This window comes from Pseudoalteromonas rubra (assembly GCF_004212645.1).
In the GTDB taxonomy this organism is placed as follows: domain Bacteria; phylum Pseudomonadota; class Gammaproteobacteria; order Enterobacterales; family Alteromonadaceae; genus Pseudoalteromonas; species Pseudoalteromonas rubra_G.
On sequence record NZ_PPUZ01000005.1, the window covers coordinates 57672 to 173014 of the forward strand.

Annotated in this window: 108 protein-coding genes and 1 pseudogene (2 of these 109 cut by a window edge); 58 read left to right on the forward strand and 51 right to left on the reverse strand. The window is 50.1% G+C overall.

Annotated features, from left to right (window positions below):
• The 5 genes from C3B51_RS02505 to C3B51_RS02525 form a co-directional block, all read right to left on the reverse strand.
• On the reverse strand, positions 1-315 hold the start of the coding sequence (locus C3B51_RS02505) for a uracil-xanthine permease family protein (RefSeq protein WP_130244062.1). It extends 921 nt beyond the left edge of the window; the window shows 315 of its 1236 coding nt (coding positions 1-315); the start codon lies at positions 313-315; its stop codon lies beyond the left edge, outside the window.
• 10 nt (positions 316-325) lie between these two features.
• On the reverse strand, positions 326-955 hold the full coding sequence (gene upp / locus C3B51_RS02510) for a uracil phosphoribosyltransferase (RefSeq protein ID WP_046003070.1): 630 nt from the start codon (positions 953-955) through the stop codon (positions 326-328).
• Between the two features lie 199 nt (positions 956-1154).
• Positions 1155-2000 carry a hypothetical protein gene (locus C3B51_RS02515; protein ID WP_130244063.1) on the reverse strand — a complete coding sequence of 282 codons (846 nt, stop codon included), beginning with the start codon at positions 1998-2000 and terminating at the stop codon, positions 1155-1157.
• A 182-nt stretch (positions 2001-2182) separates the two neighbouring features.
• Positions 2183-4438, reverse strand: coding sequence for an Ig-like domain-containing protein (locus tag C3B51_RS02520; RefSeq protein WP_130244064.1), 2256 nt, complete (start codon positions 4436-4438; stop codon positions 2183-2185).
• Positions 4439-4849: 411 nt separating this feature from the next.
• Positions 4850-7132 carry an Ig-like domain-containing protein gene (locus C3B51_RS02525; protein ID WP_130244065.1) on the reverse strand — a complete coding sequence of 761 codons (2283 nt, stop codon included), beginning with the start codon at positions 7130-7132 and terminating at the stop codon, positions 4850-4852.
• Positions 7133-7294: 162 nt separating this feature from the next.
• On the opposite strand from C3B51_RS02525, the gene C3B51_RS02530 reads away from it, so the two are divergent.
• From C3B51_RS02530 to C3B51_RS02550, 6 genes and pseudogenes are all read left to right on the forward strand, one after another.
• On the forward strand, positions 7295-7669 hold the full coding sequence (locus C3B51_RS02530) for a hypothetical protein (RefSeq protein ID WP_130244066.1): 375 nt from the start codon (positions 7295-7297) through the stop codon (positions 7667-7669).
• Positions 7670-7815: 146 nt separating this feature from the next.
• The gene (locus C3B51_RS02535; RefSeq protein ID WP_130244125.1) at positions 7816-8304 is read left to right on the forward strand and encodes a DUF411 domain-containing protein; all 489 of its coding nucleotides are present in this window, start codon (positions 7816-7818) and stop codon (positions 8302-8304) included.
• On the forward strand, positions 8304-8462 hold the full coding sequence (locus C3B51_RS23870) for a hypothetical protein (RefSeq protein WP_240701837.1): 159 nt from the start codon (positions 8304-8306) through the stop codon (positions 8460-8462). The genes C3B51_RS02535 and C3B51_RS23870 overlap by 1 nt, the downstream gene beginning before the upstream one ends.
• Before the next feature lie 36 nt (positions 8463-8498).
• Positions 8499-9638 (forward strand): annotated as a pseudogene (locus C3B51_RS24135) (TolC family protein); the annotation flags it as partial.
• Positions 9631-11334, forward strand: coding sequence for an efflux RND transporter periplasmic adaptor subunit (locus C3B51_RS02545; protein WP_130244067.1), 1704 nt, complete (start codon positions 9631-9633; stop codon positions 11332-11334). The pseudogene C3B51_RS24135 and the gene C3B51_RS02545, both read left to right, overlap by 8 nt.
• 15 nt (positions 11335-11349) lie before the next feature.
• Complete coding sequence (locus C3B51_RS02550) at positions 11350-14499, forward strand: efflux RND transporter permease subunit (RefSeq protein ID WP_130244068.1); 3150 nt, start codon at positions 11350-11352, stop codon at positions 14497-14499.
• A 3-nt stretch (positions 14500-14502) separates the two neighbouring features.
• Here C3B51_RS02550 and C3B51_RS02555 read toward each other — a convergent pair whose 3' ends face one another.
• Positions 14503-15624 (reverse strand): TRAP transporter substrate-binding protein, encoded by a 1122-nt coding sequence (locus C3B51_RS02555; protein ID WP_130244069.1) that lies wholly within the window; start codon positions 15622-15624, stop codon positions 14503-14505.
• 243 nt (positions 15625-15867) lie between these two features.
• Here C3B51_RS02555 and C3B51_RS02560 point away from each other — a divergent pair, with 243 nt between their 5' ends.
• Positions 15868-17679, forward strand: a complete 1812-nt coding sequence (locus C3B51_RS02560; RefSeq protein ID WP_125716652.1) for a sensor histidine kinase — start codon at positions 15868-15870, stop codon at positions 17677-17679.
• A 16-nt stretch (positions 17680-17695) separates the two neighbouring features.
• On the opposite strand, the gene C3B51_RS02565 is transcribed toward C3B51_RS02560, so the two are convergent.
• The 7 genes from C3B51_RS02565 to C3B51_RS02595 all read right to left on the reverse strand — a co-directional run bounded on the left by C3B51_RS02565 (position 17696) and on the right by C3B51_RS02595 (position 23926).
• Entirely contained in the window at positions 17696-19534 is a 1839-nt protein-coding gene (locus C3B51_RS02565) for a DUF885 domain-containing protein (protein WP_130244070.1), read from the reverse strand.
• A 134-nt stretch (positions 19535-19668) separates the two neighbouring features.
• Entirely contained in the window at positions 19669-20805 is a 1137-nt protein-coding gene (gene hemW, locus C3B51_RS02570; protein WP_130244071.1) for a radical SAM family heme chaperone HemW, read from the reverse strand.
• Positions 20802-21395: an RdgB/HAM1 family non-canonical purine NTP pyrophosphatase gene (rdgB, locus tag C3B51_RS02575; RefSeq protein ID WP_130244072.1), complete on the reverse strand. Its 594-nt coding sequence runs from the start codon at positions 21393-21395 to the stop codon at positions 20802-20804. The genes hemW and rdgB overlap by 4 nt, the downstream gene beginning before the upstream one ends.
• 1 nt (position 21396) lies before the next feature.
• Positions 21397-21843 carry a DUF4426 domain-containing protein gene (locus C3B51_RS02580; RefSeq protein ID WP_130244073.1) on the reverse strand — a complete coding sequence of 149 codons (447 nt, stop codon included), beginning with the start codon at positions 21841-21843 and terminating at the stop codon, positions 21397-21399.
• Positions 21844-21861: 18 nt separating this feature from the next.
• Positions 21862-22395, reverse strand: coding sequence for a YggT family protein (locus C3B51_RS02585; RefSeq protein ID WP_125716647.1), 534 nt, complete (start codon positions 22393-22395; stop codon positions 21862-21864).
• Positions 22396-22405: 10 nt separating this feature from the next.
• Complete coding sequence (proC, locus tag C3B51_RS02590; protein ID WP_130244074.1) at positions 22406-23227, reverse strand: pyrroline-5-carboxylate reductase; 822 nt, start codon at positions 23225-23227, stop codon at positions 22406-22408.
• 15 nt (positions 23228-23242) lie between these two features.
• Positions 23243-23926, reverse strand: a complete 684-nt coding sequence (locus C3B51_RS02595) for a YggS family pyridoxal phosphate-dependent enzyme (protein ID WP_130244075.1) — start codon at positions 23924-23926, stop codon at positions 23243-23245.
• A gap of 29 nt (positions 23927-23955) precedes the next feature.
• Here C3B51_RS02595 and C3B51_RS02600 point away from each other — a divergent pair, with 29 nt between their 5' ends.
• The 3 genes from C3B51_RS02600 to C3B51_RS02610 are packed head-to-tail and all read left to right on the forward strand — an operon-like array spanning position 23956 to position 27046.
• On the forward strand, positions 23956-25002 hold the full coding sequence (locus tag C3B51_RS02600; protein WP_046003058.1) for a type IV pilus twitching motility protein PilT: 1047 nt from the start codon (positions 23956-23958) through the stop codon (positions 25000-25002).
• Between the two features lie 15 nt (positions 25003-25017).
• The gene (locus C3B51_RS02605) at positions 25018-26142 is read left to right on the forward strand and encodes a PilT/PilU family type 4a pilus ATPase (RefSeq protein ID WP_125716893.1); all 1125 of its coding nucleotides are present in this window, start codon (positions 25018-25020) and stop codon (positions 26140-26142) included.
• Positions 26114-27046 carry a hypothetical protein gene (locus C3B51_RS02610; RefSeq protein WP_240701839.1) on the forward strand — a complete coding sequence of 311 codons (933 nt, stop codon included), beginning with the start codon at positions 26114-26116 and terminating at the stop codon, positions 27044-27046. The genes C3B51_RS02605 and C3B51_RS02610 overlap by 29 nt, the downstream gene beginning before the upstream one ends.
• Here C3B51_RS02610 and ruvX read toward each other — a convergent pair.
• The 6 genes from ruvX to C3B51_RS02640 all read right to left on the reverse strand — a co-directional run bounded on the left by ruvX (position 27009) and on the right by C3B51_RS02640 (position 31328).
• The gene (gene ruvX, locus C3B51_RS02615; protein ID WP_125716644.1) at positions 27009-27455 is read right to left on the reverse strand and encodes a Holliday junction resolvase RuvX; all 447 of its coding nucleotides are present in this window, start codon (positions 27453-27455) and stop codon (positions 27009-27011) included. The genes C3B51_RS02610 and ruvX overlap by 38 nt on opposite strands.
• A 75-nt stretch (positions 27456-27530) precedes the next feature.
• Positions 27531-28088, reverse strand: a complete 558-nt coding sequence (locus tag C3B51_RS02620) for a YqgE/AlgH family protein (protein WP_046003055.1) — start codon at positions 28086-28088, stop codon at positions 27531-27533.
• Positions 28089-28106: 18 nt separating this feature from the next.
• Positions 28107-29066, reverse strand: a complete 960-nt coding sequence (gene gshB, locus C3B51_RS02625) for a glutathione synthase (protein ID WP_130244076.1) — start codon at positions 29064-29066, stop codon at positions 28107-28109.
• Between the two features lie 75 nt (positions 29067-29141).
• Entirely contained in the window at positions 29142-29876 is a 735-nt protein-coding gene (gene rsmE, locus C3B51_RS02630; RefSeq protein ID WP_125716642.1) for a 16S rRNA (uracil(1498)-N(3))-methyltransferase, read from the reverse strand.
• 63 nt (positions 29877-29939) lie between these two features.
• On the reverse strand, positions 29940-30422 hold the full coding sequence (locus C3B51_RS02635) for a hypothetical protein (protein WP_165389100.1): 483 nt from the start codon (positions 30420-30422) through the stop codon (positions 29940-29942).
• Positions 30423-30434: 12 nt separating this feature from the next.
• Positions 30435-31328 (reverse strand): hypothetical protein, encoded by an 894-nt coding sequence (locus C3B51_RS02640; RefSeq protein WP_125716640.1) that lies wholly within the window; start codon positions 31326-31328, stop codon positions 30435-30437.
• A 71-nt stretch (positions 31329-31399) separates the two neighbouring features.
• On the opposite strand from C3B51_RS02640, the gene glnE reads away from it, so the two are divergent.
• On the forward strand, positions 31400-34195 hold the full coding sequence (gene glnE, locus C3B51_RS02645) for a bifunctional [glutamate--ammonia ligase]-adenylyl-L-tyrosine phosphorylase/[glutamate--ammonia-ligase] adenylyltransferase (protein WP_130244078.1): 2796 nt from the start codon (positions 31400-31402) through the stop codon (positions 34193-34195).
• 38 nt (positions 34196-34233) lie between these two features.
• Here glnE and C3B51_RS02650 read toward each other — a convergent pair whose 3' ends face one another.
• From C3B51_RS02650 to tolC, 3 genes are all read right to left on the reverse strand, one after another.
• The gene (locus tag C3B51_RS02650) at positions 34234-34842 is read right to left on the reverse strand and encodes a TcpQ domain-containing protein (RefSeq protein ID WP_125716638.1); all 609 of its coding nucleotides are present in this window, start codon (positions 34840-34842) and stop codon (positions 34234-34236) included.
• 37 nt (positions 34843-34879) lie between these two features.
• The gene (lpxL, locus tag C3B51_RS02655; RefSeq protein ID WP_125716637.1) at positions 34880-35806 is read right to left on the reverse strand and encodes an LpxL/LpxP family Kdo(2)-lipid IV(A) lauroyl/palmitoleoyl acyltransferase; all 927 of its coding nucleotides are present in this window, start codon (positions 35804-35806) and stop codon (positions 34880-34882) included.
• Positions 35807-35971: 165 nt separating this feature from the next.
• A complete protein-coding gene (gene tolC / locus C3B51_RS02660; RefSeq protein WP_125716636.1) occupies positions 35972-37318 on the reverse strand; it encodes an outer membrane channel protein TolC in 1347 nt (448 codons plus the stop codon).
• Positions 37319-37553: 235 nt separating this feature from the next.
• Between tolC and C3B51_RS02665 the strand changes: the two genes are divergently transcribed.
• The 6 genes from C3B51_RS02665 to parC all read left to right on the forward strand — a co-directional run bounded on the left by C3B51_RS02665 (position 37554) and on the right by parC (position 44262).
• On the forward strand, positions 37554-38183 hold the full coding sequence (locus C3B51_RS02665; RefSeq protein ID WP_125716635.1) for an NUDIX domain-containing protein: 630 nt from the start codon (positions 37554-37556) through the stop codon (positions 38181-38183).
• A gap of 24 nt (positions 38184-38207) precedes the next feature.
• Complete coding sequence (locus tag C3B51_RS02670; RefSeq protein WP_130244079.1) at positions 38208-38648, forward strand: DUF1249 domain-containing protein; 441 nt, start codon at positions 38208-38210, stop codon at positions 38646-38648.
• Entirely contained in the window at positions 38635-39408 is a 774-nt protein-coding gene (locus C3B51_RS02675; RefSeq protein ID WP_130244080.1) for a metallophosphoesterase, read from the forward strand. The genes C3B51_RS02670 and C3B51_RS02675 overlap by 14 nt, the downstream gene beginning before the upstream one ends.
• Entirely contained in the window at positions 39393-39989 is a 597-nt protein-coding gene (locus C3B51_RS02680) for a YqiA/YcfP family alpha/beta fold hydrolase (protein ID WP_130244081.1), read from the forward strand. Before C3B51_RS02675 ends, C3B51_RS02680 begins: the two co-directional genes overlap by 16 nt.
• Positions 39986-41875 carry a DNA topoisomerase IV subunit B gene (parE, locus tag C3B51_RS02685; RefSeq protein ID WP_130244082.1) on the forward strand — a complete coding sequence of 630 codons (1890 nt, stop codon included), beginning with the start codon at positions 39986-39988 and terminating at the stop codon, positions 41873-41875. The genes C3B51_RS02680 and parE overlap by 4 nt, the downstream gene beginning before the upstream one ends.
• An 80-nt stretch (positions 41876-41955) precedes the next feature.
• Positions 41956-44262 carry a DNA topoisomerase IV subunit A gene (gene parC, locus C3B51_RS02690; protein ID WP_125716631.1) on the forward strand — a complete coding sequence of 769 codons (2307 nt, stop codon included), beginning with the start codon at positions 41956-41958 and terminating at the stop codon, positions 44260-44262.
• A gap of 183 nt (positions 44263-44445) precedes the next feature.
• On the opposite strand, the gene C3B51_RS02695 is transcribed toward parC, so the two are convergent.
• Both C3B51_RS02695 and C3B51_RS02700 read right to left on the reverse strand, forming a co-directional pair.
• A complete protein-coding gene (locus C3B51_RS02695; protein ID WP_130244083.1) occupies positions 44446-45087 on the reverse strand; it encodes a hypothetical protein in 642 nt (213 codons plus the stop codon).
• Between the two features lie 272 nt (positions 45088-45359).
• The gene (locus C3B51_RS02700) at positions 45360-46259 is read right to left on the reverse strand and encodes a LysR family transcriptional regulator (protein ID WP_130244084.1); all 900 of its coding nucleotides are present in this window, start codon (positions 46257-46259) and stop codon (positions 45360-45362) included.
• Between the two features lie 99 nt (positions 46260-46358).
• Between C3B51_RS02700 and C3B51_RS02705 the strand changes: the two genes are divergently transcribed.
• The gene (locus C3B51_RS02705) at positions 46359-47471 is read left to right on the forward strand and encodes an FAD-dependent monooxygenase (RefSeq protein WP_130244085.1); all 1113 of its coding nucleotides are present in this window, start codon (positions 46359-46361) and stop codon (positions 47469-47471) included.
• A gap of 69 nt (positions 47472-47540) precedes the next feature.
• Here the strand turns inward: C3B51_RS02705 and C3B51_RS02710 are convergent, their stop codons facing one another.
• Positions 47541-47801: a hypothetical protein gene (locus C3B51_RS02710; RefSeq protein WP_206076588.1), complete on the reverse strand. Its 261-nt coding sequence runs from the start codon at positions 47799-47801 to the stop codon at positions 47541-47543.
• Between the two features lie 312 nt (positions 47802-48113).
• On the opposite strand from C3B51_RS02710, the gene C3B51_RS02715 reads away from it, so the two are divergent.
• The gene (locus C3B51_RS02715) at positions 48114-49610 is read left to right on the forward strand and encodes a Calx-beta domain-containing protein (protein WP_130244086.1); all 1497 of its coding nucleotides are present in this window, start codon (positions 48114-48116) and stop codon (positions 49608-49610) included.
• Positions 49611-49647: 37 nt separating this feature from the next.
• On the opposite strand, the gene C3B51_RS02720 is transcribed toward C3B51_RS02715, so the two are convergent.
• Positions 49648-50181 (reverse strand): DinB family protein, encoded by a 534-nt coding sequence (locus tag C3B51_RS02720; RefSeq protein WP_130244087.1) that lies wholly within the window; start codon positions 50179-50181, stop codon positions 49648-49650.
• A gap of 218 nt (positions 50182-50399) precedes the next feature.
• Here C3B51_RS02720 and C3B51_RS02725 point away from each other — a divergent pair, with 218 nt between their 5' ends.
• The 4 genes from C3B51_RS02725 to glsB all read left to right on the forward strand — a co-directional run bounded on the left by C3B51_RS02725 (position 50400) and on the right by glsB (position 53721).
• The gene (locus C3B51_RS02725) at positions 50400-50705 is read left to right on the forward strand and encodes a helix-turn-helix transcriptional regulator (protein WP_240701840.1); all 306 of its coding nucleotides are present in this window, start codon (positions 50400-50402) and stop codon (positions 50703-50705) included.
• Position 50706: 1 nt separating this feature from the next.
• Complete coding sequence (locus C3B51_RS02730; protein WP_130244088.1) at positions 50707-51261, forward strand: hypothetical protein; 555 nt, start codon at positions 50707-50709, stop codon at positions 51259-51261.
• Between the two features lie 852 nt (positions 51262-52113).
• Positions 52114-52677, forward strand: a complete 564-nt coding sequence (locus C3B51_RS02735; RefSeq protein WP_046003029.1) for a phosphoribosyltransferase — start codon at positions 52114-52116, stop codon at positions 52675-52677.
• Between the two features lie 114 nt (positions 52678-52791).
• On the forward strand, positions 52792-53721 hold the full coding sequence (gene glsB / locus C3B51_RS02740) for a glutaminase B (RefSeq protein WP_125716624.1): 930 nt from the start codon (positions 52792-52794) through the stop codon (positions 53719-53721).
• Positions 53722-53773: 52 nt separating this feature from the next.
• On the opposite strand, the gene C3B51_RS02745 is transcribed toward glsB, so the two are convergent.
• Positions 53774-55078 (reverse strand): inosine/guanosine kinase, encoded by a 1305-nt coding sequence (locus C3B51_RS02745; RefSeq protein ID WP_125716623.1) that lies wholly within the window; start codon positions 55076-55078, stop codon positions 53774-53776.
• A gap of 170 nt (positions 55079-55248) precedes the next feature.
• On the opposite strand from C3B51_RS02745, the gene tadA reads away from it, so the two are divergent.
• Positions 55249-55770 (forward strand): tRNA adenosine(34) deaminase TadA, encoded by a 522-nt coding sequence (gene tadA, locus C3B51_RS02750; protein ID WP_130244089.1) that lies wholly within the window; start codon positions 55249-55251, stop codon positions 55768-55770.
• On the opposite strand, the gene C3B51_RS23505 is transcribed toward tadA, so the two are convergent.
• On the reverse strand, positions 55761-55925 hold the full coding sequence (locus C3B51_RS23505) for a hypothetical protein (RefSeq protein ID WP_164881437.1): 165 nt from the start codon (positions 55923-55925) through the stop codon (positions 55761-55763). The two genes, tadA and C3B51_RS23505, sit on opposite strands and share 10 nt — an antisense overlap.
• Before the next feature lie 118 nt (positions 55926-56043).
• A complete protein-coding gene (gene mltF / locus C3B51_RS02755; RefSeq protein ID WP_130244090.1) occupies positions 56044-57432 on the reverse strand; it encodes a membrane-bound lytic murein transglycosylase MltF in 1389 nt (462 codons plus the stop codon).
• A 182-nt stretch (positions 57433-57614) separates the two neighbouring features.
• On the opposite strand from mltF, the gene purL reads away from it, so the two are divergent.
• From purL to C3B51_RS02780, 5 genes are all read left to right on the forward strand, one after another.
• On the forward strand, positions 57615-61499 hold the full coding sequence (purL, locus tag C3B51_RS02760) for a phosphoribosylformylglycinamidine synthase (RefSeq protein ID WP_130244091.1): 3885 nt from the start codon (positions 57615-57617) through the stop codon (positions 61497-61499).
• Positions 61500-61698: 199 nt separating this feature from the next.
• A complete protein-coding gene (locus C3B51_RS02765; RefSeq protein WP_130244092.1) occupies positions 61699-62241 on the forward strand; it encodes a hypothetical protein in 543 nt (180 codons plus the stop codon).
• A 106-nt stretch (positions 62242-62347) separates the two neighbouring features.
• On the forward strand, positions 62348-64966 hold the full coding sequence (locus C3B51_RS02770) for an intermembrane phospholipid transport protein YdbH family protein (protein ID WP_130244093.1): 2619 nt from the start codon (positions 62348-62350) through the stop codon (positions 64964-64966).
• Between the two features lie 15 nt (positions 64967-64981).
• Positions 64982-65161, forward strand: coding sequence for a YnbE family lipoprotein (locus tag C3B51_RS02775; protein ID WP_046003022.1), 180 nt, complete (start codon positions 64982-64984; stop codon positions 65159-65161).
• Positions 65162-65172: 11 nt separating this feature from the next.
• A complete protein-coding gene (locus C3B51_RS02780; protein ID WP_125716616.1) occupies positions 65173-65493 on the forward strand; it encodes a YdbL family protein in 321 nt (106 codons plus the stop codon).
• A 28-nt stretch (positions 65494-65521) separates the two neighbouring features.
• Here C3B51_RS02780 and C3B51_RS02785 read toward each other — a convergent pair whose 3' ends face one another.
• Positions 65522-66067 carry a DUF1415 domain-containing protein gene (locus C3B51_RS02785; protein ID WP_130244094.1) on the reverse strand — a complete coding sequence of 182 codons (546 nt, stop codon included), beginning with the start codon at positions 66065-66067 and terminating at the stop codon, positions 65522-65524.
• Complete coding sequence (gene waaA / locus C3B51_RS02790) at positions 66068-67339, reverse strand: lipid IV(A) 3-deoxy-D-manno-octulosonic acid transferase (protein ID WP_130244095.1); 1272 nt, start codon at positions 67337-67339, stop codon at positions 66068-66070.
• Between the two features lie 146 nt (positions 67340-67485).
• Here waaA and C3B51_RS02795 point away from each other — a divergent pair, with 146 nt between their 5' ends.
• The 3 genes from C3B51_RS02795 to hldE all read left to right on the forward strand — a co-directional run bounded on the left by C3B51_RS02795 (position 67486) and on the right by hldE (position 71057).
• The gene (locus C3B51_RS02795; RefSeq protein ID WP_240701841.1) at positions 67486-68934 is read left to right on the forward strand and encodes a capsule assembly Wzi family protein; all 1449 of its coding nucleotides are present in this window, start codon (positions 67486-67488) and stop codon (positions 68932-68934) included.
• An 87-nt stretch (positions 68935-69021) separates the two neighbouring features.
• Complete coding sequence (locus tag C3B51_RS02800; protein WP_125716613.1) at positions 69022-69615, forward strand: D-sedoheptulose-7-phosphate isomerase; 594 nt, start codon at positions 69022-69024, stop codon at positions 69613-69615.
• A complete protein-coding gene (gene hldE, locus C3B51_RS02805; protein ID WP_130244096.1) occupies positions 69612-71057 on the forward strand; it encodes a bifunctional D-glycero-beta-D-manno-heptose-7-phosphate kinase/D-glycero-beta-D-manno-heptose 1-phosphate adenylyltransferase HldE in 1446 nt (481 codons plus the stop codon). Before C3B51_RS02800 ends, hldE begins: the two co-directional genes overlap by 4 nt.
• 26 nt (positions 71058-71083) lie before the next feature.
• Here the strand turns inward: hldE and C3B51_RS02810 are convergent, their stop codons facing one another.
• Positions 71084-71950: a 3-deoxy-D-manno-octulosonic acid kinase gene (locus C3B51_RS02810; RefSeq protein WP_240701842.1), complete on the reverse strand. Its 867-nt coding sequence runs from the start codon at positions 71948-71950 to the stop codon at positions 71084-71086.
• A 2-nt stretch (positions 71951-71952) separates the two neighbouring features.
• Here C3B51_RS02810 and C3B51_RS02815 point away from each other — a divergent pair, with 2 nt between their 5' ends.
• From C3B51_RS02815 to glpG, 6 genes are all read left to right on the forward strand, one after another.
• Positions 71953-72996: a glycosyltransferase family 9 protein gene (locus C3B51_RS02815; RefSeq protein WP_130244097.1), complete on the forward strand. Its 1044-nt coding sequence runs from the start codon at positions 71953-71955 to the stop codon at positions 72994-72996.
• Complete coding sequence (gene gmhB / locus C3B51_RS02820; protein WP_130244098.1) at positions 72993-73550, forward strand: D-glycero-beta-D-manno-heptose 1,7-bisphosphate 7-phosphatase; 558 nt, start codon at positions 72993-72995, stop codon at positions 73548-73550. Before C3B51_RS02815 ends, gmhB begins: the two co-directional genes overlap by 4 nt.
• A gap of 172 nt (positions 73551-73722) precedes the next feature.
• A complete protein-coding gene (locus C3B51_RS02825; protein WP_125716609.1) occupies positions 73723-74919 on the forward strand; it encodes a glycine C-acetyltransferase in 1197 nt (398 codons plus the stop codon).
• Positions 74920-75001: 82 nt separating this feature from the next.
• Positions 75002-76027 (forward strand): L-threonine 3-dehydrogenase, encoded by a 1026-nt coding sequence (gene tdh / locus C3B51_RS02830; RefSeq protein WP_125716608.1) that lies wholly within the window; start codon positions 75002-75004, stop codon positions 76025-76027.
• Positions 76028-76114: 87 nt separating this feature from the next.
• On the forward strand, positions 76115-76432 hold the full coding sequence (gene glpE, locus C3B51_RS02835; RefSeq protein WP_125778815.1) for a thiosulfate sulfurtransferase GlpE: 318 nt from the start codon (positions 76115-76117) through the stop codon (positions 76430-76432).
• Positions 76429-77244: a rhomboid family intramembrane serine protease GlpG gene (gene glpG / locus C3B51_RS02840; protein WP_130244099.1), complete on the forward strand. Its 816-nt coding sequence runs from the start codon at positions 76429-76431 to the stop codon at positions 77242-77244. The genes glpE and glpG overlap by 4 nt, the downstream gene beginning before the upstream one ends.
• Positions 77245-77274: 30 nt before the next feature.
• On the opposite strand, the gene C3B51_RS02845 is transcribed toward glpG, so the two are convergent.
• On the reverse strand, positions 77275-77670 hold the full coding sequence (locus C3B51_RS02845; protein ID WP_046003010.1) for a flagellar basal body-associated protein FliL: 396 nt from the start codon (positions 77668-77670) through the stop codon (positions 77275-77277).
• A gap of 176 nt (positions 77671-77846) precedes the next feature.
• Here C3B51_RS02845 and C3B51_RS02850 point away from each other — a divergent pair, with 176 nt between their 5' ends.
• The gene (locus tag C3B51_RS02850) at positions 77847-78353 is read left to right on the forward strand and encodes a chorismate--pyruvate lyase family protein (RefSeq protein WP_164519182.1); all 507 of its coding nucleotides are present in this window, start codon (positions 77847-77849) and stop codon (positions 78351-78353) included.
• On the forward strand, positions 78350-79216 hold the full coding sequence (gene ubiA, locus C3B51_RS02855; protein ID WP_130244100.1) for a 4-hydroxybenzoate octaprenyltransferase: 867 nt from the start codon (positions 78350-78352) through the stop codon (positions 79214-79216). The genes C3B51_RS02850 and ubiA overlap by 4 nt, the downstream gene beginning before the upstream one ends.
• A 180-nt stretch (positions 79217-79396) precedes the next feature.
• On the opposite strand, the gene C3B51_RS02860 is transcribed toward ubiA, so the two are convergent.
• From C3B51_RS02860 to C3B51_RS02870, 3 genes are all read right to left on the reverse strand, one after another.
• Positions 79397-80302, reverse strand: coding sequence for a LysR family transcriptional regulator (locus C3B51_RS02860; RefSeq protein WP_125716603.1), 906 nt, complete (start codon positions 80300-80302; stop codon positions 79397-79399).
• 109 nt (positions 80303-80411) lie between these two features.
• Positions 80412-81938: a DUF3369 domain-containing protein gene (locus C3B51_RS02865; RefSeq protein WP_125716602.1), complete on the reverse strand. Its 1527-nt coding sequence runs from the start codon at positions 81936-81938 to the stop codon at positions 80412-80414.
• A 59-nt stretch (positions 81939-81997) separates the two neighbouring features.
• Complete coding sequence (locus tag C3B51_RS02870) at positions 81998-82396, reverse strand: DUF2721 domain-containing protein (protein WP_130244101.1); 399 nt, start codon at positions 82394-82396, stop codon at positions 81998-82000.
• Positions 82397-82459: 63 nt separating this feature from the next.
• Between C3B51_RS02870 and C3B51_RS02875 the strand changes: the two genes are divergently transcribed.
• From C3B51_RS02875 to tsaD, 3 genes are read left to right on the forward strand one after another with little or no spacing between them, the layout of a single operon-like run.
• Complete coding sequence (locus C3B51_RS02875) at positions 82460-82792, forward strand: DUF2007 domain-containing protein (RefSeq protein ID WP_046003004.1); 333 nt, start codon at positions 82460-82462, stop codon at positions 82790-82792.
• Entirely contained in the window at positions 82776-83372 is a 597-nt protein-coding gene (locus C3B51_RS02880) for a YjaG family protein (protein ID WP_046003003.1), read from the forward strand. The genes C3B51_RS02875 and C3B51_RS02880 overlap by 17 nt, the downstream gene beginning before the upstream one ends.
• A gap of 36 nt (positions 83373-83408) precedes the next feature.
• The gene (gene tsaD, locus C3B51_RS02885) at positions 83409-84422 is read left to right on the forward strand and encodes a tRNA (adenosine(37)-N6)-threonylcarbamoyltransferase complex transferase subunit TsaD (protein ID WP_125778825.1); all 1014 of its coding nucleotides are present in this window, start codon (positions 83409-83411) and stop codon (positions 84420-84422) included.
• Positions 84423-84432: 10 nt separating this feature from the next.
• Here tsaD and plsY read toward each other — a convergent pair whose 3' ends face one another.
• Entirely contained in the window at positions 84433-85023 is a 591-nt protein-coding gene (plsY, locus tag C3B51_RS02890) for a glycerol-3-phosphate 1-O-acyltransferase PlsY (protein WP_164519181.1), read from the reverse strand.
• A 109-nt stretch (positions 85024-85132) separates the two neighbouring features.
• On the opposite strand from plsY, the gene folB reads away from it, so the two are divergent.
• From folB to C3B51_RS02905, 3 genes are read left to right on the forward strand one after another with little or no spacing between them, the layout of a single operon-like run.
• A complete protein-coding gene (gene folB, locus C3B51_RS02895; RefSeq protein WP_125716599.1) occupies positions 85133-85483 on the forward strand; it encodes a dihydroneopterin aldolase in 351 nt (116 codons plus the stop codon).
• A gap of 1 nt (position 85484) precedes the next feature.
• Positions 85485-85973 (forward strand): 2-amino-4-hydroxy-6-hydroxymethyldihydropteridine diphosphokinase, encoded by a 489-nt coding sequence (folK, locus tag C3B51_RS02900; protein WP_125716598.1) that lies wholly within the window; start codon positions 85485-85487, stop codon positions 85971-85973.
• Positions 85970-86773 carry an undecaprenyl-diphosphate phosphatase gene (locus C3B51_RS02905; RefSeq protein WP_125716597.1) on the forward strand — a complete coding sequence of 268 codons (804 nt, stop codon included), beginning with the start codon at positions 85970-85972 and terminating at the stop codon, positions 86771-86773. Before folK ends, C3B51_RS02905 begins: the two co-directional genes overlap by 4 nt.
• Before the next feature lie 34 nt (positions 86774-86807).
• Here C3B51_RS02905 and C3B51_RS02910 read toward each other — a convergent pair whose 3' ends face one another.
• Positions 86808-87347: a GNAT family N-acetyltransferase gene (locus C3B51_RS02910; protein WP_130244102.1), complete on the reverse strand. Its 540-nt coding sequence runs from the start codon at positions 87345-87347 to the stop codon at positions 86808-86810.
• A 63-nt stretch (positions 87348-87410) separates the two neighbouring features.
• Between C3B51_RS02910 and C3B51_RS02915 the strand changes: the two genes are divergently transcribed.
• The 5 genes from C3B51_RS02915 (at position 87411) to C3B51_RS02935 (ending at position 93523) form a co-directional block, all read left to right on the forward strand.
• Positions 87411-88079, forward strand: a complete 669-nt coding sequence (locus C3B51_RS02915) for a tRNA-uridine aminocarboxypropyltransferase (protein ID WP_130244103.1) — start codon at positions 87411-87413, stop codon at positions 88077-88079.
• A gap of 719 nt (positions 88080-88798) precedes the next feature.
• Positions 88799-89803 carry a Fe(3+) ABC transporter substrate-binding protein gene (locus C3B51_RS02920; protein WP_130244104.1) on the forward strand — a complete coding sequence of 335 codons (1005 nt, stop codon included), beginning with the start codon at positions 88799-88801 and terminating at the stop codon, positions 89801-89803.
• Positions 89804-91435, forward strand: a complete 1632-nt coding sequence (locus tag C3B51_RS02925; RefSeq protein ID WP_130244105.1) for an ABC transporter permease — start codon at positions 89804-89806, stop codon at positions 91433-91435.
• Complete coding sequence (locus tag C3B51_RS02930; RefSeq protein WP_130244106.1) at positions 91435-92466, forward strand: ABC transporter ATP-binding protein; 1032 nt, start codon at positions 91435-91437, stop codon at positions 92464-92466. Before C3B51_RS02925 ends, C3B51_RS02930 begins: the two co-directional genes overlap by 1 nt.
• Positions 92467-92608: 142 nt before the next feature.
• Positions 92609-93523 (forward strand): Dyp-type peroxidase, encoded by a 915-nt coding sequence (locus C3B51_RS02935; RefSeq protein ID WP_130244107.1) that lies wholly within the window; start codon positions 92609-92611, stop codon positions 93521-93523.
• A 6-nt stretch (positions 93524-93529) separates the two neighbouring features.
• Here C3B51_RS02935 and argR read toward each other — a convergent pair whose 3' ends face one another.
• Positions 93530-93997 (reverse strand): transcriptional regulator ArgR, encoded by a 468-nt coding sequence (gene argR, locus C3B51_RS02940; protein WP_046002993.1) that lies wholly within the window; start codon positions 93995-93997, stop codon positions 93530-93532.
• 273 nt (positions 93998-94270) lie between these two features.
• Here argR and mdh point away from each other — a divergent pair, with 273 nt between their 5' ends.
• Positions 94271-95203: a malate dehydrogenase gene (mdh, locus tag C3B51_RS02945; protein WP_125716590.1), complete on the forward strand. Its 933-nt coding sequence runs from the start codon at positions 94271-94273 to the stop codon at positions 95201-95203.
• Positions 95204-95295: 92 nt separating this feature from the next.
• Here mdh and serA read toward each other — a convergent pair whose 3' ends face one another.
• The 5 genes from serA to C3B51_RS02970 all read right to left on the reverse strand — a co-directional run bounded on the left by serA (position 95296) and on the right by C3B51_RS02970 (position 100209).
• Positions 95296-96525, reverse strand: coding sequence for a phosphoglycerate dehydrogenase (serA, locus tag C3B51_RS02950; RefSeq protein WP_130244108.1), 1230 nt, complete (start codon positions 96523-96525; stop codon positions 95296-95298).
• 12 nt (positions 96526-96537) lie between these two features.
• Entirely contained in the window at positions 96538-97191 is a 654-nt protein-coding gene (gene rpiA, locus C3B51_RS02955) for a ribose-5-phosphate isomerase RpiA (RefSeq protein WP_125716588.1), read from the reverse strand.
• A gap of 109 nt (positions 97192-97300) precedes the next feature.
• Positions 97301-97888: a 5-formyltetrahydrofolate cyclo-ligase gene (locus C3B51_RS02960; RefSeq protein WP_430929830.1), complete on the reverse strand. Its 588-nt coding sequence runs from the start codon at positions 97886-97888 to the stop codon at positions 97301-97303.
• 29 nt (positions 97889-97917) lie between these two features.
• Complete coding sequence (locus C3B51_RS02965) at positions 97918-98460, reverse strand: hypothetical protein (RefSeq protein ID WP_130244110.1); 543 nt, start codon at positions 98458-98460, stop codon at positions 97918-97920.
• Between the two features lie 222 nt (positions 98461-98682).
• Complete coding sequence (locus C3B51_RS02970; RefSeq protein ID WP_240701843.1) at positions 98683-100209, reverse strand: S10 family peptidase; 1527 nt, start codon at positions 100207-100209, stop codon at positions 98683-98685.
• 336 nt (positions 100210-100545) lie between these two features.
• Here C3B51_RS02970 and C3B51_RS02975 point away from each other — a divergent pair, with 336 nt between their 5' ends.
• The 4 genes from C3B51_RS02975 to mrcB all read left to right on the forward strand — a co-directional run bounded on the left by C3B51_RS02975 (position 100546) and on the right by mrcB (position 106002).
• Entirely contained in the window at positions 100546-101781 is a 1236-nt protein-coding gene (locus C3B51_RS02975; protein ID WP_130244112.1) for a diguanylate cyclase, read from the forward strand.
• Positions 101782-101973: 192 nt separating this feature from the next.
• Positions 101974-102312 carry a P-II family nitrogen regulator gene (locus C3B51_RS02980; protein ID WP_046002985.1) on the forward strand — a complete coding sequence of 113 codons (339 nt, stop codon included), beginning with the start codon at positions 101974-101976 and terminating at the stop codon, positions 102310-102312.
• Between the two features lie 11 nt (positions 102313-102323).
• Positions 102324-103553, forward strand: coding sequence for an ammonium transporter (locus C3B51_RS02985; RefSeq protein WP_130244113.1), 1230 nt, complete (start codon positions 102324-102326; stop codon positions 103551-103553).
• A gap of 106 nt (positions 103554-103659) precedes the next feature.
• A complete protein-coding gene (gene mrcB, locus C3B51_RS02990) occupies positions 103660-106002 on the forward strand; it encodes a penicillin-binding protein 1B (RefSeq protein WP_130244114.1) in 2343 nt (780 codons plus the stop codon).
• Positions 106003-106019: 17 nt separating this feature from the next.
• Here the strand turns inward: mrcB and C3B51_RS02995 are convergent, their stop codons facing one another.
• From C3B51_RS02995 to C3B51_RS03015, 5 genes are all read right to left on the reverse strand, one after another.
• Positions 106020-107858: a methyl-accepting chemotaxis protein gene (locus C3B51_RS02995; protein WP_130244115.1), complete on the reverse strand. Its 1839-nt coding sequence runs from the start codon at positions 107856-107858 to the stop codon at positions 106020-106022.
• Between the two features lie 138 nt (positions 107859-107996).
• Positions 107997-109283: a glutamate-1-semialdehyde 2,1-aminomutase gene (hemL, locus tag C3B51_RS03000; RefSeq protein ID WP_130244116.1), complete on the reverse strand. Its 1287-nt coding sequence runs from the start codon at positions 109281-109283 to the stop codon at positions 107997-107999.
• A gap of 78 nt (positions 109284-109361) precedes the next feature.
• Positions 109362-110378 (reverse strand): aspartate carbamoyltransferase, encoded by a 1017-nt coding sequence (locus tag C3B51_RS03005; RefSeq protein ID WP_125716579.1) that lies wholly within the window; start codon positions 110376-110378, stop codon positions 109362-109364.
• Positions 110379-110551: 173 nt separating this feature from the next.
• Positions 110552-110986 (reverse strand): CopD family protein, encoded by a 435-nt coding sequence (locus tag C3B51_RS03010; protein ID WP_125716578.1) that lies wholly within the window; start codon positions 110984-110986, stop codon positions 110552-110554.
• 28 nt (positions 110987-111014) lie between these two features.
• The gene (locus C3B51_RS03015) at positions 111015-112697 is read right to left on the reverse strand and encodes a chloride channel protein (protein ID WP_130244117.1); all 1683 of its coding nucleotides are present in this window, start codon (positions 112695-112697) and stop codon (positions 111015-111017) included.
• 388 nt (positions 112698-113085) lie between these two features.
• On the opposite strand from C3B51_RS03015, the gene erpA reads away from it, so the two are divergent.
• On the forward strand, positions 113086-113424 hold the full coding sequence (gene erpA / locus C3B51_RS03020; RefSeq protein ID WP_125716576.1) for an iron-sulfur cluster insertion protein ErpA: 339 nt from the start codon (positions 113086-113088) through the stop codon (positions 113422-113424).
• 135 nt (positions 113425-113559) lie between these two features.
• Here the strand turns inward: erpA and C3B51_RS23510 are convergent, their stop codons facing one another.
• Entirely contained in the window at positions 113560-113736 is a 177-nt protein-coding gene (locus tag C3B51_RS23510; protein ID WP_164518092.1) for a hypothetical protein, read from the reverse strand.
• 339 nt (positions 113737-114075) lie between these two features.
• Here C3B51_RS23510 and C3B51_RS03025 point away from each other — a divergent pair, with 339 nt between their 5' ends.
• Positions 114076-114321, forward strand: a complete 246-nt coding sequence (locus tag C3B51_RS03025; RefSeq protein ID WP_046002977.1) for a helix-turn-helix domain-containing protein — start codon at positions 114076-114078, stop codon at positions 114319-114321.
• Positions 114322-114397: 76 nt separating this feature from the next.
• Here C3B51_RS03025 and C3B51_RS03030 read toward each other — a convergent pair whose 3' ends face one another.
• Positions 114398-115343: the 3' portion of an AmpG family muropeptide MFS transporter gene (locus tag C3B51_RS03030; RefSeq protein ID WP_130244130.1), read on the reverse strand. It continues 452 nt past the right edge of the window; the window shows 946 of its 1398 coding nt (coding positions 453-1398); the start codon falls outside the window, past its right edge — the gene reads right to left on this strand; it ends in the stop codon at positions 114398-114400.

The window sequence follows — 115343 nt, forward strand, 5'->3', positions numbered from 1 at the left end:
AAAGCGCACCAGTAAGCTTAGCAAAATATAGGCGAAACCCGCAGCCATGAGTCCACCCATGGTGGCAGGGATCCCCCATACCTGTACGCTGGCAATGATGGGCGCGATAAAAGCAAACGAAGAAGCCAGAAAAACCGGCACTTGTCCGCGTGTGACAAACTGAAACACCAAAGTGCCAAGGCCTGCGGTAAACAGCGCAACGTTGGGGTCCAGACCGGTCAGCAAGGGCACCAGTACCAGCGCACCAAAGGCGACAAAAAGCATCTGGGCACCGCTCACTATGGTTTTAAGCGATGTGAAAGACGTATTGGACATTCAGCGTGTCCTACACTGTGCCAAAAATTTTATCACCGGCATCGCCAAGGCCTGGCACTATGTAGCCTTTCTCATTCAGGTGGCTGTCCAGTGAGGCGGTGAAAATCTCTACGTCAGGGTGGGCTTCCAGGGTTTTGTCTACGCCTTCAGGTGCCGCAACCAGCACAATGACTTTGATCTCTTTACAGCCGGCTTTTTTCAGCATATCGATTGTGGCAATCATAGAGCCACCGGTGGCCAGCATAGGGTCAATTACCAGACTCATGCGCTCTTCAATGTTACCAACCAGCTTCTCAAAGTAGGGTACAGGTTCAAGCGTTTCTTCGTTGCGTTGCAGGCCAACCACACTGACCTTGGCGCTTGGAATTAACTGCATCACGCCTTCCATCATACCCAGCCCGGCGCGTAGGATTGGCACAACAGTGATTTTCTTGCCTTTAATGTGTTGAACTGTCAGGTCATCTCCCTGCCAGCCCTTGATGGTGATATCTTCTAATGGAATGTCCTTAGTTGCTTCATAGGTCAGCAGGGTACCCACTTCCTGACATAACTCGCGAAAGCTTTTTGTGCTGATCCCATGCTCACGCATCAGGCCAAGTTTATGCTGTACAAGCGGGTGTTTGATTACATGAATGCTCATTGAAAAGATACTCCAGATAAAATTTATCGCTATTCTAGCTTAGCTCTTCGAGAATTACCCTGAGATAACGCAAATAATTTATTCAATGAGTTAGGTACGGTTTACACCCGAACGAGCTGGAAGTTGAGAGCCAGAACAGCGAGTGTCGCGGTAGGTTGCGCTGCTTCTCTCTGCAACAGACGAAATGGTTGTGGTGGGGTCATGGCTGAGGCGTTGTCTGTGCTTCTGGTGTAGGCAGTGCCAGTGTGATCAGACGCCGCTTTGACACTTGATGCCTTTTCAGTAGATATCCGAAGTGCTTGTTCAACAGCTTAGTCTGCAATCCACTGTCGCGGGCCTGTGTTAATGCCCGGGTCAGGATGGAGATATGTACTGTGTTTGCTCGATGCAGATAAAAATGAAAATCCAGTGGGTAGCTCAGTATCAGTCGCGGCTCAATGATCACCCCATTACTCAGTTCGTAATCATCGATTTCGTTGATGCCCCGGGAAAAGTAATCAAAACCACGATTACCCTCGATAAGCATACGTAAAATGGTCGTATGATCGCTGGCACTTTCTATATAGGGGAGCTTATTAGCTTGCCAGATCTGGCTATCATACCAGCCGGGAGCAAAAACACCGGTCAGCTTAGCGCTGCGCAGGCTGTCCAGTGAATCGATGGTGTCAAAGCGCGCCTGATGGCGTTGGTGGATCAACAGTAATCGCTTACCAATGAGCCCCTGAGTCAGAGGGACATCTATTTTGTGGAAGCTGGCGTCGCGCTCAGGCGTTGCCAAACGCATGATCATGGTGATCCGGCCGCTGTTTAGTAATCGGGATTCACGCATATATAAAGGATTTGGGGTCATGGTTAAGACAAGCTCGTAGTCCAGCTCGGCCAGTGCCAGATGGAGTAATTCACTGATGTATTTTTGTAATTTGACCTGGCGAATTGGCAGGGTAATTTCCAGGGAGTACTTGGGCGTTGCTACAGTGTCTGGCTCGTGAGTCTGACTTTGGCAAGTCCAGGCTAACAATACACACACAATCAACACATACTTCATGACGCACTCCAACCGCTTTACTTAGAGCCCTGTGTGGCGCTTTTGGACTTCGATGCATAGAGTATAGCTAAGATGTGTAATCCCACAGGAGGATTAAAGCGCAAGCTTTGCGAAGGGAGCATTCGGGTGACAAGAGAGGAAAAACATGGTGGGCAAAGCCCACCATGTGCAGGGTCGTTTAATTAGAGCACTTTACGGACGATACGTAAGCCATGTGTTGGGGCGGTACGCTCGGCCATAACCGTTGAACCATCCGCTTCTCTGAATGTCCATTGCGGCTTGTTAGACAGTGTCGAATTGAACACGGGGGTTTCGCCGACATATGCCAGATTGGGGTCGAAAGAAATGTTAACAATCAAGTCTGTACTTGGATTTTCTCCAATTCCAGATACAGAGCCATCGGCATTTACATGCAACGCATTATTAAGAGATAGGTCAAAAAACAATACCTTACTGTTCACTGCCAGTGCATTTAGGTTTTGATCAAGCTTATAACTGTGGACAGAGTGGTACATATCCACACCGAAAAGAAGAAGGTTGTTCTGGCTATCTAGCAGCAGCCCGCTCAATCCATCCGCGCTAGTATTAGCGCTTCGCCAGCTGTGTGTAACCTGAAGATCTTTGTTTAGTTTAGCTGTAAACATAGTAATAGGATCAATGGTCGAGTCAGACTCATTCTCTTTCATCAATGTACCAGCAACAACAAGTTGTTCAGAGTCGATCACCTTTAAATGTGATGCAGAAAGAGTGAAAGTGCCAAAGTCATGAGCAAATGGAGTGCTATTAACAATTTCACCTGTAGTCAGGTCTACCTGCTGGAGTGAGTTGCTATAAGCCAGGTCATCGTGCTGTACGCTTAGCAGACGGAAGTACTGCTCATTCCACAATACCGCATCGTTGATACTCGCAGACTTTTCGCCATTGGCATTATGTGGCGTTTCCTTGTACCAAATTTCATCTCCAGTGCTGGTTAATTTGGTTGTTACAGTGTTCGAGATACCGGCTTGACTATCATAATAGGCACCGCTGGCTACTAACTCGCCGTTGGGCAGCTCCACAATGGTGTTAAGCGAAGGTGACCCCGGCTTATCAATTGTCTTTTCCCAAAGCACGTTACCATAAGCGTCTAACTTAGCCAGCCAGTTGTTATCGCCCTTTTGAGATAAGATGATATGACCTTTGTCTGATGTGCTGATCATGCTTGCTTCATATGGGTTTACATTGTCAAATGAAACGTCATATACACCAGCGTTGATTGTCTGTATGTCGCTTAGGGCAGACTCATTACCCGCGATATCAACAGACTGGATTTGCCAGCTGTATTCACCGGCAGGTAGCGTCAGCTCGAGCGTGTTTGAGTCTGTGGTTGCTTCAAAGCTGTCATCTGTTGTGTTGTTGGTTGCAGTGACAATGTAAGAAGCTAATTTATCGTTGTTTTCCCAGCTGAATGTCACGCGATGCTGATCATCTTCCATGACCATTGCCGTCTCAACGTTTGCCGGTGCCTGAGGCGCTTCCAGTTCAACGTTTAACATGGTGGGTGCTGACTTGTGGCCATATGCATTAACAATCCTTGCCTCCACCTGATGTGAGCCCGGTTTTAGCCCTTCAAGGACCAAAGTCTGGCCGTCTTTTGAATTCGTAGTGCGGTCTGCTTGTTCAGCCAGTGCAAGCTGGACGTAAAACCCGTCTTCAAGTTCTGGTGTTTTGTAAGTCAGTTTATAGCCCGCTTCAGTCAATTCAATCTCAGGCTCTTCGATGGCTGTCGGCGCTTCAGGTGCCAACAGAGTGAAGCTTTCTGACTGAGACCAGGGGCCAGTCTGCTCCAGGCTATTTGTGGCGCGGTAGCTGATATTGTACTCGCCAAGGAGCAGCTCAGTCAGCTCAGCACTGGTGTCGTCAGATTTTATGATTTGTTCTGTACCATCACGCTTGATCTGGATTTCATAAAATTCCGCATTGTTAACCGGGCTGAACGAGACTTTGAGTGAATCGGTATTGCGCAGTGTTTCATTCAGCTCACCAAATGCCATCGCATCGGTGACGGCATTAGTGACTTCGACGTTGAACGGGGCAGCACTGTTGTGCACCTTGTTGTCTTTGTCGACGGCTTCAATTGAGATGGTGGCCGATGAATTACCCCAATAATAGGCATCCCATTGCAATGACCAAGGCGCTGACTCAATGGTATCTACTTTCTCTCCATTGACTAACAATGAGAGCGATTTTACCTGGCTTTCGTCAGAGACAGAAACCTTCACTTCGGTTGATGATGCATCGACTTCACTGGTTGCAGACAATGAGGTAACAGAGACAGACAGAGGTTGTTTTTCGGGTGTCACAATCGGTGCTGACTTATCGGAGTCCGAGCCACATCCAGTTAAGGCCAGACACACGGCGAAACCCACAGAGGAAAGAGGTAAGCTTTTTAGATTCATTGATTTTACTTCCATGATTATTGAGTATTTTTCTTTATTGTACCTCTTCTTGTGGTAATGGAAAATGGTAGAAGCGCTTGATAGTACTCACTAAATTGTACTCAACTGGTTCTATATGTGTAATGATGTAATCAGATGTAAATGGGCTAATTGCTGCGTTTTACTAAGTTATCTCTGCTTAGGGGCTTTATTTACCTTGCTGCTATATGGTTTGGCAACCACCTCCCTATTGCTGTCGCGTCATTCTTGTATTGCCTTCATATTGATCTTCCCCAGTTGCCGTGTGCTTGCAGTTAAAATGCGCTTTTCCAGAACTAAATTGGTGCACAAGAAGCGGAGTCAGAAAAAAGCGGGCTGCACCTGGTTGAAGCAAGGAGCATGGCGAGTCAACTCGCCATGCTTTAGCCTATATTAAAATACGGTACGGATAACACGTAAACCAGACCCAGAATACGGAGCCACTCTGTCGGTGAAAATCGTTGTCCCATCTTTCGCTTTAAGCACATATGAAGGTCCATCGTTCAGTGCCGGACTGTCAAAAGCGTCTTTTCTGACAAATGCCAGGTTGGAGTCGAAATGGGCGCTGTATAAGGTATTTGAATTGAAGTCCATTCCAATTGCTACAACAGAGCCATCGGAAGTAAGGTGCGCAGCTGACTCCCAATCAACATCTAATTCAGCGTTTAGGTAATTGATCTGGGCGGCCAGCACATTTAAGTTAGCGTCCAGTTTGTAAGTATTGACGTTAACAGAGGATTCTTCTTGACCAAACACGAGTAGGTTCTTTTGCTCGTCTAGCTTTATCGCGCCAAAATAATCGCTATACGGGCTCGCCACATTCGTACCTTGCCAGCTGTGTGTCAGTTTAAGCGTTTTGTCTAGCTTTGCGACAAACACATTGACATGGTCAGTAGTCAATTCAGAGTATGTTTCTGTCAACAAGGTGCCAGCAATGGCCAGTTGTTCAGAGTCGATAACCATTAACTCACTCGCACTAATTCTGTAAGGGCCAAAGTCACCGACAAATGGCGTGCTGGTAACGATTTCACCGGTGTTCAAATCAATTTGCTGGATTGTGATTTCGTAACCCGTATTATAATTTCCTACACTTTGCAGGCGGTAATACTTGTCATTCCAAAGCACAGCAGAGGTGATGCTGCCAGACCTGTCACCATTGTTATTTTGAGTTTCGGTATACCAAATTTCGTCTCCATTTTCAGAGAACTTAGCCGTAACACCGTAAGACTTTCCTGCATTGTAAAAGCTACCACTGGCGACTAATTCCCCACTGGGGAGTTCTAACAGAGTGTTAAGTGGTTGGTATCCGGGTTTAGAAATTGTTTTTTCCCACAATACGTTACCGTACGCATCCAGCTTTACCAGCCAGTTGTCATCTCCTTTGTCAGATAGAATGACGGTGCCATTATCTAAGGTCGATAGGACGTTTACACTAGACCATGCAACGTTCTCAAATTGTATGTCGTATACGCCAACCGAGAGGGTCTTTGTGTTGCTCCAGGCAGACTCATTACCCGCGATATCAACAGACTGGATTTGCCAGCTGTATTCACCGGCAGGTAGCATAAAGTCAAGTGTATTCGAGTCTGTCACGATTGTTTCAGTGCTTTGCTCAGTTGTATTGTTGGTTGTAGTAACAAGGTAATAAGCCAAATTATCGTTGTTTTCCCAGCTGAAGGTCACGCGATGTTGATCCCCCTCCATAACCATTGCCGTTTCAACGTTTTCCGGTGCCTGAGGCGCTTCCAGTTCAACGTTTAACATGGTGGGTGCTGACTTATGACCATATGCATTGATAATGCTTGCCTCCACCTGATATGCGCCCGGTTTTAGCCCTTCAAAAACCAAAGCCTGGCCGTCTTTTGAATTCGTGGTGAGGTCTGTTTGTTCACCCAGTTCAACCAGTGCAAGCTGGACGTAAAGCCCGTCTTCAAGTTCCGGTGGCGTGTATGTCAGTTTATAGCCCGTTTCAGTCAGTTCAATCTTTGGCTCTTCCATGGCTGCCGGTGCTTCCGGTGCTAACAGGGTGAAAGTTTCTGGCTGAGACCAGGGGCCAGTCTGCTCCAGGCTATTTGTGGCGCGGTAGCTGATATTGTACTCGCCAAGAAGCAGCTCAGTCAGCTCAGCACTGGTGTCGTCAGATTTTATGATTTGTTCTGTACCATCACGCTTGATCTGGATTTCATAAAATTCCGCATTGTTAACCGGGCTGAACGAGACTTTGAGTGAATCGGTATTGCGCAGTGTTTCATTCAGCTCACCAAATGCCATCGCATCGGTGACGGCATTAGTGACTTCGACGTTGAACGGAGCAGCACTGTTGTGCACCTTGTTGTCTTTGTCGACGGCTTCAATTGAGATGGTGGCCGATGAATTACCCCAATAATAGGCATCCCATTGCAATGACCAAGGCGCTGACTCGATGGTATCTACTTTCTCTCCATTGACTAACAATGAGAGCGATTTTACCTGGCTTTCGTCAGAGACAGAAACCTTCACTTCGGTTGATGATGCATCGACTTCACTGGTCGCAGACAATGAGGTAACAGAGACAGACAGAGGTTGTTTTTCGGGTGTCACAACCGGTGCTGACTTATCGGAGTCCGAACCACATCCAGTTAAGGCCAGACACACGGCGAAACCCACAGAGGAAAGAGGTAAGTTTTTTAGATTCATTGATTTTACTTCCATGATTATTGAGTATTTTGCTCTATTGTACCTCTTTTTGTTAACGATAGAAAACATCAGATGTGGGTGATAATACTCTCCAAATTATACTCAACTCGTTTAATGTGTGTAATAATGTTGTCAGAGGTGATCGGGGCAATTATGAGTTACGTGGGTAAGTTAATTGTATTTATACTGGCCATCCTGGCTTTTGCAGCTCAGGGGATGTCGGCAATGGTGATGAACTGTGAGGTACATATGCAGGGACACACTATGCACGGCACGGCTATGCATAAAGCGCCGTCAAACCACCATCATGGTGATGAACTCGACTCTGAGCTCCTGCTTGTGCATCCAGATTCTGCACAAGATTGTTGTGAGAGTGACTGTGCCTGTCCCGCTAATGCCTGTAGCAGTGCACAACTGCTGCCTGTTGCCGAATTTTCTCTCACTACAGACCCCGTTTTCCTTGCCGCAATTTGGCATGACGACCAACTCCCAATAGCGGTCGCTCAGTCCTTATATCGCCCCCCCATTTTTGCCTGACTCAGGTGAAGTGCGTCTAAATTTTGGCGCCTGACCTGTCAATCCAACTTCTTAAGATGATAACACTGCGCTTTGCAGTGTGATGATTACATGATCCTTGCCTGCGCTCGCCGTTTTAGCGCGCAGGAAGAAGACGGAGGCAAATGATGTCTTTTACTATCAAAAAATATGGTCTATTTCTGAGCGCCTGTTTGTTCTCGCTGCTGAGCTTGAGCAGTCAGGCTCAGCCGGGCCCGCTACAAACTTTAACTGTCTATAAAACACCAACCTGTGGCTGCTGCAAAAAGTGGCTGTCGCACCTTTTGGCGCAAGGGGTTGCGGCGCAGGGCCGGGAGCTGGCGTCTTTAAGTGCGCTTAAATCACGTCACGGTATTGCACCGCGTTACCGCTCTTGCCATACCGCGCTTAGCCATGACGGCTGGGTCTTTGAAGGGCACGTCCCGGCTAAGTTTATTCAGCAATTTCTGGCCAACCCTAAAGCGGATGCCATTGGGCTGAGTGTGCCTGCCATGCCACTGGGTTCGCCTGGCATGGAAGTAGATGGCCGATTTATGCCATATCAGGTCTTACTGCTGATGAAAGATGGCAGCCATCAGGTTTATGCGCAAATCGATACTTATAAGGAGCAGTTTTGATGTCGTTTTTAATTCCTGCAACAGCCCGTTGCGCGCTGTTGGGCGCACTGATAATGGCAACCAGCTCTGTGCAGGCCTCTGCCAATTTACCTTTACAAAAAGCCATCGAGCAGGCGATTGCTCAGGATCCTTTATTGCAAAAACACCAACACCAGTAGCAAGCCACCTATGCGCAAGGCCTCGCCGCCGGTACGCTACCTGATCCCAAAGTGTCCTTGTCTATGATGAATCTGCCAGTGGATGGCTGGCAACACGACCGCGAGGCAATGACCCAGCTTAAGGTGGGCGTGAGCCAACAGTTTGGCCGTGGCGATGAGTTAGCACTTAAACGTGAACAGCTACAGATTGCCAGTGAGGAATATCCATTGCTGCGCGCCGACCGGATTGCGCAAATACGGGCACAAGTCAGCCAGCTATGGCTCGATACCTATCTGGCCGAGCGTACCATTGCTTTGATTGAGCAGGACAAAGCCCTGTTTGAACAACTGGTTGATGTCAGTAAAGCCAGTTATGCCAATGTGGTCGGGCGTACCCGCCAGCAGGATGTGATCCGCGCGCAACTGGAGTTAGTGCAGCTCGATGACCGCCTCAGTGTTGAATACCAAAAACGGGAGTCTGCGCGTGCACAGCTGCTGGCCTGGCTGCGAGGCGCTCAGGCGCATATCGCCTGGTCTGATATCAATCTGCCAGAGACCTTGCCTCAGCTAAAAGTGGCTGTCCCGGCTATTTTTGTACAAGGCAAGCCGGATGCAGAGCGACTATTGGCACGGCTTACCAGCCATCCGGTGGTGCTGGCGCAGGATGTGCGTATTGAGGCGGCTGGCAAAGGGGTTGCGATTGCTCGCCAGCAATATAAGCCGCAGTGGGGCGTGAATGCCAGTTATGGATATCGCAGTGATATGCCAGATGGCAGCAGCCGCGCAGACTTCTTTTCGCTGGGGGTGACGCTGGATGTGCCTTTATTCACGGACAACCGTCAGGACCAGTGGCTGAGCTCAGCTCAGTCAAATCGCGAAGCCATCAAAACCGATAAATTACTGTTGCTGCGTGAGCTGTCCGGTCAGGTTGAAAAAGAGGCGAGTCAGCTGAGACGATTGTCAGAGCGTCAGACCTTGTATCGGGATCAGTTGTTACAACAAACGCACGAGCAGGCAGAAGCCGCGCTTACCGCTTACACCAATGATAACGGTGATTTTGCAGAGGTCGTGCGTGCTCGCATTGCCGAGCTCAATGCCAGAGTCGCGGCCAAACAAATTGACGTCGATGCTCTTAAAACCGTTGCCAGACTGAACTATTACCTCACCACCTATCAGCCAGGAGTGACTCATGAATAATACGCTGAAACTATTGCTTGCCGGTTTATCGGGTGGCGCGCTGAGCTATGCCCTGATGACGCTGACCGCTGCACCCTCTCATACCGCTGACGCAGAGGTCGATAGCAACCAGCCGCTCTACTGGGTGGCGCCAATGGACAGTAATTATCGCCGTGATAAACCCGGAAAGTCGCCCATGGGCATGGATCTGGTGCCAGTTTATGCCGAAAGTGAAGAACAGGTGGCGGGCGCCGTTACGATATCTCCTGAAGTGGTGAACAACCTGGGCGTGAGAACTGCCGCAGTTGAGGTGGGGCCGATGCACAGCACAATTTCGACGGTCGGTTATGTGCAATATGACGAAGACAAGTTGGTACACATTCACCCACGTGTCGATGGCTGGGTGGAAACCTTATACATCAAAGCGGCCGGCGAGCCGGTGGAGCAGGGGCAACCATTGTACTCGCTCTATTCGCCGCAGCTGGTGAATGCGCAGGAAGAGTTTTTGATCGCATTAAATCGTAACAATGCCACCCTGATCAAAGCGGCACGGGAGCGTTTAATAGCGCTGCAATTGTCGTCCGATTTTATCGCCAGTTTAGAGGCGCAGCGTCAGGTGCGTCAGACCATCACCTTCTACGCCCGTCAAAGCGGCGTGATAGCCGAGCTGAAGATCCGCGAAGGGTTTTATGTCAATCCAGGTAATACCCTGATGAGTATTGCCCAGCTGGATCAGGTCTGGGTGGAAGCCGAAGTATTCGAGCGCGATACCGCGCTGGTCAAAGCTGGTCAGCCCGTTACCATGACGTTGGACTATCTGCCCGGTGCGCGTTGGCAGGGCAATGTAGACTATGTTTATCCAACCCTTAATGAAACCACCCGGACCCTGCGGGTACGATTGAAGTTTGACAATGCAGCAGGGCAACTGAAACCCAATATGTTTGCTCAGGTGCAAATTCAGGCTGGCAGCAAAGCACAAGCCATGCAGGTGCCGAGCGAGGCGGTGATCCGCACCGGTAAGCAGGATAGGGTTGTTGTGGCGTTGGGCGAAGGGCGCTTTAAATCTGTGGCCGTTACTTTGGGTCGGGTAGGGCTGCAAAGCACAGAGATCCTTGATGGACTTCATCAGGACGACCGGGTCGTCACCTCGGCTCATTTCCTGATTGATTCGGAGTCCAGCAAAAGCTCTGACTTTAAGCGTATGAGTGCGGATGCAAAACCGACTCAGGTCTGGATGGCCGGGACTGTGAACCACTATGAGGCGCAATCGGACGTGATCAACATAACCCATGATGCCGTGCCCGAGTGGGAATGGCCCGAAATGACCATGGACTTTCAGCTTGCCGAGACGCTCGACAGCAGTGCGCTAAAAACCGGCCAGTCGCTGCATTTTGAGGTCACCAAAACGGATGCCGGGTATGAAATCACCACCATTCACATTATGGCTGAACCTACCTTGCCAACGGCGACCGTGGACGGCCATATCAAAGCAATAGATGCCGGGTCTCGCATCGCCACTATCCATCGCGGAGCCATTGAAAAATGGGGTCGTGCAGCGGCCACCATGGACTTTGTGATAGCCGAAGACATCGACCTGAGTGCGTTTAATGTTGGCGATCAGATAACCTTTACCTTTGAGGTGGGGGATGACTTTGTTGTGACTCAGATGCAGCACGGCGAGCAAGACTCAGCCATGTCTGAACATGCGCATCATTAAGCCAGGAGTATTATCATGATAGCAGCAATCATAACCTGGTCTTTGCACAATCGCGTACTGGTCCTGCTGAGCACACTGATGCTGGTGGCGGGCGGCCTGTTTGCTCTGAAGCAAACGCCGGTCGATGCCATTCCGGATCTATCGGATGTCCAGGTCATAGTCAAAACCAGTTATCCGGGCCAGTCGCCGCAGGTGGTCCAGGATCAGGTCACCTTTCCGTTGACCACCGCCATGTTGTCGGTCCCAGGCGCAACCACAGTGCGGGGTTACTCCTTCTATGGCGATTCCTATGTGTATGTGATCTTTGATGACGACACAGATCTTTACTGGGCGCGCAGCCGGGTGCTGGAGTATCTCAGCCAGGCGGCCAATTTACTGCCGCCGACTGCCAAACCAGAGCTTGGACCGGATGCCACCGGGGTGGGCTGGGTGTACATTTATGCCCTGACTGACAGCTCGGGTAAGCATGACATCAGCCAGTTACGTAGTCTTCAGGACTGGTTCTTAAAATACGAGTTACAGACGGTGCCCGGGGTCTCCGAAGTGGCTTCTGTGGGTGGTATGGTTAAGCAATATCAGGTGCAGGTTGACCCGGATAAACTGCGCGCCTATAACCTGCCCCTGAGTCATATTCAGCAGGCGCTGCAACGGGGTAACCAGGAAACCGGCGCGTCAGTCATCGAGATGGCAGAGGCCGAGTACATGGTGACGGCCACCGGATATATTCGTTCGGTCACCGACATTGCCCAGATCCCGCTGGGTCTTAATGCACAGGGCACCGCACTGACCTTAGGTGATGTCGCGCAAATAACCATAGGCCCGCAAATGCGACGCGGCATTGCCGAGCTTAACGGCGAAGGTGAAGTGGTTGGCGGCGTGGTGGTCATGCGCTTTGGTGAAAATGCGCAGCAGACCATTGCCGGTGTGAAAGCCCGGCTGGATGAGCTCAAAGCGTCCTTACCCGAAGGGGTTGAGGTGGTCACTGTGTATGACCGCAGCCAATTGATTGAGCGGGCAGTTGACAACCTGTGGCAAAAGCTGCTTGAAGAGCTATTGGTGGTGGCTGTGATCTGTGCCGCCTTCCTGTTCCATTTGCGCTCCTCGCTGGTGGCGGTGATCACTTTGCCACTGGGGATCCTGGTGGCCTTTATTGTCATGTATTTTCAGGGGATCAACGCCAACATCATGTCGCTTGGCGGGATTGCCATCGCCATCGGTGCGATGACCGATGGGGCAATCGTGATGATAGAAAACCTCCACAAGCACATGGAAAAGACCCCGCTGACCGATGACAATCGCTGGCAGGTTGTGGCAAAAGCCGCCACGGAAGTGGGACCCGCTCTGTTCTTTAGCTTGCTGATCATCACAGTGTCATTCCTGCCGGTGTTTATTCTCGAAGCGCAGGAAGGGCGCATGTTTGCGCCGCTGGCATACACCAAAACCTATGCCATGGCGGCAGCTGCCGGACTGGCAATTACCCTGGTCCCAGTGCTGATGGGCTACTTTATTCGTGGCAAAGTCACGCCGGAGCGTAAGAACCCGCTCAACCGGCTGCTTGTAGCTGCCTATATGCCGCTGCTGCGACAGGTGATGCGCTTCCCTAAGACCACGCTTCTGGCAGCGGTCGCTCTGACTGTGGTGGGCTTTTATCCGCTCAATAAAATCGGCAGCGAGTTTATTCCGCCACTGGATGAAGGCGACCTGATGTATATGCCCACCACTTATCCGGGGATTTCCATCGGTAAAGCGCGTGAGCTGTTGCAACAAACCGACAAACTGATTGCCACAGTGCCTGAGGTGGAGAATGTGTTTGGTAAAGTCGGACGTGCCGAATCGGCCACCGATCCCGCCCCGCTGACCATGATTGAAACCTTTATTCAGCTTAAACCACGCAGCGAATGGCGTGAGGGAATGACCACAGATAAGCTCAAAGCGGAGCTGGACCGTCTGGTGAAACTACCGGGTGTCAGCAATGCCTGGGTGATGCCCATCAAAACCCGTATTGATATGCTCGCGACGGGGATCAAAACACCGGTCGGGGTTAAGATTGCAGGCCCGGATCTGGCCGTTATCGAATCGCTTGGTCAGCGCCTCGAAACCATCCTTAATAAGGTGCCCGGCACGGCGTCTGTGTACTCCGAGCGGGTTGCGGGCGGGCGTTATATTAAGGTGGATATTCGCCGCGAGCAGGCCAGTCGCTTCGGGCTGAACATTGCCGATGTGCAGCAGGTGGTGGCCACCGCCATTGGTGGTATGAATGTCACCCAAACTATAGAAGGACAGGAGCGCTACCCGGTCAATTTACGTTATCCGCAGGATTATCGTAGCTCGCCCGAGCAGCTGGCACGGTTGCCGATAGTAACGCCTACTGGTCAGCGTATTGCACTTGGGGATGTGGCCGATGTGTACGTAGAAAGTGGTGCGCCGGGGATCAAAAGCGAGAATGCCCGCATCAATGGCTGGACCTTTGTTGACATAGACGGCGTAGACCTGGGCAGTTATGTTGAGCAGGCGCGCAACGTGGTCGCCAAAGAGCTGGAATTACCCGCCGGCTACTCGTTAAACTGGGCGGGTCAGTATGAATATATGATCCGGGCCCAGGAAAAGCTCAGTTATGTACTGCCGCTGACTTTGGCCATCATCATGTTGCTGTTATACCTTAACTTCCGCCGGTTTGGTGAGGTGGCGCTGATCCTGTTGACTCTGCCTATGGCCACCGTGGGCGGTCTGTGGTTGATGTATCTGCAAGGCTTTAACTTCTCTGTCGCGGTGGGGGTTGGCTTTATTGCGCTGGCCGGTGTGGCGGTTGAGATTGGCGTGCTCATGCTGGTGTATCTGGAGCAGGCGTTTAAAGATGTGCAAAGCGAGGCCAGAGCAAGGCAGGTGGCTGTAAGCGAATCGCAATACATTGATGCTTTGCTGCATGGTGCCGCACTACGGGTACGCCCGGTGATGATGACCGTCGCGACTATCATCATTGGTTTGCTGCCCATTTTGTATGGCACAGGCACTGGCTCTGAAATCATGAGTCGGATTGCCGCGCCTATGGTGGGCGGTATGCTCAGCGCGTTGGTATTGGCGCTATTGGTATTGCCGGTGTGTTATAGCCTGATGAAAAAGCCCGCGCTGCAACGCTTTAATGCGCAAATACAGCAGACCCCTTAACGGCTAGCTTGGAAAAGTCAGGCCATTATTGACTTGAGTGGCGGCCACAAAGGCATCAAAGGCACTGACTTTTCCCAACAGCGCGACCTTAGTGGCGTGCCATTCACGGCGCTGATAACCGCCAATCTCCTGCCAGGCGGCCATTTCATCGGCACTGGGGTAATAAATGGTTGCGCCATTTCTGAGCAGGCCGCGCTGACAATAAAGTGCAGCCTGACGGGCCACTGGCAGGTGTTGGGTAAAGGTTTTCTCGGCGCCTTCCCAAACGGCAATACGTAGTTTTCGTGGCAGTGATTTGAGCCACTGCTGATTAATAACCGATACCCAGCCATCCTGCACCGAATTAATCAAAGATACGGCTCCGATGTGGCGATTTAGCCCGTTGGGGCCGTTGTACAATCCGGTCACTGACGGGTCCAGCGCATCAAAGCGTCGATTGGCAGCCAGAGTGGCTGCTTTTTTCCAGGCTACCTGAACGGGCGTGGTGCCACAGAGCTGATAAAACTGCCTGAGTACCTGGCTGGCAGGCACGCGAAAAACCACATCAATGATGTCACTGGGGGTTTTCAGTAACTTGCCGTACTGGCGGGTGGAAGTCAGGGTTCTGGCGCCGGGCAGGTGATAGAGCAAAATTGCAAGCTCGCCCTGAGTGCGGAGCTGCTCACTGACCTGCTGTTGCCATAGTTTTGATGTGATCAGATTCAGATAGGACTGGGATTGCGCAGCCCAAAATGGAATATTGAGAATATCGAGCTTAGGTACTATGGGTGACAGGTTAGATACACTCAGCAGGGCCCCCTGAATGGCGCCCCGTGAGACCTGTACCGCCAGCTCATGGCCAACGCCTTGCTGGCCTTTATCACGGATCTCCACACAGATCTTACCATTGGAAAAGTCCTCAATATTATACTTTAACTGCTGATGCATATGAGGAGAGGAGAGCCACAAATCACTGTCGTAGGGAGAGGCGAAGATCAGGCGATGCCGAGCGCCAGTGCAGTTTTGCTGTTGTGCAGAAAAAGCGGGTAAGCCTGTACCGAGCAGTGGCAGCAGGGCTGCACTTTGGCGTAAGAAAGTCCGCCGACCAACAGAGGACGGACCTGGGGGTTTACGTAAGTTGCTCATGCCCTCACTCAAAGTAACTGCAACCCAATCGCATCAGGTCTAAATAGCTCATATTGTTAAAGTCTAGACTGCATTGGATTAAATGGAAAACGAACGTGGGTATCCGTTTCCCTGGGCTTGCCATAAATGAAGCGATATTCACGACGGAACAAACATGGCCATGGCAAAGTCTGGGCAGAGGCTCGCCGAACGCGATTATGTTGTCTAAGCTTAGGAAGAGTGGGGCGAGTCAGGAACACATTTGTGCAGTTAAAACAGTCACTTTTGTTATTTAAAGTGGCCGCAGTCGGGGCGGCGTTGATCATAGCGACAGTGAGCTGGTTCCTTTATCGGGAGCTGGATCACAGCAAGCAGCTTAACGATCACTTATTTAAACTACAAACCCAGATCCAGCGTTTACTGGACCAGGAAGAGCGCTTTGTGATTGAAAGGCAAAAAGCCTCGCTCCTGTCGATTGATGAGTATCGCTACGCTTATCGCGACAGTTTTAATGAGCTGGCCGCGCTGTTAGTATCGGATCATCAGCACCTGGCGCTGTTGTTTAAACTCGACGAGCAGGTTAACCGCTTTGCCGGATTATATGAGCAACTGGCTTCAATGCAGGCCTTGTTGGGCTATGACAAAGACGATGGCGTGTATGGTGAGTTCCGCAACAAAGCCCATGCCCTGCAGGCGCTTGCTAAAGCGGCAGAAGATCCGCAACTGGAGATCCTGCTGTTGGAGTTAAGGCGTCGGGAAAAAGACTTTTTGCTCAGGCTCGACAACAGCTACCTCAACCAGCATGGGGACTTGATTTTACAGGCCAAAAATCGCATCCGGGAGAAGTTTCCTGAGCGTGCGGAGTCGTTTTTATTAACGCTGGAGCAGTATCAGAACGGCTTTATCGTTTATACCAATGTGTTAAAAAAGCAGGGGCTGGACCACACGCAGGGCGTACGTGGTGAGCTCGGAGAGTTAAAGCTGGCGATCCGCGGCCACTTTACCATAGTGGCCAAACAGCTGTTTAGTGCTTATCAGGAAGAACAGCAACAGCTGATCCTGATCAGTTTGCTATCCATAGTGCTTAGCAGTGGCTTTAGCTTGCTGCTTTTATATTATCTCAACAGTCGGGTGTCTGATCAGGTGATGAGCATTGGCCGGGTGCTGGTCAGAGTGGCCAAGCATGAAGACTTTTCACTCCGGGTTAACCTTAACAGTGAAGATGAAATTGCGCAGATTGGTCATCATCTGGATGAGCTGCTGGATTTTATTGAGACCCTGATGGCGCGCCTCAGTGCAGCTCAGCAGCGACTGATTGAAGAGGCCAAAATGGCCAGTCTGAGTAATATGGTCAGCGGCTTTGCCCATGAACTGAACACCCCGCTGGGCATTGCCATTACCAGCCAGTCGCATCTTAAAGCCCAGGTCGAAAACATGCGCCGTGATTTAGACAGTGGCCAGCTGAAAAAAACCACCCTGACCAATCTTATCGGCGAAGCTGAGTCGGCGTTATTTTTGCTCGAAAACAATCTGCATCGTACCGCTTCTCTTATCGATGACTTTAAAAAAGTATCGGCACAGCAGCATTACGACACCGAAATGGAGTTTGATCTTAAAACCCTGGTGGAAGGGGTGTTTGACTGTTATCGCAGTGATTTGCCTGAAGACGAATATAGAATAGAGATAGAAATACCGGACAACCTGATCCTCAGTAGCTACCCGAATGTGTTCAACCAGATCATCGGTTACAGCCTCAATAACAGTATATTGCATGGCAAGCACCCAGACAGACCACTGACCATCATAGTGTCGGCGCACATTGTGAACGACTACGTGCATTTTTACTTTAAAGACGACGGACAGGGTATCGACAAAGAGCTGCTGCCAGTGATCTTTGAGCCTTTTGTGACATCAAAGCGGCACTCGGGTGGAACCGGGCTGGGCCTCAGTATTATTTACAACCTGGTGACGCAGAAATTAGGTGGGGAAATTAAAATACAAAGCCCCGCACATGGCGGGGCTTGCTTACACATTATTCTGGCAAACACGCCGTTTAAGACAGTATCACCAGAGTAAAGTTGCTAACGGTGGGTTAAGCTTTTTTGCTGGCAACCCACTCGTTCACGAACTGCTCGAGTACGTTCAGAGGGACCGGGCCGTTTTTAAGTACTACGTCGTGGAATTGGCGGATATCGAACTTGTCGCCCAGCTCTTTCTTCGCCGCTTCTCGCAATTCCAGGATTTTCAGCATGCCCACTTTGTACGCCGTTGCCTGAGATGGCATAACGATGTGGCGCTCAACCATTTTCACGGCGTCTGACTTCGCATTTGGCGTGTTATTGACGTAGTAATCAATTCCTTCCTGACGCGTCCACTTCATAGCATGGATACCTGTGTCGACTACCAGGCGGCAAGCACGCCATAATTCCATCGCTAAACGTCCAAAGTCTGAGTACGGGTCTTCATACAGGCCCATTTCTTTAGGTACCAGCTCAGAGTACAATCCCCAGCCCTCGGTGTAGGCGGTGTAACGACCGAACTTACGGAACTTAGGCATGTTTTCCAGTTCCATCGCAATGGCGATTTGCATGTGGTGGCCAGGTATACCTTCGTGGTAAGCCAGTGCTTCCATCTGGTAGGTTGGCATGGCTTCCATGTCATACAGGTTGGCATAGTAGACACCCGGGCGTGAGCCATCCGGTGCAGGTTGCTGATAGAAAGCTTTACCCGCTGATTTTTCACGGAAGGCTTCTACGCGTTTGACTATCATGTCGGCCTTAGGCTTGACGATGAACAGCTCGTCAAGACGCCCTTTCAGGGTGTCTATCATGGCTGTTGCGTCTGCCAGGTACTTAGCCTTGCCTTCTTCGGTATTAGGCAGGTAGAACTGCTTGTCGGTGCGCATAAACTCCATAAAGGCTTTCAGATCGCCCTTAAAGCCGACTTTCTCTTTGATTTCACGCATTTCATCGTGAATACGCGCCACTTCAGATAAACCAATTTTATGGATCTCTGCCGCCGTTAGGTCTGTGGTTGTGGTGCGAGCCAGGGCATTATTGAAGAACTTCTCACCGTCAGGGAACTTCCAGGCACCATCGCGGGTATCGGCACGCTTTTCAAGCTGCTGTAAGTAACCAATCAACATGCTGTAAGCTGGCTTAACAGCCGTTTTAAGTGCTTCAGTGGCCTCGCCGATCAATGCTTGTTTTTCGTTGTCTGCAATATCCAGTTTGTTGACTTTGCGTTTGAAGTCAGCCAGTAAAGTCGACTCTTCGCCTTCAACAAATGGCGCACCTTTAATGATGTTTTTGCTTGATTCAATCACATGAGGGAAAACAAACTTAGGTGCAATGATCCCCTTGTCAGCACGGATCTCCAGGTTTTTAACCAGCTGGTCGAACACCGCAGGGAAACCATTTAGACGTGAGATATACGCTTTTGCGTCTTTAACGTCGGTGATCTGGTGCTGATTGATCAAAAATGCAGGGAGCATCGTGTGAGTGCCGGACATCTGATTGACTGGATAGGTGTGATAACGCCACTGGAAGTCGGCTATTTCATTTTCCAGGTTTTGCTTAAACAGGTCATAGCTGACCTGAGTTTGTGCATCCAGTTTACTGCGATCAATGGCCTGTAGCCCAATCAGGTCTTTTTTAGCCAGCTCCAGATCTTCGATTGCACGAGCTTCTGACTCGTCATCCCATTTGTCGTAGTCTTGTTTAATACCAAGGTAGGTCTGGTATACCGGGCTGCGCATCACAGTACGCATAAAGGCTTCATCGAAAAAGGCGTTGGCTTTTTCAACTTCGCTTTGTACCACTTGTTGTGTTGTCGCCGTTTTGGCGGTGTTGTTTGGTTGTTCTGCTGTTTGCTGACAACCTGAGAGAAGCGCTGCTGCCACGGCTGCGGCAAGGAGTGTCATTTTACGCATGGGTTACCTTTTTTATTGTGTTCCAATTGGGTTTTGGAGGTTGGTGCAATGCCACCAACAAAATTTGTCTCCCGGCAGGTGCATGGACATCTGCCGGGGAGTTCCATTGCATCATCTAATTCAATGAGCAGGTATCAGACGAACAATTCTAGCAGGTCATTGAGATATCTGTGGCCCTTAATTGTTACCAACCATGAATCGCCTTGATCTTTCAGTAGCTTTTTATCAATCGCCTGATTAATGGCTGGCGTAATATCACTCAGTGATAAGCCGGTATAATCACAAAAGTCCTGTTTTTTGCAGGGCGTGTGTAATCGAAAGCAGTTCATAAAGAACTCAAACGGACGATCCGAAGGCGCTACCTGCCAGCTCTCATATAAGTACGATTTAGTCAGGTCCATATAACCACGTGGGTGTTTGACCTTAACGGTACGCAGGATCTGATTGCTGTCTGGTTGTGTAATTTTGCCATGTGCGCCACAGCCAATGCCCAGATAATCGCCGAACTGCCAGTAATTCAGGTTGTGTCGGCACTGATAGCCGGCTTTGGCGTAGCCTGAGATTTCGTATTGTTGATAGCCGTGTTTGGCAAGCAGTGCCTGGCCTTGCTCCTGAATGTCCCACAAGATTTCGTCCTGAGGCAGGGTCGGAGGCTTGGAGGCAAACTGGGTGTTTGGCTCAATGGTGAGCTGATACCAGGATAAGTGCGGCGGATTGAGATCAATCACCTGTTGCAGGTCACTCAGTGCGTCTGCAACGGATTGGTCTGGCAAGCCGTGCATCAGGTCCATGTTAAAGCTATTAAGACCTGCGTCATGGGCTTCCTGAGCTGCATGGCGGGCTTCTTGCTCACCGTGAATGCGCCCCAGAGCCTTAAGCTTATCTGCCTGTAAACTTTGCACGCCGATGGAAATACGGTTGATACCCGCTGCGACATAGTGCTTAAACCTGTCGGTTTCCACGGTACCCGGATTGGCTTCCAGGGTGATTTCTATGTCATCAGCAAAGCCAATCAGGGTTTCAATTTCGCCCAGCAGTTGCGTGTAAGCCGCGCCACTGAGCAAGCTGGGTGTGCCGCCACCAATAAAAATACTATGCAGTTTACGACCCTGTACCAGGTGCAGATCGGCGCGCAAGTCCGCGAGCAGATGCTGAATATACTCCTGCTCGGGGATCTCGCCTTTCTGACCATGGCTGTTAAAGTCGCAGTATGGGCATTTTTGCACGCACCAGGGCACGTGAATGTACAAACTTAACGGAGGAAGTTTCACAGCTGGCCTTTAAAGTGTGCCAGCAGTTGCTGTAATGCCTGACCACGGTGGCTGAGGGCATTTTTCTCGGCTTTGCTCAGTTGTGCTGAGGTACACTGGTTGCTTTCCACCCAGAATACCGGATCATAACCAAAGCCTTGTAGGCCTTGTTGATCTTCGGTAATGCGTCCTTCCCAGCTGGCCTGACAAATAATGGGGGTAGGGTCGTCGGCATGGCGCATGTAAACCAAAACGCACCAGAAACGGGCCGAGCGCTGCGTTTTTCCTGTCATTGCATCAAGCAGTTTGTCGATATTATCCTGATCGCTGGCATCTGCACCGGCGAAGCGGGCAGAGTAAACGCCCGGTGCGCCCTTAAGTGCGTCAACCTCCAGGCCTGAGTCGTCCGCAATCGCCGGTAACCCAGTGATTTTCGCCGCATGGCGCGCCTTGATAATGGCGTTTTCTACAAAAGTAGTGCCTGTTTCGGCCACTTCACCCACATTAAACTGGCTCTGTGGCAGGATTTCGATATTCAGGTCTTTAAGCATGCTGCCAAGTTCGGCCACTTTGCCCTGATTGCCAGTGGCAAGAACAATTTGTCTGGTCATATTAATCTACATAAAATTTTTGCTGAAATTTAAGCACGTGTTGGGTATTGCCCTGGCGGACCGTTACTTCAAAACGATAAGTGTCTTCATGATCCACATCCATTTGCGCCAGGTAATACACCGCATCACCCTCGACCACTTCTTTAAACGTTAAGTTGGTTTTGGTGCCGATCAGGCTGCGCGCATGTCCGGTTAATGTTGCGCGCTGTGCGGTGTTGCTGGCATCGTCTGCCAGCACAGAAATATTGATGATGGCTTTGCTGTTGCTGCGCGTTAAACCATAGGCGCTGGCAATGTTGGGCTGAATAAAGGTCGACGGAAAAGCGATGTAATGCACCTGCCAGTCACCCAGTTGCTTATACTGGCCCCCCTGCGGATTATTGGCATGTGCAGGTTGAGTGAACATCAGCACCGCCAGCAAAGACATCAGTGAGAATAACGTTTTCATTATGACTACTCCAAAGGCTTAACGTAGCAGATCCATCACCAGGATCTGCAAAAACTGCATGCCGATCAGCACGACCAGGATCGACAGGTCGAGCCCGCCCAGCGGTGGAATAATTTTACGAATAGGGCGCAGCATAGGTTCAGTAAGCTGATCAAAGACTGCGGCGATGGGATTATACCCCTGTGCGACCCAGCTCAAAATGGCACGGATAATCAGGATCCAGAACACCAGCGAAAAGGCTTCTTTGACCACGGTCAGGGCACCTGAAATGGCCGCACCCATGGCATCCCAGTAGCCGCCAAACATCAGCATCAGTACCGACATTTTGGCAAAGCCGACCAGCAGCGCCAGCACCAGCGACGCCAAGTCAAACCCGCCAAAGCCCGGAATGAGTTTACGCAGCGGGTTCACCGCGAAAGAAGTTGCCTTGATCACGGCCTGGCTTAGCGGGTTATAAAAGTCTGCTTTGACCAGCTGTAACCAAAAGCGCAATAGTACGACCATTAAAAACAGGTCAAAAATAATCCCTACCAAAAATTGCATGGCGTTCATTGTATGTCCTCTAGATTTGTTGTTCCATTTCCTGTGCCCGGGCAATGCAGGCATCCATGGCATCAGCCACGGTTTGTGGTAACTGGTTGGCTTTCAAATGTTCAACGGCTGCGTGAGTGGTGCCACCTTTTGAGGTGACGTTCGCACGCAACTGCGCAATGCTGATATCCTGCTGAGACAGCGCCATTTCAGCGGCACCCAGTGCGGTTTGCTGTACCAGCGCACGGGCCTGCTCAGGTGAAAAGCCCAGTGCAATGGCTTTTTCTTCAATGGCTTCCATAAATAAGAAAAAGTACGCCGGCGAAGAGCCCGTGACGGCTATCACATCATTAATTTGTGACTCTTCGTCCAGCCAGATGGCGATGCCGGTTGATGAAAAGACCTGTTCAATATAAGCCTTTTCTTCTTCACTGATGTCTGCGGCAAACAAGCCAGACACACCACGTCCAAGCAATGACGGTGTGTTTGGCATACAGCGTACCAGTTTAACATCCTGTGCCAGCATCTCGCGCAGGCGTTTAACCGTGATACCTGCGGCAACAGACACAAACAGCTTATCGCTGATATCCAGCCCGGCATCGACAAAGGTCTGACACAGATCGGCCATCATCTGTGGTTTAACAGACAGTACGATGACATCGGCTTGTTGCACCGCTTTGAGGTTATCCTGCTCGGTACGCACCCCGAAGTCGGCGTGAGCCTTAGCCAGCTTTTCAGCGTTGCGGTTGGTTGCAATGATACTTTGCGGGGCAAATCCGTTTTTGATCATGCCGCCGATGATGGCATAGCTCATATTTCCTGTGCCGATAAATGCAATCGTTTTATTAGCCATTGGGATTGTGTCACCTTATTGTCGTTTGCCAAAAATGTCCGTGCCGATGCGTACCATGGTCGCACCACCGTGAATGGCCATTTCCAGATCGCCACTCATACCCATCGACAAGGTATCCAGCTGTTGATATTGAGCCTTTAGTCTATCAAAGCAAGCCTTCATTTGGCGAAAATATTCCAGCTGCTGGTGTGGATCATCGGTTTGTGCGGTGATTGTCATCAGTCCGCGCAGCTCCAGTTGGCGCGCATCATCGATATAAGCGGCCAGTTCGTCCAGTTCACTCAGGGCGCAGCCAGACTTTTGCTCGTCATCACTGATATTGACCTGGATCAGGACCTTGATCGGCATCAGGTTATTGGGTCTTTGCTCATTCAAGCGGCGCGCTATCTTCAGGCGGTCGACGCTTTGCACCCAGGAAAAATGCTCGGCAATCTGACGTGATTTATTCGACTGGATGGGGCCGATGAAGTGCCATTCAATGTCTTTTTGCTGGTTAAAGTGGCGGACCTTGTCGACCGCTTCCTGAACATAAGACTCACCAAATAACCGCTGACCCGCAGCATAGGCTTGCTCAATAAGTTCGACAGGTTTGGTTTTTGACACCGCCAGCAATGCAACCTCCTGCTCGGTGGCATACTTTTGCTGTGCTTTTGCAATGCGATCATAGGCGTTGTTCAGCCGTTCTGCTATTGTAACCATATTATTATTTGCTCGTTGTGGAGTCTGAGATGGATATTACTGAATTATTGGCCTTTAGTGTGCAACACAAAGCATCGGATTTACACCTTTCATCAGGCGTTTCGCCGATGATCCGCGTTGATGGCGATGTGCGCCGGGTAAACATTCCTGCACTGGAAGCGAAGGATGTTAACAGCCTCGTTTACGATATTATGAATGATAACCAGCGCAAGGACTATGAGCAAAATCTTGAGGTAGATTTTTCGTTCGAAGTGCCAAACCTGGCCCGTTTTCGTGTTAATGCGTTCAACGCCAGTCGTGGTCCTGCGGCGGTGTTTCGAACCATCCCCAGCTCAGTGTTGACGCTGGAAGACTTGGGCGCACCGGAGATTTTCCGCAAAATTTCTGATTGCCCGCGTGGCTTAGTGCTGGTGACAGGCCCAACCGGGTCGGGTAAATCCACCACCCTGGCGGCCATGGTGGATTACATTAACAGTAACAAGCACCACCATATTCTGACCATCGAAGATCCCATCGAATTTGTCCACGATAACAAGTTGAGCCTGATCAACCAGCGTGAAGTACACCGCGATACCCATAGCTTTAACGCCGCGCTGCGCAGTGCTCTGCGTGAAGATCCCGACGTGATCCTGGTCGGTGAGCTGCGGGATCTGGAAACCATTCGCCTGGCCATGACCGCAGCCGAAACCGGTCATTTGGTGTTTGGCACACTGCACACCACCTCAGCGCCTAAGACCATCGACCGTATCATTGACGTTTTTCCCGGTGAGGAAAAAGACATGGTGCGTTCTATGCTTTCGGAGTCCCTGCAGGCGGTTATTTCACAAACTCTGGTGAAAAAAGTCGGTGGCGGTCGGGTGGCAGCCCACGAGATCATGATGGGGATCCCAGCCATCCGTAACCTCATTCGCGAAGATAAAATCGCGCAAATGTACTCGTCGATTCAGACCGGTGCAATGCACGGCATGCAAACCATGGATCAGTGCCTCACTAATCTGGTCAACCGCGGCCTGATCACCAATCAGGATGCACAGGCGAAAGCCCACGATAAGAACCAGTTTGGCACCTCATATTAAGTCCGGGAGCGTATGATGGAACTTGTACATTACCTGCAAACGATGAAAGACAAAGGCGCATCGGACTTGTTTGTGTCTGCCGGTTTGCCCGTCAGTGCCAAAATTGATGGTGAGCTGCGGGCGCTGGACGATGAGGTGCTGGATGCAGAGGCATCACTGGCCATGGTTGAGTCGGCCATGAGTGAGAAACAAAAACAGCAGTTTCATGGTGAGAAAGAATGTAACTTTGCGGTGGCGAACGAGATTGGTCGCTTCCGGGTATCGGCGTTCTGGCAGCGAGACTGTGCGGGCATGGTGATCCGTCGTATCGTGACGGATATCCCGGAAGTCAATGACTTGGGCCTGCCTTCAGTGCTGACCGACGTGATCATGTCTAAGCGTGGTCTGGTGTTATTCGTCGGTGGTACGGGCACGGGTAAGTCAACGTCGCTGGCGGCGTTACTGGGTTATCGTAATCGCAATCAGCGTGGCCATATTCTGACCATAGAAGATCCGATTGAATTTGTGCATCAGCACCGCAAGAGCATTATCACTCAGCGAGAAGTCGGGCTGGACACGGAAAGCTTTGAGTCGGCGCTAAAAAGCTCGCTGCGCCAGGCTCCGGATGTGATCCTGATCGGTGAAATTCGCTCGCGCGAGACCATGGAATACGCACTGAGCTTCGCCGAAACCGGCCACCTATGTGTGGCCACTTTGCACGCCAACAATGCCAACCAGGCCATTGACCGCATTATGCACCTGGTGCCGAAGGAAAAGCACGATAAGCTGAAATACGACTTGGCGCTCAACCTCAGAGCCATTGTGGCGCAGCAACTGGTGCCCTCGGCCAAAGGGGAAGGGCGTGTGGCGGCCATTGAGGTGATGCTGAACTCTCCAATGGTGGCGGAGCTGATTAAAAAAGGCGACATCGGCTCGATTAAAGAAACCATGTCCAAGTCTAAGGAAATGGGCATGCAAACCTTTGATCAGGCGTTGTTTGAATTGTATAAACAACAAAGGATCAACTATGCCGATGCGCTGCATCACGCCGACTCTCCGAACGACCTGCGTTTGATGATCAAATTGCAGAACAACGAGCAAAAAGGCGCTGGCTTTTTGCAAGGGGTGACCGTTGACGGCCTGGACGATAAAAAGCGTTAACCGGGCGCTGCACCGGGCGTTATTATGCCTGTGCTGTCAGCTGGCCAGCCCCGCTGTGCTGACTGCTGAGCAGTCGGTCGGCCACGGTGTGGTGGATATGTATATCCGCGATGATGTTTATGCCGACTATCTGCGTTTTTTGAATGGTCGTGAGCCCCTCGAGGTCACTCAATTCTCGGGCGACTATGTGCGCAGAGATGTGGTTGATATGGTGCTGGTGCAACAAGCGCTGGCACTGGGAGGCTTCAGAAAGTCTTTTACCTACCGGCCTGGTAATATCAATTTTCGTCATTCGAACTTGCTAGAGCAGGGTAAACTGTTATTGAGCTTCGACAGTTACTGGTATGCAGATGCCAAAGCCAAGGCAGATAAACTGTTTATCAGTGATGCGGTGATCCGCCGTGGCGAGTATTTTGCCGGGATATTCTATGCCCCGGATAATCTGGCAGTTGCACGCATCACCGGGCTCAGCGAGTTACGTGAGCTGAGCGCTGTCTCTACCAGCCGCTGGCGCACGGACTGGCAAACCTTGGCTAGTCTGGGTCTCAAACATGTGATGAATGAACCGGTCTGGGCGTCGCAGGCGCAAATGGTCAACCGCCAGTGGGTTGACTTTATGCTGATGCCGCTCATGCCTAGTCTGAATAACGAATTCAGACTGGATGAGATTGTGCTGGTGGCACACCCGAATTTAGTGGTGCAGTTTGATGGCAGCCGCCACTTTGTGGTGTCGCGCCTGCATCCAGATGGAGAAAGGGCATTTAAGGCACTACAAAGAGGCTTAAAGCAGCTCAGGGCGCGGGGGACGATCCGCCTCGCCTATGAGCAGGCAGGATTTATCCCCGACCTAAAACGCTACCGGGTGCTTAACCCCATTGCGCCTCAAAAAAACTCTCCAGAATAATAATGGCTGACATGCCATCGACCTTATCTTTGGCCAAAGAGCGATAGCCGCCTTGCTCAAACAAGCGGGCTTTAGCATCTGCAGTGGTGAGGCGTTCATCCTGAGTTTCGACTGGTAATCTGAATTGGTTGTGGAGCCGGTTGGCGAACTTTTTGGCGCGAAAGGTCAGGTCCTGGTTTGTGCCGTCCATGTTCAGTGGCAGGCCAACAACCAGCAGATCAGGTTGCCACTGTTCGATATAGGGGGCGATATCCTGCCAGTCGGGGATACCGTCGCGGGCTTTGACTGCGCCCAGACTGCTGGCTGTGCCGGTCATCTCCTGTCCTACGGCTAGACCAATGCTGCGGGTGCCAAAATCAAAGCCAATGACCGTACGCTGGCCTGGAGCTGCTTTTTCGTTATTACTCATGCTGTGTTTCTCAATAAAATACAGGCGACCGCCAACATGTGTGGTGGCGACGCGCTGTTAATGGGGTTGGTTGGCTCAGGCGTGACCCGCCTCGGTGCTTAGTTGTCCGGCATCTATACCAAGCATTTCTACCGCTTTTTCCCAGCGTTTTTCTGGTGGCGTATTAAAAATAATGGCCGGATCGGCTTCAATGATCAGCCAGGAGTTTTCCAGGATCTCTTTTTCCAGCTGCCCCTGCTCCCACCCGGAATAACCCAAAGTAATGATAAAGGCGTCCGGACAATTGTGTGAGGTCAGTGACGCCAGTACATCTTTTGAGGTGGTGATCATAATGTCTGAGCTGAGCTCGCGGCTGGATGCGTAGCCGGGTTTGGGGGTGTGCAAGACAAAGCCGCGGTCGGTATGAACTGGTCCACCGGCAAACACGGATTGGCTGGCGGCCGTACTGGATTTGTCGTTGTCTATTTCTATCTGATCGAGTAGCTCACCCACAGTGACGTTAATGGGGTGATTGACGACCAGGCCCATTGCGCCTTCTTCATTGTGCTCACAAATATAGGTGACTGTGTGCTTAAAGAAGGGATCTTGCAAATTTGGCATGGCGACCAAAAAATGATTGGCGAGTGATTGCATAGCGAGACCCCCTTTTCGTTACTCTTTAGTATGGTCGAGTTTTGCCGCAATGGCATCAAAAAACTTGTCCATAATCGAAATATCATAGGCCGCTTCGATTTCTTTGACACAGGTAGGCGCTGTGACATTAATCTCGGTGAGCTTGTCACCTATGATGTCCAGGCCCACAAAGATCAGCCCTTTTTCTTTTAAAACCGGCGCAACGGCTTCGGCAATTTTACGGTCACTGTCGCTGATCGGGCGCGCTTCTCCACGGCCACCTGCGGCCAGATTACCCCGTGTTTCGCCCCCTTGTGGAATGCGTGCCAGACAGTAAGGCATAACCTCGCCATCGACCACCAGTACGCGCTTGTCGCCGTCTTTAATGGCAGGCACGTAGTTTTGTGCCATGGCAAAGCGGCTGCCATGTTCGGTGAGGGTTTCGCAGATCACGCCAATATTAGGGTCGTCCTGAGTCACCCTGAAAATCGAGGCGCCACCCATGCCGTCCAGCGGCTTGAGAATGATGTCGCCATGCTTGGCCAGAAACTCTCGGATCTGCGCACTTGAGCGGGTCACTAAGGTATCCGGCGTGTGCTCGCTAAACCAGGCCGTAAACAGTTTTTCGTTAGCATCGCGCAAACTTTGTGGCTTGTTGATCACCAAAGTGCCGGCTTGCTCAGCGCGCTCGAGGATGTAAGTTGCGTAAATGTACTCAGTATCAAACGGCGGATCTTTGCGCATCAGGATCACGTTCAGTTCGCTCAGAGCAATGTCGTCTTTGTCGGCCAGCTCATACCAGTGATTTACATCGTCAAACACGGTTGCCTTGGCGGCGGTGGCCCGGGCTTCACCTTGGTATAAATACAAATCCTGCATTTCCATGTAGTAAAGCTCATAACCACGTGCCTGCGCTGCCAGCATCATGGCGAAGCCAGTATCTTTTTTGATATTAAAGCCACTGATTGGATCTGAGATGATCCCGAGTTTCGCTGCCATTGGGGTAACCTTATGTAAAGTGAATCAATTCAACTGCTAAGTGTCTGCTTAGGATATAAGGGCGAAACTGGCTTTTTAAAGGGCCAGATCGCCAAACTCAAGCTGTAATGCGCTGAGCACGGTCAGGGCTGCGGTTTCAGTGCGTAATACGCGTGGGCCGAGGCGAATATCAACAAACCCCTGCTGCTTGGTGGCGGCCATTTCTTCATCGGTAAAGCCCCCTTCAGGACCCACCAGAAAACGTACGCCGTGCTCAGGCTTTGGCAAGGTTTTAATTGAGTGCTCTGCTCTGGGGTGTAGTGTCAGCTTAAGTGCCTCACTGCTTTGTGTCAGCCACTCCTCGAGTGAAATCGGCGGGTGGATAGTCGTAATGGTGTTACGGCCAGACTGCTCAGCGGCCGCAATGGCGATTTTTTGCCATTGCTGATGTTTCTTTGCCAGTCGCTCACCACTGAGTTTGACGCCACAGCGAGTGGTGAATAGCGGCGTGATCTCAGTGATCCCAAGCTCTACGGACTTTTGAATGGTAAAGTCCATTTTATCGCCCCGCGAGATCCCCTGACCAAGGTGAATGGACAGTGGCGATTCAACCTGTTTATCAATAAACTGCTCAGGGATGACCTGAACTTTCTTTTTACTGACGGCACTGATGGTCGCCAGATACTCGCCGCCCTGGCCGTTAAACAGGCTGAGCTTATCCCCTTCACCCATACGCAGCACACGGGCAACATGGCCGGCAGCATCATCGCCAAGGTCGATTGCGTCGCCAATAACAAGGTCAGAAGGCTGGTAAATATGAGGTATGCGCATGGTGGACTATTCCGCTGTTAAATAGCCGTAATGGTAAGGGCTTATGTACAGCGAGTCCAGCACCTATTCGGCTTTGTCGGTGTGATGTTGGGCGAAGTCGAGGACTGAATTTTGCGTGGTTGCCGAGACGGTAGAATGGCAGGTCAGGTGGTTGTTGTTAAAGGGATCTCGCAGCGGGTGATAGACATATCCCCGGTCACTTTGTTCAACGGTGATACGTTGGCGATGTAGTGAGTTAAAAATAAACCGCTGTGCTTCGTCGGCCAGGTGGTAGTCGAGCGCATAGATCAATACGCCCTTCACTTTGTGATGCTCATGCAGGTAGGAGGCCAGCTCAGAGACGCTGATTTCATTGGCAAAGTCGCAGTAACAGTAGTCTTTGACCTGTTCCTGAAACATCATTTTCAGCATCTGCTTGGTGTTGTCACCGGCAATCAATAATTCACTGGGCGCATCAGGGCGCTGCGCCTTGAGGTGCGCAGCGAACTCTCTGCTGAATTCCCAGTTGCTGTCGACCAGCAAAAAGTTTTCTAGGTTTAAACGCACTAACAGGCCTGGTTACATTGAGAACATGTTAATAAGTAAATAGCCTATTGCACAGAAAACAGCAAACTCCAGACAAGCAATACCGATATTATCCTGGTGGTCAACTTCCAGTCCAATGTCCACTCTGGGCAACGCTAGCTGGAGCAGCAAATGGCTGATCCCATACAGCAGCAGCCACATCACGCCACAGTGCATCACAATTACAAAGAGGTTTTCGACGACTTTGGCACCATGATAAGGCGCACTGTGCAGACCCGCATAAATGGCCAGTGCCAGGCCAATACTTTTACCGGCATAGCGGATCCCGATGGAGGTGTTGGCCAGGTTAAAGTTCTGTTGTAACGACGCGCCCTGGTTGTAGCGGGCAAAGCGCCATTCTCGAATTTTACTGTCCAGCGCGCACATTAACTGCACCAGTAAAAAGCTGAGTGTTACAACCAGTAAGTTGCCAAAGCCCTGCGGGTGGATCCAGTGATACAGCCCCAGTACCAAAATGGTGTTGCCGATCAGCATGCCCGAGTCAACTACGGCGGCGCAGACATTTTGCTTCAAAATCGCTTGTTCTTCATTGAACTGAGAGAGGATCCATTTACGGTGAATATGCTGGCCAAAATAAATAAACACCAGAATAAGCAGTAGAATAATGCCGCTGCGCAGCGACTCGGCCTGTAACACCATCATGCCGGTGTCATTCAGAACATACGCGCAGCAGATCACGACCACGGCCAAATGTGTGGCGTAGCTTATCCCCAGTGCGAAGTTATCCCGCTTGGCGAGTTCATCCTCCAGCATTTGTCGGGCGCTGAACTGAACGTATAAACGCAGAGCGATGGTGAACACGCAGATCACAACAAAACTCACTAAGATGGCGAAAAAGTTGATATTGGCTAAAGACAAATAACTCATGCTAAGTGTAAGGTGATGGCAATTAAGTTTACTATAACACCGCTTTTTGCAATTGCACTGGAGATTTTTCTATGGATTTCGGTGGCTTGCCCCAGGCACTCGGGCAGCTGGCAGAGCAACGCTGTCAGGCACTGTTTGCCCAACACACAAGTAATCCGGCCGTACTCAGGCTATTGGGATTGAGTGATTTTGCGTACCGTATTTTGCAGCGTCATCCTGATTGGATTGATTGGCTGCTGGACCGCGAACAGATGCAACAAAGAACTTGTCCGGCACCGCTGACAATACCGCTCGAAGAGCTGGATGAAGTCAGTTGTTTCAGACTGTTACGTGAGTATCGTCAGCGCTACTGGCTCAAGTTAATGTGGCTTGATCTGGTCGAGGGTAACCCAATTGCCGACAGCATCGCTTATCAGTCGCGCCTCAGCGAAGTGCTGATTGACTGGGCCAATCGCTGGGCACACGCCTGTGTGGCCAAAAGTAATGGTCAGGTGTGTGATGAACATCAGACCCCAGTGCCTATGCTGGTGCTGGGCATGGGTAAGCTGGGCGGCGGCGAGCTGAATTTCTCCTCGGACATTGACCTTATCTTTACCTATCCGTTTGCCAAACCCACCGAAGGCGGGCGGCGCAGCATAGAAGCGCAGGTGTTTTACACTAAGGTGGCACAAAAGCTTATCGCTGCGCTTGATCAGTGTACCGCCGATGGCCAGGTGTTTCGGGTTGATATGCGCCTGCGCCCCTTTGGTGACAGTGGCCCGCTGGTGATGAGTTTTGCCGCGATGGAAGATTATTACCAGGATCAGGGCCGGGAGTGGGAGCGCTATGCCATGCTTAAGGCGCGTCTGCTTGGTGAGGAGAATCGCTACTGGGATGAATTTAAAACCCTGATCCGCCCCTTTGTGTTTCGCCGTTATATCGATTTTTCTGTGATTGAATCGCTGCGGAAAATGAAACATATGATCGCACAGGAGGTCAGGCGTAAAGGGCTGACCAATAACATCAAGCTGGGCGCCGGCGGGATCCGTGAAGTGGAATTTATTGTCCAGGCATTGCAGATGATCCGTGGCGGCCGTGAGCCGGAGCTACAAACACCGTCGTTATTGTCGGCCTTAGCACAGCTGCAAAACTTGTCTTTGATCCCAGCAGAAGTCGGCGAGGTGTTGTCTCATCAATACCTGTTACTGCGCCGAACCGAGCAGTATTTACAGGCATTTGACGACTGTCAGACGCAAACTTTGCCAGAGGATGAGCTGGGACAGCAGCGCCTGAGCGTGTTGCTCGGGTGCGCCAGCTACAGCGAGGTGCTCGCTTTGCTGGAGCAAGCGCAAAAGGCGGTACGGGCTGAATTTACTCAGGTGATTGGTGAAGAGCCTGAGCTGGGCGAGGCGTTGGCGCCTGAATATGTTTCTGCCTGGGAGCAGCGTGACATCAGTTATCTGGAATCTCCGCTACCTGAGGCGGTCAGTGCTGCCTGGCAGCAATCTCTTGATGAATTTCATCTGGGGTTGAGTAAAACCCAGATGGGCACGCGTGGCAGAGATGTCCTGGATAAACTGATGCCAGCCTTGCTCGGTGAAATTACCCGTGCACCGGTCGCTGAAATTCTCGAACGGGTGCTAAAAGTGATCCTGAAAATTGCTTCGCGCACTGCTTATCTCGAATTGCTATTTGAAAATCGCGGAGCGCTGCAGCAACTGATCAAGCTGTGTGCGCACAGTGTCTGGATTGCAGAGCAGGTGGCCCGTTATCCTATCCTACTGGATGAGCTGATCGACCCAGCGGTGCTGTACCGGCCACTGCCACTGAGTGCCTATTACAGCGAAGTACAGCAGTATTTCTTGCGTATCGACAGTGAAGACCTGGAGCTACAGATGGAAGCGTTGCGCCAGTTTAAGCAAACGCAGGCACTGCGCATTGCCGCAGCGGATGCCACCGGCGTGCTGGATATAATGAAAGTCAGCGACCACTTGACCGCACTGGCCGAAGCCATTATTGCTAAAGCCGTTGACATTGCCTGGCAGCAAATGGTGAGTCGCTATGGCGCACCTGAGGGAGCCGATGCTGAGCATAAAGGCTTTGCCGTGGTGGCCTATGGCAAAGCGGGTGGGCTGGAGCTGGGCTATAACTCAGATCTTGATCTGGTATTTGTTCATAACCGCGATGGCAACAGTGTTACCACCGGGGAGAAGTCGATTTCATCCCGCCAGTTTTACCTGAAGCTGGCACAACGGCTGATGCATCTGTTCAATACCCGTACCAACTCCGGCATTCTGTATGAACTGGATACCCGGTTGCGGCCGGAAGGTAATTCCGGGCTGCTGGCCATTAATATCGAGAGTTTTTACCAATATCAGCAGCAGCAGGCCTGGACCTGGGAGCATCAGGCGCTGGTGCGTTCGCGCATGGTACTGGGTGAACCCGAGCTGGTAACGCGCTTTAATGATATTCGCCACGAGATACTCAGTCAGCGTCGTGACTGCGCAGAGCTGCGTAAAGACATTGTGGCGATGCGCCAGAAGATGCGCGGGCACCTGGATAAGAGCAACGAGGTGGAGTTTGACTTAAAACAGGGGGTGGGCGGGATGACAGATATTGAGTTTATTGCCCAGTATCTGGTGCTTAACTATGCCCAGGCCCACCCTGAACTGGCACGCTTCCCCGATAACATTCGGATCTTCGAAATGGCCCATCAGGCCGGGGTAATTGACAGTACCACTCAGGCGGCACTGACCGAGGCATACTGTGAGTTCCGTGATCGGTATCATCTGCACAGCTTGAATGCAGGCGGGCGGAGTGTGGCCATGCATGAGGTGACCGAGCTGGTAGATTCAGTGAAAGTTGCCTGGCAAGATTTACTGGGTTAACAGTACCGGAGCAAGGTGACTTGCTCCGGCTGACGCTATCATTTAGTCAGGCGTCGGCAGTTTTCACGGACAAAACGCGAAGGGTTTTGGGTGATCACTGCGGCGCGTTGGCGATGACAAAAGAAAGTGTAGACCTCGAATTCAAAGTCATCATTGATGGCGGTACCGACCTGATACAAGGTAGACACAAAGTTAGTGTCGACACGGAAGTTATGTTTCACCACATAATCTTTGTCCAGATACCAGAATAGTTCAACGTCTTCTTGCTTGGCGTAGTTAGTCAGTACGCCACGCAGGGTCTCGCCGCTGTCAAAGCGCCGAGGTTGGATCTCACCGGTCCAGCGCTGCGGCGCCGGTTTGACCACCAGACCGCGTTGTGCGATGGCATCGTCCAGCGGGTAAGTGGGCGCACCCAGCTCCAGTACGTATTTCTCGCGCTCAGTATTGCGCTCTGAATAATTGCGCTTAAACCCCTCGTAGAATTGAGTAAACCCCCGAGCTGCTGCATTGGTGGTATCACGAAACTCCATCGACGGGATATTGCCATACAAAAAGTAATACGCGGCCCACACCAACAATACACCTAAAGACAGGTGCTTGGCCCAGAACCACAGGTTTGATAAGCGTTTTGAACGTTTTTTAGCCATACTGTCACGACACACTTTATGCTAACTGTTGTTAACTCTATTCATAATACGATGGCGCGTGCTCATCCGGACGTGTTTTAAAGCGTCGGTGTAACCACATATACTGTTCCGGGGCCTGCTCGATGGCTTGCTCCATACGCTGATTAACCCGGGTGACATCGCTACGCGGATTGTCACTTGGGAAGTCTGTCAGCGCAGGTTGGATCTCAATATGGTATTTACCACGGGCATCCCGGACGCCATGTAAGCTTAATGTCTCACAATTTTTGCTTCCTGCAAAGAGCAGTGTTCCGGTTGTAGAGGCAGTGTCGGGCACCGCAAAGAAAGGCACAAATTCGCAGCGGTTGCGGCCATAGTCCTGATCGGGCAGGTAATAGCAGAGCTTTTTGTTCTTCAATGCCTGTAACAGCCCTTTGACATCGCGCTTACCAATCAGGTACTCATTGGAGCGCAAGCGGCCTTTGGTCATAAAATATTCCATCAGCGGGTTGTTATGCGGGCGATAAAACCCAATCCCCATTTGAGCAGTCCCCAGTACCCGACTTAGCATCTCCAGATGTAGCATGTGTGGCACCAATAAAAGTACGCCTTTGCCGTTGGCCTGCGCCTGTTCAATGTGCTCTATCCCTTTAACTGAGCCGACAACCCGGTTCATACGCCACTGAGGCCACCACCAGGCCATAGAGGTTTCGAAGGTGGCGATGCCGGTATTCTCCATGTTTTTTAGCACCATATCGGCGCGCTGCTGCGCGTCCATGTCGGGAAAACACAGGCGTAAATTGACTTCAGCAATACGGCGGCGCTTTTTTAACAGGCGGTGCACCAGGCGCCCAAGCATTTTTCCCAGCCACAGCTGAATACCTTGTGGCAGCCAGGACAGGGCGTAGAGAAAAAAAACACTCAGCCAGGTTGGCCAAAATTTCGGGGCTAAAAATGCCAGCTTAAAGGTGGGGTTGTTAACCAAAGGTGCGCTCTCGTTCAAACTTCAAAGGGTTAGTTTAGCGATATCGGCTGGGCAGCTCAAGAGACGGGTGATGAGCGCAGATCTGGTGCGACCAATCTGCCGGGGTGGATTGCAGGCAGAAAAAAACCGGTTTGCACCGGTTTTTTGCTCGAGCGAAACAAAACATTAGCCCGCGATTAAGCCCTTGTTGATGGCTTCTAAGTCGCTGCGGCTCAGTGTGCCTGCGGCTTGTTTTAGCTTTAATGTAGACAGCACATACTGGTAACGCAGGTTAGCCAGGTTACGTTTTGCACTGTACAGGTTACGTGTGCTTACCAGTACGTCAACAATGGTACGAGTACCCACTTCAAAACCTGCTTCTGTTGCCTGCAAGGCACTTTCCGCTGAAACAACCGCTTGTTCAAGTGCGCGGTAGGTTGCCACGTCAGACATCACCTGGTTGTACGAGGTGATCACCGAGCGGGTAACGTTACGCATAGATGCTTCGAGGTCTTCACTGGCGGCAACGTACAGAGCGCGTGCCTGATCGGTTGCTGCAACCGTTTTACCACCTGAATAGATAGGCACATTAAGTGTCAGGCCAATACTGGTGCCATCGGTACGAGGTGACAGTTCTGCACCTTCAGTGTTACCCAAAGAATCGGAGTAAGTTGCATTCAGGCTCAACGTTGGATAGTGGCCAGCCTGTGCCAGCTCAATCTGGTCTTGTGCAATGTCCAGCGCCGATTTAGCAACCTGTAGTGACAGGTTTTGCTCTTTCGCTGAGGCAATAAAATCGTTCGACTGTCTGCTCGGCTTTACCGTAGAAAAGCTCTCGGTATTGAGTTTATCCAGTTTGGCATGGTACTTACCTGTGATAGTACGCAGGGTTTCACGTGCCGTCTCAACGGTGTTCTGTGCCACGATTTCGTTGGCCACAGACTGGTCAAACTGCGCCTGTGCTTCGTGTACGTCTGTGATTGCGGTCAGGCCCACTTCGTAGCGCTGCTTGGTTTGTTCCAGCTGACGCTCGATGGCGCGTTTTTCAGCCTGCACAAATTCCAGGTTGTCCAGTGCGCTCAGTACGTCAAAGTAGCCCTGTGCGACACGAACAATCAGATCCTGTTGCTGCTGCTCGTAACTGGTCAGTGCCTGCATCGCCTGTTTCTCGGCAATGGTCAGGCTCTGCCAGGTCGCCATGCTAAAAATGGTCTGGCTTAAGGTTACGCTGCGGGTCAGTGAATCGCTCCAGGTATCAACCACAGTATATCCGGAGGCATCGTTTTGGCCGGGTAATGTCGACTCACCATCGTTGTCGGTGTATTTCATTGAAAAACCCAATGAAGGCAATAGATCGCCTAATGCCGAATCCTGTGCATATTTTTGCGCGTCAGCCTGGGCCTTGGCCTTTAGTACCGTTGGGTCGTTTGCGGTGGCAATTTCGTACACTTGCAGCAGATCTTCTGCCTGTGAAGCCGTGCTGGACAGGGCGCAGGCTACACCGATAAACAGAGATAGAATGCTTTTTTTCATTGTTTGCTCAGTCCTTAGACAATTTTTAGTTGTCGGCATGTTACCTTGTTTTCGTCAATTACCATACAAGGAAAAGGGTAAATTAATCAGAACAAGTGTAACAGAATATAAAACTGTGCCACCTGACACTTCCGGCAGGTAACGAGCAGTAAAATAAGATAAAATTCGAGAACATCTATGATGGGGGTTTAGGGTTAAAAATTAAACCCCGATCACGAAAAAAATGGAATGAAACATGAAACCAGTTGCACAATTTAATCATCAGAATGTGGTATTAGATGAGCCTGAACGTTGTTATAACAAATTCTTTAAAATTGATATATATCGCTTTAAACACGCGCTGTTTGGCGGCGGTCAGTCGCAAACCATTTGTCGCGAAATTTTAGAGCGTGGCCATGCCGTGGCTGTGTTGCCTTACGACCCAGCCACCGATCAGGTGCTACTGATTGAACAGATCCGTATCGGGGCACTGGCAACCAAAGATTCGCCCTGGCTGCTGGAGTGTATTGCAGGTATGGCTGAGGGGAGTCAGGATTATGAAGGGGTGGTGCGCAAAGAAGCGATGGAAGAGGCCGGTCTGGCATTGGATGAATTGCATTATATGACGTCGTATTTATCCAGCCCGGGCGGCTCTACAGAGCGCTTATACCTTTACCTTGCCAAGGCGGACCTGAGCCAGGCGGGAGGGATCTATGGTTTGCCCGAAGAAGGAGAAGACATTAAAGTACATGTAATGCCCTTCAATGAGGCCATGGCGCGGCTCGAAAATGAGGAAATAGATAACGCTGCGACGGTGATTAGTCTACAATGGTTGGCGTTACACAAAGCCAAAATGTTGGCGCAGTGGCATGCTCAGCCGATTTAAAGTGAGGTTGTTTTACACCCGGTTATGCAAAAAGAGTACATCCAGTCTTTACCCAAATATATTACCCTGTGCGAGCGCAATTATTTGCGGGCGCTAAAACTACTACCCGAAGAATCATTGGGTAACAGTCGTGAGCTTCATCTGGGTTCAGCCAGTTATCAGATCCGCATTGATGGCATTGCCCGCTACACCACAGATATTGCTGTGGTGCAAAAGCAACAGATCAGCGCCCATCTGGATGATTTTGCTTTGTCTGTGCGCTTGTACCACGATGCCAAAGTGGCAGAAGTGATCCACCACGACTTTCATCAGCGCATTAAACCGTCTTACCGCTATCCTAATCCGGATATGCACCATAAAGACGAAAAATATCAGCTTAACGCCTTTTTGGCCGACTGGTTACTGGCTTGTCTGGAAAGCGGCCGGGTGCCACTCAACTGGGACGTCAACAATGGCCTGGTTTAAGCAACAACATCGGTTCAGCGGTGCAGAGTTGCGCCTTGCGCATATTACAGACAGCCATCTGTTTGGCAGCCGTGAGGGCTGCTATTTTGAGGTCAATACGGCAGCACACTTTATCAGCGTACTCGATGCCCTGGCCGGGGAAGCGCTCGATGGCGTGGTGTTTGGTGGTGACCTAACTCAAGACCACAGCGCCGAGTCTTATGCGCTGTTTGCCGAACTGGTGGCGCAATCGTCGCTCGACTGTCCGCTATTTTGGGTACCGGGTAATCACGATGATCTCTCTATGCTAGCGCAGATCAGCGAGGGCCAGATCAGTGCCGCCAAGCATTTACAATGCGAGCAGGGTGACATTTTGCTGCTGAACAGCAAAGGCCCCACGCCCGCAGGTTGGTGCGAGGCTGCACACCTGGCTGAGCTTGAGGCAGTGCTCTGCGAAGCATCAAGACCTGTGTTGGCATTTTGTCATCATCATCCAATCCCGATTGGCGGCTACCTGGATAAACACATACTGGAAAACGGTCCTCAGCTACTCAATGTGCTGGTCGACAGTCAGCGTGTTGAGGCACTTATTCATGGCCATGTGCACCATGCCTATGCGCAGTCGTTTCGTACTCTGCCTGTGTATGCCACACCGGCGACGTCTATCCAGTTTGCTAAACACACCGCAGACTGGCAGCAGCATAATTTAGGGCCTGCTTGTCGGTTGATCCACTGGACAGCACAAGGCTTGCACACTGAGGTGAAATGGCTCGCAAATTAATCTATATTCATGGCTTTAACAGCTCAGAGCAGTCCTTTAAGGCGCAACAATTAGGTCAGTGGCTTGCGCAACAATCGTTTGCGTGTACTTATCTGACGCCTCGTTTGCATTACGATCCCGCCATTGCCATTGTCCAGCTTGAACACCTGCTGGAAGCAGACACTGCGCTTGTTGGTAGCTCTTTGGGTGGCTATTACGCCACCTATTTGTCGCAGCAACATGGTTTGCGCGCTGTGGTGGTGAACCCGGCGGTGCGCCCGTTTGAATTGTTGCATGATTATCTCGGACCTCAGTATAATCCCTATCAGCAACAGCATTACACGCTGACGCACCAGCATGTAGACACTTTGCGTCAGCTCTACGTTGAGTCGCTGCACGCACCAGAAAATATTTTATTGCTACAACAAAGCGGTGATGAAGTGTTACCCTATCAACAGGCAGTGAACTACTTCAGCGCCAGCCCCGGCCACATTGAATTTGGCGGGGACCATAGTTTTATGGGTTTTGAGCGTTACTTTGACACCCTTGTCAGGTTTCTTAAAATCACCAACACAAACGAAGAAAATCAGATCCAATTATGAGTCAGCAGAATTATAATGCCGAAGCCATTGAGGTGTTGAATGGCCTGGAGCCGGTGAAACGCCGCCCTGGCATGTATACCGACACCACGCGGCCAAACCACCTGGGTCAGGAAGTCATAGACAACAGTGTCGACGAAGCCCTGGCCGGCCATGCCAGCAAGATCGATGTGATCCTGCATGAAGACAATTCGCTACAGGTGATTGACGACGGACGCGGCATGCCGGTGGATATTCACCCCGAGGAAGGGATCCCTGGAGTAGAGCTGATCCTGACCAAGCTGCACGCGGGTGGTAAATTCTCCAATAAAAACTATCAGTTTTCCGGTGGTCTGCACGGGGTAGGTATCTCGGTCGTGAATGCCTTATCAACCCGGGTTGAAATCACGGTTAAGCGCGATGCCCAGGTGTATCAGATGGCATTCGAGCATGGCGACAAGGTCGAAGATTTAGAAGTCACGGGCACGGTTGGTAAACGCAATACCGGTACCTCAGTGCAGTTTTGGCCCGATCCCAGCTATTTTGATTCCGCCAACTTCTCGCTCAGCAAGCTCAACTATCTGCTGAAAGCCAAGGCCGTATTGTGCCCGGGCCTGCGTATTCGTTTCATTAATAAACAAACCAAAGAAACGCAGGAGTGGTGCTACGAGTCGGGCCTGGAAGATTACTTAAAAGACAGTGCCAAAGGTTTTGAGACCCTACCGCAAAGCCCGTTTGTGGGCAGCTTCAGCGGCTCCACCGAAGGCGTTGACTGGGCATTGCACTGGCTGCCAGAGGGCGGCGAGTCGATCACTGAAAGCTACGTCAACCTCATTCCCACCGCACAGGGCGGCACACACGTCAATGGCCTGCGCCAGGGCCTGCTGGAAGCCATGCGTGAGTTTTGTGAATTCCGCAACCTGTTACCACGTGGCGTAAAGCTGACCCCTGACGATGTCTGGGACAAGTGTAGCTATGTGTTATCGGTGAAAATGCAGGATCCGCAGTTTGCCGGTCAGACCAAAGAAAAGCTGTCATCGCGTTCTTGCGCGACCTTTGTCTCGGGGATTGTCAAAGATGCCTTCAGCCTGTGGCTGAATGAACATACCGACACCGCCGAAGCTTTGGCAGAGCTGTGTATCAGCAATGCTCAGAAGCGTATGCGTGCGGCCAAGAAAGTGGTGCGTAAAAAGGTCACCAGTGGTCCGGCGCTCCCCGGTAAACTGACCGATTGCTCGGGCTCAGAAACCGAACGCTCCGAGTTGTTTCTGGTGGAAGGGGACTCGGCGGGCGGCTCTGCCAAACAGGCCCGTGACCGTGAGTTTCAGGCCATCATGCCGCTGCGTGGTAAAATTTTGAATACCTGGGAAGTTGACTCCGGGCAGATTTTGGCCTCGCAGGAAGTCCACGATATTTCTGTGGCGCTGGGCATCGACCCGGACTCCGAAGACCTGTCGGCGCTGCGCTACGGTAAAGTGTGTATTCTGGCCGATGCTGACTCCGACGGGCTACACATTGCCACTTTGTTGTGTGCTCTGTTCGTGAAGCACTTCCCGGAGCTGGTGCGCCGTGGTCATGTGTATGTGGCCATGCCGCCGTTGTTCCGTATCGACGTGGGTAAAGAGGTGTATTATGCGCTGGATGAAGACGAAAAGCGCGGCATCTTAGATCGCATTGAAGCTGAGAAAAAGCGCGGCAAAGTCAACGTGCAGCGCTTTAAAGGTTTGGGTGAAATGAACCCGATGCAGCTGCGCGAAACCACCATGGACCCCAACACCCGTCGGCTGGTGCAGCTGACCCTGGATGAACCAGAAGAGACGCTTGAAGTGATGGACATGCTATTGGCCAAGAAGCGTGCCGGTGACCGAAAGACCTGGCTGGAACAACATGGTGATAAGGCAGAAGTGTAAACTTGCTGCCGACAACTGAATTCGGATGATTACGCCAACGCGATGACTCGTGTGCGGTACAACAAACAATAAGGTGTATCATGACAGATCCGCAAACCCTGTCTTTACAGGGGATTGAACAACTGGCAATGGGCCGTTTCACAGAAGACGCCTATCTCAACTACTCCATGTATGTGATCATGGACCGGGCCCTGCCACACATTGGCGACGGCCTGAAGCCAGTGCAACGGCGTATTGTGTATGCCATGAGCGAGCTGGGCCTGTCGGCCGCAGCCAAATATAAAAAATCAGCCCGTACTGTGGGTGATGTGCTGGGTAAATACCACCCGCACGGCGACAGCGCCTGTTACGAAGCTATGGTACTGATGGCACAGCCATTCTCCTACCGCTACCCGCTGATAGATGGCCAGGGTAACTGGGGTGCGGCTGACGATCCTAAGTCGTTCGCTGCGATGCGTTATACCGAAGCGCGTTTGTCTAAATTCTCAGAAGTACTACTCAAAGAATTGGGCCAGGGCACGGTTGATTGGATCCCCAACTTTGACGGTACCATGAACGAGCCTATGGTGCTGCCGGCACGATTGCCGCATATCCTGCTCAATGGTGTGACTGGGATTGCCGTAGGTATGGCCACAGACATCCCGCCGCACAATGTGCGCGAGCTGGCTGAAGCTTGCTGTACCTTGCTGGATAAGCCGAAAACCACACTGGAAGAAGTGCTGGAGATGGTACAGGCACCGGATTATCCAACCGAAGCCGAGATCATCACACCAAAAGCCGAGATCCAGAAGATTTACACCACCGGACGCGGCTCGATTAAAATGCGTGCGGTGTATGAAGAAGATCAGGGCGAAGTGGTGATCACCGCGCTGCCTCATCAGGTATCCGGTGCTAAAGTGCTGGAGCAAATTGCGGCGCAGATGACGGCCAAAAAACTGCCCATGGTCGCTGATTTGCGTGATGAATCGGATCATGAAAACCCAACCCGCATTGTGGTCGTACCGCGCTCTAACCGGGTGAAAGTTGAGCCACTGATGGCACACCTGTTTGCCACCACAGATCTGGAAAAGAACTACCGGGTTAACCTCAACATGATTGGCCTGGATGGTCGTCCTCAGGTCAAAGACTTACGTACTATCCTGGCCGAGTGGTTGGTGTTCCGTCGCGATACGGTGCGCCGTCGCTTGCAGTATCGCCTCGATAAAGTGCTGGCGCGTTTACATATTCTTGAAGGTTTAATGATTGCCTTTTTGAATATCGACGAAGTGATTGAAATCATCCGCACCGAAGACAAACCCAAAGACGAGCTGATGAGCCGCTTTGGACTGTCGGACAAACAAGCCGAAGCCATTTTAGATTTAAAGCTGCGCCACCTGGCGAAGCTTGAAGAAATGAAGATCCGCGGCGAGCAGGATGAGCTGAGTGCGGAGCGCGACAAGCTGGAGCAAACGCTGGGCTCAGAGCGCAGAATGTCGACGCTGCTGAAAAAAGAAATTCGCGAAGCGGCCGAATTATACGGTGATGAGCGTCGCTCACCGGTTGTTGAGCGCCTTGAAGCCAAAGCGCTGAGTGAGAAAGATCTTATTCCATCGGAATCGGTCACTGTGGTGCTGTCTGAAAAAGGCTGGGCCCGGGTTGCCAAAGGCCACGACATTGATGCCGAAGGGCTCAATTACCGTGCCGGAGACAGTTACAAGGCATCGGCCAAAGGCCGCAGCAACCAACCAGCGGTGTTCCTCGACAGCTCTGGCCGGGCATTTGCCACCGATGCGCACAGTTTGCCATCGGCACGCAGCCAGGGTGAGCCCATGACCGGGCGTTTTAACCTGGCAGCGGGCACCAACTTTGAGCATGTGGTAATGGGTGAAGAGCAGTCGCTTTATCTGATGGCCACCGATGGTGGCTACGGCTTTATTGCCGAGTTTAACGACCTGGTCAGTAAAAACAAAAACGGTAAGGCGCTGGTCAGCATCCCGAAAGGGGCTGAGCTGATGGCACCCATCACAGTGGGAGATGTGGCGACCGACCGGTGTATGGCTATTTCTAACGAAGGCCGGATGCTGATATTCCCATTACGTGACTTGCCCAAACTGGCCAAAGGTAAAGGTAACAAGATCATCTCTATTCCGAGTGCCAAAGTACAGGCCCGCGAGGAGTTTGTAAAAGTGCTCGCCGCAATACCTGATGGCTGCGCCGTGACCTTACATGCCGGTAAGCGCAAACTCACGCTCAAACCCGGTGACCTGGAACACTATTATGGTGAACGTGGTCGTCGTGGTAACAAGCTGCCCAGAGGCCTGCAACGGGTCGATGGGTTTGAGATTGAGCACAATGGCAATGATATCGCTGAAGCAGACGACAGCGAGCAGCCATCGAGCGAGTCTTAATGCTCCAGCAGGCAGGCATAATGTTTATTATGCCTGCTTTGCTTTTCCCCGCCGCTACGCTCACAAACATCAACCCCTAACTGATTGTGAATTACTGCTCATACTCAGGTAAGACTTAAGCACAACGACGCAGAAAACTGGCGAAGCAAAACACAAGCTCTGCTCCACCGTCGTTTGTTATTACTATTCAGGTGGTTGGCAGTTAGCGAAAGTGACGGACTCTGTCACACTGAGCTCGCCCTCTCGCTCAACAACAAAGAAGTAGTAGGGGCGGTGCGCCTCATAGACTTCAACACAGGCTTCCTGGTCGGTCAGACACTGTCGTGTTTCAATATTCACTCGAGTGGTTTTAGTTGCCAAAGGGGTGCCCGTGCTTGACACATAACTGGCCGTTAATATTTCTGCATTAACGGCATCGAATTGGTATTCGCTTCCACAGCTATATTTATCACGTGTTCCCATATCAAAAAGCACGACACTGTGCGTTTTAAAGTCGATGTCCGCCAGCTGCTCAATAGTGTATTCATCGAACTTTTCCTGAAACTCAGTGGCGTTAGTTAACACGGTAATGTGTTTGGGGGCGCTTTGCCAGGGATCAATATACTCGCTGCTGAAGAGTATTTCCGCAGAGGCTTCTCGCATTGTGATGTCAGGTTGACTCTGCCTGGGGGAGCTCTGTTGTGCATGCGTCGTTTTGGCCTGCACTGTGCCTGCGGTCGGTGAATGGTTTACTTTGCTGCTCACCTGACTGCTTGCATTACTGTCTTGAATACAGCCTGTAAGTAACAATGATAACCCTGTGAGTGTAACGAGCTTAGTTAGCATGATATTTCCTTTGCGTTTTTAATTTAAAAATACAGTAATCAATATCCCGGTTAACGTGTCTGCGTTATTTGTTACTGGCTGTAATTATTCTTGTGGTGTTTGTGTCCCGACATCATATATGCACCATAAATCCCAAAAAACACTTATGAGTTTCAGGAGCGTCACCTGGTATGTGTAAGCATCAAGGAATAGACCCTTCACAGATACTTTGAGTTTTAAGCTGCTCGTTGTATTTTCACGTTTAAGTTGATCTGTGAGTCCTCTAACAGTTGCTACTGCGCTGATGTCTCTGGTGCTCTTAACCCTGTTTGCAGATGCGCAATAAGCGCGGTGACTTTTTTCTGTGGGTATTTACGGCCAGCATAAAATGCATACAGCACCAGCTCTTCCGGTTCATGCTCTAGTTTGACCTCAACTAAAGTGCCAGCCTTCAGTTCCGCCTGGCACATATGCCTGGGCAAAATGGCAAATCCCAGCCCCTGTATGGCGGCGGCTTTGGCCATGTGGCCACTGTTAACTTTATAGCTGGATTGCACATGCAGGGTTTTATTGTGCTTAAATCGCCAGGGCGTGCCTTGCAGTGCGGTCAGGCTGGTAATGCAGGGCACTTTGCTCAGTGTTTCCAGTGTGTGCAGATTGGCATGGTCGGCAAGCAAAGCCGGTGCCCCGACAACACAGCTTGGCAGTGTCAGAAGGGGTTGTGCTACCCAGCCCGAATCAGTCAAGGTGCCGCGCCCAAAGCGGATCACCAAGTCTAAGCCCTCCAGAATACTTTCTGAGGGATTGAGCTGGGTATCGCAACTGAGCGTGATATCGGGATGCTGATGGCAGAAGTCGGCGATAAGCGTTGCCAGGACTGGCACATCTGGCATAACCAGGTTAAGGTGCCCGGATAGCGCATCACTGTGCTCACAGACCTCTGTTAGTGCGTCATCCATTCTTTGTAGCAGCGGTTTTATGGTTTCATAAAGCTGTGTACCTGATGCGGTCGGGTGCATTTTCCGGGTTGTACGCTCAAGCAGTCGGGTGTTTAAGTGGTGCTCCAGTTGGGCAACATGACGGCTGATATTGGAGGTGGGTAACAGGCGTTGCTGTGCTGCCAGTTTGAAGCTCAACTTTTCATAGACAGCCACAAAGCTCAGTAACCATTGAATATCGGTCCGTTCAATCATTAATTGTCTCATTTGGTGGGATTTAAAAACCCATATTAGCATCTTTATCCCGCTCTGCTGCTTTGTCACACTGCGCTCATCTATTTAAGGAAGTGAACGATGCAAAAGAAACGTATAGCGATAATTGGTGCGGGTGTGGCGGGTATGGCACTGGCATTACTGACAAGAAAACAGGGGCATGAGGTACAGGTTTATGAGCGAGCGGCGACTCACACAACGATGGGGGCTGGCGTTACATTGTGGCCCAATGCCATGTATGTGTTACATAAAATGGGGCTGGCACAGAAAGTTATTCGCGCAGGGGGCACACCTGAGTCACTGTGTCAGTATGACCGCCGCGGCAACAGACAAACTACCCTGGATATTGGCGAGCTAAACCGGCACTGTGGCTATGCCAGCGTGACCATACTGCGCCGCGACTTGACTCGGATACTGGGTGAGGCGCTGACAGAGCAAGGGGTAGCCATTAAATTTGCAACCTCCGTAACCTGCCAAGAAGTAGACAGCCTCAGGCAAGCGAACGATCTGGTCGTTGGCGCTGATGGCAGAATGCAGTCGGTGGTGCGGCGAATGTTATTCGCTGAGGCGGGCACACCTCGCTACCAGGGGTTTATTAATGTGATAGGGGTAAGCAAGCTCAGGCCCGGTACCCTGGCTAATCATATTGGCGATTTTCGCCACCCCACAGAGCGCTTTGGCATAGTGCCGGTAAGGCCCGATATATGTTACTGGGCCGGTGCCTGGCGCACCTCACTCGATGACAGTCGAACTCAGCATGACTGGCTGGGAGAGCTAAGGCAGCGCTTTGGCGGCTGGGCTGAAGCGGTTCAGGCCGTGCTGAGGCACCCGGAACCTGAGTCGGTCCGGCCCATTTTTGTCCATGATTTGGATCCTCTTCCATACTGGCATAAAGACAATATGGTGCTGATTGGCGATGCAGCGCACGCGTCATTACCCACGTCAGGACAAGGGGCGTGTCAGGCACTGGAAGACGCCTGGCAGCTGGCCTGCCTGATGTCTCAGCAGGACCAGCTCGGCGCCGTGTTAAGCCAGTTTTACCGACTGCGGATAGAAAAAACCACCATGGCCCAGCATGTCGGCCGACAGTTAGCGCAGCAGCTTTTTTCTGGGCAAAGTGATGAATCGGCTGCGCAACCCGCACTGTCTCTGGCGCAGCTGAGTCGGCTATGGATGCAGGGGCTTGATGAATAAAGTGGGCTGTGGATCCTGCTGCTGGTGTGCTCAATCTAAACCGAGTTTTAGCAGTTCGCCAGAGGTCTGCTATTCGGGGGGATCTCCCGGGGCTTCCTTACGTTTACGTTGTTCCTGCTTTGCTTTCGCCACATTCTTAAATACGGGGGGCGGGATAGGAAACAACGAGAGTAAGGGAAAAATCGCCATCACCAGGTAGGCAGCTTTAGGCATACCTTTGGCCCATTTCACTATCCTGGCCAGGCACCACAGGCTGGCCACTACCAGGGCGAGAATAAGGCCTGCCTTTAGCAATACGGGTACAAGGGCTATGTCGGTGTGGTCCATCATCGTCACTTCCTTTTGCTGAGTAAAAGTACTTAATAGGAACGATGAGAGCAAAATTCAAGCGATCCGTATAATGCTGAGATTATTCAGAAAAGCAGCTCTTTAGGTGGTTTATATTAAATTCTAATCCAATTTTCTTATTTTTATGTTGCTTTATTGTGTATTTGCGCGCATCATAGCCTCAGATTGCAAAGATAATAATGGAAGCACTCACTCCTAATGGAATAGGAAATCGCATCGTACAGCGGATGTAGATGTGTCATTACTTTGTGTTGTATTAGCCTGAATCTGGATGAACCACACGAGTTTATTACCATGCTAAAAACATCACTTTCTTTGATTGCCCTGGTGGCATCTTCTGTTTCCTACGCAAATACCTGTACCGGTCAGCTGTATGGCATTAATGCAGGCCGTGGCGATGTCGGTATTTTATTTGGCCTGAACGAACAAGATAACAGTGCATTTGCACGTACGTTGGCAGAATTTAGTGCTTCTGCGCTGGCGTATGATCAAACCAGTCAGCGCATGTATTATGTGTCAGCGCCCAGGCCATTTGAGTATCAGGTTGATGTGAGCCACCTGAACCTCAGCGCTGAGCAGTTAACCCATCTGCCCATAGAGGGAAAACGCTTTAAATACCTGCGCCTGGCCTACTATGATTTTGCCACCGATACCCACACGCTGGTGGGCAGAACCTCGCAGGTGCTGAGTATGGTGTATGACCCCGAGCGCGATGCGCTGTTGGGCACCGATTTTAAAAAGCTGTATGAAATCAACAAAACAACCGGTGAAGCAACCGAATTAGGGGCATTGGGGTCACTAAAAGGCAAGTTCCGTGGCGATCTGGTTATCCAAAATGGTAACTGGTATCTGGTTACCAGCCGCAGTGTTTATCAGATAGATAAAACCACCTTTAAAGCAACAAAGCTGGCAAATCATAGCCTTACTGCGGCCACTGGCGCGGCGTTGAATCAGGCGGGTGAAATCGTTGTCAGCCGTACTCTGATCAACGACTATGGCCATGTTAATCGCTCTAAACTCTATAAACTCAACCCTCAGTCGGGTAATACCTGTTTACTGGCTACCGTACCGGTGCGGCTGAATGATTTGGCAGTGAACACCGATCAGCCCGTAGCCTGTTACACTACACCCAGTTGCGAGACCGATCCTGAACCCACTTTCACCCTTGAAGCAATCACAGGTGTGGTGTCGGAAGGGGGACAACTCGAATATCAAATAACCCTGAGCAACGCCTACTATCAGGATGTGACACTGGATGTCAGTGTGCTGGACGACACCACGTCTGCGGGTGATTATACGCCGCCGCCTGCCAGTATTACGATTGCTGCGGGACAAGTAAGTGCAACACTCAATATTGCAACGATGGATGATGACGAGCATGAAGACAGTGAGGCTTTCACCTTGCTGGTTGAAGGTGCAAAACATACCAGCGGCTCTGCGTCTGTTACTGGCACCATAGAAGATAATGACCCGGCGTGCATACCGGATAACTACACCCGCATTCATTATCAGTTTGTCAGTGAAAGCGCTGGCTACAACAATGACTGGGGCGTGCGGGTCAATGGCAGCTATGTGAAGTTGCTGGATGAGTACGGTGGCTCGGGCAGTTATGATGTCATTGAAGGCGCCAGCTACGACTATGTGTTGTCAATTAACGGTAACCCTGGCCAACTGACCACTAACTATCGTGTGTATGGCGACAAGCAGTACTGGGAAGACCAAAACGACCGCGATTACAACGACTTTGTTCTTAAAGTCTGGACATCGAGCATCCAAAAAGGGTGCGATTAACCTCTGCTAAAGTGGCCTCCAACAGGAGGCCGCTTCCTTATATATCATCAATTAGCAGCAAAAGATCGGTGGCCCCGACGTCCACACCCGCCTGACTGAGTAATGTCGATACCTGACCACGGTGATGCGTCTGGTGATTGAATAAATGCGTCAGTAAACTGGCAAAGGGTTTGTGGTACGTCACGCCCTTGCTGTTGCGATAGGTCAATACGCTTGTTAAATCACTGTCCTGTAAATGCTGTAGTAAACCTAAGATCTGCTCATCCAGCCACTGACGATAGTCAGTTAACTGCGCCAAATCGTCAAATAAACACTGATCCAGACTGGTGGGGTTGTCCTGTGCCACCACAGCGGCCAGCACATCGGCGCAGGCTTCACTGCCGGCATAGCGTTTTAGCCAGATAAGATCTGCCACAACAAGGTGGTTTAAAGTGCCCAGTATCGAGCCAAAAAATGCACCCCGATCCTGTTTTAGGGCAGCGTCGCTCAGTTGTGCGGCGGCGGTATGCACTTTTTGATTCATCCACTGGTTGTAATTTGCCAATAGTCTGAACTGGGTAAGTTGGCTCATGGGCGTGTCCTTTCGGGTGTGTTTAGTTGCGCTAATAATAGCGGTGATAGTAGCAGTGATACTAATACAAGTAGCTGATAAGTATTTATAAATATAAACAAAAAAGGCAAGGGATGATGAATATATTCATAGATGTCTACAGGCCTACGCAATTCAGTTGTTGGTCCAGTTAACTTGTGGTAACTATCTGTTTACAATTTTAACCCATGGAAAAGAGAATGAAGCATAGCCCAAGGAAGCGACAGCAGGAAATTGACCGGTTTAACCGGCTGATCCAGCGCTCCATTCGTCAGATGCGTAATGAGCTTGGATTGAGCCAAAAAGATCTGGCCGCGAAAATGTCGTCAGCGGTTGACCAGTCAACGGTCAGCAACTGGGAAAGTGGCAAAACGGATATGACCAGTGCCCAGCTGCTGGATATCTTTATGATTTTTGGCAAGGACCTGGTTGCCTTGTATTTTAATTTTTTAAGTGATAAGCCACCTGCCAGCCCGGAAGAAAAAAACGAAGAAGAGGAGTCATAAGATGGATTTTTATACAATAGTCAGTTATTCAGGTATCCCGTTTTTACTATTTGCACTGGTTTACACTTGGAAGTATGAAAGCTCACGGTACTTTTTGCTCTTGATGTTGCTTCTGGAAGTCGTCGATTTAGCCCTATACAAGATTAGTTATACCTGGACTACGCACATGTATTTGTACAACATGGTGATATGCATGCTGATTGTTGTGCCTGTTGTCTACCGTAGTCGAATTGCGCTTTTTATATATAAGTTGACAGGTATTCCTTTCTTCTCGCGCGTTTATAAAAATCATCACTTCTCAATACAAGAGATTGGTTTGATATTGTTGCATCTTGTTGACTTTGTTCTGGCTGCATTTAATTACCTTGAGGTATGGTTATACAAGTTCTATGTGATTGATGGCTGGATAATGAGTAATGGCGTGCGCAATTTTATATTGGTTTCTTTGAACTTATTGATGTACTTATGCTTGTTAACTTATGCCGTCAAAACTCCAGCCCGTGAGCTTTTTTATAAGGAGCATGGGGAAAGCTTTGCCACCAAAGCATCCGATTAGTAGTACAAAATGCTTGGCGCCACTGTTAGGAGCCTTTAGTGCCGGACATGCTTAGAAGTTGGGGTTTACTAATGAAAGCAAAGTGTGTATTTGTATTAATAAATTCATCATACTGAGTGCAATCCCAATGGGTGTACCAGTAAATAGCGAGGAAGCATAGGAATGAAAAACATCAGCAAAGCAGATTTGTTAAAAATTCAAGGTGGGGTTAACAAGCCTGGTGATAGAGATCTGCCAGCCAGAAGTCAGCCAATTGAGAAGCCAGCAAAGTCATAAATTTTATGGCTAGAGGAGCGTGCTTTATATGAAGCTGCACGTTTTAAAATGTCGGCCATGGATATTTGAGTTAGCCTAGAAGGATATGTAGGTATGAAAAACATCAGTAAAGCAGAATTGTTACAAGTACATGGAGGCAGTCCAAGAAGCCCAGGTGATCGTGATGTGCCACCAAGAAGTCAGCCAATTGAAAAGCCCCCCAAGTCTTAAACCCGGTAAAGCCTACGTTGAGCTCGCACTCGTCGTACGCTTTGGGCGGCGCTCAATCGGCAGGCTCATTTAATTACCATCTTCGGGGCTATTCGGTTACCGGTTAATGCACGGGTATCAGACTGGCGGTAAAAGTGTTTTACTGCCGGTCATTCATTCACGCCCAGGTTAAGCGGTCAGCGTGCCCCTTCCATTCAGTCATCATCCTGTAAAAAAACTGCGCTAGCGCAAGCAATTTTTTTTCTACTCAGCTAAAATACTCGGTTATACGTTATTCTCAGCCGTGCTGTCTGATGGGGTGCTTGTATTGGTGCCTTTTACACTCAGGTTTGTGCGGTGTTCTTTGCTCAATGACACGGGGTTTGTATGTCTGACAAGTGCTATATCACGGCGCAACAATTACTTGAAGATTCATTTCGACTGGCGGCTCAGGTTTATGAAGACGGCTTTCGTCCTGACTTTATTATCGGCATCTGGCGTGGTGGTGCGCCTATCGGGATTGCGGTTCAGGAATACTATGATTACAAGGGCATAGAAACAGACCACATTGCGGTGCGTACGTCGTCTTACTATGGTATCGGCAAGCAGTCGAAAGAGATCAAAGTACACGGTTTGCATTACATTGTTGAGAACGCCAATGCGGGCGACTCGTTACTGATTGTGGACGACGTGTTTGATTCGGGTCGCAGTATTTATGCGCTGCGTGAAAAACTCGAAGAGCTGATGCGCCTGAACCTGCCAAAAGACATTCGTGTTGCCTGTCCTTACTACAAGCCAACCAATAAAAAAGTGCCGATGACGCCGGATTACTTTATCCATGAGTCGGACGAGTGGCTGGTCTTCCCCCATGAATTATCTGGGCTAACGCCGGATGAGCTGATCGCGGGCAAATCTGACCTGGCTAACATCAAAGAGCTGTTTACTAAGTAAAACAAGCGCCAGTTGCATTGTTAAAGCCGCACCGGCAAACGCCCGTGCGGCTTTTTTGTGGGTGTAAATCTGTTACACTCGCGCTATTGTGCTTTTTGATATGATGTTTGCTCTATGACTAACGCTACGCCCGATTATCAGGCTATTTTGCAACAGGTTGCACAGCAAGTGCAGCCCCTGTCTCACCGGGGAAAAGTGGCCGATTACATCCCCGCGCTTGCCGAGCAGTCACTGGGTCAGTTTGCCATTGCATTACATACCGCCGACGGGCAAACCTTCAGTGCCGGTCACTGTGACAGCCGCTTTACCATTCAGTCTGTGTCTAAGGTGATGACCCTGACGCTGGCATTGCAGCGTTATGGCGATGAGCTGTGGCAACGGGTGGGCAAAGAGCCGTCGGGCACCGCATTTAACTCCCTGACTCAGCTGGAGTTTGAAAATGGCATTCCCCGCAACCCCTTTATCAATGCCGGTGCCATCGTAACCTGCGATGCTTTATTCAGCCGCCTGAGTGCGCCTATCCACACTATGCTGGAGAGCTACCGTAGCCATACTGCTAATCCTAAGGTGGGCATTAACAAGGTGGTGGCACAGTCTGAATACGACCATCGTTATCGTAATGCGGCCATGGCCTATCTGATGAAATCATTCGGCAACTTTGATAATCAGGTTGAAGAAGTGCTGTGGTCGTATTTTAACTTTTGCGCCATTGAGCTGAATGTGTGTGAACTGGCGCAGGCGTTTTCTTATCTCTCAACCGGCGGCATCTGTCAGCAAAGCGGTCAGCGGGTACTGAGTGCAAGGCAGACCCAGCAGCTTAATTCTTTGTTGTTCACCAGTGGCTTGTACGACGCCGCCGGAGACTTTGCCTATCGGGTAGGTATGCCGGGTAAATCTGGGGTGTCGGGCACCATCATCGCGGTGGCGCCAGAGCGCTTTACGGTGGCGGTGTGGTCGCCGGGGTTAGATAAAGTGGGTAATTCCGTGGCCGGTATTGCGGCGCTGGAGTTGCTGGCTGAAAAGCTGGGCACTGCGTTATTTTAACCGAGCGCAGAGACATAAAAAATGGGAGCCTCGGCTCCCATTTTTTATTGCCTTACTGATCCCAGTAGGTCTGTTCCAGCGAGTCTTCTCGCTCTGGCAAACCACGCGACAGGCGCGGCGAATGCTGAACTAAGACTTCGTAGCTGGCACGGTTAGCGTATTTGCTGATCTGCGCCAGTGAAGAATAGGTAATGGCATGCTGCTCATGCTTGGCCGAGTTGGGTACATTGAGTTTATGGTAGACATTGGCTGATAAGTCGTGCAGTACCGCAGCCAGCGCACAATCTCCGGCACCATTGGTGTTTTTGATGGTGTCTGGGCCACCCATGTAAGGGGCCGTGTGGCTGTATGCTTTGATTGGCTGTTTACAGGCACTGCGGCGCATGGCGCGGGAGAACTCATACTGGTTGAATTCAGGAATGGCCCCTGGCAGCAGCGGATATTCGGTTTCGCGTTTTTTCTCGTCGTCCACGTAACCGGCCATAAACAGGCCCTTTGGTCCGGCGGTACAGATCACTAAGTCGACCCAGTCCAGCGCTTTGTCGGCGGCCAGCAGTGGATCGTCAAACCCTGTGATGGCTTCGCCTTCTTCCTCGTTCATGGCCAGAATATCAACGTGTTTTTCAACGAATTCTGCCCACCACGCGGGGTCTTGTTCAATCAGGAACTTAGTGCCTAACGTCAATACCACCGGAACACCGGCATCATTGGCATACTTCACCGCCTGCATGGTTGCCTGTGTCATGGTTTCTTCGCCTGAGGTACGCATCAGATAGGCGCTGATCACCAAAGCTGAGGCGTGTTCAATCAACGACTTGTCGATAGACTCTGGTTTCAGATGGTTCATCATACCGGCGCTGATCGCGAAGGTGCGTTCGCCACTGTCGTCAATCAGGGTAAAGCAACGGCCGATGGGACCGGGCACAGGTTGCAGGTAATCAAGATCGACGCGGCTGGAGGTGTTACACAAAAACTTATAGGCGTAGCTGCCTATTTGAATGTTCTCGCTCATTACGCCCAACAATACCGAGCGGCTATCCGCCAGCACGGAGTAGTTGTGCATGGTATTGCCTATGGTGCCGCCAGCAAATTCATAGTCAATCATGTCATCACGTTTCAGGCGGTCATAGAGCGCATTGGTGACATCATTGTCTATCACTTGAGACATACCGCGTTGCAGCCCAAACTCATCAAGGAAGGCCTGATCAACCTTAGCTTCGATATCTACTACGATCTGGTCAATACCACAAATGTAGTTGCGTTTAAGTCGATCAACGACATGTAACTGGTTAATTATGGGGTCTTTATCTTCGACTGGAAAATAATGTTTATGTCTTCTGCGGCCCGGAAATTTCATGTTTTACCCGTGTGTGTTGAGCTCGTCAAATAAAAAAAGCGGCGAATTATAGCTTAAATTGATATCAATGAGCCATGGCAATTTGCTAATTTTAGCAATATAACTGTCACAGTGCGCAGTTCGCGACAATACGCTAGAATATCCTCCATTTTGTACCCAGGAGCACACAGGTGGACGAACAACAGCAAGATCTTTATTGGATGCAGCAGGCACTGGAGTATGCCGACAAGGCCGAGCAGGAAAATGAGATCCCGGTTGGCGCCGTGGTGGTTAAAGACGGTGAGCTGATTGGCGCAGGCTGGAACCGCTCGATTTGTTGTCACGACCCTTCCGCGCACGCCGAGATGCTGGCGATTAGAGATGCCGGTCAGTGCATCGAGAATTATCGGCTGGTGGATTGCACCCTGTACGTAACGTTAGAGCCTTGCCCTATGTGCGCCGGTTTGCTGGTGCACAGCCGCATTAAGCGGGTGGTGTTTGGCGCAGCGGATGCCAAAACAGGCGCAGCGGGATCCATCATGAATTTGCTACAAGAGCCGAAACTGAATCATCAGGTTGAAGTATTAGGTGGGGTTTTGGCGGAGCAGTGTGGCGAAAAATTATCGGCGTTTTTCCGTCGTCGCCGTAAAGAGATCAAGGCGCAGAAAAAAGCCCGTCAGGCGGGGTTAAACGACAAAGCGGCTCAGGGTTGAGCCGCTCTTTCGTCTGCCGCTATCTGGATCAATGCATAGATGCGGCGGCGCAGTAAAATTTTACGGTGAATGTTGCGGAGCATAATACGGCGACGATTTGGGCTCGTGTTGCGCGTGTTACGCTTAAATTGATGAGTACGACGTCTTCTTAGCATCGTAACCTCCATTTTTAGTGAGAGAACAACTACGCGCGATAGCTATAGCGTAATAGTATGTCAGCTTAATGACAGAGTCAGGACATAATACCGGATACTTAACACAGCGCCTTGCAGATCAGTTGGTTGGTTGCTCTGAGTCTGTATTGACTTGAAGGGCCCCATTGTCATCTAACCAGATCAGGGCGTCGTAGTACCGGCGAATGTTATCCACATAAGTTACTGCCACATCGCCGCGCGCATATCCATATTTAGTCTTTCGATAGTAGCGCTTTTTAGTCAGCAGTGGTAGTCGTTTTTTCACCTCTGCCCAGCTGGTTGCATCGCCGCCCTGACGCAGGGTCAGCTTACGCGCGTCATTCACATGACCCCACCCAACGTTATACGCAGCCAGGGCAAACCAGGTTCTGTCTGGTGCACTGATCTGTTTGGGAATGCGGTTAATGAGCTTACGCAGATAGCGTGCGCCGCCACGAATGTTTTGCTCGGGTTTCAGTCGATGGGTTACGCCCACCTGCTTGGCTGTGCGTTGGGTCAGCATCATGATCCCGCGTACGCCAGTGGGAGACTTAGCTCTGGGGTTCCACATCGACTCCTGATAGCTCAGCGCGGCCAGTAATCGCCAGTCGAGCTGATGTTGCTCTGCGTACTGCATAAACCAGTCCTGATATTTGGGCAGCGTGGTTTTGCTTGCCTCAACAAACGCCAGGGTATTGACGTAATTAAAGCGCTGAACATGGCCAAAGTACTTTTCTTCTAGTGCCGCCAGCTGTGCAGACTGTTGCATTCTGGCAAAGAATGGCGGCAGCAGAGCGTACAAAGAGTCGTCCTGGTCGTTGCGCAGGACCCAGGCAACCGGATCGGCCTGAGTGACGGAAAAGGCAATACTGACATTGGGGTGATAGCGCCGAAACAGCGCCAGTGAGTGAGAGTCGACCACAGTGTATTGTATGTCGCCGTCGATGATCCCTTGCAGCAGCTCTTCCTGATCCCGGTCATCCACACTTTGCCAGCTGAGTTCGGGATACTGCTGCTGTGCCACCTGCAACGTGATCACATGGTGGCTGTTAGCCAGAACGGTGACCGGACCGGTTAACTGGGCAAAGTTACGTGGCCGGGTATTGCCTTGCTTAAACACCAGCTTTTGACTGATCTCCCGATAGCTGGGACCAAACCGAAAATGCTCGGCACGCTGTGGGTGGTAAGTGAGTCCGGCTGCGGCAATGTCCAGGTCGCCACTTTGCAGGCGCTCAAACAGTTTTTTCAGGCTGAAAAAGGGCACTATCTGTAGCTCAACCCCCAGCTCATCAGCAAACTGCTCAGCCAGCTCGTATTCAAACCCCTGTTCACCGCCAATGCCCTGATAAAAGGTGGCGGGACCAACCAAAGTGCCAATGCGGATCACTTCCTGCGTTTTGATCCGTTGCAACTGAGTGGCAGGCATTTTTTCGCAGCTGCTCAGTAACAACAAACAGCACAGTATTAGCACAGAGGAAAGCAAATGCATAAGTGACTTTTGGCTCCTTGGTAAACGAGGGTGGCAGAGGGTTCCATGCTCGCAATTAACAGTGCTTTTGTGAAGGGGCTTTTTTTCGATAATTGCTAAATTTGAGTTAAATAAGGAGGCCAAATCGACTATAATGGCGGCCCAAAATATCGTTCAATCCTTAACCCCGGATGAAAATACCTATGTTGATCCTACGTGGTGCACCTGCACTTTCTGATTTCAAAGTTCAAAAAATCCTTAAAAGCTGTAACGATGCGCAATTGCCAGTCACTGGCGTGTATGCCGAGTTCATGCATTTTGCCGATCTGACAGCGGAACTTTCTGAGTCTGAACTGGACAAGCTGAGCAAGCTTTTAAAGTACGGCCCGACCATTGCCGAACATGCGCCTGAAGGAACCCTGATCTTAGTGACGCCGCGAATTGGCACAATTTCGCCTTGGGCTTCAAAAGCCACGGACATTGCCAACAACTGTGGTCTGGATAAAGTACACCGCGTAGAGCGTGGTATTGCCTACTACGTTGAGGGCGCGCTGAGCGCAGAGCAGACTGCTGAGGTAGCTAAGCTATTGCACGACCGCATGACCGAGTCAGTGCACAGCAAACTGGAAGACGCGGGTCAGTTATTCCGCGTAGAAGAGCCGCGCCCAATGTCATCTGTAGATATTCTTAGCGGTGGCCGTGAAGCGCTTGTTAAGGCAAACATAGAACAAGGCTTCGCATTAGCGGACGACGAAATTGACTACCTGGTTGAAAACTTCACCAAGCTAGGTCGTAACCCGAACGACATCGAGCTATTTATGTTCGCACAGGCGAACTCTGAGCACTGTCGTCACAAAATTTTTAACGCCGACTGGACAATCGACGGCGTAGAGCAGCCAAAGTCGCTGTTCAAAATGATCAAAAATACTTACGAGACGCACCCAGAAAACGTACTGTCTGCTTATAAAGATAATGCAGCGGTTATGAAGGGCTCTAAAGCGGGTCGTTTCTTCCCAAATAAAGACGGTGAGTACAGCTACAATCAAGAGAATATTGAAATCTTGATGAAGGTAGAAACCCACAACCACCCAACGGCAATTGCGCCATTCTCAGGCGCATCAACCGGTTCTGGTGGTGAAATTCGTGACGAAGGCGCAACAGGTCGTGGTTCTAAGCCAAAAGCGGGTCTGGTTGGTTTTACCGTCTCTAACCTGCGCATTCCGGGCTTTGAGCAGCCGTGGGAAAGCAACTTCGGCAAGCCTGGCCGTATCGTTGACGCACTCGACATCATGATTGACGGTCCTCTGGGTGGCGCGGCGTTTAACAATGAATTTGGTCGTCCTAATCTGTTAGGTTACTTCCGTACTTACGAAGAAAAAGTAAACAGCCACAATGGCGAAGAGGTACGTGGTTACCACAAGCCAATTATGCTGGCAGGTGGTCTGGGCAACATTCGTACTGAGCATGTGCAAAAAGGCGAAATCCCGGTTGGCGCTAAGCTAATTGCACTGGGTGGTCCGGCGATGAACATCGGCCTGGGTGGTGGTGCTGCGTCATCCATGGCTTCTGGTCAGTCAAACGAAGATTTAGATTTTGCTTCTGTACAGCGTGAAAACCCAGAGATGGAACGTCGTTGTCAGGAAGTGATCGACAAGTGCTGGCAGCTTGGCGACGAAAACCCCATCGCGTTTATCCACGATGTGGGCGCGGGTGGTCTTTCTAATGCATTCCCTGAGCTGGTAGACGACGGTGGTCGTGGTGGTAAATTCCAGCTGCGTAACATCCCGAACGATGAGCCGGGCATGGCACCACATGAGATCTGGTGTAACGAATCACAAGAACGTTATGTACTTGCCGTAGCGGCAGAAGACTTCGCACGTTTTGAAGAAATCTGTAAGCGTGAGCGCGCACAATACGCTGTTATCGGTGAAGCAACTGAAGAGCGTCATCTAACCGTTGCGGACAGCCACTTTGATAACAACCCGGTCGATCTTCCGCTTGACGTACTACTTGGTAAAGCACCTAAGATGCACCGTGACGTTGAGTCAAAGAAAGTTGAAGGCCAAGCCCTGAACACTGACAGCATCGACGTTGAGGAAGCGGCTAAGCGTTTACTTCGCTTACCGACGATTGCTGAGAAAACCTTCCTTATCACCATTGGTGACCGTACGGTAACAGGCCTGGTGGCGCGTGACCAAATGGTTGGCCCCTGGCAGGTACCAGTAGCAAACTGTGCAGTAACAGCAGCTGCGTTTGATACTTACCACGGTGAAGCCATGTCAATGGGTGAGCGTACACCTGCGGCACTGCTAAACTATGGTGCATCGGCACGTTTAGCCGTCGCAGAAGCATTAACGAATATTGCTGGCGCAAACATTGGTGGTCTTGAAAACATTAAGCTATCTGCAAACTGGATGGCCGCAGCGGGTCACCCGGGTGAAGACGCAGGCCTTTACGAAGCGGTTAAAGCCGTAGGTGAAGAGCTGTGTCCGGCACTTGGCCTGACTATTCCGGTAGGTAAAGACTCCATGTCGATGAAGACAACATGGCAAGACAACGGTGAAGACAAAGCGGTAACAGCACCACTTTCTTTGATCATCACTGCATTTGGCCGTGTTGAAGACATTCGTAAAACAGTCACACCTCAGCTTCGCACTGATAAAGGTGACTCAAGCCTGATCTTAGTTGATTTAGGTGCAGGTCAAAACCGCATGGGTGCATCAAGCCTGGCACAGGTTTACAAGCAACTGGGTGACAAGACGCCAGACGTTGACAGCCCTGAGCTGTTAAAAGGCTTCTACAACGCGATGCAGGCGCTGGTAGCCGACGAGAAGCTATTGGCTTACCACGACCGTTCAGACGGTGGTTTATTCACAACGGTCGCGGAAATGGCCTTCGCAGGTCACACCGGTGTGACAGTAAACCTGGATAGCCTGACAGGCTCTGACATCGAAGCGCTTTACAACGAAGAGCTGGGTGCTGTGATTCAGGTTCGTAACGACGACCTTGCAGCAGTTGAAGCTGTGTTAGCTGACAACGGCCTTGCGGCAATCAGCCACACTATCGGTAGCTTAAACACAGAAGATAAAGTGATCTTCAACCGTGGTGGTGAAGCCGTACTTGCCAATACCCGTACTGAACTACGTACTATCTGGGCTGAAACGACTTATAAGATGCAAGCACTGCGTGATAACCCTGAGTGTGCTAAGCAAGAATTTGATGCCAAATTTGACGAAAAAGATCCAGGTCTGAACGTAAAACTGAGCTTCGATTTAAACGAAGACGTAGCAGCACCTTACATTGCAACCGGTGCTAAGCCTAAGATGGCAATCTTGCGTGAGCAAGGCGTTAACTCGCACGTTGAAATGGCAGCCGCCTTTAACCGTGCAGGCTTTGCAGCAGTTGACGTACACATGAGTGACATTCTGGAAGGTCGCTTGACGCTAGACCAGTTCAAAGGCCTGGTAGCCTGTGGTGGCTTCTCGTATGGTGACGTGCTAGGTGCGGGTGAGGGTTGGGCTAAGTCAATCCTATTCAATGACATGGCACGCGACCAGTTCCAAACCTTCTTTGAGCGCCAGGACACCTTCAGCTTAGGTGTGTGTAACGGTTGTCAGATGCTATCAACACTGAAAGAGCTTATCCCAGGCACTGAGCACTGGCCACGTTTTGTAACCAATAAGTCAGAGCGTTTTGAAGCACGCTTCAGCCTGGTTGAAGTACAAGAAAGCCCGTCGGTATTCTTCCAGGGCATGGCGGGCTCTCGTATGCCAATCGCGGTATCTCACGGTGAAGGCCATGCTGAGTTTGCCAACGACGCAGCAGTAAAAGCAGCGCTTGAGTCTGGCACCGTAGCCGTTCAATACGTTGATAACTTTGGTAAGCCAACCACGCAATACCCGAACAACCCAAATGGTTCACCAGAAGGGATCACAGGTATTACCTCAACGGATGGCCGTGCAACCGTGATGATGCCACACCCAGAGCGTGTATTCCGTGCCGTGGCTAACTCTTGGCACCCGGACGAGTGGAAAGAAGATAGCCCGTGGATGCGTATGTTCCGTAACGCTAGAAAGAATATCGGCTAATTGTTTAGTTTGATGAAAAAGGTCACTTCAGTGGCCTTTTTTATTGCCCTCAAATTCATCCTGTTCATGGTTTGGTATTATTTGCCCTTTATACTTTCTGTCCTTAAGTTTTTTATGTAAATACCGATACAATGGTTGAATTAGAGGTACTTTCGGTCGCAAGGGGCCGAAGGCCAATAATGGCAATCAAGGAGTGAGTATGGACATACAAATACACCCAGGCAGTGCTTTAGTACACAAGCCGACATCGCATGCACCAGTTCGCACTAACAGCGATGAGGCTTTAGATGTGGACGCCCAGCAAGAGACTCAGGATAGCGAAGAAGCGGAGGTCATACCGCCACTGCTGTCAAAAGAGCTTGATGAAGAAGCGAGCCAGTACAAAGAAGATAATCCGGTATTTGAAGAGGATTATGAGGATCTGGAGAAAGCCATGGAACTCATCCAGGCGATGATCCGTAAGCTGCAGGCGCAAATCAACAAGCTGATGCAGTCTGTACAGCAGCGCCATTTGCAAGTACAGCAACATGAGGAAACACAAGTATCATCGGACTCAAGGCCCATTGAGCACATAGGATTAAAACAATATCGTGATCACTCTAAGGTGGACGAAATAGAGGTGCTTGAGCAGCAGCTCTCTGAGTACAAACAACAGGAAGCCGATATTCGGGTCAATATGATCAAAATGATCCTCGCAGAGCGAGAGCGGCTGGAAGAACTCAAACGCAAAGGGAAGTTGTAAGCGAATTTAGCGGCTAAGATGCTGACCAACTTGTAAGGGACTTTTGCAAACTTAACATCTTCTTACTGTGGCAGACATTACATCGCCACTAAGATCCCTTACACTTATGCAAGTTTTCAATAAGTACCAGATAGCGATGCGGCGTTTTTTTCTTATTCTGTTATTTGCCCTGTTTACGATAGGGATCACTGTTTATTATTTTCGCGTGCCACTGCCACTCACCATTGGCAAGCAGATACTGACTGAAGAGCAGGGCTTGCTGGAGTGCTTAGACTGGTCTGTTGACAGCTGGGACAGGCTAGCCATTGAGCGGCTTTGCTGGCGCAGTGATGCCATTGCGGTGGAGCTCACTAATGCCACCTTTGATGGCGACCATTTGCAGGTGGGCAATATGAGTGTGGTCCATCGTGCGGTTCAGACCGCTAGCGACACTAAGGTGGTGCACACGCCTGCGCCTTTACAGCTTGATTTGCCAGAAGGTATGCCGACACTCCAGGTTGAGGCGCTCACCGTATCGAGCCCCTTGTTGCCAGCGCCGCTGAACCTGAGCGTAACCCAGCGCGATGACTTTGCGTTTATTATCAACGGAGATGTGAAAGCCGACATTGACTTGTACGATACTGAGTTGCGCACCACATTGGATTTATCCAGCCCGGTTGTACAGACGTTGTTGCGCCAGGCCAACTTGCCTGTGGAAGTAGCTGCTTTGACGGGGGTTGTTGAAACCCGTTTTGATGGCCTGACGGTCAACGCAGATATCCAGTTACAGAGCACATTGAACTATGCCTTGCCTCAGTGCCAGCCTGAAGCTCAGATCAATGGTGTGATCGCCGCACAGTGGGATCTGAGCAGTCAAAGTGGCAAGGTGGATCTGAGCCAGTTGCCTGTCGACCTGAGTGTACCTGAGTGTGAATCGCTGCTTGCAAAGCTCCCACAGTCCTGGCAAAACAGCCTTTGGTCGGCACAGTGGCAAGTCCATATTACTGAGCCGGTGACGGTGAATGCGGATAAGGTAAGCTTGCCTGAATTGCGTGTCTCTGCTGGCAATGGGGCGACCTTAGCCACGCTCAGCGACTTGGCATATTCTCTTGCTGGACAGCAGGCGCGCAGCAAACTGATGCTCTCACATCAAAGCGACGCGCTTAACCTGCTGGAGGCACAAGTCGATGTGTTGCTTGAAGGCTCGCAGTTGGATGGCAAGGGCACAGTCATCCTTGAGGTGGCGCAGGCGCCGGCTGAGCTAGCCGTTAACTGGCAGGACGTAACTTTACGCAGCGAGTTTACGTTGCAGGGCACAGTCACAGAGCAGCTAAATTTGACCTTTAAGATGCAACCTCAGGCAGATTCTGTGACAGCAGAAAATCTCAGCCTGGAGGCGCTTTCGACGACTCTGTCTGGCCAAGCCGCGTTCGATCTAACTCAGCAAAGTACAGTAGCGACAAAAGCCCCATTTAAATTGCTGCAATGGCAGCTCAATTCTAATGTGGAGCGTTATTTGATAAGCGGCGTACAGGGGCGTAACCTCAGCGTCACAGGCCATGGTGACATCAATGCCTTGCTGGCAGCCACTGTACATGGCGATATTCGGGTTGGATCATTTAAACGTCAGGAAGTGAGAGGCAAAGACTTACATCAGCAGCTAGAGTTCAGTGGTCAATTACAGAGCGAGGGGCCGGTTGGCAAGCTAGCGGGCAGCTCGGTGATTGAGTTGCTGGCTCACCCTCAACTGGTACTCAGAGATGTGGCTATGCAAAGTAGCGGCCGTATTGCGGGAAGTGAGCAACTGGCGCTGAATCATACACTGACCCTGGATAACCTGGAATTACAACTGACGCATCGCCTGGAAGCCGGATTAATGCCATTTACTCTGACACTGGCTGATCATGGTCTGGGGGCGGTTCAGTCATTGGCCAGCCAGTTTGTGCCAAAGCTTAAAATTGAGCAGGGTCTGATCAATGCCCAGGTTACTGGCGAGCTGACGCGCCAGACTTTTGATTTTGAAATGAATGTGGATGACGCCGCGTTTTTATATGAGCACCACTATGTATCGGAGCTGGATTTGCCAATGAAGGGAAAGTGGCATGCGGGTGAACTTGTCATCGAGCCTGCGCCACTGAGTATCACCGAGGTGCGCTCGGGTGCTGTGCTGACAGACGTACAAGGCCAGATAACCTCAGACAGCAATTTACCGGTGTTACGTCAGTTCAGGGCCAATGTATTTGGCGGCCAGTTAGCGGCTGAGCAGATCTTACTGAGTAAGCAAGATCAAGAGATTTTAGTGACGGCCAGCGATCTGGACCTGATGCTGATCTCTGAAGCTGGCAGGGAGTCCGGGGTTGAGCTACACGGACGGGTATCCGGCAGGTTGCCAGTCTTTATACGCAACGGGCAGGCCGAGATCCGCGATGGCTACCTCAGCAATGTGGTGGATAGTATGCTCAAGGTAGAGGATAATGCGTCATTCAACGCCTTAAAGTCTCAGCGTCCGGAATTACAAACGGTGTTTGGTGTACTGGACGAGTTGAGTATTGAAACACTAAGTGCCGACGTGAACATGGCACAAGACGGGCAGCTGGAATTGGCTGTGAAAATTGCCGGTGAAAATAAGCAGCAAAAACAGCCCGTGAATTTTAATTATACGCACAGTGAAAATATTTATACCCTGTTCAGGGCATTGCGACTGAGTGATGAAATTACTCAGGAAGTGGAAAAAGCTTTAAACTAATAGGAGCAACTCAGCATGAAATGGATGCTAACTTTGGTGTTCGCTGTTTTGGTATCGGCCTGTACACATAAAGTACAGGTAGAAACCAAAGAGCCAATCACCATCAACTTAAACGTCAAAGTTGACCATGAGATCCGTGTTAAGGTCGACAAAGAGCTGGACGATCTGTTCAGCGATGACAGTGAATTATTCTAAGGAGCCAGATCATGAACGCATCTAAGTTACTCACCACGATTGCCGCAGCTTGTATGAGCTTTTCGGTATTGGCCATTTCTCTGGATGATGCAAAATCCCAGGGCTTGGTTGGCGAAACCGCAACGGGCTATCTGGGTGTGATTAAGGGCAGCAGCGAAGTGAACAAGCTGGTAGAGGAAGTGAACAGCAAGCGCAAAGAAAAGTATCAGCAGCTGGCCAAGAAAAACGGCATCAGCCTGAGCCAGGTTGAGATTATGGCTGCCAAGAAAACCTTTGCCAAAACGGCACCGGGTCACTTTGTAAAAGTGGACGGCAAGTGGGTTAAAAAGTAAGTGTGGGCGGTATATGCCGCCCTGACCTTTACTTCTCTTGCACACACTGGTGCAGTAACTGTTGCCAGAACGCAGCCCCTTTTCTGCGTGCCAGGCGGATATTGTTATCCGGTATTGACTCTGGATCATCATAACTTTCCAGTGCTTCAGCCATGCTGGCTTCACGGATCACGTGCAAAGCCGGGTAGGGCGCACGATTTGTGTAGTTGGCTGGGTCGTCTTCTTCTGCATCTGCAAACACATAATCCGGGTGGAAATTGGCCAGCTGGAAAACCCCCTCATAGCCCTGTGCAACCAGCAAGGCATTTGCCAGGTCCACCAGATCTAAAAACGCGTCAAAATCGGCAAAGCCCTGAGTGAAAATAAGCAGGCTGGTTTCGCGCTCAGGTGTCTGCGTCAATGCCTGGCACTCATCCAGCATATCCATCACGGCATCTTCGGGGGTTTGCGACTCACAAACTCGATAGTGAATCGCGTTTTGTTCAACTTCCTTGCGGGCAAACGGACAAAAGTTATATTTGACGATCACTGAGCTGACCCAGTTTTGCATCGCTTTGACGGCAATATGGTGCATTTATTTTTCCAAAAGAGAGTTGATCATAGTAACACTGCGCGCAATGGCACCCTGGTTGCGAGCCAGGCAAGCCTGTGCCTGTGCGCCTAATTCTGTTGCACGTTCTGTTGAGCTTAAATATGCCAATAAAGTATCGGCTAACTCGCGTGAGTCAGCCACCTCGATGGCACCTTGCATTGCAAACAGCTCAGGATAGATATGGGCAAAGTTATAAGTGTGAGGTCCGGTCAGGACGCCGACCGAGCAGGCCGCGGCTTCAAGTGGATTATGGCCACCACGCTCAATCAGGCTGCCGCCAATGTAGGCGATTTGTCCGCACCCGAATAACAGTTTCAGCTCGCCTAAAGTGTCTGCCAGTAAGACCTGGGAGGATACTGTGTATGCCTGACTTCGGCGGCTGTAGCTGAGCCCCTGAGTGTCTATCAATGCGGCCACTTTATCGAATTGCTCGGGGTGCCTGGGGGCAATGATCAACAGCGCGTCGGGCAGCTGGGCTAACAGCTGCTGGTGCGCTGCCAGCACCTGCTCGTGCTCCAGAGGATGGGTTGAACCGGCGACCCAAACAGGACGTGCGCCCAGTTGCGTTTTAATGGTATTAATTTTGTCCTGCTGGCTGTCATCCAGGGCAATATCAAACTTGATTGAGCCCGTCACCATGACTTTGTCCTGAGCCAGGCCTAGTTTCACAAAGCGCGCTGCATCGTCCTGGTTATGGCTGGCCAGCATGCCTATCTGACGCATGATAAATCGACTCAATGGGGCAACTTTTTGATAGCCTGCAAACGATTTTTCAGACAAACGGGCATTGATCACTGCAACCGGGCAGTGTACCTGGTTGGCATAATAAAACAGATTTGGCCACAATTCAGTTTCCAGCACTAATAACACTTTTGGTCGTACTTGCTGGATAAAGCGTCGTGCCGCGAAGGCAAAATCTATTGGTAAATAGCAGATGGTGATATCTTGCGCACTGTTGCCGAATTGCTGAGTCAGTTGTTCGCGGCCCGTTGGGGTGTTACAGGTCAATACAAACGGGGCATTCGGGTGTTCTTTTAAAAGCACTTTAATAAGCGGCGTGGCTGCCAGGACTTCTCCTACAGAGGCACAGTGGATAACGACTGCTTGCTCACTATAACCTTTTGCCACTGAGCCGAAGCGTTCCGAGAAATGTGCTTTATAAAGTGCATTCTTTTTTCCTCTGATAACGTACAGATACAGCACAATGACAGGGCACAATGCCAGCAGCAGTAGGGAATATATATGTCTAATCATGGCAGCCATCAGTATAAAAAACGCTTATTTTAACTTGTCGGCCTGAAAAAGCGATAAACACGTACAAATTATCACAGTTGCCTTGGTGCTCAGTGGACGGGAATTTGCTAGGATCGGGCAAAATCTCCAATTTTAAAGGTTTTAAGTTGTCCTTTCGTACTATCACGCTTTCTTCTTTGTGTCTGCTAGGCGCAGCGCAGGCTTTTGCTATGCCAACGGCATTCTTACCTTTGGGTAAAGATAACATCCTGGAATATCAGATTGATCAGATGTTTGCACTGACTGGTATCACGCCAATGTCTAAGCCGTATCGTATCACCGAAATCAATAAGACCTTATCTGAGCTTGCGATTGTAGACCCTGCCTTACATCAAAGTATTAAAACGCGATTGGCACCTTACCTTGAAAGAGATGCAATTACTCGTCGTGGCATTAAGCTGCGGGTTGATTCTGGTGACGTGCAGCAGCTAGCAAATGACAGAGGAAACTACAGCAGTGAGTATGCCGAGCTCTCATTCGATGGGATCTGGCGCGGCAGTGATACAAGCCTGGTTCAAATCGGGGCAGAATATCGCGTCGAAGCGGGCAAGGTTGTCCCCTACAATACTTTTTATGCTCTCGGTGGAGAAAACCTGCAACTTACTCTGGGTTACAAAGAACACTGGTTTTCGCCTTTCAAACATGGTGCTATGGTGTATTCAAACAACGCCAAGCCACCATTGTCGGCATCTTTGGGGTTAAATCTGCCACTAGACAATTGGTGGAACTTTGATTTTGAGCTGTTCTACTCTGAGTTGGAACACGTAGAGAAAGGCATCGTATACCAAGAAAAGTTGCATGATGGTACACCTAAGCTGGCAGGTACGTATATCAGTTTTGAGCCGCTGGACAATTGGAAAATCGGTATCAACCGTATGATGCAATTTGGCGGAGGACCGAGAGAAGTGGATTTTGAAGATGTAGTCAAAGCCTACTTTGATCCAGCAGGGAATGACAATCGTGGTGTTACTGGCAGTATGGACAATGAACTAGGCGATCAATGGGCCACCATTACCAGTACCTTTACAACGCGCTGGCTTACGCCAGTACAGTGGTATCTGGAATACGGTGGAGAAGACACTAAAAATCATAAAAATTACCAGTTTGGCAATACCGTCGCCGGCTTTGGGGTATTTTTACCGTCATTGACGCCGGACATCACCCTACGCTACGAGTATACAAATATCCATAGCCTCTGGTATGTCAATGAAATTTATGAAAAAGCTGGCAACACAATAGATGGCTTTGTGGTGGGACATGCCGCGGCCAATCAACGCACCTTTGGCGATGCGGCACCTTCTGATGTGCAGACATTGGAGGTCAGTTATCGAGAAAATATGGATTCTTTGTGGCGTGTAAAAGTCTCTGTTATTGATAATGCCAGTAATTATTTCAATGAGCAGGGGCAAAGAGGGGATGCCTATGAGCGGGCCTCCGAACTATCAGTTTCTAACACTCGTCGCCTCTATGACAAACAGGTAGAGACAGCACTGACCTATGGCAAAGATGTCTTTGGTGAAAGCTACAGTTGGCTATCTGTCAATGTATACTGGTAGCGGCGCACAGCGTTACTATTTAATTTAACACGGGTTAGTTTTGACTTTGCAACGAATACAGAGTCGCATTATTTATTAAGGATCACTATGTCAATCAATGATCACATCAAACAAAGCTATCAGGCCAGCTTAGAGCGACATATGGCGTTGTTCGCAAAAATGGCCGACTATCACTCCCAGTCTGTGGAACTACTGGCTGCCTGCAAAGCAACCTTAGATGCCGGTGGTAAGGTGATTTGGTTTGGTAATGGTGGCAGTGCGGCCGATGCACAGCATTTGGCTGCCGAGTTCGTGGTGCGTTACAAGCTCGAGCGTGGTCCGCTGGCGTCTATTGCTTTGACTACAGATACGTCAATTTTAACAGCGCACAGCAACGATTATCACTTTAATACTGTATTTGAGCGCCAGGTACAGGCGCTGTGTAAACCTCAAGATCTGGTAATTGGCCTGACAACTTCAGGGACCAGTGAGAACATCAATCTGGCATTGCAGGCGGCGAATGAGATTGGTGCCTACACGGTGGCACTGACAGGCCGTACGGGTGGCACAGTGAAAGACATCGCCAGGCTGCCAATCATCATCGACTTTGATGAAACCGCGCGTATTCAGGAAGCCCACATGTTTATCGGACACTGGCTCTGTGAAGCGGTTGATATGGTGATTGCGGAGCAGTCAGTATGAACCTGAATGCATTGAGAAACTTAAACCAGGCTAAGGTTTTGGTGGTGGGCGATGTGATGCTGGACCGTTACTGGCATGGTGATACAGGTCGCATTTCACCTGAAGCACCAGTGCCGGTAGTCAAGGTCAGTAGCCTGGAAGACAAAGCGGGTGGGGCCGCTAATGTGGCAAAAAATATCGCTCATTTGGATGGTCAGGTTGGGCTGTTGGGCTTAATTGGTGAAGATGACAATGGCCGCCAGCTGGAATCGATTCTGGCAAAAGAGCAAATTGCCTCACAACTGGTGACCGTGGCTGAGCTGCCGACGATTGCCAAAATGCGCGTGATCAGTCGCCATCAGCAGGTGGTACGACTCGACCTGGAAGAGCCCTTTGTCCATTCCCACAGTCAGCTGTTATTGACCCGCCTGGAGCAAGTGGTTAATCACTATGATTTTGTGCTTTTTTCTGATTACAACAAAGGCGCGTTAACTTGCATTGAAGAGATGATTAAGGTCGCCAAAGAGGCCGGTAAAACCGTGCTGATCGACCCAAAATCGTCTGATCTGAGTCGCTATCGTGGCGCAGATTACATTACACCAAACCTCAATGAGTTTCGCCTCGCCGGAGGAGATGCCAGTAATGAGGAGACACTGACGAACAGTGCCCGGGCTTTGATAAAGCAAGCAGGCATTGGCGCTATGCTATTGACCCGCTCTGAGCAGGGAATGTCATTGATCACGCAAGATGAGAAGCATGATTTTGCCGCTCAGGTGCAGGAGGTCAGCGATGTCACGGGCGCGGGTGATACCGTGATTGCAACACTGACAACCATGCTGGGTGCCGGGTTTTCGCCCAGTGAAGCGGTGGAGCTGGCCAACTTAGCCGCGGGGATTGCCGTTGCTAAACTGGGTGCAGCGACCGTGACCCCGGAGGAGCTGAGCCGTAAATTGGGGCAGTACCTGCGCCAAACCGGTGAGCATTATCAAACGCCTTATGAAGAGGTGCTCAAGCATATCGAGTTTGCCAAACAAAATGGCGAAACCATAGTGTTTACCAATGGCTGCTTCGATATTCTGCACGCCGGGCATGTGCGTTATCTGGCACAAGCCAAGGCCAGAGGCGACCGGCTGGTGGTAGGGCTTAACAACGATGACTCTATTTCAAGACTGAAAGGTCCTGAGCGGCCAATCAATCCGCTCAATGAACGCGCTATGGTGCTGTCGGCGCTGGCGTCTGTCGACTGGGTGATCCCGTTTGGTAAAGAAAGTGAGGGTGATACACCGGCTAAGCTGATTGAGCAGATCAGCCCGCATATTCTCGTCAAGGGCGGAGATTATCAGGTGTCAGAAATTGCAGGTGCAGATCATGTACTTGCCATGGGTGGTCAGGTTGAGGTGTTAGCCTTTCTCGACGGGTGTTCCACATCAAATATCATCGCCAAGGCCAGAGAGACTGAGTAGCCTTGTCTGGCGATGCAAAAGCCGGTTTACGCCGGCTTTTTTGTCATTGCATCCTGGTAAGTATCAATAAAACCCTGCCAATCCTGCTCTGTACAGAAAAACTGTGTGGCGCGTGATGCCTCTTTTTTCAGCGAGCGGGCGAGCCGTTCGATGTTAGCCTGCTGCCACGCTTGTGCAGGCGTTTTGAGCGCGCCTTTGTCAAAATCAATCAGGTAGACTTTGCCCTCATCATCAAACAAAATATTATTGCAGTTTAAATCGTCGTGATAGGCACCGGCGTGATGAAAACGTGCCAGGGTGTTTGCGACTTGCTGCCAATCCTGTGGCGGCAGCGGTGCCGATTGTAGCCTTTCACACAAGCTTTGTGCGCCTGAGATGGCGTCTGTCAGAATATCCGCACGATAAATACCTGCCGACACGGTGACTCTGGCGCCCAGTGGTGTTGGAACTGGTAAGCCCAGGCTGGCAAGTTGAGTGAGCAAGTCCAGCTCGAGATACACTCGGGTGTTTTTCAGGCCGGTGAACAGATACTGATCTTTGAGCACCTTACCAATTAAACCCCCGCGCCAGTAGTGTTTGAGGACCGCAACCTGTTGCGAAGCATAGCGTACAAACCAGGCCGCAGCGCGCCCCTGCTTTGAGGTCACAACGGCGTTTTGCCGTTGCCAGAATGTCACGTCGAACCAGTCCAGAGACAAAGACTCCGGCGTATGGCAGGTACGCAGCAAGTAGTGATTATGGTGTTGTTCTATTTTTAACATGACTTCTCTGAGGTGGCACTGCAACGACAAACGCCCAGTGTAACGATTTTTCTTGTCGGGGAAAATCTCACAGGTTGCAAAATAGTGGGTTTTATTTAAGATCGGGTGCTTATTTTCAGTTACGGGCGACATGTGTGTCTCAGGCAATTTCTTCCATTTGTATTCTCCGCCTTTCGGCCATCGGTGATGTGTGTCATGCCGTTGCGGCTGTTCAGGCCATCCAGCGCGCGCATCCACAGGCAAAGATCACCTGGGTGATTGGCAAAGTTGAAGCCATGTTACTGGCAGACATGCCTGGGGTTGAGTTTGTTATTTTTGACAAGAAACAAGGTAAGGCAGCATTTAAACAGCTTAAAGCGCGTTTTAAAGGGCACAAGTTCGACGTCCTTTTGCATATGCAAGTGGCGTTTCGCGCCAACCTGGCTGCACGCTGCATCCCGGCAAAGGTCAAAATTGGTTTTGATAAGGGTCGCTCTAAAGAGCTGCATTCACTGGTGATCAACAAGCGGATCACCCCACAGAGTGAGCCCCATGTGTTGGAAGGGTTTCAGAATTTTGCCCGCGCCATCGGGGCTGAATGTGGCGCACCAACATGGGATATGCCAGTAAGCGAGGCAGATAAGCAGGACGCCCGTGAACTGCTGCAAGGCCTGACGCGCATTTTCGTCATTTCCCCGGCTGCCAGTAAAGCTGAGCGTAATTGGCTGCCAGAGCGTTATGCCGCGCTGGCAGATTATGCTGCGGCGCAGGGGTTTAGCGTGGTGCTGACAGGCGGACCGACCGAGCTCGAGCGTAAGCTCAGTGACGCCATCCTGACGCATGCACAGTGCGATATCACCAACCTGGTGGGTAAAACCAAACTTAAAACCTTACTGTGTGTGCTGGCGCAGGCACAACTGGTGCTGGCACCGGATACCGGGCCTGCTCACATGGCGGTGACGGTTGGCACGCCGGTCATTGGTTTGTATGCACATTCCAATCCCAAGCGCACCGGGCCGTATCTGTATCAGGATTATGTGGTCGAGGTTTACCATGACAACCTGATTGCACAAAAAGGCAAAAGTGCACAACAGCTTAAATGGGGCACGCGATTAAAGGGCAGTGATTTGATGAGCCAAATCTCAGTGGAGCGGGTGACACAGATGTTCGATCAGGTAGTAAAGCAGGAAAAATTATGACACACAAAGCCGTATTTCTGGACCGGGATGGGGTGATCAATCGGGATCATGCCTACGTGCATAAAATCGAGGACTTTGAGTTTATTGATGGGGTGTTTGAGGCATGTCAGCAATTTCAGGCTCAGGGTTATAAGCTCGTGGTGGTCACCAACCAGTCAGGCATTGGCCGGGGATATTATGATGAAGCTCAGTTTGCACAGCTCACGGACTGGATGTGCAAGCAGTTTCTGGCCCATGGCGTGTCAATTGCAGGCGTGTACTTTTGCCCTCACCATCCGAAAAAAGCACAGCCACAGTACCTGCAGGAGTGTGAATGCCGCAAGCCAAATCCCGGTATGCTGCTACAGGCCATCGAAGAGCATGATATCGACCCGGCACGCAGCGTGATGGTTGGCGATAAAGGCTCGGATATGCAGGCCGCACAGGCCGCAGGTGTGCGCACTAAGATTTTAGTTGAGTCGGGTCAGACATTCAGTGAGCTGGTGCGCGCGTCTGCCGATTATGTGTGTGGAACATTGCGTCAGGTACTTGATGTGCCTCCGTTTATCTCATAAGCGTTTACAAAGCGTCTGCGAACAAGATAATCACAATCCGTGCAATTAAGGTGCGAACCTTTTAAAATATAAGCAACGAATTTAATGACACAGCCGGTATTGAAAATAAACGATATCGGCGCTTCAGTGTGTGCCAGGTGCACACACCCCGTGCAACTAATGGAGACTCCCGATGAGAGCAGCGGCATTTTTCAGCCAGCTTCAGCAACAGATTGAAGAAGTAAAAGCAGAGGGTTTATACAAAAAAGAGCGTGTGATCACCTCTCAGCAGCAAGCAGAAATCGCAGTATCAACCGGCGAAAGTGTTATCAACTTTTGTGCAAACAATTACTTAGGTCTTGCTAATCACCCTGACCTGATTGCGGCTGCTCAACACGGCCTGGATGATCATGGTTTTGGTGTGGCGTCTGTGCGCTTTATCTGTGGTACTCAGGATATCCATAAAACTCTGGAAGCCAAGATTAGCGAATTCCTGCAAACAGAAGATACCATTTTGTATTCTTCGTGTTTTGACGCCAACGCAGGTTTATTCGAAACCATTTTAGGCCCGGAAGATGCGATTATCTCGGATTCTTTAAACCATGCGTCTATTATTGATGGTGTACGCTTGTGTAAGGCAAAGCGTTTCCGTTATGCCAACAATGACATGGCAGACCTGGAAAAGCAGCTGATCGCAGCGGATGAAGCCGGTGTAAAAACCAAGCTGATCGCAACCGACGGCGTATTCTCTATGGACGGGGTCATTTGTAACCTGTCTGAGCTATGCGATCTGGCGGATAAGTACGACGCCCTGGTTATGGTCGATGACTCACATGCTGTCGGGTTTGTTGGTGAAAACGGCCGTGGTACACCAGAATACTGTGGCGTGATGGATCGGGTGGACATCATCACAGGCACCCTAGGCAAAGCGCTGGGTGGTGCATCAGGTGGTTATACTTCAGGTAAAAAAGAAATTGTTGAGTGGTTACGTCAACGCTCTCGTCCTTACTTGTTCTCAAACTCACTGGCACCGTCTATCGTCACGGCGTCCATCAAAGTGCTGGATATGATGAAAGAAGGCCAGGCGCTGCGTAACAAGCTGTGGGAAAATGCCGCACACTTCCGTAGTAAAATGGAAGCCGCAGGCTTTACCTGTGCTGGTAAAGATCATGCCATCATCCCGGTCATGCTGGGCGATGCGAAAGTGGCCTCGGACATGGCGGATCGCTTACTGGCCGAAGGCATTTATGTTATTGGCTTCTCTTACCCGGTTGTACCGAAAGGTCAGGCGCGGATCCGTACTCAGATCTCTGCGGCACACACCACAGAGCAGCTGGACAAGGCGATTGATGCCTTTATCCGCATTGGTAAAGAATTGGGCGTGATTTAATCATTGCCCGACAGCCACCTCTGGCTGTGAGCGATTTATAGCGCAAGCCACCGGCTTGCGTGTTTCTGACGAGTGAAAACACATGAAAGCACTATCCAAGTTAAAAGCAGAAGAAGGGATTTGGATGACGGATGCGCCCAAACCGGAAGTTGGGCACAACGATCTGCTGATCAAGATCCGTAAAACCGCCATTTGTGGTACCGACGTTCACATTTATAAATGGGACGAGTGGGCACAGAATACCATTCCAACGCCTATGGTTGTTGGACACGAATATGTAGGTGAAGTTGTGGACATGGGCCAGGAAGTACGTGGCTTTGCAATTGGTGACCGCGTATCTGGTGAAGGCCACATTACCTGTGGACATTGCCGTAACTGTCGTGCCGGCCGGGTACATTTGTGCCGTAACACCATAGGTGTGGGCGTAAATCGTGAAGGCTCGTTTGCAGAATACCTGGTTATCCCAGCGTATAACGCGTTTAAGATCCCGGATAACATTTCTGACGAGCTGGCATCTATCTTTGACCCATTTGGTAATGCTGTGCACACAGCGCTGTCTTTTGACTTGGTTGGTGAAGATGTTTTGATCACAGGTGCTGGCCCGATTGGGATCATGGCTGCTGCAGTGGCTAAGCATGTGGGCGCACGTCATGTCGTGATCACTGATGTCAACGAGTACCGCCTGGATCTGGCACGTAAAATGGGCGCGACACGCGCTGTGAATGTTGCTGAAGAAAAGCTTGAAGATGTGATGAAAGAGCTGGGTATGACAGAAGGGTTTGATATCGGCCTGGAAATGTCGGGCGTGCCGGTAGCGTTCAACAGCATGCTGAACAACATGAATCATGGCGGTAAAATTGCCATGCTGGGCATTCCGCCAAGTGATATGGCTGTAGACTGGAATCAGGTTATTTTTAAAGGCTTAGTGATCAAAGGCATTTATGGTCGCGAGATGTTTGAAACCTGGTACAAGATGGCGAGTCTGATCCAGTCAGGCCTGAATCTGGAGCCCATTATTACCCATCAGTTCCACATTGATGAGTTCCAGCAGGGCTTTGATACCATGATCTCTGGTCAATCAGGTAAAGTGATCTTAAACTGGGACTAAGGTCCATACGATCCTAATCCAGAACACCTCGGGTCTGTGGCCATTAACGAGGTGTTTTTTGTGTCTGCTTATTTAATTGAGAGTACTATGAGTTTTAAACATATTTCAGTGGCCCAAACCAAAGAGATGTTGGCGCAATCCGATCTGGTTATCGCCGATATCCGTGATGCGAATTCGTTTGCGCAAGGACACATTCCAGGTGCAGAGCATTTGTCGAATGATAACCTGGGACACTTCTTACAGGAAAAAGAGTTTGAGCAGCCGATCATTGTGGTGTGTTATCACGGGGTCAGCTCGCAAGGCGCAGCCAATTACCTGGCAGAGCAGGGCTTTGAAGATGTGTACAGCATGGACGGCGGCTTTACACAGTGGGCGCAAGAGCTTCCGGATAACGTAGCAAAATGAAATGTCTAGGCTCCTTTGATAACCCACGCGCGGTTCAGGGAGTCGCAGACTATCTGAAAACCCGTCAAATTGAATGTCGTGTTACCAGCGAGGACGGACAGTCAGCTTCGTTGTGGGTCGATGAGCAGCACTGGTCTCAGGCCAATGAGATCTGGCAGGAGTTTATCGCCGATCCTTATCATGAAAAGTATCTTGCGGCATCCTGGCAACTGTCACCTAAAGAGTCACCACTGGTCTATCAAGGTGCCAAGCTGAATTTGTGGCAACGCTTCACAGCGCTGAGCTGGATGCTCAAAGCGGTGTTTATTATCTCTGTGGGGATATTTTTAAGCTTTTTTGTCTATGGGGTTGAGACCGTCTTTGCCGTTTTTCAGTTTGAACCACAGACCCCCTGGCGTTGGATCACGCCTGCTTTTTTACACTTTGGATTACTGCACCTGGTATTTAACCTGTCGTGGTGGTTGTATCTGGGTCACATGATTGAGCATCGCCTGGGCAGCTGGGTCGTTTGGGTAATCTTTGCCGCCGGTGCATTGCTGAGTAATTGGATGCAGTACTTGCTAGCCGATGCAAACTTCGGTGGCCTTAGTGGCGTGGTCTACGCTTTGCTCGGATTTTGCTGGATCCACTCAGCAAAGCATCCACAGTCGCCACCTTTGATTAGTACACCAATTGTGGGCTTTATGCTGATCTGGATGGTGCTGGGGTTCACAGACGTATTATTTGTCAATATGGCGAACTGGGCGCACTTATTTGGCTTACTGGCAGGTATGGGCGTTGCTGTGCTGCTACCTGTGCGCGGCAGCAAGTAAAGTTAATGCAAGGCCACTGGTCTTGCAGAACTAATGATATAAATACTTAGTAAATAGAACTTCCCGGATGATTTCTTGTCCGGTTTCTTCTTTCAATAAGGTTTTGAGTTTTTCTGCACAACGCTGGCGTATTTCTTCACGCCCCGTCAGCGACTTAATGGTCTCTTCCGGCTCTTTACTTAAGATTTGCACAATGGCGTCGCGAAGCAGGGGAGTATGGTGTTCAACGACGGCGATATTGCTGACATCATCGAGCATCAAATCAACGGTAACCCGGACATAACCAAGCTTTTTATTGGATTGCCCGATGTAATTGGTGATGATATCAGGCTCAAATCCAAAGTAGCCGACGGTTGATTCTGCGCGTGAGTTTGTACTCACACAAATCAGCACAAGTGCCATCAACGCGATACAGATCCGATTCATAATAGCCTGAAAATACTTAACTAAATACCAACAATAGGATTAGTTTATACGTAAAACCGGGTTATGAACAGCAGTGAGTAAGGGAAAGGTAAACTTTTTTGCCGGGGTAAGCTTTGCTATCATGGCGCGGTTATTACCTGAATTGAATTACTGACTTGTTTAATCTGCCAAAATTATTGCGATCAAGCTGGGAACCTCTGGCCCGGCACCAGGACATCCCGGACGCCCTGCACCCATTGCTGTGTGAAACTGGCTCTCTGACAGCTTTGCTGCGCGCGCAATGTCGAGTCTTGCATGTGGAAGTGCTCAACGAGCAGAGGCGTCAGCTTGATGATGAAGTGCAGGCTATCCTCGGCTGTGACAGCGCCCTGTGCCGGGAAGTCGTGCTATATTGTGATGATATTCCGATGGTTTATGGGCAGAGCTGGCTCCCGGATAGTGCTGCAATATTAGGACTCAATAATATCGGCAACACGCCTCTGGGGGAGCGTTTATTTGACCAGCAGGCCTGGCAACGCGGTGCAATTGAGGTTGCAATGCTGGATAAAGCAATGTTGCCCTCGTGCTTCCCGTTGAAAGAGACATCGAACGGCGATCTTTGTTACGCAAGGCGCAGTGTATTTACGCGTCAGAATAGCAAAGTACTGGTGTGTGAAATTTTCCTGAATGGAGTTAAGGTATGAAGCTATCGTTGCTTCGCTCTGATCATATAGAGGAATACAAGCAGCTGATGCGTGTTGAAAAACCCATCGGTACTTTGTTGTTAATGTGGCCAACACTCTGGAGCCTATGGATAGCGTCCGATGGTATGCCGCACTGGCACTTGCTCCTTATTTTTGCGCTGGGCACTTTTATGATGCGCAGTGCAGGCTGTGTGATCAATGACTTTGCTGACCGTAAGGTAGATGGCGCTGTAAAAAGAACCGCACAACGTCCGCTGGCCAGGGGAGCCGTCAGTGAAGGCGAGGCTCTCACCTTGTTTGCCCTGTTGGTTGGGGCGTCTTTTGTACTGGTATTGCTGTTGAACTGGCAGACCATTTTATTGTCGTTTGGGGCTTTAGCACTGGCCAGTGTTTATCCTTTTATGAAGCGCTACACGCATTTACCTCAGGTTGTGTTGGGCGCTGCATTCAGTTGGGGGATCCCGATGGCCTTTATGGCCGTTCAGGAAACCGTCCCTGCCATTGCCTGGGTGTTATTTATCGCTAATCTACTGTGGACGGTGGCCTACGACACAAAATATGCCATGGTGGATAAGGATGATGATCTTGTGGTTGGGATCAAGTCTACAGCTATTCTGTTTGGTCGTTGGGATCGGCATGTCATTGCGATGCTCAATCTTGCATTCTTAGCCTGTATGGCCTGGGTCGCCACTCAAGTCACTATGTCTGTGTGGTTTTGGTGTGGATTTACCATTGCCGGGGTGTGGCTAGTTAAACTGCAGTGGCAGATCAACGACAGAAGCAGAGATAAGTGCTTTGAGGCATTTCTGAGTAATAATTATGTCGGTTTAGCGATGTTCGCCGGGGTGGTTGCTGGTCTCTGAAGGGCTGACTGGTAACCGCTTAACAGTGGCAAAAGGTGAAGAAAAGAAGAGGGTGAGCGAATTTTGTCTGACTCTATTCCTACGGCGAAAAACCGCGATACCCGAATAGAACACCTAGCTTAAAACTCGCTCAAATCTCCCATTTACCAAACAGTTAAGAGAAACCGTTAACGTCAGCGGTTAACTGTTTACCGCTGTTGCAACGGCATTTTTCTGCGCTGTTTGTTCAATTAATGACAATAAATTGCTGACGTGAGAACCGCTACCAAGCTGGTGGCTGGTTTGCACGACAATCTGTTCATGACTCGCATCCTTGTTAGTCTTCAGTAATAGCAGATCGGGGTCTTGTGCAATAACCTTAGAGTGCTCAATGCTTGCTATCGCAAAGCTCTGGCTGCTCTTCAGTCCGTCAATGACCTGGCTGATATTACCAATCTTGACATTGGTTGACTTATTAAGCCCTTCAACCGCCTCATTCAGCATGTTCTGTACCTGTTTAGACTGAGAGAAACAGCCATACATAGGATACTGAGCAAGCTCACTGCGGCGAATACTGTCTTGTGTTGCCAGTGGATGTTGTTTGGCAACAAACAAAATCAGTTGGTCGGGCAGGTGGATATCACTCACTAAGCTGGTTGCAGATTCAAGATAAACACTGATATCTATTTCGCCAAGCTGTAGCTTGCGAAGCAGATCGTGTTCACTCAAAAGTTGCATTTCAACTTTGACGTTGGGGAAATCCGCCAAAAACTGTCCACATGACGTTGGCACTATGCTACTGGCTTGAGCAGTGTAACCAACAACAACGCGTTGTTGATCACGACCAAACAAGCTTTGTTTGATAGTGTTTCTGGTTATGTCTAATTCCGATAAGGTCGACTTACAATAATTGAGAAAAAGTTCACCTTGTTCGGTCAGTTTGACGGAGCGGGTCGATCGTTTGACAAGTTCACAGCCAATCTCATCTTCCAGTGTCTGAATGCTTCTGGTGAGTGCGGAAGTACTGATATTGGTTTGTTCTGCGGCTTGCCTAAAGTGGCGTAAATTGCCTAAAGCAACGAATTGCTCGAGTTGTTCAAATCTCATGTGAAATTCCTTTTATTTCAACAAAAATGCAATGACAACGTTGATTCCCTAATACTAATACAGTTTAGAGAAACATCCAAGTGAATTTTTTACATTTCGCTTACAAAAACTAATCTGGGTATTGATCACGTATTGCGACGAATTGTTCCAGATTTTCTACAAACAGATCAACCAGTTTGGGATCAAATTGTTGGCCACGCTGACGTTTTATCTCTGTTAGAATTTCTTCAAGTGTCCAAACCGGCTTGTAACAGCGCACACTACCGAGTGCATCGAACACATCTGCCAGCGCTGTAATTCTTCCGGCTATGTCTATTTGTTCACCTTTCAGGCCCTGCGGATAACCGCTGCCATCCCACTTTTCATGATGCTGATGTGCGATGATTGCGCCGCATTGCAAAATGTCATTTGTTGAGTTTTTTAGTATTTCATAGCCCTGTTGGGCATGAGTTTTCATTATTGCCCATTCGTCGTCATTCAGTTTTCCAGGTTTATTGAGAATGACATCCGGGATGCTAATCTTGCCTATGTCGTGCAAAGGTGAAGCAAGTTTTATAATTTCTGCCCTATAATCGTTTAATCCGACCAATTTAGCCAGTAATAAACTGTAATGCGCCACTCGTTTGACATGAGAGCCAGTTTCTTTAGAACGTTTTTCCACCGCTTCGCCGAGGATATAAGACAGCTCTTTTTGTGACTCCTTGACCGTCTCTCTGAGATTCAGGTTGTCGTATGCCAGCGCGATGTTATTGGCAAAAAAAGCCAGTAACCGACAATCTGTGGGTTGCAAGAGGCCTTTTTTACTAACGTAGAGCATGGTTTCTAAACCAGCCTGACTGGTAAAATAGCCCACATATTCATGATCAGACTTGCTAGAGGTTTTGCGATTATGGGTCTCTATAAAGCGGCTTTTAACTTTGTCTGGCAGGGCGGCTTGTTCCGGCGCTACGCCAGCACCAGAGGCGGCAAGCAGCTGAAATTCCGCCCCCGCGCCATTTTGTTTATTAACGGCGGCCGCACAATAGATATCGGAATCACTTAGCCCCATCACATCCGCAACATGGGATAAAATGGTGGAGGCAAAGTCCTGAACATTATTACACTTCAAAAAGCTGGAAGACGCATCAATAATACGCTCGAGCCCTTGTTTATGCCGTTCAATGGTTTGGATGTCGCGGTGAGAGCGCAGTGCGGAGTAAAGTAAGGTTTTTAATTTCACCGCAGTGAGCTCAGTTTTGTTTTTGTAGTCATTAATGTCGTAATCACGAATGACCGACTCTTCAGGTGCTTCTCCTGGTTGTCCGGTGCGCAAGATCAGGCGAATATCATGGTTGGCCATGTCGTTGCGAATGAACTTAATGAGATCCAGCCCGGCATGGTTACTTTCCATCACCACATCAATTAAACCCACTGAAATGGAGTCTTCAGAGTTGAGAATGTCCATTGCCTGTTTTGCCGAGTAGGCATGGTGAAAGCGCAACGGTTTTTGCTCAAACCTAAAATCAGATAACACTAACTTGGTTACCTGATGGATGTCTTCTTCATCATCAACCACCAGGATATCCCAGCAGGCATTATCGACAGTAATATGCTCTTCTTCCTTAAGTGGCTCATTTGAAAAGAGAAAACTGCTCACATAGAACCTCTGCTCAGTGCCTATTCTCTGTTAGTATAGCCAGCAAAAAAGTGAGTTGCTTAATCTTGTATTGGCTTTTTTTCAATATTGTTAAGTTCAATCTCTATGGCATCACAGGAAATATGTATCTCGTACAGGGAAAGCAGTAAAGAAAGTGTCAGGCAGCAGAGGCTGGCGCCAAACAAAATGACCCCTAACAGTGCCACGTCGATGAATAAGGCAAACATCGACATAGTGCAGAGTAAAAAGGCGATGACCCCCCACACCTGCATGAGACGAATGAGCTTGATACGCTTTTTAAGATTATCAATCTGGGCAACAACCAAGGGCCTGAGCTGGTCGCCCTCTCTGGCGTTTAACTCTCTGATCAGCTGTGCCAGCACTAAAAATCGATTGGTGTAAGCCAGCAATAGTAAGGAAATGGCAGGAAATAGTAACCCGGGTGTGGTGAGCGTCATTTTTGTACTCCGTCTAAGCACGCTACAATAGTGAATATCATAGCAAAAATTTGGAGCCCGGCGATGAGTAATGCAATGCTTGAATGGACGTGCGTGTATCGTACGGATAACCCATTAGAAGCCCATATTGTGCTCGGGTTACTGGCCCAGGCACGGCTGAAAACACACGTAGAAGGGGAAGCACTGGCAGCGGCGTTGGGGGAAATGCCCTTCAGTCATAACACAATAAAAATATTTGTCTGTGCGATAAAAGTACCCGAGGCAGAAGAAATCTTGGTAAACTATCAGCAAACTAATTTATCGGAAGACTGGCAGTGTCACAGCTGCGCTGAGCACAATGGCTCGGGGTTTCAATATTGCTGGCACTGTGGAAAAAGCTATGACAAAGGCCAATAACTTTCAACGCATCAGAGAACTCAATTATTTACAAAAAGCGGTGCTTGCGGCTGCAATATTAGAGCGTATGCTGCCAAATTATGGTTTATTCAGTGAAGCCACCGGATTTGGTGATGAGACAACTCTGCGCAGTGCGCTGAATGTGTGCTGGGAAAAAGTGCTGCTGCCAAAAAGTAAAATCAGCCTGGAAAAACAAATTGAAAAAATAGAGCCCAATGTTCCCGAGCTGAAAGACTTCGACATGTTTGGCACCTATGCCGCGATTGATGTTGCAACCGCGTTGCTTGGCTTTATTCAGGGCGTCATGAGTAAAGATGAAAGTGAGTTTGTCAATGTCGCCAAAATATCTCAGGCAACCGTGGCTAGATACATAGAGTTCCTGCTTGAAGCAGAAGGTATTGAGCCCGACAATCAACATGTCAGAGAGCATCCCTTGATGCAATACGAAATTGACGTGCTTAGTGAGCTCATTGACTGTGTCGCCGAGATGCCGAGGATCGACAATCAATCGGTTAAAACCCTTAAAGCGCTGGCATTGAGCGACGGCCAGACCAACATAGGTCTGGCAATCGAAGCCTGATTTTTTGTCCAAATTTTTTGTAGTGGAGAGTTAAAATTGCGAATTTTAGGTATCGAATCATCGTGCGATGAGACGGGGATCGCCATCTATGACGATGAGCAGGGATTGCTGGCACACCAGTTATATAGCCAGGTTAAAGTCCATGCTGATTATGGCGGCGTAGTACCAGAACTGGCTTCGAGAGATCATGTTCGCAAAACCATTCCTCTTATTGAGGCCGCCTTTAAACAAGCCGGGTGTGGACCAGAGTCGCTGGATGGCATTGCCTATACAGCGGGACCGGGTTTGGTCGGCGCCTTGCTGGTCGGGACTTCTATTGGTCGTTCACTGGCCTTTGGCTGGAATATTCCAGCGGTAGCAGTGCATCATATGGAAGGGCACTTACTGGCGCCAATGCTGGAAGAAGAGATGCCTGAGTTCCCATTCGTTGCCCTATTGGTATCCGGTGGCCATACTATGATGGTAAAAGTGGCCGGTATCGGTGAGTACGAAGTACTGGGTGAATCGGTGGATGATGCTGCCGGTGAGGCCTTTGACAAGACGGCCAAGTTATTGGGGCTCGATTATCCGGGTGGTCCTATGCTGGCCAAGTTGGCAACCAAAGGGGAAGCGGGCCGTTTTGTATTCCCAAGACCCATGACAGATCGTCCCGGACTGGATTTTAGCTTTAGTGGCCTGAAAACCGCGGCGGCCAATACCATCAAGTCGGCCGGTGATGACGAGCAAACGAAAGCGGATATTGCCCACGCCTTTCAGACGGCGGTTGTGGATACGCTGGCGATTAAATGCAAGCGGGCTCTAAAAGAGACGGGCATTAACCGTTTGATCATTGCCGGTGGGGTCAGTGCAAATACTGAACTTCGCACTAAGCTGGAGCGCATGATGCAGGGCATGAAAGGCAAAGTGTATTACCCGCGCACAGAGTTCTGCACCGATAATGGCGCGATGATCGCCTATGCTGGTATGCAGCGCCTCAAGGCTGGTCAGACGGCAGAATTGAGCATGAAAACACAGCCTCGCTGGCCACTGGACAGCTTACCCCCGCTATAGCACTCGGGTTTTAATCGACGTTTTTCTTGCCGAGCTTAGGCTCGGTGCCGTTCAGGAGCCGACGTATGTTGGCTCTGTGGCGGAATATAATGACCACAGTCAAAAAGCAAACGGGCAGGGTATACAAGGGTTTAATCATCCAGGTGTATGCGGGCGCGGCTAACACAGTCACAATGGCTGCGAGTGATGAGTAGCGGGTCAGTGCCAGTACCAGCAACCAGGTACCTATCAACATGCCCCCCAGTGACAGCCCTATTGGCAGCAGCGCGCCAAACGCCGTTGCGACCGCTTTGCCACCGTTGAAGTGGAAAAAGACTGGATAAATATGGCCCAGGCAGGCGCATACCGCAACCACCCCCAGCCAGATAGGCTCAATGCCAAGAAAGTACGCCCCCCACACCGGAATGGTGCCCTTGAGGATGTCAAATACCAGTACCAGGGCGGCGGGGAATCTTCCGCCAAGGCGCAAGACATTGGTTGCGCCGGGATTATTGGAGCCAGCAAAGCGGGGGTCGGGCAGTGAAAACAGCCTGGAGATCAAGATCGCGGAAGAGATTGAACCAAATAAATAAGCACAAATACATATTAAACTGACTATCACAAGCTTCCTTATTTTTTCTTGCCGCTATTTGGGCTATCATCGACGCTTTATTTTAAGGCGGCTGAGTACGTGAAAAAGCCGATCCGAATCAGTCATGTCAGGAGTTTACATGGACACGGTCTATATCTCGCAATTACACGTCGAGACCATAATAGGAGTTTACGACTTTGAAAAAGAAAGTAAACAAAGCCTTTTCTTTGATATAGAGATGAAGACCGATATCTCGGCTGCAGCACGTCAGGATGACATCACCCTTGCGGTGGACTATGCCAAGGTTAGTGAGCGCGTGATTGCTCATACGGAGGCAAGTCGGGTCGAGTTATTAGAAACCTTGGTTGAGCAACTTGCTGCTTTGATCTTACAAGAGTTTGCTATTGAGTCGGTCACAATCCGGGTAAGCAAACCGGCTGCGGTACCTCAGGCGCAAACGGTTGGCCTGGAAATTACGCGGAACAGATAATATGGCGCACGTTTTTATCAGTATTGGTTCTAATGTTGATCGTGATCGTCACTTTCGTCAGGGACTAGCGGCGCTCATCAGTCATTTTCCGGATTATGTTCATTCTGACGTCTATGAAAGCGAGCCGGTGGGGTTTAGTGGCAGAAATTTTTATAATTCCGTGTTTGCGACCCATACGGATATGGCATTATCCGACTTATGTGTTTTGCTAAAACAGATAGAACGCGACAACGGTAGAACGCCTCAGGATAAGAAATTCAGTCCCAGAACACTGGATCTGGATATTCTCTTTTATGACGATGTGATCTGCGATACGCCTGCGCAATTGCCACGGGATGAGATCACTAAGAATGCATTTGTCTTAAGGCCGCTGGCCGAAATTGCTCCGGAATTTATCCATCCTGTGCAGGGCTGCAGTATTGCAGATATCTGGCAAGCATATGACAACCACACACAAAAACTATGGAAAGTGGAGTTTTCCTTACCATGAGTATCATTGAAATAATTGTACTGGCGTTGATCCAGGGATTAACTGAATTTTTGCCTATTTCCAGCTCGGCGCACCTGATTTTACCATCACAGATATTAGGCTGGCAGGATCAGGGGCTGGCATTTGATGTTGCCGTTCACGTTGGCTCTTTGGCTGCGGTGCTGATTTACTTTCGAAGAGAAGTGGCAGATATACTGAGTGCCTGGTTTAAATCGTTCGGCAAACAAGGCACGACGGACGACAGCCGCCTGGGCTGGTGGATCATAGTCGCCACCATTCCGGGTCTGGTCATTGGGTTTTTGGCTAAAGATCTGGTTGAAGACTTTTCCCGCAGTGCCTGGGTAATTGCGGCAACCACCGTCATTTTTGGCTTGTTGCTGTGGTACGCTGACGCCACTGCAAAACAAACAAAAACCATCTATCAGCTTAACTGGCGCAGTGCCCTGATCATCGGCTTCGCTCAGGTGATAGCCGCTTTGCTACCGGGAACCTCTCGCTCGGGGATCACCATGACGGCTGGCATGATGCTGGGGCTGAATAAGCAAAGCGCAGCGCGTTTTTCATTTTTGATGTCAATCCCGATTATTGCTGCGGCAGGTGGCTACTACACGCTGAAACTGGCCACTGGTGATGAGCTAATCGACTGGAACGCCATTATTACTGGTGCTGTGTTGTCGTTTGTCGCCGCCTATGCGTGTATTCATTTCTTCCTGAAAGTGATTGAGCGGATGGGGATGTTGCCGTTTGTGATCTATCGGCTGTTGCTGGGCCTGTTCCTGGTGATTTTCCTGTCAGTGTAATGCACTCAAGGTGGACCCAACAGCCCGCCAAGGTCTATACCGTTTTACGGTAGTACACCACATCCTCAGGTCCGTCCGGGCCTGAGTGCTTTCCTTCCTTTAAAAAGGTCATCGACAGCTTCTTCATGATATTAATTGAGCCCAGGTTGTCTTTCAGGGCAATGGCGCTCAAATAATCCATCTTATTCTGCTTAGCCAGATGCGCGGCAATATGCCCGGCGGCCTCGGTCGCGTAACCTTTCCCCCAGGCCATTTGCTTAAATCGCCAGCCTATCTCCAGGTCCCGTTCATCCATGTCGCCATCAAAAAAGTGCATGGGACGGATCAAAACCCAGCCCAGAAAAGTGTCGTCGTCAATCAGGCTGCAATGCCACAGACCCCAACCTTGCTGAGGGTTGGTAAATTTGGTCAGGCGCGGCAGGTAAAACTGCTCAATTTGCTCGCGAGAAGTTGGCTGGCCATTGGTAATGTAGCGCATAACAGCAGGATCACTGTCGAGCTCAGCGAGCAGCTCACCATCCTGTTGTGTCATAAGCCGGTATTGTAAGCGTGTTGAAGGGGCAATTATCATCATTGTTATACTGCTTTTATAGTCAGAATTGTCTAAGATAGCCGACCCAAGTTTGAGGAGAGAAGTGTGGAAAACTCGGTACTGGCATTACGGGCTCAACAAATAGCATCCGCGCGGCGGGAATTCAAGGCCCGGGGATCAAAATTACCTCGCTGTGAACGATGTTTACTGGCTGAACCTTTATGTATTTGTGCGGGTGTTCAAGTCGCACAGTGCGACAGCGCGGTGTGTTTGCTCATGTATCATAATGAGAGTTTTAAACCTTCTAATACGGGTCGCCTGATAGCTGATATTGTCCCGGATAATCATGCGTTTCGCTGGGACCGTACCGATCCTGACCCGCGTTTACTGACTTTATTAGCCGATCCCAGGTATCAGCCAGTGGTGGTGTTTCCGGCTGACAATGTCGAGCCGCAGCGCGTGGTCAATCGGGTAACACGGCAAGGTGGCAAAACGCCGCTGTACATTTTTCTCGACGGGACCTGGCGTGAAGCGAAAAAGATGTTTCGCAAAAGCCCTTATCTGGATCAGTTTCCGGTACTGTCCGTGACACCAGAAAGCTTATCTGATTATAAGCTGAGGGTAGCCCCACATGCGCACCAGTTAGGGACGGCAGAAGTGGCTTGTGTGGTTTTGGCTGAAAATGGTGAAACACAGGCTGCGGAATATCTGACTCAGCATTTTGTCGACTTTCGCGATGCGTATCTGAAAGGAAAGAAAAGCAAACTGGCGTAAGCAGTTGAACGTGTAAATTTAAGAGGGCCATAAATAAGAAGAGCGCGACCCTTGCGGGCCGCGCTTGACGGAATCTTCTAAATAGCGTCCTGCTATGTTGATGAGATCAACTCCTTACATGCTCGTCCATGTCTCGCCTTGCGTTGTCATTCTGCGAGATGTACATCCTGTAATGTCCTTAAAGCAATCAGCGCTCCCATTTGCTGACTCAGTCCGTGCTAACCATCCTTTGTGTCGTCTTCCTGACTTGTTCCTGTTTCCATGTATTCCTGTGCACCATCTGCCTGTGCATCAACGTCCTTACTTAAACGGCATATCCTGTTGTCCGAAGCCTAATCCTAGTTCCTGACATTCCTACCGCACAAACTCCCTGACCAGCAACTCAATCCGTTTCCCTGTTGCTTTGTGCTCTCCCCTTGAGATGACTAAAGTATATGAGAGTCTGGGTGAGATAACAGCACAAAAAAACGCTTTGAAATTCGGTCAAAAAAGTAGGCTGTAAAAAAACTTGTTATCTAACAAAGACCTTTTTATATTTTGCTGATAAAGTCAGCGTTATCTTCATAGATAGCGACATACTTAGTGAGAGATCTCTCACAACCAAATGTCCGTATGTCGCTATTTAATAAAATTGCAATATGTTGAACTATCGGCTGTATTTTGTCGGGATCCGGGTTACCATAGCCTGAGAATAGTTATTGTTATTATTTGGAGCTTATATGAAAAGTGCAATTGCAACTCTGCTTGCTGCTGTAACCAGCTTGTCTGCTGTCGCCGCGGATGAGGTGAACATCTATTCCTATCGCCAACCTTTTTTAATTCAGCCGATCCTGGATGATTTCACAAAACAAACAGGCATTAAAACTAACGTGGTGTTCGCCAAGAAAGGCCTGATTGAGCGGGTAAAGCGTGAAGGCAAACACGGCCGGGCCGATTTGGTACTGACGTCAAACTTCAGCGCCATGATCCAGTTAGAAGAGCTGGGGCTGACCAACCCGATTGACAGCGACACGGTCGATAAAAACATTCCGGCGAGCTTTCGTGATCCGGATGGCCACTGGGTTGCATTGACCAAGCGCGTGCGTAACGTTTATTCGTCGAAAGACAGAGCGGGCAAGCTGACCAGCCTGAGCTATGAAGAGCTGGCCGATCCTAAATATAAAGGTAAAATCTGTACACGCTCGGGTAAACACCCCTATAACCTGGGCCTTGTGGCGTCTATGATTGCCCACCACGGCGAAGCCGAAACCAAAACCTGGCTGCAAGGCGTTAAAGCCAATCTGGCACGTAAGCCTCAGGGGAATGACCGCGCACAGGTAAAAGCCGTGAAAGAAGGCTTATGTGACCTGGCGCTGGGTAACAGCTACTACTTCGGCAAAATGCTTGAAGACAGCAAACAAAAAGCCTGGGCTGATGCGGTTTACATTAATTTCCCAAATCAGAGCGACCGTGGCTCGCACCTTAACGTTTCGGGTGTGGTAATGACCAAGTACTCGAAAAACAAAGAAAATGCCTTGAAACTGATCGAGTTTATGACCGACAATAAAGCCCAGAACATGTACGCCTCGATGAATATGGAATATCCGGTTAAGCCGGGCGTCGAATTGTCGAAACTAGTGGCATCCTGGGGCACCTTTAAGGAAGACAGTTTACCTTTGTCCGAGATCAGTAAATACCGTCCGATGGCGCTTAAGCTCATCGATGAGGTAAAATTTGACCTGTAAATGCAATTAAAACAAAGTCTGTCCCCGTGGCAGTGCATGGCGTGGTTGATAGGTATTGGCCTGTCAATCCCGCTGGCATTTCTGATTTTCGAAGCACTGCAAGGTGAGTCGGAAGTATTCAGCCATTTATGGCAGAGTGTATTGTGGGACTATACCCGCAATACGATTGTATTGATCGCCGGTGTTGTGGTGCTCAGTGCGTTCATCGCCTTGCCGCTGGGATGGCTTACGGCCTATTGTCGTTTTCCCGGCAAACGGGTATTTGAGTGGGCGCTGATGCTGCCCCTGGCGCTGCCCGCTTACATTATTGCTTACGTCTATACCGATTTATTAGATTATGCCGGACCGGTCCAAATCTGGTTACGTCAGCAATTTGGCTGGCAGGGACCCGATGATTACTGGTTTTTTGACCTGCGTACTTTGCCCGGCGCCATCGTGATGATAGCCCTGGTGCTGTATCCGTATCTCTATTTGATCTTCAAAACCGCTTTGCGCGAGCAGTCGTTTAAACTGGTGCAGGCCAGTCAGCTGATGGGCATGAGCCCGGCGCAAAGTTTCTTTAAAGTAAGCCTGCCGTTATCTCGTGGCGCGATAGTTGCGGCACTGGCGCTGATCAGCATGGAAACCATGGCCGACTTCGCCACCGTACATTATTTTGCCGTAAGCACCCTGACAACGGCCGTGTATGATACCTGGCTGGGTTATTACTCGCTGACTGCCGCCGCCAAGATCTCAGGCATTATGCTGCTGTTTTTATTTGTCGCACTGTTACTTGAACGTATGAGTCGCAAAACCCAGGTGGTGCACGAGCGCCAGTCCGGGGTGAATGACACCCACCTTTATGATTTAACTGGTTATCAGGGGTGGCTGGCCTGGGGCTTTTGTATGCTGATCCTCAGTGTGGCGTTTTTTGTGCCCGTTGGCATATTGCTCAACTATGCCTGGCATTATTTCGAGCAAGCCTGGAATGCCGAGTTTTTCAATTATGCGCTGCAAAGCTTGCAGATCAGCCTGTATGTCAGCGTAATTGCGATGCTGGTCAGTTTACTGGTGGTCTACTATCAGCGCATTGAGCCGGGCAAGCTGACCAATTTACCCGGGCGTTTTGCCAGCACCGGCTATGCCTTACCGGGCACTGTGCTGGCGATTGCCGTGTTGCTGCCACTGACCTTGTTTGATACCAAACTCAATGAATGGCTGGATGGCAGTGGTTTTGAGCCAGGCTTGTTACTCAGTGGCACCTTGTTTGCCATGATTTTTGCTTACGTGGTGCGCTTTTATGCCATTGCGCATGGGGCAGTTGAGTCTAGCTTTGTGCGGATCAGCCCAAGCATTGATATGGCCAGCCTGTCACTCGGAAAAGGGCGCTTTCAGACGCTGACTCAGGTACATATGCCGCTGCTTAAGCGAGGCTTGCTGACAGCCGGTCTGCTGGTCTTTATCGAGTGTATGAAAGAGTTGCCCGCAGCGCTGTTACTGCGCCCGTTTAATTTTGAAACCCTGGCCACCCATGTTTATCAGTATGTCAGCGATGAGCAACTGGAACTGGCCTCGATATCCGCTTTGTTTATCGTGCTGGTAGGACTTGTCCCCTTATACTGGGTTAATCGCTCAATGGAGCAACATAACTAATGTCAAGTTTAGAAATTCAATCGTTAAACTATCACTATGATGGTCACCCGGTGATCCAGCAGCTTGATTTGACGGTAGCTGAGAACGAAATTGTCTGCCTACTCGGTGCCAGTGGTTGTGGCAAAACCACAACCCTGAAAGCGATAGCAGGCCTGTTGCATCCCCAGCAGGGGGAGATCCGCATTAATGGCAAAAGTGTCAGCAGCGAGCGGCATTTTGTAGCACCTCAGCATCGCAATATTGGCATGATGTTTCAGGACTATGCGCTGTTTCCGCACCTGACCGTTGCGCAGAATATTGCGTTCGGATTGAGTAAGCTCAGCAAAACAGAGAAGCAAAATCGTGTCACGCACATGCTGGAACTGGTTCATCTTGAGAGCTATGCCGGGCGCTTTCCCCACGAACTATCCGGTGGTCAGCAGCAGCGTGTGGCCATTGCCAGGGCGCTTGCCTATCACCCTAACTTGTTGTTGCTGGACGAACCATTTTCCAATATTGATGCGCAGGTGCGCTTTCAGCTGATCAAAGATATTCGCGATATTATTAAAGATCAGCAGGTATCGGCGATTTTTGTCAGCCACTCCAAAGATGAAGCGTTTGCCTTTGCCGACCGGCTCGCCATTATGCATCAGGGGCAAATTGCCCAGTTAGGCACGCCCAAAGAGCTATTCCAGCACCCAAGTAGTCGTCAGGTAGCAGAATTTTTGGGGCAAGGTGCTTACGTGGCTGCACAGCGCCACAATGGAGCTCAGGTTGAGACTGCGTTTGGCTCAGTGGAGTCTCTGATTGATATCCAGAGCTCGGCTCAGGCTGGGCAGATTTACCTCAGACCCAGCCACATCGAGCTGTTTAATGCTGAACAGGGGCAGGTCGAAGTAGCACAACATCGCTTTGTCGGGACTGAGTATTTGTATGCCATCGAGCTGGAAGGCCAGATGTTAGAAGTGGCGATGCCCTCGGATAAACCATTGGATCTTAGCAGGCCGGTGAGTTTGAAAATTAAGCCCCATGCGATAAACTTCTTTTCTTAAGGCATAACAATTCGTTACATTAGCTAATAGCAACTTAGATAAGTGCGGTGGCCGGGCATCAATGGGTACGCCCTAAAAAGACGGGCACAACCGCACCATCCAAGTTTAGTATGGCGCGTTGATTTAATGATAGGAAGGGGTGATGGCGCAAGCACAATCAGGAGTATGTGCCGAGGCAAATCTGCACGGTTTGCACTTGTTTTTTAACGTACTGGATGGTCACGATGAGGCGGTGCGCTCGGCGCTCAGCCAGGCGGGCAGATTACAGGATGAACTCAGTGACCGTTTTTCTGAGGCCATGCTCAGCAGCTTTGTTGCCATAGGAGCCCAGTACTGGCCCCATATCTACCCAGAATTTATACCCCCTCAGCTGAAAAGTTTTCCCCTGATCAAAAGCAGTGAGCATTTGTGTCATAGCCAGCCATTCGACTTACTCTATGTGATCCGCTCAGACAGAGAAGACGTTAATCACCTGTTTGCCCAGAGTGTGCTGCATATGTTATCCGGGGGCGTCGAGCTGGTTGCCCAGGTGCGCGCCTTTCGTTTTCTTGACGGGCGGGACTTTAATGGTTTTGTCTATGGTGCCGATATTCCTCATGGCCGCTTTAAGCGTCAGGTTGCCTTAGTGAGCAATCCGGGAGGGCTTGACGATCAGGGCAGCTATATTCATGTTCAGCGCACTCAGTTTGACCTGACCCGCTGGCAGGCGTTGCCGCTGTCGGATCAGGAGCAACTGATGGGGCGCACCCGCCTTGATAACCTGTTGATTGACGACGCACCGCCATACAACCACGCCCGGCTCAATGAAATAAAAGACAGCGAAGGTAAACCACTGTTGCTGAATCAAAGCATGCCCTATGGCGATGTCTATGAGCAGGGCAGTTTATGGCTTAGCTGCGCCGCAAAAGGGGATGCGTTTGAGCAGCTGCTACACAGTCGCTTTGGCTTGTCGGGGGATGGAGATTACGATCCGCTGCTGGATTATTCTCAGGGCGATATGGGCGCGGCATTCTTTGCGCCATCACTGCAGTTTTTACAGCAAATGGCGCAGTCTTAACCGTGCTCAGACGTTATCAAAAAGCGTTTTAACTCGATCCAGGGTGGCATCAATTTCAGAGACTTTGGCGGGGGCGATAAAAATGGTGTCGTCACCTGCAATCGTGCCTAACACGCCATCGGCAGATCCCAGCGAGTCCAGCAGGCGGGCAATCAGTTGAGCGGCTCCCGGACTGGTGCGTATGATGATCATCATTTCGTTATGTACTATGTCGATCACCAGCTGACGCAGCGGGCTTTTTGCGGTGGGTACACCCATTTCCGCGGGTAAACAATACACCATTTCCTGTTTGGCATTGCGGGTGCGCACGGCACCGAACTTACTCAGCATACGAGAGACTTTACTTTGGCTGATGTTGTCAAATCCCTGCTCTTTAAGGGCATCGACAATTTCACCTTGAGAACCAAAGTTTTCTTCTTTTAACAGGGCCTTAAAGGCTTTGACTAGGGCTTCTTGTTTTTCCTGCGGCTGCATACTCAATACTTCTTTATGACTCAATTGTTAGGATTTTACACAAAACGAGCCTGTTACCCAAATTTCAGGACGAGAAGATTCTTCAAGCGATGGTGGTTTTCCAGATTAGAAACGCGGGACCAAGCGTAAACCATTAGTAGCAGTATCTGCCGCGAACTTTACAACTATAGTCGAAAAAAAGACGAAAATTGCGCGTATAAATTTGTTTTTGGCGGCGCTTTTCATTATCTTTACAGCACATTTAATTCCACCTTCAAATTATGGAGAATTCCAATGAAAGTTGCTGTATTAGGTGCCGCTGGCGGTATCGGTCAAGCATTGTCTCTTTTGCTTAAAAACGGTTTACCTGCTGGTTCTGAGCTTGCGCTATACGACGTAGCGCCAGTAGTACCTGGCGTAGCGGTAGACCTGTCTCACATCCCAACAGCGGTAAAAGTTGCTGGTTTTGGTAAAGACGACCTGGATGCAGCGCTGGTTGATGCAGACATCGTATTGATCCCTGCGGGTATGCCACGTAAGCCAGGTATGGACCGTGCTGACTTGTTCAATGTAAATGCTGGCATCATCAAGACTCTGGCTGAAGGCATCGTTAAAAACTGTCCTAAAGCCCTGGTTGGTGTGATCACTAACCCAGTAAACGGCACTGTGCCAATCGTTGCTGAAGTATTCAAAAAAGCCGGCACTTACGATCCAGCTCGCGTATTCGGTGTGACTACACTGGATGTTATCCGTGCAGAGACTTTCATCGCTGAGCTGAAAGGCCTGAACGTAAGCGACGTGAAAGTGCCTGTGATTGGTGGTCACTCAGGTACGACTATTCTGCCTCTGCTTTCTCAGGTTGAAGGCGCTGAGTTCTCTGATGAAGAAGTAGCAGCTCTGACTAAGCGTATCCAGAATGCCGGTACTGAAGTAGTTGAAGCTAAGGCGGGTGGCGGCTCAGCAACGCTGTCTATGGGCGCAGCTGCGGCACGTTTCTGCTTCTCACTGGTTAAAGGCCTGCAAGGTGAAAACGTGGTTGAGTACGCTTATGTTGAAGGCAACACGGGCGATGCAACTTTCTTCGCACAACCTGTACGTCTTGGCAAAAACGGCGTAGAAGAGCTGCTGCCATACGGCGAGCTGAGCGCGTTTGAGCAACAAGCAAAAGACGACATGCTGGCGACACTTGAAAAAGACATCAAAGAAGGTGTTGATTTCATGGCATAATTTGCCAGTTTACTGGGCAATATCCTTGCCCGGTAAGTGAAACGAAAAAAGCCTGACTGAGTCAGGCTTTTTTGTGTCTGTTTACATAGCCGCTAGTGCAGGATACGGGCGCGGATCGTGCCTTCAACCGCACTTAGCTCTTTTAACGCAACTTCAGAGTGGTCGCTGTCCACATCAATCACAACGTAACCAATGCTTTCATCGGTTTGCAGGTATTGCGCTGCGATGTTGATGCCATGCTGTGCAAACGCCTGGTTAATTTGTGTCAGCACGCCAGGGCGGTTCTCATGCACGTGCAGCAAGCGGCTGCGGTTTGACAGTTCAGGTAGCGATACTTCCGGGAAGTTCACCGCTGTGACGGTTGAGCCATTGTCAGAGTACTTAGTCAGTTTACCGGCCACTTCTATCCCAATGTTTTCCTGCGCTTCCTGCGTAGAGCCGCCGACATGTGGCGTCAGGATCACATTGTCGAACTGGCGCAGTGGTGAGACAAACTCTTCGTCGTTCGACTTAGGCTCGACCGGGAATACATCGATAGCAGCACCTGAAAGTTTGCCGGCGCTAAGCGCTTCAGCCAGGGCGTCGATATCCACCACTGTACCGCGTGAGGCATTGATCAGGATCGCACCTTGTTTCATTACTTCCAGCTCGGCCATGCCAATCAGGTTTTTGGTTTGTGACGTTTCCGGCACGTGTAAGCTCACCACATCGGCACGCTGCAACAACTGAGTTAAGCTTTGCACCTGTTGCGCATTACCCAATGTCAGCTTGTCTTCGATGTCGTAAAACTCGACTTTCATGCCAATGTTTTCGGCCATGATCCCCAGCTGAGTGCCGATGTGGCCATAGCCAATGATCCCCAGCGTTTTACCACGTGCCTCAAATGAGCCAATCGCGGATTTAAACCACTCGCCACGGTGCGCCATGGCATTACGTTTTGGAATGCCCCGCAACAGTAGCAGGATCTCACCCAGTACCAGCTCCGCCACTGAGCGCGTATTTGAAAATGGCGCATTAAAGACGGCAATACCACGCTGTTTGGCCGCATTCAGATCAACCTGATTGGTGCCAATACAAAAGCAGCCAATTGCAACCAGCTTATCTGCGGCTTCCAGAACGGCTTCACTGAGGTGTGTACGCGAGCGGATCCCCACAAAGTGGACATTTTTGATCCGCTCAATCAATTCATTTTCAGGTAGCGATGTCTTCACGTACTCGATATTGCTATAACCGTTGCGCTTGAGCGTTTCAACAGCGCTCTGGTGTACGCCTTCCAACAATAAAATGCGAATTTTGTCCTTAGACAAGGATACCTTACTCATGACTCATTCCTGTTACTTAATTTGTGGCCCCTCAGGGGTCCCTGTGATGACGATGTTGGCACCGCGCTGAGCGAACAAGCCATTGGTAACAACACCGACGATTTGATTAATTTTTTCTTCCAGTTCGGCTGCCTGTGTGATGGATAATCCATGGACATCCAAAATCACATTACCGTTATCTGTGACAACACCCTGACGATAGACAGGATCGCCACCCAACTTGAGCAACTCGCGGGCAACATAGCTGCGCGCCATTGGGATCACTTCAACCGGTAAAGGGAACTGTCCCAGCACATCGACGTGCTTAGTGTTGTCAACAATGCAGATAAACTGTCTGGCAACCGCAGCCACGATTTTTTCGCGCGTCAGTGCCGCGCCGCCGCCCTTGATCATCTGATTGTGTGCATTAATTTCATCCGCACCATCGACATAAATGTCCAGCTCAGACACATCATTGAGCTCAAACACCTCGATACCCAGCGCCTTGAGCTTTTCAGTTGATGCCTCGGAGCTAGAGACGGCACCTTTAATGGTGTCTTTGACACTGCCCAGCGCATCAATAAAGTGGTTGACGGTAGAGCCTGTGCCTACGCCGACCACTGTGCCGGCTTCCACATACTGTAGCGCCGCCCAGGCAGCTGCTTTTTTCATTTCATCTTGAGTCATAACGCGATCACTGTTTTAGTTGATTATTCGCTCGCAATTATACGCTCAAAGCGCAAAAAAAGTATGTCAGATGCCACTAATGACGGAATTTATGATCGGATACTGGCAGTTACCACTGATAGTAGTGTTGTGGCGTGATTATGGTTGGCAGGGGCACATCCCAGGCTTCGGTTGGCAGGGCTGCCACCTTTTGACAGTCATGGGCCAGACCTATCAGTTTAGGCTGTTGCCACTGTTCACGATAATAACGCGCCAGCGTGCGATCATAGTAGCCACCGCCCATTCCAAGGCGGTTGCCCGCGTCGTCAAATGCGACAAGCGGGAGCAGCAGGTAATCTAACTGCGCCAGCGGGCAAATGTGGCTACAATTTAACTCTGGCTCTAAGATAGCATAGCGATTCTGCCTCATGGGTGAGTTTTTTTCATACTTCTGAAAGAGTAAAGTGACGCCACTGAAGGGGTGAATAACCGGTAAGTATAGGTCTATACCTTTGGACCAAAGTGTTTGAATTAAAAGGTTAGTTCTGAGTTCACCATCGTTTTCCAGGTAGACCCCGATACGGGCGTTTTTGGGGAGTTTTATATGTTGAGTAAAATTAATAGTTAAATTATGTTCGGCCTCTTTTTGTTGCTCTTCTGTCAGGCCGTTACGCATTTTTCTAATACTCTTTCTAATTTCTTTCCTTGATGTTGTGATTTTTTCATCTGAAAGTAAATTTGTTTTCATTACACAGGCACCAATTCAGGAAAAGCAAGACTGATCCCCAAAACAACCAGTAGCAACACTAATAGAGACAGCAAGATGTACAGGAACTTTTTAGAGCGCTTGGGTGGCTCACTGTCGAGTTCCAGCTCGCTGAACAGCGACTCATCTTCCCATTCGTCTTCTTCATGTTGCTCATCTTTGACCTGTTTGCCGTCGATGCGTTGCTCCAGCTCATCCAGCTTTTCTTCAATGCGGATCAGGCTGCTGGTAATATAGTCGAGCGCATCGAAAACACGCTCGTTGGCCGCACTTTGTGCAGTGTCTGAACCTGCACTGGGCTGAGATTGAGATTGCAGCTTACTTTGGATCCCATACACGGCCAGTAACTTAGCCTGTTTAAGGCACTTCTGTTTGTCTGCGGGGCCAAACAGGGGTTTACCTGTGGTGAAGTCGGCTACCTTCTGTGCTGACACTTTTAGTTTAGCTGCGAGTTGCTCTGTGGCTGCCTGGCTGTCAGTGCCTGGCTTGAAGCCGGAAAACACTACGCGAAATTGCTCGCTCATGAGGTTCCCTCAATATCGTTACTTCGGGTCCATTATTCATGCCAATTCCCGGCGACTTGTTGTTAACTTATTGCTGGACAAGCGGAATAAAAAACATGGACATCGTCAATTGTTGTTTTGAGTATACCTAACTTTTCAGAACAGTGTATGAAGTTATCTTATTGGCGTGACACAGGGAGCAAGGGCGCCGGGCACGGCGCCGTAATAAAGTGGTATGGCAGATCAGTATTTTGCGGATTGATTATATTTCAGTGAGTCGTTGATGAACTCGCGCAAGTCCTGGTTGGCTTGAGTAAGATCCGGACGGCGCAGGTACATCATGTGACCCGAGCGATAACCTTTAAAGCGCAATCTGTGTTGCATTTTCCCGCTGGGGTCGAGGTGCCAGAGGTTGTATTTACCATCAAAGTAGTTGGTGGCACCATCATAATAACCCGACTGCACCATCACATTCAGGTAGGGATTCTTTGCCATGGACAGGCGCAACTGCTCACCCACCTCGTTGTCGCGGCGATCCCAGGGGTGCACTTCGCCAAACATATTATACTTGATGTCCGTTTTATAATTCAGCTCATGGCGGAAGTAGTGATTGATTGCGGGTGTAAAGGCATGTAACCAGGCGTCCAGCTCCGGCCAATAGTCAGGACCTTCACCCGCATCGCGTTTATCAATACCCAGGTAACGGGAATCAAGGCGACCGACCGTATAGCCACGTTCACGCAGCAGTTCTTTCCAGAAAGCACGGTTGGGGATGTCGAGGTTATTTTGCAGTACGAATTGCTGTGACAGGCCACTGAAATACGCGACTTGCTTTGCCACTTCCTGACGTGTCTGCTCGCTCAGCATGGCCCCTTTAGCTAACGCGGGCAGGTAATGATCTAAGGTATAAGCTTCCACCTGCTCAAGTACGTTGAGCAGATCCTGGTTTTGCAAGGCCTCTGGCAGGGCCTTGTGATACCAAGCGGTTGCAGCAAAATACGGCAGCCTGTTGGCGCTTTTTACAGGTCCCTGACGTTGAATGCCAATATCCGTCGGAGACACCAGCACCACACCGTTAAGGAATAGCCACTGCTTATTCTGTAGTTCATGGGCTAAGCCGGAAACGCGGGTTGTGCCATAGCTTTCACCGATCAAAAACTTCGGAGACAGTGCACGGCCGTGTCGGTTAATGAAGGTATTCAGCCACCCGGCCAGATACTCGATGTCGGCATTCACACCAAAAAAGCGCTTTTGCAAAGTTTGCTTGTCGGCCATTGTCCCGTCTTGTTCAGGCAGTACGCGTGAATAGCCAGTATTGACCGGGTTCACAAACAGAATATCGGCGACATCCAGCACCGAATCCGGGTTGTCTTTCAGCCCATAGGGCTGCATTGGGTAGCCTTCATCATCGATTTTTAGTACCCGCGGGCCGGTGTAAGCAATGTGCATCCAAACCGAGGCTGAGCCTGGCCCACCATTAAATGAGATCAGCAGCGGGCGGGTGGCGGGGTCTTTCACTTTGTTCTTTTTATAGTAGGTGTAGTGCAGAGTCGCTATCGGGTGACCGTCTTTATTCCACACAGGCTGAGTGCCTGTGGTTGCGGTATAGGCGAAGCGCTCTCCGTTAAAGGTCCCTTTATGTTCGGTGATGACCTGCGCATCAATTTGCTGAGTTAACTGGCCCTGGGTATCGGCTTGTGCCAATGTTTTGTGAGGGAGCGTGGTAAGTAAGGTCGCGCAAAGAGCGAACAGTAATGGCTTCAACAACATGTTTCTTTAATTTTTTGATGAAATGAATTGGCACATTTAAGACCCATCCTACGTAGAATTCAAAGAACTTGAGACTAATAGCCAAAAAATAAGCTACCCGAGCTGGGTGTTAATACTTGTGTCCAAATGGTTTGTTTTTTGTGTCTGTTTTGGCTGGAGTAAACGGCGGCTTAGCATTAATCCGTTTCCACCTGTTTACAAATTAATTGAAGGGTGAGTTTTTTTTGTCACAGAAATCGCGTATATTTAATCCTTATGTCCGTAGTATGAAAGTATTTAGCGCTGTTAAATTCTTGTATCTCTTCCCTTTTCTCGTAGTTTTAGTAGAGCATCGTAATGCAAAGAGTATTAATCGTCGAAGACAGTAAGGTGGTACAACAGATCCTTCGCCACCTTGCGTCACAACACCTGGATGTGGAAATTGATTATGCCTGGTCACTGAAAGAAACCCAGGCATTACTCGAGAGCCAACATTACACCCTGGCACTGGTTGATCTGACCTTACCAGACGCCTCTGATGGCGAGGTGGTACAACTCACTTTGAGCCGCAATGTGCCCACTGTGGTGCTGACATCCAAAATTGATGAATACAGCCGTCAGCAAATGCTTGAGATGGGGGTTGTCGATTATGTGATTAAGGACAACCGCGACTCCTATTTATATGCCATCAAGCTGGTATCGCGTTTACTGCGCAACGAAGGGTGTCAGGCGTTGATCGCCGATGATTCGATGATCAGCCGGGCAGTGATGCGCCAGATGTTAGAAAAGCAGTTGTTTACTGTGTTTGAAGCGCAAGATGGCGAGCAGGCGTTAAACATGCTGAACGCTAAGCCCGAGATCAAACTCTTGCTGACGGATTACGCCATGCCTACGATGGACGGCTTCGAGCTGGTAAAAGCGGTGCGTAACAGTCGCGGGCGCGATGATCTGGCCATCATTGGCTTGTCCGGTGCCGGAAGTCACGGCCTGTCTGCCAAGTTTATCAAGTATGGCGCGAATGACTTTCTGACTAAACCTTTTATGAATGAAGAGTTCCATTGTCGGGTGATGCAAACTATGGATCAGCTAAACCTGATAGCCGACATTAAAGAGTATGCGCATCGGGATTTTCTGACCGGCCTCTACAATCGTCGCTATTTTTGCCAGCACATGGATAAGGTTTTAAAAAATAAGCCAGACCAGTTTACGCTGGCTCTACTGGACCTGGACCACTTCAAAGCAATCAATGATCAGTATGGTCACCTTGGCGGTGATAAAGTCTTGTCTCAGGCTGCTGAATTGCTGAGTAGTTCATTCAACCACTGTTTGGTTGCCCGGGTGGGCGGAGAAGAGTTTGCGGTACTGATGCCGGGTAATGATCTGAGCGTGGCCAAAGACAGTTGTCAGGAATTCAGAGAGCGTTTTGCCAATACCCAGTTTATGATCCAGGATCAGGCGCTGCACTGCACCCTAAGCGTCGGTATTGCCCGATGCGATAAAGCCACCCTCAGTGATGTTATGCGTGCGGCAGACAATGCGCTTTACCAGGCGAAAGAAGCGCAGCGCAACTGTGTTATGGTAAGCGAAAGCTAAACGGCCAAGTACCAAACATCATTTGCACCATTTCAAGTCAGACAAAACATAAGCGCACCAGTGCGGTGCGTTTGTTGTTTCCGTAATCCCCTATAAATACTCTAACTAATTGTAAAAAAGTCACTTTTATTTTTGGCATAAAGGTTGGATTACCTTCTCCCGACAGGATCATCTGCCCTGGGGGGGCGAATAATGAAAATGATAAGCGCAATAATTAAACCATTTAAGCTGGACGAGGTCCGCGAAGCCCTGGCCGAGCTGGGCATTGAAGGTATGACTGTGGTGGATGTCAAAGGCTTTGGCCGCCAGCGTGGCCACACTGAGTTATATCGGGGAGCTGAGTATCAGGTCGACTTTATTCCAAAAATTAAGCTCGAAATTGCGACACGCAGTGAAAACACTCAGCGTGTTGTCGAGGCCATTACGGCCATTGCCAGCACTGGCAAGATTGGCGACGGCAAAATCTTTGTCTATGACCTTGAGCAAATAGTCCGGATCCGAACCGGCGAACTCGACGAAGAAGCGATTTAAGGGGCGATACAATGGAAAACACGGTAATAGAACTACAATTCTCTCTGAACACCTTTTACTTTCTGGTCTCCGGCATTCTGGTGATGTGGATGGCTGCGGGGTTTGCCATGCTTGAAGCTGGGCTGGTGCGCTCCAAAAACACCACCGAGATCCTCACTAAAAACGTCGCCCTGTATGCCATAGCTTGTACTATGTTTTTACTGGTCGGTTACAACATCATGTATGTGGATAATATGGAAGGCGGCGTAGTCCCTAACTTTGGTGCGTTGATTGGCAGTGCAGCCGCAGATGCCGACCATGCGCTGGAATCAGATTTCTTCTTTCAGGTGGTATTCGTGGCAACCGCCATGTCGATTGTCTCTGGTGCGGTCGCTGAACGTATGAAGCTGTGGGCATTTTTGCTGTTTACAGTGGTGCTGACCGGGTTGATTTATCCAATCGAAGGGTACTGGACCTGGGGCGCCGGATTCTTATCTGAAATGGGCTTTGTTGACTTTGCAGGGTCTGCGATTGTGCATGGGGCCGGTGCAGCGGCAGCACTGGCTGGCGTTTTATTGCTTGGTGCGCGCAAGGGTAAATATGGTAAAAACGGCGAAATCTACCCAATTCCGGGTTCAAACTTACCCCTGGCTACACTGGGTACCTTTATTCTGTGGATGGGCTGGTTTGGTTTTAATGGCGGCTCGCAACTGTTTTTGGCAGATAAAAGCAATGCCATTGCCGTCAGTCAGATCATGGTGAATACCAATGCGGCGGCGGCTGCCGGTGCCATTGCCGCGCTGGTGGTGTGCAAGCTGATGTGGAAAAAAGCTGACCTGACCATGATCCTCAATGGTGCATTAGCAGGTCTGGTCACCATTACCGCCGAGCCGGCATCACCTACACCTGTGCTGGCCTGTATTTTGGGTATGCTGGGCGGCTCTTTAGTGGTATTCAGTATCGTTGCGCTTGATAAGCTGCGCATTGATGACCCTGTGGGGGCGATTTCGGTGCACGGTGTGTGCGGTGCGCTGGGAATTATGATGGTGCCTTTCTCCAACAGCGATGCCAGCTTTATGACGCAGGCCATTGGGCTGGTGACTATACTGGGCTTTGTGTTTATCGCTTCTTATATCGTCTGGGGGATCATTAAAACCCTGATGGGGATCCGGGTTGGTGAAGAAGAAGAACTCAGTGGCATGGATCAACATGATTGTGGTATTGATGCGTACCCGGAGTTTGTGACCATTCGCAATAAGTAAATAAGAAATAACCAAAAAGCGCGGCTCATCGCGCTTTTTGGTTTAAGCGACCGTTAATCTGAGATAATCTAGCATCTATTCACTCTCAGTAAGCATTTCTCGGTCGATGGCAGACAATAAAAAAGCACCAGGCAAACCGCGCAAGTCCACTCGTAAAACTCCAGCCAAATCTGGCAAAAAACGCACTCCTTCTTCTGCGACTTCGTTTCGCCAGCGCTTGCGCGCTTTTCGCAGTCGAATGCTGAGCGCTTTGTGGTCATTATGCTGGAAGTTCAGTCTCGCTATGGTGTTTGCGGTTAGCGGTTATGTGGTTTATCTGGACGCGAAAGTCAGCCGCCAGTTTGAAGGCAACAAGTGGCAGTTACCTGTACAGGTGTATGCCCGGGCCATGTCATTTTATCCGGATCAATATCTCGCTGAGCAGGAGGTGATCTGGGAGCTGGAACGACTCAATTACTCCCGGGTTAACCGCATCAAACATACCGGCCAGTTCGTGGTTCAGGGCCGTACAATCACGGTTTACCGGCGGACTTTTGAATTTTATGACGGGGTTGAACAGGCGCGTATATTTACCCTCAACTTTGCCGGTAAGAAGCTGGCCAGCATCGTCAATGAGCAGGGGCGGCGTATTGAGGCTGCCCGGCTGGAACCAGTGCAGATAGCCCGAATAGGTAATGAAAGTCGTCAGGACCGCGAATTTGTGCCGCTGGATAAAATACCGGGGATCCTCAAAGACACTTTGCTGGTGGTTGAAGACAGGGCCTTCTATGAACACCACGGGGTGTCGGTTTGGTCCATTATGCGTGCCTTGTATCACAATATTCGCGCCGGGCGCACGGTGCAGGGTGGCAGTACCCTGACCCAGCAGTTGGCTAAAAACTTCTACCTGACCCGGGAGCGCTCATTACTGCGCAAAATCAACGAAGCCTTCATCGCTCTGATCCTGGATTTTCGCTACAGTAAGGACGAGATCCTCGAAGCCTATCTTAACGAGGTCTATCTGGGTCAGGCCTATAATCAGGGCGTGCATGGCATGGGGCTGGCGGCCGAATTTTACTTTGCAAAACCCGTTGATGAGCTGGAGTTTGATCAAATAGCCATGTTAGTGGCCATGGTGAAAGGTCCATCTTACTATAACCCCCGCCGCTATCCGGAGCGGACCATGGAGCGGCGCGATCTGGTGTTACGGCTGATGGCAGAAAACGGCCTGATCACCACAGGTGAATACCGTCAGGCACTGGAGCGGCCCATTGATATTCAACCGCTAAAAGAAAGCCTGATGCAGACCTACCCGGGGTATCTGGAGCTGGTGAACCGTGAGCTGCAACGCCTGCTGCCTGATGAAAACGTCGTCAATGCCGGGATCCGTGTCTTCACCTATTTTGATCTGCAAAAGCAGTCTGCCATGGAAGAGGCTGTGAGTGAGGGCTTACCTTATCTGGAGCGACGTTTCTCAACCGCCCAGCTCGAAGTGGGGATGATCTCCGTGAACACCGAAAAAAGTGGTGTCTCTGCCTTGGTCGCCGGGCGCCAGATGCGCTACTCCGGGTTTAACCGGGTACTGGATACACGCCGTAATGTCGGCTCTTTAGTCAAACCGGCAATTTACCTGTCGGCACTGGAGCAGCCAGATTACAATCTGGGCACCTTGCTGGAAGATGCACCGTTACAGGTGACCAATGCGGCAGGGAAAACTTGGCAGCCGGAAAACTTTGATCATACTTTCCGGGGCTCGGTGCCTTTGTATCGGGCGTTTAGTGAGAGTATCAATATTCCGGCCGTTAATCTCGGTCTGGATGTCGGCGTAGATACGGTTGCCCGCACCATGGCGCAGCTGGGGGTCGACAGCGATATTCCTTTGTATCCTTCTATGTTGCTCGGGGCCGTTGAGTTATCGAGTTTTGATGTAGCGCAGATGTACACTACGCTGGCTGCCAATGGTCACTATGCGCCCCTGACAAGTATCTCGGCTATCACCAACACCACAGGCAAGCGTCTGTATCAGCATCGCGTTGCCAAACAGTCCCGATTCTCTCAGGAAGCCATGTATATGACGCGCTACGGACTCAAGCGGGTAACCAAGAGCGGCACGGCAAAACGCCTGAATCGCCATTTCCCTTCCATTCAGCTGGCGGGTAAAACGGGCACCAGTAACGAGCTAAGAGACAGCTGGTTTGCCGGTTTTGATCACAATACCGTGACGGTCACCTGGATTGGTCGTGACGATAACAAGCCGGCCAAGCTGACAGGCGGGCGTGGGGCACTGGAGCTGTATATTCGCTACTTAAAACCGCTCAACCCGCAGGCCATTGCCGATCAGCGCCCGGCAGGTGTGCGCTGGGCATTTGTCAATGAACAAACGGGTGAGCAGGCCGCGCCTCATTGCGGGCCAACCATTCAGCTGCCTATCCGCATTGAAGAATTCAATCCCCGGCCTGGTTGTGGTTAGTCTGTACGCTGAGCCGCTTAGGTTTTGAATTTGGCGATCAGTTGATTTAACGTCGCCGCCATATTACTGAGCTTTTGTGCATCACCGCGGGTGGCTTCGGCGGAGCTCAGAGTGTGGTCGGCCAGATGGCTTATCTCACTGGATTCTGCCAGCGCCTGCTGGGTGGCAACCGCCTGGCGTTGCACCTGATCGCTGATCACATGGCCCTGCTGGTCAATGTCGGCCATGCTCTGCTCTGCGGCGCTGAGTACCTGATTGGTCTCATTGGCCGCACTGACACCTTGCTCCATTTTTTCTACGCTGCTGAGCATTTTCTTTTGGGTGTCGTTTGATGCCTGTTGTAAAGAGTGAATAATTGAATGGATCTCTTCGGTCTGTTGCTGGGTTCTTTGCGCCAGGGTGCGTACTTCATCGGCCACCACGGCAAAGCCGCGGCCCTGCTCACCGGCGCGCGCCGCTTCAATGGCTGCATTGAGTGCCAGTAAGTTAGTTTGTTCGGCGATTTCGCTGATCCCCAGGCTCACTTTACTGATATTCTGGCTGTCTTGTGCCAGCTTATCCAGTGCAATGCGACTTTCTTCAAACTCTCGTTGCAGCACGGTCATATGCTCTGCCAGCCGGGTGGTATTCTCACTGCCTTGCTTAACTTGTTGCGCCGCCGTTGCAGCCAGCTCGGTGGCGTGATGGGCCGAAGTTTCAACAGCATCTGCGGCATTGGCCATTTCACTGAGTGCCTGATGCACGGTTTGGATCTTGGCCTGCTGTTGTGCGACATCTTCACGGGTGTCCTGGCTTATCTGGCGCAGTTTATCCGTGGCCCTATGCAAGTCGGTGGAGGTGGTTCTGACATTACCCAACAAATGCACAAAGGCATCCAGCACCGCATTGTACTGACACAGGATCTCGCTCAGTTCATCTTTACCGCGAGGTTGCGCCCGTGTGCTCAGGTCGCCAGATGAGGCACGCTGAGCGGAGGCCGAAAATTCGGCAATGGTATCCACCACCGCAAAGTAAAAGCCCAGCATTAAATAGAGCGCCAGCAACAGGCTCAGTACTGACGCCAGTGCCACCAGATTTCGGATCCAACGCTCCTGCGTCAGTTTGTCATCAAGCAGGGTTTTTAAAGTGGGGGTGGCGGTGTTAATGAGGGCGGTGAGCTGAGTCAGCACGTTTCGATGCAGGGTGTTAAATGCACTGCTGGTCAGTTCAATGTCATCCGGCTCCAGGAGCTTGTCTTTAATGGCGCGATGATAGTTATCGAGCGCACGGTTTAATGCGGTGATTTTGTCCTGAAGGCGTTTATTGACGTGTTTATTGTTGGCCGTTGCCACTTCCAGCTTATTGTTGAGCTGGGTTTTTACAACAGGCAACACTTTGTTCAGATTAGACAGCGCGATAAAGGAGTCGGGGGTAAAGCGGCTGCTACTGATGATCTCCTGCGCCTGCATGGCAATATTATTCACCTGGCTGATCACATTGGGTACGGATTCGACCAGTGAGCGGTTTAGGTAAGAGCGGCTTAGATCATTGTCGATTGCCAGTTTAGAGGTAATGGATAAATGCTCTAACTCGTCACCGGGTTTGAGTCCTTTGGCAAAAGGGCTGCGCGCCAGTACCTGGGCGTTACGCTTCGCCTGCTGGTTCAACAGGTTTTCTAAAATGGGTGGGTAATATTGCAGGCCGGCGCGCTGTTGCTGACTGACCTTAATTGATTGGGTCAGGGTCGAGTTGAGAAAAAATAAACTCAGACTGAGTGGTAGCAGAAGAATACCAAATACCAGGCTGATTTTGGTTTTGTATTTTAACTGTGCCATAAAAGCAATGGCGGGGCTGGCAGCTGATCTGAGTCCTGTCATAATTTTATCTTTGTTTATAAGTCATTGGTAAGAGACCGGGTATAAGCAAAGAATAGTTCAAAGCGGTGAAAGTTTTTACTGACAGAAATAAAAAAAGCCCCGCAGGGCTTTTTTGTAAGATTAACTGAAGGTCACTGCTCAGGCTGCAAGCTTGGCGAATGCACGCTCTGCAGCTTTGATTGTCTGGGCAATGTCATCATCACTGTGCATGGTGCTGACAAACCCGGCTTCAAATGCCGAAGGCGCCAGATACACGCCTTCTTCCAGCATCAGGTGGAAAAAGCGTTTGAAGCGTTCCAGATCGCACTCAGTTGCCTGCTGATAGGTATCAACACGCTGCGCTTCGGTAAAGAAGAAGCCAAACATGCCACCGGCATAGTTGGTGGTCAGGGCAATACCCGCGGCTTCTGCGGCTTGCTGGAATCCGTCGCACAGTTGCTTGCTCTTGGCTTCAAGGTTATCGTGCAAACCCGGTTCAGAGAGTAGTTCCAGGGCTTTCAGACCGGCTGCCATAGCGATTGGATTGCCAGATAAAGTACCTGCCTGATAAACCGGGCCTACGGGCGCAATATAGTCCATGATTTCACGCTTACCACCAAAGGCACCCACTGGCATACCGCCGCCAATCACTTTACCCAGACAAGTCAGGTCAGGGTCGATGTTGTAATATTCCTGAGCGCCGCCCAGCGCAACCCGAAAGCCGGTCATCACTTCATCGAAGATCAAGACCGATTTATGGGTATCACACACTTCGCGCAGACCTTCCAGGAAGCCCTCAACGGGTGGAATACAGTTCATGTTGCCCGCTACTGGCTCGACAATAATACAGGCGATTTGGTCCGGGTATTGTGCAAAGATGGCTTTGACTTCGTCCAGGTTATTGAACGACACGGTTAAGGTGTGCTTTGCAAAGTCTGCCGGGATACCCGGAGAGTTAGGCACGCCCATGGTCAGAGCACCAGAACCCGCTTTTACCAGTAAAGAGTCGGCATGGCCGTGGTAGCAGCCTTCAAACTTCAGGATCTTATCTCTGCCTGTGTAACCGCGTGCCAGACGAATGGCACTCATGGTTGCTTCAGTACCTGAGCTTACCATGCGCACTTTGTCGATTGAGGGTACCAGCGCTTTGACTTTTTCTGCCATCAGAATTTCGCTTTCAGTCGGTGCACCATAGCTCAGGCCATTTTCAACTGCGTCCAGTACGGCTTGTTTGATCTGGGGATGGTTATGGCCGAGGATCATCGGTCCCCATGAACCCACATAATCGATATAGCGTTTACCATCCGCATCATAAGTATGCGGGCCCTCTGCCTTATTGATAAACAGTGGCGTGCCACCTACGCCGTTAAATGCACGAACGGGTGAGTTAACACCACCCGGGATAGACTCCTGGGCACGAGAGAAGAGATCTTGACTGATTGTCATAATGTGTCCTTTTGTTTTGTGCCGGGTATATCTGCAATGTCATTCAGCTACACCCGGCCATGAAACGAAATAAGTAGATTAGGTTTCGCGCTTGCGGCTGAACCAGGGCACGTCCACTTCGTATTGCTCAACCTTGTCGGCAACACCCAGTGTCAGTGCAAACAAGGCCATGCGGATCAACACGCCATTTTGAACCTGACGGAAGATGGCCAGGTTGTCGTTATTATTGAGGTCGTTATCCAGCTCGTTGGCATCGCCACGGCTGTCGCGCGGCAGTGGGTGCATTAATACCGATTGCGGCTTACAGTGGGCCTCATAAATGGCCTGGCTAATGCGAAAACCACCGCGGTACTTGTTGGCCTCTTCCTGTGATGGAAAACGCTCTTCCTGAATGCGGGTTTGATAAACGATATCGGCCGCCAGGTTACCTTCCATTTTTGATACCAGTTCAATCTGGTGACCGGCGTTACTGACCGCATCCAAAATATAATCAGGCATTTGTAACCCATCCGGCGCAACCATAGAGAAGCGCACGTTTTTATAATGACACAGCAGCTTAGACAGAGAATGGACCGTGCGGCCATATTTAAGGTCGCCAACCAGGGCGATGTGCATACCATCAATGCCGCGCTCAAAACGACCCAGCTCACGTTCTATCGTGAGCAAGTCCAGCAGTGCCTGGGTTGGATGTTCATTCGGGCCGTCACCGCCGTTGATCACTGGCACATCTGAGCCCGTTGCAAATTCCGCCACGGATCCGGCATCCGGGTGGCGCATTGCGACGGCATCGGCATAGGCTGAGATCACCCGGGCCGTGTCATACAGGGATTCGCCTTTTGCCAAAGCGGAACTTTGCATACCTGTGGTCTCTCTGACCGTGCCACCCAGCAGGTTAAAAGCGGTTCCGAAACTGACACGCGTTCGGGTACTGGGTTCAAAAAACAGGTTGGCTAATACGGCACCTTCTAATACGTTGGTGCGCTTGTACTTTTTAGCGTAGGGTTCCATTTTCTTTGCAACATTGAAAATCAGCTCAATGGCTTCTCTGTCGAGTTCGTTGACGGAGAGGATGTTTTCACCTTGGAAACTTAACATGCGGCGATTCCTAATCACAGATTGACAACAGGAGGCGGGGAGCACTCCTAACCGAGCTCGCAAAACAGGGCGTATCAGACGCACACTGCGTTGAGTAACTGGAGCGACATAATAGCACAATTCTGTTTTTTAGGCGTGGAAAATGACGGCCGGATAGCCGTCATAGTGTGAGATCAGAAAACCGGTTTCAGGATAGCGAGCATAACGATGATCAGCAGCAGTATGACCGGGAATTCGTTAAAGATACGATAGAAGCGATCGCTACGCTTGTTACGGTCGTGCTTAAAGTCTGCCAGTAGTTTAAAACAGTAGGCATGATACAAATATAATATAATCACCGGCACCAGCTTATAGTGCAGCCACAGGTTAGCGCGGAACCATTCACGGCCATAACTGGTGATCAGTAGCACCCCGAACACGGCCGTGAGTACAGCAAAGGGAGTAACAAAGTAGAGCAGCCGCCGCTCCATGATTTTTAACATGGCGGAGCAGGGCTTTTCGTCGGTCATGGCATGGTAAACAAACAACCTGGGCAGATAGAAAATACCGGCAAACCAGGCAACCATAAAAAAGATGTGCAGCGCTTTGTACACAAGTATCGTTGTCATAAAACCCCTTGGTTGTCTTAAAGTGTGATTATAGCAAGCTGTTTCTCATGGTGAGAATGTGGCGGATCTGATCCCACCTTAGCAAGCCCATGATTTGTTCGTTATCTTTTTGATTATACACATAGACGGCACCCGAGCGTTTATCTTTGAGGATATCAAACGCGTCAGCCAGCGTTGCCTGTGTACTTAGCCCCTGTAACTCGATATAGGTGATGGTCATGCTTTGCTCAGAGATTAAGCTGAGATCATACTCGGCCAGCCGATAACCATGTTCTTCGTCGTAAACTATCAGCGGAGTCTGGCTGTCAATGGCCGACAGGGTTTCTCTGATCTGCTCTTTGTCATCAGAATAGAGCAGCTTGAAGCCTTCTTCCATTTCTTCCATGATCCCCACTTTTTGCAGGGCCTCTTTGGCGGGGGAAACCTGGTAGGGCAGTCCCTGAAAGTCCAGCTGCTGTAAGAAAATCGAGCGGTTACCAAATACTTGCAGCGCGGTGACATAGGCACAGGAGATCACTATCATGGCCGGCACCACAATCTGCGGGCTGGAAGTCAGCTCCATCACTGCGGTCAGCGCTGCTAAAGGAGCGTGCAAAGTGGCTGCCAGCAGGCCTGCCATGCCCAAAACACCATAGGTGCCCGCAACACTGACTTCGGGAGAAATAAACTGAGCAAAATACGCCATTAGTGTGCCAATCAAGACACCCAGACCGATAACCGGGCCAATGATCCCACCGGGGATCCCCAGCCCTATAGCAAAGATGGTGGCCAGCAGCTTGGCTATCAAAATGGTTGTCAGCAGCTGTAATTCACCGGGCGTTTCTACGGCAATTTTAATGGCGCTCATACCTGAACCCATGGCTTCCGGCACCAGATACCCTATCAAACCGGCCAGCAATCCGGCCAGCATCAGGCGGGGAAACATGCTGATGGGCTTAAAGGTTTTAATGATCATCATCAGATTCTGATTAAATGCAAAGGCAATGGCGCCAAGTACGAAGCCACATAAAATCAGGAACGGATAATGCCAGAAGGACAGGGTAGACACACTGATCAGCGACAACTCCAGGTCATGACCAAACACATATTGGGTGGCGAGTGCGCCGGTTACCGCTGCGAGCATGATAGGTACAAAAATATGGATCTTGTATTCCCGCAGTACCACCTCCATCACGAAGATCACCGCCGCCAGGGGCGTGTTGAACGACGCCGCAATACCTGCGGCAACGCCACAACCAGCCAGTGTCCGTGCGGCGTTCATTGGCAGATGGAGGCGCTCTGCCAAAATACTGGCTCCGGTCGCGCCCATGTGGACCGAAGGGCCTTCCCGGCCAACGGAAAACCCGCTGATGAGTGCAACGGCGCCGCCAAAAAACTGATTAACCGAATTCCAGATTGGCATTTGCCCGTAATGCTGTTTAATGCGATAGATCACAAAAGGAATGCCGAGGCGATAGTGCTTAAAGCCCGTCAGACTGGCAAACAGGGCGATGAGCAAGGCCGCACCCACAGGTAACAGGACGCGCTGATGTTCAGGTAATGTGGTAAAGTCGTCCGGGCTGTCTAAAAACATCCCCTGCACCAGCATAATGGTCAAGCGAAATAAGATGATCAATATTGCTGCAATTAAGCCCGCACCAATTCCCAGCAAGCACAGCTGAATGGACGTTTTTGGTTTCGCTAAGCGACGGCGTAAATTATCGAGCGACATACAATATTGGCCTGTTGAAAATCTGAATTGGCGCGGGTGGTCGCCCGCTTTACCACTGTGTATACCTTGCCCTGAGCTGCGGTTGCTTACGTGGTCATAAAGACGCGTTCTGGTCTTTATCCACCGCAACGAGCGCGAAGTTGCATTACCTGGCTACGCTAAGTATCTCATGGCCCTGATGGGCGTCATGTCAGCAGTTGTAGCATAGTATACTTGGTTGATAAGTGTATCAAATAATCTAAGTCCTTGTAATTAAGTAAATCAAACGGCAGGGTGACGATATGGGGTGAAGACAGAAACTGCCCATGTGCGCGTGTCAGTCTATACTTGATTAAAATAGTCAGGTATTAGATAATTCCGCTACTAAATGTACAGGGGTCGAATACACATGTCTGATCAGATACCGATTAAATTTTCCGACGCGGCGGCAAATCGCGTGAAAGAACTTATCTCAGAGGAAGAAAACCCGAACCTCAAGCTGCGAGTGTATGTGACCGGCGGCGGATGTTCTGGATTTCAATACGGTTTTACCTTTGACGAAAAAATCAATCCGGGCGACCTGGAAATTGAGAAAAACGGGGTGTCTATGGTGGTTGACCCGATGAGTATTCAATATTTGGTTGATGGTGAAGTGGATTATACCGAAGGCCTGGAAGGCGCACGCTTTTTTGTAAGCAACCCTAACGCGACAACAACCTGTGGTTGTGGTGCAAGCTTCAGCGTATAAACCCGCCTTAATTTATCAAGCTAAGAGACAAAGCCATGCAATTGCATGGCTTTGTTGTATCTGGACTCGCCTCAAAGCGCGTTGCTTTCAGGTGCACGCTCACTAACAATACCGCTGGAAGTCAGAGCAGTTTTATTAGCCAGGGTTGGTAAGATGCATCATCAGTACAAAAAAACCTAATACCAGAGTGGAAAAAGCGAGAATATAGATGAATCCGCGTTTGCCTTGTTTGAGTGGCACGCCGTTGACGCGTAAAAAGTAATACCAACCCAGACAGAGCAAAATGGGTAGCAAAAACATGAGTCGGATCATCAAAAATTCTCCCAAAATTTGTTACTTTAAGACAGATTAGCTCTAAACCACTATTTTTAAAAGAAAAAATAAATTATTTCGTATACTGGTACAAGATATAAAATTTTTGTTAAAGTGTCACAGTAATCTTACCTCTCTATTTTAGGTAAGAAAGTTGCAAATTTAATTAGGTGTTAGAGAAAAGATCGTCTATACCTAATTTGGTACATAGGAACAGGACAGGTGAATTGGGTGTTTTTCACTCAGCTTAACTGGCTTGTCATAACATAAGCTGCCAGTCGAGACGGGCAAATTTCGTATGGCAGTATTAATTAATCATCGAGTAGGAGATGTTTTATTATGATGGGGAAAACGGTTTCTTCTGAAGAGAACAGTAAGTTGACTAAGTGGCTTAAATCAAAACGTCACGAGAAAGGTCATACAATGCGCAGTCTGGCCCAGGTGTTAGGTACACCACATTCTTTTATTGGCAAAATTGAGAACCAGGAACGTCGCTTAGACGTGATTGAGTTTCTGCGTTACTGTGAAGCGCTGGAAGTCGACCCATATGAAGGTCTGTCTCTGATCAAAGAAGAGCAGATGTAAAAACACTGGTATCACCAGTATGTGCAGGTGCAAGGAGCTGCACCTCTATCCCTCTAACATGGACCAGACACACTTATTATTTTTCCTGCTGTGACGTCCCCTGATTGTGATAGTTTTGCTCTATCTCGTAGAGTTTATGACGGATCGCATATAAGAAAATCAATGAAGGCAACACCATCAGCGCTGTCAGTGCGAAAAATACCGCCCAGTTTCCGCCTAGCCAGTCATCAATCACGACGCCGCTGTAGCTTGATAACACGGTTCTGCCCAGGCTACCAAGAGACGCCAGCAAGGCGTAATGCGTCGCGCTAAAGGCGCGGTCGCACAACATAGAAATAAACGCCACCATGGCGACCAGAGACCAGGCCTGAGTAAACCCGTCAATAACAATGGCAAGGGCATACAAGTGTTCTTTGGGGCCCGCGACCGCTATCCAGGAGAACATCAGGTTGGACGCGGCCATAGCTACCCCACTGATAAACAAGCCTTTTACAATGCCATATTTGTGATTAAAGATGCTGCCCAGAAACGCAAAAATAATCGTAATAAGGCCAGTTCCGAGCTTAGAATACTGAGCTATCTGGCTATTACTAAAGCCGATCTCTTTATAAAACACGATGGACATGCGGGCCAGGAAGGCTTCGCCGATTTTGAACAAAAAGATAAAGGCCAGCAGGGCTAAGGCAGCCTTTACGCCATTACGGTTAAAGAAGCTGCGAAACGGCTCGACCAGGGTGACTGCCAGCCAGGCTAGCATACGTTGTAGCCTGCTGTGCTCCAGCCCTGCAAGTCTGGATTGATATTGCGCTTGCAGCTGTTGTTGGGTGTGTTCACGATGAGATACGGGCTCTCGAGCGGCCAGTGTGATACCAAACAACATCAGCATGATCAGTGCCAGCAGGGCGTAGATCTCGGGCCAGTTGATGCCGGGTAAATCGGCGGCAAAAAACGGAATGGCACCGAGCAGGGCGTAGCCACTCCACCAACCAGAGGTAGCCATGGCGGCGGCGGCCGTGGACTTC

What these genes read in the sequence shown, in the direction of transcription:
- C3B51_RS02995 (WP_130244115.1), bottom strand. Translation starts at nt 107,858, where the DNA reads ATGACAGGACTCAGATCAGCTGCCAGCCCCGCCATTGCTTTTATGGCA.
- C3B51_RS02920 (WP_130244104.1), top strand. Translation starts at nt 88,799, where the DNA reads ATGAAAAGTGCAATTGCAACTCTGCTTGCTGCTGTAACCAGCTTGTCT.
- ruvX (WP_125716644.1), bottom strand. Translation starts at nt 27,455, where the DNA reads ATGAGTAATAACGAAAAAGCAGCTCCAGGCCAGCGTACGGTCATTGGC.
- C3B51_RS02600 (WP_046003058.1), top strand. Translation starts at nt 23,956, where the DNA reads ATGGATATTACTGAATTATTGGCCTTTAGTGTGCAACACAAAGCATCG.
- gshB (WP_130244076.1), bottom strand. Translation starts at nt 29,066, where the DNA reads ATGGCAGCGAAACTCGGGATCATCTCAGATCCAATCAGTGGCTTTAAT.
- mrcB (WP_130244114.1), top strand. Translation starts at nt 103,660, where the DNA reads ATGGCAGACAATAAAAAAGCACCAGGCAAACCGCGCAAGTCCACTCGT.
- C3B51_RS02910 (WP_130244102.1), bottom strand. Translation starts at nt 87,347, where the DNA reads ATGATGATAATTGCCCCTTCAACACGCTTACAATACCGGCTTATGACA.
- C3B51_RS02770 (WP_130244093.1), top strand. Translation starts at nt 62,348, where the DNA reads ATGCAAGTTTTCAATAAGTACCAGATAGCGATGCGGCGTTTTTTTCTT.
- C3B51_RS02775 (WP_046003022.1), top strand. Translation starts at nt 64,982, where the DNA reads ATGAAATGGATGCTAACTTTGGTGTTCGCTGTTTTGGTATCGGCCTGT.
- C3B51_RS02935 (WP_130244107.1), top strand. Translation starts at nt 92,609, where the DNA reads ATGGCGCAAGCACAATCAGGAGTATGTGCCGAGGCAAATCTGCACGGT.
- folK (WP_125716598.1), top strand. Translation starts at nt 85,485, where the DNA reads ATGGCGCACGTTTTTATCAGTATTGGTTCTAATGTTGATCGTGATCGT.
- C3B51_RS03015 (WP_130244117.1), bottom strand. Translation starts at nt 112,697, where the DNA reads ATGTCGCTCGATAATTTACGCCGTCGCTTAGCGAAACCAAAAACGTCC.
- C3B51_RS02965 (WP_130244110.1), bottom strand. Translation starts at nt 98,460, where the DNA reads ATGAGCGAGCAATTTCGCGTAGTGTTTTCCGGCTTCAAGCCAGGCACT.
- tolC (WP_125716636.1), bottom strand. Translation starts at nt 37,318, where the DNA reads ATGAAAAAAAGCATTCTATCTCTGTTTATCGGTGTAGCCTGCGCCCTG.
- C3B51_RS02725 (WP_240701840.1), top strand. Translation starts at nt 50,400, where the DNA reads ATGAAGCATAGCCCAAGGAAGCGACAGCAGGAAATTGACCGGTTTAAC.
- C3B51_RS02745 (WP_125716623.1), bottom strand. Translation starts at nt 55,078, where the DNA reads ATGAAATTTCCGGGCCGCAGAAGACATAAACATTATTTTCCAGTCGAA.
- parE (WP_130244082.1), top strand. Translation starts at nt 39,986, where the DNA reads ATGAGTCAGCAGAATTATAATGCCGAAGCCATTGAGGTGTTGAATGGC.
- glpE (WP_125778815.1), top strand. Translation starts at nt 76,115, where the DNA reads ATGAGTTTTAAACATATTTCAGTGGCCCAAACCAAAGAGATGTTGGCG.
- C3B51_RS02555 (WP_130244069.1), bottom strand. Translation starts at nt 15,624, where the DNA reads ATGAGCAACTTACGTAAACCCCCAGGTCCGTCCTCTGTTGGTCGGCGG.
- C3B51_RS02730 (WP_130244088.1), top strand. Translation starts at nt 50,707, where the DNA reads ATGGATTTTTATACAATAGTCAGTTATTCAGGTATCCCGTTTTTACTA.
- C3B51_RS02845 (WP_046003010.1), bottom strand. Translation starts at nt 77,670, where the DNA reads ATGAATCGGATCTGTATCGCGTTGATGGCACTTGTGCTGATTTGTGTG.
- C3B51_RS02875 (WP_046003004.1), top strand. Translation starts at nt 82,460, where the DNA reads ATGAGTAATGCAATGCTTGAATGGACGTGCGTGTATCGTACGGATAAC.
- C3B51_RS02735 (WP_046003029.1), top strand. Translation starts at nt 52,114, where the DNA reads ATGTCTGACAAGTGCTATATCACGGCGCAACAATTACTTGAAGATTCA.
- C3B51_RS02825 (WP_125716609.1), top strand. Translation starts at nt 73,723, where the DNA reads ATGAGAGCAGCGGCATTTTTCAGCCAGCTTCAGCAACAGATTGAAGAA.
- C3B51_RS02620 (WP_046003055.1), bottom strand. Translation starts at nt 28,088, where the DNA reads ATGCAATCACTCGCCAATCATTTTTTGGTCGCCATGCCAAATTTGCAA.
- glpG (WP_130244099.1), top strand. Translation starts at nt 76,429, where the DNA reads ATGAAATGTCTAGGCTCCTTTGATAACCCACGCGCGGTTCAGGGAGTC.
- C3B51_RS02975 (WP_130244112.1), top strand. Translation starts at nt 100,546, where the DNA reads ATGCAAAGAGTATTAATCGTCGAAGACAGTAAGGTGGTACAACAGATC.
- parC (WP_125716631.1), top strand. Translation starts at nt 41,956, where the DNA reads ATGACAGATCCGCAAACCCTGTCTTTACAGGGGATTGAACAACTGGCA.
- C3B51_RS02800 (WP_125716613.1), top strand. Translation starts at nt 69,022, where the DNA reads ATGTCAATCAATGATCACATCAAACAAAGCTATCAGGCCAGCTTAGAG.
- rsmE (WP_125716642.1), bottom strand. Translation starts at nt 29,876, where the DNA reads ATGCGCATACCTCATATTTACCAGCCTTCTGACCTTGTTATTGGCGAC.
- C3B51_RS02710 (WP_206076588.1), bottom strand. Translation starts at nt 47,801, where the DNA reads ATGATGGACCACACCGACATAGCCCTTGTACCCGTATTGCTAAAGGCA.
- C3B51_RS02695 (WP_130244083.1), bottom strand. Translation starts at nt 45,087, where the DNA reads ATGCTAACTAAGCTCGTTACACTCACAGGGTTATCATTGTTACTTACA.
- mltF (WP_130244090.1), bottom strand. Translation starts at nt 57,432, where the DNA reads ATGCATTTGCTTTCCTCTGTGCTAATACTGTGCTGTTTGTTGTTACTG.
- upp (WP_046003070.1), bottom strand. Translation starts at nt 955, where the DNA reads ATGAGCATTCATGTAATCAAACACCCGCTTGTACAGCATAAACTTGGC.
- C3B51_RS02985 (WP_130244113.1), top strand. Translation starts at nt 102,324, where the DNA reads ATGGAAAACACGGTAATAGAACTACAATTCTCTCTGAACACCTTTTAC.
- C3B51_RS23505 (WP_164881437.1), bottom strand. Translation starts at nt 55,925, where the DNA reads ATGCTAAGAAGACGTCGTACTCATCAATTTAAGCGTAACACGCGCAAC.
- C3B51_RS03005 (WP_125716579.1), bottom strand. Translation starts at nt 110,378, where the DNA reads ATGTTAAGTTTCCAAGGTGAAAACATCCTCTCCGTCAACGAACTCGAC.
- C3B51_RS02545 (WP_130244067.1), top strand. Translation starts at nt 9,631, where the DNA reads ATGAATAATACGCTGAAACTATTGCTTGCCGGTTTATCGGGTGGCGCG.
- purL (WP_130244091.1), top strand. Translation starts at nt 57,615, where the DNA reads ATGTTGATCCTACGTGGTGCACCTGCACTTTCTGATTTCAAAGTTCAA.
- hldE (WP_130244096.1), top strand. Translation starts at nt 69,612, where the DNA reads ATGAACCTGAATGCATTGAGAAACTTAAACCAGGCTAAGGTTTTGGTG.
- C3B51_RS03010 (WP_125716578.1), bottom strand. Translation starts at nt 110,986, where the DNA reads ATGACAACGATACTTGTGTACAAAGCGCTGCACATCTTTTTTATGGTT.
- C3B51_RS23510 (WP_164518092.1), bottom strand. Translation starts at nt 113,736, where the DNA reads ATGATCCGACTCATGTTTTTGCTACCCATTTTGCTCTGTCTGGGTTGG.
- C3B51_RS02605 (WP_125716893.1), top strand. Translation starts at nt 25,018, where the DNA reads ATGGAACTTGTACATTACCTGCAAACGATGAAAGACAAAGGCGCATCG.
- C3B51_RS23870 (WP_240701837.1), top strand. Translation starts at nt 8,304, where the DNA reads ATGTCGTTTTTAATTCCTGCAACAGCCCGTTGCGCGCTGTTGGGCGCA.
- C3B51_RS02675 (WP_130244080.1), top strand. Translation starts at nt 38,635, where the DNA reads ATGGCCTGGTTTAAGCAACAACATCGGTTCAGCGGTGCAGAGTTGCGC.
- C3B51_RS03025 (WP_046002977.1), top strand. Translation starts at nt 114,076, where the DNA reads ATGATGGGGAAAACGGTTTCTTCTGAAGAGAACAGTAAGTTGACTAAG.
- folB (WP_125716599.1), top strand. Translation starts at nt 85,133, where the DNA reads ATGGACACGGTCTATATCTCGCAATTACACGTCGAGACCATAATAGGA.
- C3B51_RS02880 (WP_046003003.1), top strand. Translation starts at nt 82,776, where the DNA reads ATGACAAAGGCCAATAACTTTCAACGCATCAGAGAACTCAATTATTTA.
- C3B51_RS02585 (WP_125716647.1), bottom strand. Translation starts at nt 22,395, where the DNA reads ATGAACGCCATGCAATTTTTGGTAGGGATTATTTTTGACCTGTTTTTA.
- C3B51_RS02720 (WP_130244087.1), bottom strand. Translation starts at nt 50,181, where the DNA reads ATGAGCCAACTTACCCAGTTCAGACTATTGGCAAATTACAACCAGTGG.
- C3B51_RS02970 (WP_240701843.1), bottom strand. Translation starts at nt 100,209, where the DNA reads ATGTTGTTGAAGCCATTACTGTTCGCTCTTTGCGCGACCTTACTTACC.
- serA (WP_130244108.1), bottom strand. Translation starts at nt 96,525, where the DNA reads ATGAGTAAGGTATCCTTGTCTAAGGACAAAATTCGCATTTTATTGTTG.
- C3B51_RS02870 (WP_130244101.1), bottom strand. Translation starts at nt 82,396, where the DNA reads ATGACGCTCACCACACCCGGGTTACTATTTCCTGCCATTTCCTTACTA.
- argR (WP_046002993.1), bottom strand. Translation starts at nt 93,997, where the DNA reads ATGCAGCCGCAGGAAAAACAAGAAGCCCTAGTCAAAGCCTTTAAGGCC.
- C3B51_RS02525 (WP_130244065.1), bottom strand. Translation starts at nt 7,132, where the DNA reads ATGAATCTAAAAAACTTACCTCTTTCCTCTGTGGGTTTCGCCGTGTGT.
- C3B51_RS02705 (WP_130244085.1), top strand. Translation starts at nt 46,359, where the DNA reads ATGCAAAAGAAACGTATAGCGATAATTGGTGCGGGTGTGGCGGGTATG.
- tdh (WP_125716608.1), top strand. Translation starts at nt 75,002, where the DNA reads ATGAAAGCACTATCCAAGTTAAAAGCAGAAGAAGGGATTTGGATGACG.
- proC (WP_130244074.1), bottom strand. Translation starts at nt 23,227, where the DNA reads ATGGCTAATAAAACGATTGCATTTATCGGCACAGGAAATATGAGCTAT.
- C3B51_RS02680 (WP_130244081.1), top strand. Translation starts at nt 39,393, where the DNA reads ATGGCTCGCAAATTAATCTATATTCATGGCTTTAACAGCTCAGAGCAG.
- ubiA (WP_130244100.1), top strand. Translation starts at nt 78,350, where the DNA reads ATGAAGCTATCGTTGCTTCGCTCTGATCATATAGAGGAATACAAGCAG.
- C3B51_RS02860 (WP_125716603.1), bottom strand. Translation starts at nt 80,302, where the DNA reads ATGAGATTTGAACAACTCGAGCAATTCGTTGCTTTAGGCAATTTACGC.
- C3B51_RS02700 (WP_130244084.1), bottom strand. Translation starts at nt 46,259, where the DNA reads ATGATTGAACGGACCGATATTCAATGGTTACTGAGCTTTGTGGCTGTC.
- glsB (WP_125716624.1), top strand. Translation starts at nt 52,792, where the DNA reads ATGACTAACGCTACGCCCGATTATCAGGCTATTTTGCAACAGGTTGCA.
- C3B51_RS02810 (WP_240701842.1), bottom strand. Translation starts at nt 71,950, where the DNA reads ATGTCGCCCGTAACTGAAAATAAGCACCCGATCTTAAATAAAACCCAC.
- C3B51_RS02650 (WP_125716638.1), bottom strand. Translation starts at nt 34,842, where the DNA reads ATGGCTAAAAAACGTTCAAAACGCTTATCAAACCTGTGGTTCTGGGCC.
- glnE (WP_130244078.1), top strand. Translation starts at nt 31,400, where the DNA reads ATGGATTTCGGTGGCTTGCCCCAGGCACTCGGGCAGCTGGCAGAGCAA.
- mdh (WP_125716590.1), top strand. Translation starts at nt 94,271, where the DNA reads ATGAAAGTTGCTGTATTAGGTGCCGCTGGCGGTATCGGTCAAGCATTG.
- C3B51_RS02905 (WP_125716597.1), top strand. Translation starts at nt 85,970, where the DNA reads ATGAGTATCATTGAAATAATTGTACTGGCGTTGATCCAGGGATTAACT.
- rdgB (WP_130244072.1), bottom strand. Translation starts at nt 21,395, where the DNA reads ATGACCAGACAAATTGTTCTTGCCACTGGCAATCAGGGCAAAGTGGCC.
- waaA (WP_130244095.1), bottom strand. Translation starts at nt 67,339, where the DNA reads ATGATTAGACATATATATTCCCTACTGCTGCTGGCATTGTGCCCTGTC.
- C3B51_RS02520 (WP_130244064.1), bottom strand. Translation starts at nt 4,438, where the DNA reads ATGAATCTAAAAAGCTTACCTCTTTCCTCTGTGGGTTTCGCCGTGTGT.
- C3B51_RS02665 (WP_125716635.1), top strand. Translation starts at nt 37,554, where the DNA reads ATGAAACCAGTTGCACAATTTAATCATCAGAATGTGGTATTAGATGAG.
- C3B51_RS02930 (WP_130244106.1), top strand. Translation starts at nt 91,435, where the DNA reads ATGTCAAGTTTAGAAATTCAATCGTTAAACTATCACTATGATGGTCAC.
- C3B51_RS02595 (WP_130244075.1), bottom strand. Translation starts at nt 23,926, where the DNA reads ATGGTTACAATAGCAGAACGGCTGAACAACGCCTATGATCGCATTGCA.
- C3B51_RS02785 (WP_130244094.1), bottom strand. Translation starts at nt 66,067, where the DNA reads ATGCACCATATTGCCGTCAAAGCGATGCAAAACTGGGTCAGCTCAGTG.
- C3B51_RS02670 (WP_130244079.1), top strand. Translation starts at nt 38,208, where the DNA reads ATGCAAAAAGAGTACATCCAGTCTTTACCCAAATATATTACCCTGTGC.
- erpA (WP_125716576.1), top strand. Translation starts at nt 113,086, where the DNA reads ATGTCTGATCAGATACCGATTAAATTTTCCGACGCGGCGGCAAATCGC.
- C3B51_RS02780 (WP_125716616.1), top strand. Translation starts at nt 65,173, where the DNA reads ATGAACGCATCTAAGTTACTCACCACGATTGCCGCAGCTTGTATGAGC.
- C3B51_RS02515 (WP_130244063.1), bottom strand. Translation starts at nt 2,000, where the DNA reads ATGAAGTATGTGTTGATTGTGTGTGTATTGTTAGCCTGGACTTGCCAA.
- hemL (WP_130244116.1), bottom strand. Translation starts at nt 109,283, where the DNA reads ATGACAATCAGTCAAGATCTCTTCTCTCGTGCCCAGGAGTCTATCCCG.
- gmhB (WP_130244098.1), top strand. Translation starts at nt 72,993, where the DNA reads ATGACACACAAAGCCGTATTTCTGGACCGGGATGGGGTGATCAATCGG.
- C3B51_RS02980 (WP_046002985.1), top strand. Translation starts at nt 101,974, where the DNA reads ATGAAAATGATAAGCGCAATAATTAAACCATTTAAGCTGGACGAGGTC.
- C3B51_RS02715 (WP_130244086.1), top strand. Translation starts at nt 48,114, where the DNA reads ATGCTAAAAACATCACTTTCTTTGATTGCCCTGGTGGCATCTTCTGTT.
- C3B51_RS02580 (WP_130244073.1), bottom strand. Translation starts at nt 21,843, where the DNA reads ATGAAAACGTTATTCTCACTGATGTCTTTGCTGGCGGTGCTGATGTTC.
- C3B51_RS02765 (WP_130244092.1), top strand. Translation starts at nt 61,699, where the DNA reads ATGGACATACAAATACACCCAGGCAGTGCTTTAGTACACAAGCCGACA.
- C3B51_RS02925 (WP_130244105.1), top strand. Translation starts at nt 89,804, where the DNA reads ATGCAATTAAAACAAAGTCTGTCCCCGTGGCAGTGCATGGCGTGGTTG.
- rpiA (WP_125716588.1), bottom strand. Translation starts at nt 97,191, where the DNA reads ATGACTCAAGATGAAATGAAAAAAGCAGCTGCCTGGGCGGCGCTACAG.
- C3B51_RS02535 (WP_130244125.1), top strand. Translation starts at nt 7,816, where the DNA reads ATGTCTTTTACTATCAAAAAATATGGTCTATTTCTGAGCGCCTGTTTG.
- C3B51_RS02550 (WP_130244068.1), top strand. Translation starts at nt 11,350, where the DNA reads ATGATAGCAGCAATCATAACCTGGTCTTTGCACAATCGCGTACTGGTC.
- C3B51_RS02565 (WP_130244070.1), bottom strand. Translation starts at nt 19,534, where the DNA reads ATGCGTAAAATGACACTCCTTGCCGCAGCCGTGGCAGCAGCGCTTCTC.
- C3B51_RS02640 (WP_125716640.1), bottom strand. Translation starts at nt 31,328, where the DNA reads ATGAGTTATTTGTCTTTAGCCAATATCAACTTTTTCGCCATCTTAGTG.